104 protein-coding genes, 1 tRNA gene and 1 pseudogene (1 of these 106 only partly in view) are annotated in these 111,797 nt (G+C 72.0%); 72 read left to right on the top strand and 34 right to left on the bottom strand.

Annotated features, from left to right (window positions below; translation table 11 throughout):
* The first annotated feature begins 642 nt into the window (after positions 1 to 642).
* Complete coding sequence (locus tag B9W62_RS18510; RefSeq protein ID WP_087808199.1) at positions 643 to 1,296, top strand: hypothetical protein; 654 nt, start codon at positions 643 to 645, stop codon at positions 1,294 to 1,296.
* A 121-nt stretch (positions 1,297 to 1,417) separates the two neighbouring features.
* On the opposite strand, the gene B9W62_RS18505 is transcribed toward B9W62_RS18510, so the two are convergent.
* Positions 1,418 to 1,491 (bottom strand) — tRNA-Gly (locus tag B9W62_RS18505).
* A 514-nt stretch (positions 1,492 to 2,005) separates the two neighbouring features.
* Between B9W62_RS18505 and dcd the strand changes: the two genes are divergently transcribed.
* Both dcd and B9W62_RS18495 read left to right on the top strand, forming a co-directional pair.
* Positions 2,006 to 2,581, top strand: coding sequence for a dCTP deaminase (gene dcd / locus B9W62_RS18500; protein ID WP_030180420.1), 576 nt, complete (start codon positions 2,006 to 2,008; stop codon positions 2,579 to 2,581).
* Between the two features lie 46 nt (positions 2,582 to 2,627).
* Complete coding sequence (locus tag B9W62_RS18495; RefSeq protein WP_030401433.1) at positions 2,628 to 3,125, top strand: phosphoribosyltransferase; 498 nt, start codon at positions 2,628 to 2,630, stop codon at positions 3,123 to 3,125.
* A gap of 75 nt (positions 3,126 to 3,200) precedes the next feature.
* On the opposite strand, the gene B9W62_RS18490 is transcribed toward B9W62_RS18495, so the two are convergent.
* From B9W62_RS18490 to B9W62_RS18475, 4 genes are all read right to left on the bottom strand, one after another.
* Positions 3,201 to 6,431 (bottom strand): FG-GAP-like repeat-containing protein, encoded by a 3,231-nt coding sequence (locus B9W62_RS18490; RefSeq protein WP_087808197.1) that lies wholly within the window; start codon positions 6,429 to 6,431, stop codon positions 3,201 to 3,203.
* 165 nt (positions 6,432 to 6,596) lie between these two features.
* Positions 6,597 to 7,634 (bottom strand): Yip1 family protein, encoded by a 1,038-nt coding sequence (locus B9W62_RS18485; protein WP_087808195.1) that lies wholly within the window; start codon positions 7,632 to 7,634, stop codon positions 6,597 to 6,599.
* A 72-nt stretch (positions 7,635 to 7,706) separates the two neighbouring features.
* Positions 7,707 to 9,008 carry an FG-GAP repeat domain-containing protein gene (locus tag B9W62_RS18480; RefSeq protein ID WP_087808194.1) on the bottom strand — a complete coding sequence of 434 codons (1,302 nt, stop codon included), beginning with the start codon at positions 9,006 to 9,008 and terminating at the stop codon, positions 7,707 to 7,709.
* A gap of 183 nt (positions 9,009 to 9,191) precedes the next feature.
* Positions 9,192 to 11,474 (bottom strand): heterodisulfide reductase-related iron-sulfur binding cluster, encoded by a 2,283-nt coding sequence (locus tag B9W62_RS18475; protein ID WP_087808192.1) that lies wholly within the window; start codon positions 11,472 to 11,474, stop codon positions 9,192 to 9,194.
* A 395-nt stretch (positions 11,475 to 11,869) separates the two neighbouring features.
* On the opposite strand from B9W62_RS18475, the gene dnaK reads away from it, so the two are divergent.
* The 6 genes from dnaK (at position 11,870) to B9W62_RS18445 (ending at position 18,612) form a co-directional block, all read left to right on the top strand.
* Positions 11,870 to 13,726, top strand: a complete 1,857-nt coding sequence (dnaK, locus tag B9W62_RS18470; RefSeq protein ID WP_087808191.1) for a molecular chaperone DnaK — start codon at positions 11,870 to 11,872, stop codon at positions 13,724 to 13,726.
* Entirely contained in the window at positions 13,723 to 14,400 is a 678-nt protein-coding gene (gene grpE, locus B9W62_RS18465) for a nucleotide exchange factor GrpE (protein WP_087808189.1), read from the top strand. The genes dnaK and grpE overlap by 4 nt, the downstream gene beginning before the upstream one ends.
* Before the next feature lie 42 nt (positions 14,401 to 14,442).
* Complete coding sequence (gene dnaJ, locus B9W62_RS18460) at positions 14,443 to 15,636, top strand: molecular chaperone DnaJ (protein ID WP_087808187.1); 1,194 nt, start codon at positions 14,443 to 14,445, stop codon at positions 15,634 to 15,636.
* Between the two features lie 5 nt (positions 15,637 to 15,641).
* Positions 15,642 to 16,097 (top strand): heat shock protein transcriptional repressor HspR, encoded by a 456-nt coding sequence (locus tag B9W62_RS18455; protein ID WP_059299450.1) that lies wholly within the window; start codon positions 15,642 to 15,644, stop codon positions 16,095 to 16,097.
* A gap of 205 nt (positions 16,098 to 16,302) precedes the next feature.
* Positions 16,303 to 17,421, top strand: coding sequence for a sugar ABC transporter substrate-binding protein (locus tag B9W62_RS18450; protein WP_087808185.1), 1,119 nt, complete (start codon positions 16,303 to 16,305; stop codon positions 17,419 to 17,421).
* 150 nt (positions 17,422 to 17,571) lie between these two features.
* Positions 17,572 to 18,612: a helix-turn-helix transcriptional regulator gene (locus B9W62_RS18445; protein ID WP_142199877.1), complete on the top strand. Its 1,041-nt coding sequence runs from the start codon at positions 17,572 to 17,574 to the stop codon at positions 18,610 to 18,612.
* On the opposite strand, the gene B9W62_RS18440 is transcribed toward B9W62_RS18445, so the two are convergent.
* Genes B9W62_RS18440 through B9W62_RS18430 form a run of 3 tightly spaced genes read right to left on the bottom strand, consistent with a single transcriptional unit; the run spans position 18,575 to position 21,578 of the window.
* Positions 18,575 to 19,555 carry a LuxR C-terminal-related transcriptional regulator gene (locus B9W62_RS18440; RefSeq protein ID WP_087808182.1) on the bottom strand — a complete coding sequence of 327 codons (981 nt, stop codon included), beginning with the start codon at positions 19,553 to 19,555 and terminating at the stop codon, positions 18,575 to 18,577. The two genes, B9W62_RS18445 and B9W62_RS18440, sit on opposite strands and share 38 nt — an antisense overlap.
* The gene (locus B9W62_RS18435) at positions 19,552 to 20,544 is read right to left on the bottom strand and encodes a helix-turn-helix transcriptional regulator (protein WP_087808181.1); all 993 of its coding nucleotides are present in this window, start codon (positions 20,542 to 20,544) and stop codon (positions 19,552 to 19,554) included. Before B9W62_RS18435 ends, B9W62_RS18440 begins: the two co-directional genes overlap by 4 nt.
* A complete protein-coding gene (locus B9W62_RS18430; RefSeq protein WP_256976486.1) occupies positions 20,541 to 21,578 on the bottom strand; it encodes a helix-turn-helix domain-containing protein in 1,038 nt (345 codons plus the stop codon). Before B9W62_RS18430 ends, B9W62_RS18435 begins: the two co-directional genes overlap by 4 nt.
* 297 nt (positions 21,579 to 21,875) lie before the next feature.
* Here B9W62_RS18430 and B9W62_RS18420 point away from each other — a divergent pair, with 297 nt between their 5' ends.
* From B9W62_RS18420 to B9W62_RS18410, 3 genes are all read left to right on the top strand, one after another.
* A complete protein-coding gene (locus tag B9W62_RS18420) occupies positions 21,876 to 22,211 on the top strand; it encodes a Rieske (2Fe-2S) protein (protein ID WP_003975277.1) in 336 nt (111 codons plus the stop codon).
* Positions 22,212 to 22,494: 283 nt separating this feature from the next.
* Positions 22,495 to 25,092 carry an ATP-dependent chaperone ClpB gene (gene clpB, locus B9W62_RS18415; RefSeq protein WP_087808178.1) on the top strand — a complete coding sequence of 866 codons (2,598 nt, stop codon included), beginning with the start codon at positions 22,495 to 22,497 and terminating at the stop codon, positions 25,090 to 25,092.
* A 171-nt stretch (positions 25,093 to 25,263) separates the two neighbouring features.
* Positions 25,264 to 25,800 carry a YbjN domain-containing protein gene (locus B9W62_RS18410; RefSeq protein WP_087808176.1) on the top strand — a complete coding sequence of 179 codons (537 nt, stop codon included), beginning with the start codon at positions 25,264 to 25,266 and terminating at the stop codon, positions 25,798 to 25,800.
* 88 nt (positions 25,801 to 25,888) lie between these two features.
* Here B9W62_RS18410 and B9W62_RS18405 read toward each other — a convergent pair whose 3' ends face one another.
* Together B9W62_RS18405 and B9W62_RS18400 are read right to left on the bottom strand one after the other, a co-directional pair.
* Positions 25,889 to 27,079, bottom strand: coding sequence for a pyridoxal phosphate-dependent aminotransferase (locus B9W62_RS18405; protein ID WP_087811971.1), 1,191 nt, complete (start codon positions 27,077 to 27,079; stop codon positions 25,889 to 25,891).
* A gap of 235 nt (positions 27,080 to 27,314) precedes the next feature.
* Complete coding sequence (locus B9W62_RS18400; protein ID WP_087808173.1) at positions 27,315 to 27,551, bottom strand: GntR family transcriptional regulator; 237 nt, start codon at positions 27,549 to 27,551, stop codon at positions 27,315 to 27,317.
* A gap of 164 nt (positions 27,552 to 27,715) precedes the next feature.
* On the opposite strand from B9W62_RS18400, the gene B9W62_RS18395 reads away from it, so the two are divergent.
* From B9W62_RS18395 to B9W62_RS18380, 3 genes are all read left to right on the top strand, one after another.
* Positions 27,716 to 27,934 carry a hypothetical protein gene (locus tag B9W62_RS18395; RefSeq protein ID WP_087808170.1) on the top strand — a complete coding sequence of 73 codons (219 nt, stop codon included), beginning with the start codon at positions 27,716 to 27,718 and terminating at the stop codon, positions 27,932 to 27,934.
* Between the two features lie 551 nt (positions 27,935 to 28,485).
* Complete coding sequence (locus B9W62_RS18385) at positions 28,486 to 29,163, top strand: hypothetical protein (protein WP_087808166.1); 678 nt, start codon at positions 28,486 to 28,488, stop codon at positions 29,161 to 29,163.
* A 297-nt stretch (positions 29,164 to 29,460) separates the two neighbouring features.
* Positions 29,461 to 30,351 carry an ImmA/IrrE family metallo-endopeptidase gene (locus tag B9W62_RS18380; protein WP_179235547.1) on the top strand — a complete coding sequence of 297 codons (891 nt, stop codon included), beginning with the start codon at positions 29,461 to 29,463 and terminating at the stop codon, positions 30,349 to 30,351.
* A gap of 470 nt (positions 30,352 to 30,821) precedes the next feature.
* Here the strand turns inward: B9W62_RS18380 and B9W62_RS18375 are convergent, their stop codons facing one another.
* A complete protein-coding gene (locus tag B9W62_RS18375) occupies positions 30,822 to 31,385 on the bottom strand; it encodes a GNAT family N-acetyltransferase (RefSeq protein WP_087808160.1) in 564 nt (187 codons plus the stop codon).
* A complete protein-coding gene (locus B9W62_RS18370) occupies positions 31,382 to 32,155 on the bottom strand; it encodes a GntR family transcriptional regulator (protein WP_087808158.1) in 774 nt (257 codons plus the stop codon). Before B9W62_RS18370 ends, B9W62_RS18375 begins: the two co-directional genes overlap by 4 nt.
* A gap of 157 nt (positions 32,156 to 32,312) precedes the next feature.
* On the opposite strand from B9W62_RS18370, the gene B9W62_RS18365 reads away from it, so the two are divergent.
* The 30 genes from B9W62_RS18365 to B9W62_RS18220 all read left to right on the top strand — a co-directional run bounded on the left by B9W62_RS18365 (position 32,313) and on the right by B9W62_RS18220 (position 59,993).
* On the top strand, positions 32,313 to 32,642 hold the full coding sequence (locus tag B9W62_RS18365; protein ID WP_031043740.1) for an SCO3933 family regulatory protein: 330 nt from the start codon (positions 32,313 to 32,315) through the stop codon (positions 32,640 to 32,642).
* A gap of 2 nt (positions 32,643 to 32,644) precedes the next feature.
* Complete coding sequence (locus B9W62_RS18360) at positions 32,645 to 33,985, top strand: FtsK/SpoIIIE domain-containing protein (RefSeq protein ID WP_087808157.1); 1,341 nt, start codon at positions 32,645 to 32,647, stop codon at positions 33,983 to 33,985.
* A 44-nt stretch (positions 33,986 to 34,029) separates the two neighbouring features.
* Complete coding sequence (locus B9W62_RS18355) at positions 34,030 to 34,716, top strand: DUF2637 domain-containing protein (protein WP_087808156.1); 687 nt, start codon at positions 34,030 to 34,032, stop codon at positions 34,714 to 34,716.
* A 14-nt stretch (positions 34,717 to 34,730) separates the two neighbouring features.
* Positions 34,731 to 34,919, top strand: coding sequence for a mobile element transfer protein (locus B9W62_RS18350; RefSeq protein ID WP_087808155.1), 189 nt, complete (start codon positions 34,731 to 34,733; stop codon positions 34,917 to 34,919).
* A 12-nt stretch (positions 34,920 to 34,931) separates the two neighbouring features.
* Positions 34,932 to 35,087, top strand: a complete 156-nt coding sequence (locus tag B9W62_RS18345; protein ID WP_037898072.1) for a hypothetical protein — start codon at positions 34,932 to 34,934, stop codon at positions 35,085 to 35,087.
* Between the two features lie 20 nt (positions 35,088 to 35,107).
* Positions 35,108 to 35,407, top strand: coding sequence for a SpdD protein (locus tag B9W62_RS18340; protein ID WP_087808154.1), 300 nt, complete (start codon positions 35,108 to 35,110; stop codon positions 35,405 to 35,407).
* A 92-nt stretch (positions 35,408 to 35,499) separates the two neighbouring features.
* The gene (locus B9W62_RS18335) at positions 35,500 to 35,688 is read left to right on the top strand and encodes a hypothetical protein (protein ID WP_087811970.1); all 189 of its coding nucleotides are present in this window, start codon (positions 35,500 to 35,502) and stop codon (positions 35,686 to 35,688) included.
* Complete coding sequence (gene repSA / locus B9W62_RS18330) at positions 35,685 to 37,085, top strand: replication initiator protein RepSA (protein WP_087808153.1); 1,401 nt, start codon at positions 35,685 to 35,687, stop codon at positions 37,083 to 37,085. The genes B9W62_RS18335 and repSA overlap by 4 nt, the downstream gene beginning before the upstream one ends.
* Positions 37,082 to 37,270 (top strand): helix-turn-helix transcriptional regulator, encoded by a 189-nt coding sequence (locus B9W62_RS18325; protein ID WP_030872099.1) that lies wholly within the window; start codon positions 37,082 to 37,084, stop codon positions 37,268 to 37,270. The genes repSA and B9W62_RS18325 overlap by 4 nt, the downstream gene beginning before the upstream one ends.
* Entirely contained in the window at positions 37,270 to 38,520 is a 1,251-nt protein-coding gene (locus B9W62_RS18320; protein WP_087808152.1) for a tyrosine-type recombinase/integrase, read from the top strand. The genes B9W62_RS18325 and B9W62_RS18320 overlap by 1 nt, the downstream gene beginning before the upstream one ends.
* 248 nt (positions 38,521 to 38,768) lie before the next feature.
* The gene (locus B9W62_RS40205; protein WP_179235546.1) at positions 38,769 to 39,065 is read left to right on the top strand and encodes a hypothetical protein; all 297 of its coding nucleotides are present in this window, start codon (positions 38,769 to 38,771) and stop codon (positions 39,063 to 39,065) included.
* A gap of 396 nt (positions 39,066 to 39,461) precedes the next feature.
* Positions 39,462 to 39,998, top strand: a complete 537-nt coding sequence (locus tag B9W62_RS18310) for a DUF2617 family protein (RefSeq protein WP_087808151.1) — start codon at positions 39,462 to 39,464, stop codon at positions 39,996 to 39,998.
* 240 nt (positions 39,999 to 40,238) lie between these two features.
* On the top strand, positions 40,239 to 41,891 hold the full coding sequence (locus tag B9W62_RS18305; RefSeq protein ID WP_087808150.1) for a polyamine aminopropyltransferase: 1,653 nt from the start codon (positions 40,239 to 40,241) through the stop codon (positions 41,889 to 41,891).
* Positions 41,892 to 42,207: 316 nt separating this feature from the next.
* The gene (locus B9W62_RS18300; protein ID WP_087808149.1) at positions 42,208 to 43,368 is read left to right on the top strand and encodes a sensor histidine kinase; all 1,161 of its coding nucleotides are present in this window, start codon (positions 42,208 to 42,210) and stop codon (positions 43,366 to 43,368) included.
* Positions 43,365 to 44,108, top strand: a complete 744-nt coding sequence (locus B9W62_RS18295) for a response regulator (protein ID WP_087808148.1) — start codon at positions 43,365 to 43,367, stop codon at positions 44,106 to 44,108. The genes B9W62_RS18300 and B9W62_RS18295 overlap by 4 nt, the downstream gene beginning before the upstream one ends.
* A 52-nt stretch (positions 44,109 to 44,160) precedes the next feature.
* The gene (locus B9W62_RS18290; protein WP_179235545.1) at positions 44,161 to 45,015 is read left to right on the top strand and encodes an SRPBCC domain-containing protein; all 855 of its coding nucleotides are present in this window, start codon (positions 44,161 to 44,163) and stop codon (positions 45,013 to 45,015) included.
* 125 nt (positions 45,016 to 45,140) lie between these two features.
* Positions 45,141 to 45,938: an aldose epimerase family protein gene (locus B9W62_RS18285; RefSeq protein WP_087808146.1), complete on the top strand. Its 798-nt coding sequence runs from the start codon at positions 45,141 to 45,143 to the stop codon at positions 45,936 to 45,938.
* A gap of 9 nt (positions 45,939 to 45,947) precedes the next feature.
* The gene (pyrE, locus tag B9W62_RS18280) at positions 45,948 to 46,496 is read left to right on the top strand and encodes an orotate phosphoribosyltransferase (RefSeq protein ID WP_087808145.1); all 549 of its coding nucleotides are present in this window, start codon (positions 45,948 to 45,950) and stop codon (positions 46,494 to 46,496) included.
* Between the two features lie 200 nt (positions 46,497 to 46,696).
* Positions 46,697 to 47,728, top strand: coding sequence for a class II fructose-bisphosphate aldolase (gene fbaA, locus B9W62_RS18275; RefSeq protein WP_087808144.1), 1,032 nt, complete (start codon positions 46,697 to 46,699; stop codon positions 47,726 to 47,728).
* A gap of 124 nt (positions 47,729 to 47,852) precedes the next feature.
* Positions 47,853 to 49,310 carry an MFS transporter gene (locus tag B9W62_RS18270; protein ID WP_087808143.1) on the top strand — a complete coding sequence of 486 codons (1,458 nt, stop codon included), beginning with the start codon at positions 47,853 to 47,855 and terminating at the stop codon, positions 49,308 to 49,310.
* A 286-nt stretch (positions 49,311 to 49,596) separates the two neighbouring features.
* Positions 49,597 to 50,010, top strand: coding sequence for a DUF3151 domain-containing protein (locus tag B9W62_RS18265; protein ID WP_087808142.1), 414 nt, complete (start codon positions 49,597 to 49,599; stop codon positions 50,008 to 50,010).
* Between the two features lie 151 nt (positions 50,011 to 50,161).
* Complete coding sequence (locus B9W62_RS18260; protein ID WP_087808141.1) at positions 50,162 to 50,977, top strand: tryptophan 2,3-dioxygenase; 816 nt, start codon at positions 50,162 to 50,164, stop codon at positions 50,975 to 50,977.
* Complete coding sequence (kynU, locus tag B9W62_RS18255; RefSeq protein WP_087808140.1) at positions 50,970 to 52,202, top strand: kynureninase; 1,233 nt, start codon at positions 50,970 to 50,972, stop codon at positions 52,200 to 52,202. The genes B9W62_RS18260 and kynU overlap by 8 nt, the downstream gene beginning before the upstream one ends.
* Before the next feature lie 185 nt (positions 52,203 to 52,387).
* Entirely contained in the window at positions 52,388 to 53,317 is a 930-nt protein-coding gene (locus B9W62_RS18250) for an alpha/beta hydrolase (protein ID WP_087808139.1), read from the top strand.
* A 333-nt stretch (positions 53,318 to 53,650) separates the two neighbouring features.
* Entirely contained in the window at positions 53,651 to 54,640 is a 990-nt protein-coding gene (locus tag B9W62_RS18245; protein WP_087808138.1) for an alpha/beta hydrolase, read from the top strand.
* Positions 54,633 to 55,841: an acyltransferase family protein gene (locus tag B9W62_RS18240; RefSeq protein WP_087808137.1), complete on the top strand. Its 1,209-nt coding sequence runs from the start codon at positions 54,633 to 54,635 to the stop codon at positions 55,839 to 55,841. The genes B9W62_RS18245 and B9W62_RS18240 overlap by 8 nt, the downstream gene beginning before the upstream one ends.
* The gene (locus B9W62_RS18235; protein ID WP_087808136.1) at positions 55,834 to 57,213 is read left to right on the top strand and encodes a sensor histidine kinase; all 1,380 of its coding nucleotides are present in this window, start codon (positions 55,834 to 55,836) and stop codon (positions 57,211 to 57,213) included. Before B9W62_RS18240 ends, B9W62_RS18235 begins: the two co-directional genes overlap by 8 nt.
* Positions 57,210 to 57,893, top strand: a complete 684-nt coding sequence (locus B9W62_RS18230) for a response regulator (protein WP_087808135.1) — start codon at positions 57,210 to 57,212, stop codon at positions 57,891 to 57,893. Before B9W62_RS18235 ends, B9W62_RS18230 begins: the two co-directional genes overlap by 4 nt.
* Before the next feature lie 13 nt (positions 57,894 to 57,906).
* Positions 57,907 to 59,331, top strand: coding sequence for a sensor histidine kinase (locus tag B9W62_RS18225; protein WP_087808134.1), 1,425 nt, complete (start codon positions 57,907 to 57,909; stop codon positions 59,329 to 59,331).
* Positions 59,328 to 59,993: a response regulator gene (locus B9W62_RS18220; RefSeq protein ID WP_087808133.1), complete on the top strand. Its 666-nt coding sequence runs from the start codon at positions 59,328 to 59,330 to the stop codon at positions 59,991 to 59,993. Before B9W62_RS18225 ends, B9W62_RS18220 begins: the two co-directional genes overlap by 4 nt.
* Here B9W62_RS18220 and B9W62_RS40755 read toward each other — a convergent pair.
* Together B9W62_RS40755 and B9W62_RS18210 are read right to left on the bottom strand one after the other, a co-directional pair.
* Positions 59,963 to 60,177: pseudogene (locus B9W62_RS40755) on the bottom strand (ATP-binding protein); the annotation flags it as partial. The gene B9W62_RS18220 and the pseudogene B9W62_RS40755 sit on opposite strands and share 31 nt — an antisense overlap.
* Positions 60,178 to 60,201: 24 nt before the next feature.
* Positions 60,202 to 61,152 (bottom strand): LysR family transcriptional regulator, encoded by a 951-nt coding sequence (locus B9W62_RS18210; RefSeq protein WP_087808132.1) that lies wholly within the window; start codon positions 61,150 to 61,152, stop codon positions 60,202 to 60,204.
* Positions 61,153 to 61,241: 89 nt separating this feature from the next.
* On the opposite strand from B9W62_RS18210, the gene B9W62_RS18205 reads away from it, so the two are divergent.
* The 4 genes from B9W62_RS18205 (at position 61,242) to B9W62_RS18190 (ending at position 65,241) form a co-directional block, all read left to right on the top strand.
* A complete protein-coding gene (locus B9W62_RS18205) occupies positions 61,242 to 62,162 on the top strand; it encodes a zinc-binding dehydrogenase (RefSeq protein ID WP_087808131.1) in 921 nt (306 codons plus the stop codon).
* Positions 62,159 to 63,151: an alpha/beta hydrolase family protein gene (locus B9W62_RS18200; protein WP_087808130.1), complete on the top strand. Its 993-nt coding sequence runs from the start codon at positions 62,159 to 62,161 to the stop codon at positions 63,149 to 63,151. The genes B9W62_RS18205 and B9W62_RS18200 overlap by 4 nt, the downstream gene beginning before the upstream one ends.
* Positions 63,148 to 63,894 (top strand): SDR family NAD(P)-dependent oxidoreductase, encoded by a 747-nt coding sequence (locus B9W62_RS18195; protein WP_087808129.1) that lies wholly within the window; start codon positions 63,148 to 63,150, stop codon positions 63,892 to 63,894. Before B9W62_RS18200 ends, B9W62_RS18195 begins: the two co-directional genes overlap by 4 nt.
* Before the next feature lie 105 nt (positions 63,895 to 63,999).
* Positions 64,000 to 65,241, top strand: a complete 1,242-nt coding sequence (locus B9W62_RS18190) for a cytochrome P450 (protein WP_087808128.1) — start codon at positions 64,000 to 64,002, stop codon at positions 65,239 to 65,241.
* Here the strand turns inward: B9W62_RS18190 and B9W62_RS18185 are convergent.
* The 3 genes from B9W62_RS18185 to B9W62_RS18170 form a co-directional block, all read right to left on the bottom strand.
* Positions 65,224 to 65,517 (bottom strand): hypothetical protein, encoded by a 294-nt coding sequence (locus B9W62_RS18185; RefSeq protein ID WP_087808127.1) that lies wholly within the window; start codon positions 65,515 to 65,517, stop codon positions 65,224 to 65,226. The two genes, B9W62_RS18190 and B9W62_RS18185, sit on opposite strands and share 18 nt — an antisense overlap.
* Positions 65,518 to 65,761: 244 nt before the next feature.
* Entirely contained in the window at positions 65,762 to 67,381 is a 1,620-nt protein-coding gene (locus B9W62_RS18175; RefSeq protein ID WP_087808126.1) for an ABC transporter permease, read from the bottom strand.
* Positions 67,378 to 68,304 carry an ABC transporter ATP-binding protein gene (locus B9W62_RS18170; RefSeq protein ID WP_087808125.1) on the bottom strand — a complete coding sequence of 309 codons (927 nt, stop codon included), beginning with the start codon at positions 68,302 to 68,304 and terminating at the stop codon, positions 67,378 to 67,380. The genes B9W62_RS18175 and B9W62_RS18170 overlap by 4 nt, the downstream gene beginning before the upstream one ends.
* Before the next feature lie 88 nt (positions 68,305 to 68,392).
* On the opposite strand from B9W62_RS18170, the gene B9W62_RS18165 reads away from it, so the two are divergent.
* Positions 68,393 to 68,893: a GbsR/MarR family transcriptional regulator gene (locus B9W62_RS18165; protein ID WP_179235544.1), complete on the top strand. Its 501-nt coding sequence runs from the start codon at positions 68,393 to 68,395 to the stop codon at positions 68,891 to 68,893.
* Between the two features lie 185 nt (positions 68,894 to 69,078).
* Here B9W62_RS18165 and B9W62_RS18155 read toward each other — a convergent pair whose 3' ends face one another.
* On the bottom strand, positions 69,079 to 69,975 hold the full coding sequence (locus tag B9W62_RS18155; RefSeq protein WP_087808123.1) for a diacylglycerol kinase family protein: 897 nt from the start codon (positions 69,973 to 69,975) through the stop codon (positions 69,079 to 69,081).
* A gap of 185 nt (positions 69,976 to 70,160) precedes the next feature.
* On the opposite strand from B9W62_RS18155, the gene B9W62_RS18150 reads away from it, so the two are divergent.
* The 5 genes from B9W62_RS18150 to B9W62_RS18130 all read left to right on the top strand — a co-directional run bounded on the left by B9W62_RS18150 (position 70,161) and on the right by B9W62_RS18130 (position 73,790).
* Positions 70,161 to 71,444 (top strand): adenylosuccinate synthase, encoded by a 1,284-nt coding sequence (locus B9W62_RS18150; RefSeq protein WP_087808122.1) that lies wholly within the window; start codon positions 70,161 to 70,163, stop codon positions 71,442 to 71,444.
* 265 nt (positions 71,445 to 71,709) lie between these two features.
* Positions 71,710 to 72,201: a DUF3515 family protein gene (locus B9W62_RS18145; RefSeq protein ID WP_087808121.1), complete on the top strand. Its 492-nt coding sequence runs from the start codon at positions 71,710 to 71,712 to the stop codon at positions 72,199 to 72,201.
* Between the two features lie 75 nt (positions 72,202 to 72,276).
* Positions 72,277 to 72,477 carry a hypothetical protein gene (locus B9W62_RS18140; RefSeq protein WP_087808120.1) on the top strand — a complete coding sequence of 67 codons (201 nt, stop codon included), beginning with the start codon at positions 72,277 to 72,279 and terminating at the stop codon, positions 72,475 to 72,477.
* Between the two features lie 99 nt (positions 72,478 to 72,576).
* Positions 72,577 to 73,461 (top strand): sigma-70 family RNA polymerase sigma factor, encoded by an 885-nt coding sequence (locus tag B9W62_RS18135; RefSeq protein WP_087808119.1) that lies wholly within the window; start codon positions 72,577 to 72,579, stop codon positions 73,459 to 73,461.
* A gap of 38 nt (positions 73,462 to 73,499) precedes the next feature.
* A complete protein-coding gene (locus tag B9W62_RS18130) occupies positions 73,500 to 73,790 on the top strand; it encodes a hypothetical protein (RefSeq protein ID WP_087808118.1) in 291 nt (96 codons plus the stop codon).
* 18 nt (positions 73,791 to 73,808) lie between these two features.
* Here the strand turns inward: B9W62_RS18130 and B9W62_RS18125 are convergent, their stop codons facing one another.
* From B9W62_RS18125 to B9W62_RS18115, 3 genes are all read right to left on the bottom strand, one after another.
* On the bottom strand, positions 73,809 to 74,459 hold the full coding sequence (locus tag B9W62_RS18125; protein ID WP_087808117.1) for a hypothetical protein: 651 nt from the start codon (positions 74,457 to 74,459) through the stop codon (positions 73,809 to 73,811).
* Between the two features lie 117 nt (positions 74,460 to 74,576).
* Positions 74,577 to 75,278: a GntR family transcriptional regulator gene (locus tag B9W62_RS18120; RefSeq protein WP_087808116.1), complete on the bottom strand. Its 702-nt coding sequence runs from the start codon at positions 75,276 to 75,278 to the stop codon at positions 74,577 to 74,579.
* A gap of 144 nt (positions 75,279 to 75,422) precedes the next feature.
* Positions 75,423 to 76,778, bottom strand: a complete 1,356-nt coding sequence (locus B9W62_RS18115) for an aspartate aminotransferase family protein (RefSeq protein ID WP_087808115.1) — start codon at positions 76,776 to 76,778, stop codon at positions 75,423 to 75,425.
* Positions 76,779 to 76,991: 213 nt separating this feature from the next.
* Here B9W62_RS18115 and B9W62_RS18110 point away from each other — a divergent pair, with 213 nt between their 5' ends.
* Positions 76,992 to 79,394 (top strand): serine/threonine-protein kinase, encoded by a 2,403-nt coding sequence (locus B9W62_RS18110; RefSeq protein WP_087808114.1) that lies wholly within the window; start codon positions 76,992 to 76,994, stop codon positions 79,392 to 79,394.
* Between the two features lie 25 nt (positions 79,395 to 79,419).
* Here B9W62_RS18110 and B9W62_RS18105 read toward each other — a convergent pair whose 3' ends face one another.
* Positions 79,420 to 80,181, bottom strand: a complete 762-nt coding sequence (locus tag B9W62_RS18105) for an SLATT domain-containing protein (RefSeq protein WP_087808113.1) — start codon at positions 80,179 to 80,181, stop codon at positions 79,420 to 79,422.
* Positions 80,182 to 80,450: 269 nt separating this feature from the next.
* Here B9W62_RS18105 and B9W62_RS18100 point away from each other — a divergent pair, with 269 nt between their 5' ends.
* The 3 genes from B9W62_RS18100 to B9W62_RS18090 all read left to right on the top strand — a co-directional run bounded on the left by B9W62_RS18100 (position 80,451) and on the right by B9W62_RS18090 (position 82,163).
* Entirely contained in the window at positions 80,451 to 80,798 is a 348-nt protein-coding gene (locus B9W62_RS18100) for a YbaB/EbfC family nucleoid-associated protein (protein WP_087808112.1), read from the top strand.
* 113 nt (positions 80,799 to 80,911) lie between these two features.
* Positions 80,912 to 81,511 carry a recombination mediator RecR gene (gene recR / locus B9W62_RS18095; protein WP_087808111.1) on the top strand — a complete coding sequence of 200 codons (600 nt, stop codon included), beginning with the start codon at positions 80,912 to 80,914 and terminating at the stop codon, positions 81,509 to 81,511.
* Positions 81,504 to 82,163, top strand: a complete 660-nt coding sequence (locus B9W62_RS18090) for a DUF5063 domain-containing protein (RefSeq protein WP_087808110.1) — start codon at positions 81,504 to 81,506, stop codon at positions 82,161 to 82,163. Before recR ends, B9W62_RS18090 begins: the two co-directional genes overlap by 8 nt.
* A 15-nt stretch (positions 82,164 to 82,178) precedes the next feature.
* Here B9W62_RS18090 and B9W62_RS18085 read toward each other — a convergent pair whose 3' ends face one another.
* The gene (locus tag B9W62_RS18085) at positions 82,179 to 83,066 is read right to left on the bottom strand and encodes a LysR family transcriptional regulator (RefSeq protein WP_107424203.1); all 888 of its coding nucleotides are present in this window, start codon (positions 83,064 to 83,066) and stop codon (positions 82,179 to 82,181) included.
* 93 nt (positions 83,067 to 83,159) lie between these two features.
* Between B9W62_RS18085 and B9W62_RS18075 the strand changes: the two genes are divergently transcribed.
* Positions 83,160 to 84,101 (top strand): EamA family transporter, encoded by a 942-nt coding sequence (locus B9W62_RS18075; protein ID WP_087808109.1) that lies wholly within the window; start codon positions 83,160 to 83,162, stop codon positions 84,099 to 84,101.
* A gap of 21 nt (positions 84,102 to 84,122) precedes the next feature.
* The gene (locus B9W62_RS18070) at positions 84,123 to 85,358 is read left to right on the top strand and encodes an MFS transporter (protein WP_087808108.1); all 1,236 of its coding nucleotides are present in this window, start codon (positions 84,123 to 84,125) and stop codon (positions 85,356 to 85,358) included.
* Positions 85,359 to 85,385: 27 nt separating this feature from the next.
* Here the strand turns inward: B9W62_RS18070 and B9W62_RS18065 are convergent, their stop codons facing one another.
* Entirely contained in the window at positions 85,386 to 86,018 is a 633-nt protein-coding gene (locus B9W62_RS18065) for an ankyrin repeat domain-containing protein (protein ID WP_087808107.1), read from the bottom strand.
* A 78-nt stretch (positions 86,019 to 86,096) separates the two neighbouring features.
* Entirely contained in the window at positions 86,097 to 88,319 is a 2,223-nt protein-coding gene (locus B9W62_RS18060; protein ID WP_087808106.1) for an FG-GAP repeat domain-containing protein, read from the bottom strand.
* Positions 88,320 to 88,627: 308 nt separating this feature from the next.
* Between B9W62_RS18060 and B9W62_RS18055 the strand changes: the two genes are divergently transcribed.
* The 4 genes from B9W62_RS18055 (at position 88,628) to B9W62_RS18040 (ending at position 93,525) form a co-directional block, all read left to right on the top strand.
* Positions 88,628 to 89,905: an aspartate kinase gene (locus B9W62_RS18055; RefSeq protein WP_061443392.1), complete on the top strand. Its 1,278-nt coding sequence runs from the start codon at positions 88,628 to 88,630 to the stop codon at positions 89,903 to 89,905.
* Positions 89,905 to 90,993 (top strand): aspartate-semialdehyde dehydrogenase, encoded by a 1,089-nt coding sequence (locus B9W62_RS18050; protein WP_087808105.1) that lies wholly within the window; start codon positions 89,905 to 89,907, stop codon positions 90,991 to 90,993. The genes B9W62_RS18055 and B9W62_RS18050 overlap by 1 nt, the downstream gene beginning before the upstream one ends.
* A 385-nt stretch (positions 90,994 to 91,378) precedes the next feature.
* Positions 91,379 to 92,065, top strand: coding sequence for a SigE family RNA polymerase sigma factor (locus B9W62_RS18045; protein WP_179235543.1), 687 nt, complete (start codon positions 91,379 to 91,381; stop codon positions 92,063 to 92,065).
* Positions 92,066 to 92,349: 284 nt separating this feature from the next.
* Positions 92,350 to 93,525: a hypothetical protein gene (locus tag B9W62_RS18040; protein WP_256976472.1), complete on the top strand. Its 1,176-nt coding sequence runs from the start codon at positions 92,350 to 92,352 to the stop codon at positions 93,523 to 93,525.
* A gap of 47 nt (positions 93,526 to 93,572) precedes the next feature.
* Here the strand turns inward: B9W62_RS18040 and B9W62_RS18035 are convergent, their stop codons facing one another.
* Positions 93,573 to 94,463 (bottom strand): SURF1 family protein, encoded by an 891-nt coding sequence (locus B9W62_RS18035; RefSeq protein WP_179235542.1) that lies wholly within the window; start codon positions 94,461 to 94,463, stop codon positions 93,573 to 93,575.
* 223 nt (positions 94,464 to 94,686) lie between these two features.
* Here B9W62_RS18035 and B9W62_RS18030 point away from each other — a divergent pair, with 223 nt between their 5' ends.
* Positions 94,687 to 96,516, top strand: a complete 1,830-nt coding sequence (locus B9W62_RS18030; RefSeq protein ID WP_373433740.1) for a S9 family peptidase — start codon at positions 94,687 to 94,689, stop codon at positions 96,514 to 96,516.
* Between the two features lie 258 nt (positions 96,517 to 96,774).
* Here the strand turns inward: B9W62_RS18030 and B9W62_RS18025 are convergent, their stop codons facing one another.
* The gene (locus B9W62_RS18025) at positions 96,775 to 98,658 is read right to left on the bottom strand and encodes an NAD-binding protein (RefSeq protein ID WP_087808101.1); all 1,884 of its coding nucleotides are present in this window, start codon (positions 98,656 to 98,658) and stop codon (positions 96,775 to 96,777) included.
* 233 nt (positions 98,659 to 98,891) lie between these two features.
* On the opposite strand from B9W62_RS18025, the gene B9W62_RS18020 reads away from it, so the two are divergent.
* Entirely contained in the window at positions 98,892 to 99,401 is a 510-nt protein-coding gene (locus tag B9W62_RS18020; RefSeq protein WP_087808100.1) for a hypothetical protein, read from the top strand.
* Between the two features lie 108 nt (positions 99,402 to 99,509).
* A complete protein-coding gene (locus tag B9W62_RS18015) occupies positions 99,510 to 101,048 on the top strand; it encodes an SPFH domain-containing protein (RefSeq protein ID WP_256976471.1) in 1,539 nt (512 codons plus the stop codon).
* A gap of 30 nt (positions 101,049 to 101,078) precedes the next feature.
* Here the strand turns inward: B9W62_RS18015 and B9W62_RS18010 are convergent, their stop codons facing one another.
* Both B9W62_RS18010 and B9W62_RS18005 read right to left on the bottom strand, forming a co-directional pair.
* Complete coding sequence (locus B9W62_RS18010; RefSeq protein WP_087811967.1) at positions 101,079 to 102,125, bottom strand: PucR family transcriptional regulator; 1,047 nt, start codon at positions 102,123 to 102,125, stop codon at positions 101,079 to 101,081.
* 272 nt (positions 102,126 to 102,397) lie between these two features.
* Positions 102,398 to 102,685, bottom strand: coding sequence for a zinc-ribbon domain-containing protein (locus B9W62_RS18005; RefSeq protein WP_087808098.1), 288 nt, complete (start codon positions 102,683 to 102,685; stop codon positions 102,398 to 102,400).
* Positions 102,686 to 103,000: 315 nt separating this feature from the next.
* Between B9W62_RS18005 and B9W62_RS18000 the strand changes: the two genes are divergently transcribed.
* Complete coding sequence (locus B9W62_RS18000; RefSeq protein WP_087808097.1) at positions 103,001 to 103,291, top strand: DUF3040 domain-containing protein; 291 nt, start codon at positions 103,001 to 103,003, stop codon at positions 103,289 to 103,291.
* A gap of 135 nt (positions 103,292 to 103,426) precedes the next feature.
* Positions 103,427 to 104,941 (top strand): potassium/proton antiporter, encoded by a 1,515-nt coding sequence (locus B9W62_RS17995; RefSeq protein ID WP_087808096.1) that lies wholly within the window; start codon positions 103,427 to 103,429, stop codon positions 104,939 to 104,941.
* 110 nt (positions 104,942 to 105,051) lie between these two features.
* Here B9W62_RS17995 and B9W62_RS17990 read toward each other — a convergent pair whose 3' ends face one another.
* Complete coding sequence (locus tag B9W62_RS17990) at positions 105,052 to 105,591, bottom strand: helix-turn-helix domain-containing protein (RefSeq protein WP_087808095.1); 540 nt, start codon at positions 105,589 to 105,591, stop codon at positions 105,052 to 105,054.
* A 64-nt stretch (positions 105,592 to 105,655) separates the two neighbouring features.
* On the opposite strand from B9W62_RS17990, the gene B9W62_RS17985 reads away from it, so the two are divergent.
* On the top strand, positions 105,656 to 106,615 hold the full coding sequence (locus B9W62_RS17985; protein WP_087808094.1) for an alpha/beta hydrolase family protein: 960 nt from the start codon (positions 105,656 to 105,658) through the stop codon (positions 106,613 to 106,615).
* Positions 106,616 to 106,948: 333 nt separating this feature from the next.
* Complete coding sequence (locus B9W62_RS17980) at positions 106,949 to 107,713, top strand: CPBP family intramembrane glutamic endopeptidase (protein ID WP_087808093.1); 765 nt, start codon at positions 106,949 to 106,951, stop codon at positions 107,711 to 107,713.
* Here the strand turns inward: B9W62_RS17980 and vanX are convergent.
* The 4 genes from vanX to B9W62_RS17960 all read right to left on the bottom strand — a co-directional run.
* Entirely contained in the window at positions 107,682 to 108,365 is a 684-nt protein-coding gene (gene vanX, locus B9W62_RS17975) for a D-Ala-D-Ala dipeptidase VanX (protein WP_087808092.1), read from the bottom strand. The genes B9W62_RS17980 and vanX overlap by 32 nt on opposite strands.
* Positions 108,362 to 109,420 (bottom strand): D-alanine--(R)-lactate ligase VanA-Sc, encoded by a 1,059-nt coding sequence (gene vanA-Sc / locus B9W62_RS17970; protein WP_087808091.1) that lies wholly within the window; start codon positions 109,418 to 109,420, stop codon positions 108,362 to 108,364. Before vanA-Sc ends, vanX begins: the two co-directional genes overlap by 4 nt.
* On the bottom strand, positions 109,413 to 110,444 hold the full coding sequence (gene vanH / locus B9W62_RS17965; protein ID WP_087808090.1) for a D-lactate dehydrogenase VanH: 1,032 nt from the start codon (positions 110,442 to 110,444) through the stop codon (positions 109,413 to 109,415). Before vanH ends, vanA-Sc begins: the two co-directional genes overlap by 8 nt.
* Positions 110,445 to 110,550: 106 nt before the next feature.
* Positions 110,551 to 111,797 carry the 3' portion of a lipid II:glycine glycyltransferase FemX gene (locus tag B9W62_RS17960; RefSeq protein ID WP_087808089.1) on the bottom strand. The gene runs 82 nt beyond the window's last position, so 1,247 of the gene's 1,329 nt are visible here — the last part of the coding sequence; its start codon lies off the right edge, out of view; it ends in the stop codon at positions 110,551 to 110,553.

The raw sequence follows: 111,797 nt of genomic DNA, 5'->3' as shown, positions 1-111,797 counted from the left end.
CAGGTGCCGCGATCGCCGCCGCCGCACCACGTCTCGGCGATCACGGCCACCCTCCGGACCCGGGCACGGAACCGCACCCGGGGGCGACGTCGATGGCCCCCCGTGTCATGTCGTGAGCGACCTGTCGGACGGTGCCTCCGAGGCCAGGGCGTCGTCCCGTAGAGGGCCTGTACCCAGCGCCGCCGAGGGCGAAGAAGTCCGCGCCGCGGCCGATCTGTTCGGCAGGTGTGCCGAGCACTGCCGCCCAGGCTGCCGCGAGACGTCGTTCTGTCGCTGTCCGCGGCGGCGACGGGGCCTCGCCGACCTCGACGCGGAAGCCGCGGATCTTGACCTGCGTGTCCTGGCGGCCGAGGTCGTACGGCGCTGCTGTACCGACGCGGAGACCTTGCCACTTGCGGATGCGGGCGGGGGCGTGCCGCACCGTCCTGGGCACGGCAGCCCGCGTGCGAGAGATCCCGGTGCCCTTGAGGTGCCGGGGACGGCCGGGCGCTCACCGGAAGGATTTTGACGCCTGAGGGCTGCCGGCCTTAGATCTTCGCTTGTCGAACGTCTGGGCGCCCCACCGCCGGAGGCTCAACACATCCTGTCCACCTTTGCCCTGCCTCTTGCTGGAGGCGACGTTCAGAGAACCGAGCACTGTTCATGCGCCTTCGCCGTACCGCTGCCGTTGCTGCCCTGTCGGTCGCTCTGCCCCTTACCGCCTGCGGCAGCTCCGAGCACAGCGGCCCGGCAGACGGGCCCGCGGCCGGGCCCTCCCTGTCCGACGCCACCCTCGAGAAGCTCACCGTGGTGGGGACCGTCGCCGACCTCCAAGTGACCGAGCCGGCCGAGGACTCGCTTCCGGAGGGGGCGTACCGGGCCGACAAGGACGAGTGCCTCCCCATCGTGCAGCTGGCCTTCACCGATACGCCGCGCCCCGCGACGGCCCGGGCCGTCCGCGAATTCACGGGCCCCGGCGAGCTGAACTCCACAGTCGGAGGGATGTGGGTGACTGCCCATCAGGGAGACGACGCCCGCTTGGCCCTCGACGATGTCCGCAGGGCGCTCACGGAGTGCTCGGGCAGCTTCAAGGTTCCCGGCGCCCCCATGACCTACCGCGACCTCGAACCGGCCCAGGCCCCGGATCTCGGGGACGAATCCGTCGGCTTCCGGTTCACCACCAGCCTCTCCAGCGTCAGCAGTCCCGCGACCTACGCCGTCGTCCGCACCGGCCGCATCCTCACCACGATGGCCGTGATCACGGACACGCTTCCGCAGCCCCTCCTGGAGGCACAGCTGGCCAGGCTCCCCGGCTGAGGGGGGCACACAAAGGGCCGCACAATGCAGCCCGACAGGCCTTCTGGCACGCATCTGGCACGCGGCGAATGAGCACAGAGCACAGCAAAAAGGCCCGGGTCTCTGACCTGGGCCTTCTCCATGGAGCGGGTGACGAGAATCGAACTCGCGCTCTCAGCTTGGGAAGCTGATGTTCTACCATTAAACTACACCCGCGTAAGACGCCGACCTGGTCGGTGCCTGGACGCTCGCTCACTCTACCCCATGCCCGGCCCCCGGTGTTCGCACCGTGGGGCCGGTGGTCGTTCGGGCAGGCGGAGGACGAGGCTGCGGAGGCTCTGAGTTGGGGCGTACGGTGGGGGCCCGGAGAGGGTCTGCGTGAGGGCGGAGTGCCGCCTGGAGAGTCGTCTCGTTCATCCCGTACTGTGGCTTTTGTCGTCAGGGTAGGAAGCCAGACGCGGCTCTTGGGGAAGGGACTTGAAGGACTTGATGGAGCGCACCGTCGTCCGCTGTGCCGATGGGCACGTGTTCACCGCCACCTCGTTCCCGATGCAGCAGGCCGATCGCCTCGGCCCCGGCCGGCTCGTCCGATGTCCGCGGTGTGCGCGGCTGCGGAGTGCCGTGCCTGTGGGTGCGGAGAAGCGGTAGCAGGAAGCACTACAGGTACGGTCCGGGCGCGCGGCGCGGCGGCGGTTGTCGCTGCTCCGCGCGCCTTGCGTATCCTCGGTGCGTGCTTCTCTCAGACAAGGACATCCGGGCCGAGATCGACGCCGGACGGGTCCGCATCGAGCCCTTCGACGACTCCATGGTGCAGCCGTCGAGCATCGACGTGCGTCTCGACCGCTACTTCCGGGTGTTCGAGAATCACCGGTACCCGCACATCGACCCCTCCGTCGAGCAGGTGGATCTGACCCGGCTCGTGGAGCCGGAGGGCGACGAGCCGTTCATCCTGCACCCCGGCGAGTTCGTGCTGGCCAGTACGTACGAGGTCATCACCCTCCCCGACGATCTGGCGTCCCGGCTCGAGGGGAAGAGCTCGCTCGGGCGGCTCGGGCTGGTCACGCACTCCACCGCCGGGTTCATCGACCCGGGTTTCTCGGGGCACGTGACGCTGGAGCTGAGCAATCTCGCGACCCTCCCGATCAAGCTGTGGCCGGGGATGAAGATCGGGCAGCTGTGCATGTTCCGGCTCACCTCGCCGGCCGAGCACCCGTACGGGAGCGAGCGCTACGGGTCCCGTTACCAGGGGCAGCGGGGGCCGACCGCCTCCCGGTCCTTCCTCAATTTCCATCGGACCCAGGTCTGAACCCAGGTATGAGCCCAGTGACGAGCAGGATGAGCGGGACGCGCGCATGAGTGATGTTCGGGAGAACCTGACCTACGAGCAGTTCGGCGTCGCCGTGCGCGAACTCGCGCAGGCCGTCGCCGACGACGGGTACGAGCCGGACATAGTGCTGTCCATCGCCCGCGGGGGCGTCTTCGTCGCCGGTGGGCTGGCGTACGCGCTCGACTGCAAGAACATCCACCTCGTGAACGTGGAGTTCTACACGGGCGTCGGTACCACGCTCGACATGCCCGTCATGCTCGCGCCCGTCCCGAACGTCATCGACTTCTCCGACAAGAAGGTCCTGATCACCGACGACGTCGCCGACACCGGCAAGACGCTCAAGCTGGTGCGGGACTTCTGCCTGGACACGGTCGCCGAGGTCCGCAGCGCGGTGATCTATGAGAAGTCCCACTCCCTCGTCCAGTGCGAGTACGTGTGGAAGCGGACCGACGACTGGATCAACTTCCCGTGGTCCGTCCTGCCGCCCGTCGTGCGCCGGGACGGGCAGGTGCTCGACGCCTGACAGGCGAGAGAAGAGGGGCCCTCGGTGCGACCGGTGTCGCGCCGGGGGCCCCTCTCCGTGCTCGGGTCGGGCAGGTCAGTACAGGCCCTTGAAGGTGTTCCAGCCGCCCGTGCCCACCAGCACCCGGCCGCCGTACGTGCCGTCGCCCGCGGACGCGTACCGCCACAGCTTCCCGGTGGTGTCCCGGGCCAGCAGGTCGGTGCGGCCGTCGCCGGAGAGGTCGCCGGTGCCGACGAGGGCGGAGTAGGTGTTCCAGCCGCCGCCCACCCGCTCCCGCTTGGTCACACTGCCGGCCGCGGTGCCGTAGTACCGCCACAGGACACCGGCGGAGTCCCGCCCGAGCAGGTCGCCGCGCCCGTCCCCGTTCAGGTCACCGGCGCCGGTGATCCACTGGTACAGCTTCCAGTTCGTCTGGATCCGCACCCGGGACTTCAGGTGGTGGTCGGCGGTGCCCGCGTAGAAGTAGATGTCACCGGTGGACTGCTGGCGGGCGATCAGGTCGGTGAAGCCGTCCCCGTTCAGGTCGCCCGGCGAGGTCAGCCGGTCGTACTGGCCCCAGCCCTTGCCGATCGAGGTGTACGGCGACGAGGCGCCGACGACCTTGCCGCAGCCCGGGCGGTAGGCCCGCAGCTCGTCGCCCGACCGCACCAGGACGTCGGCGCACCGGTCCCCGTCCACGTCGCCGACGGGCACGAGCACGGAGCCGGCCGGGAACGCGCCGCCCGACCCGGCGACGCGGGAGGACACGCCACCGGTTCCGTTGCCCCGGTACAGGGACACGGCCCCGGCGCCGTCCACCGTCACCAGGTCGCCGAAGCCGTCGTCGCCCGCCATGTCCCGCCACACGGCGGCACCGCCGGTGACCGGCACGGTGCCGGAGACGGACAGGTCGGCCCCGACGCCGTCGGCGGGCTTCGCGGTCAGGGTCCAGGTGTAGGCGCCGTTGGGTACGTACTTCCCGGCGGCGTCCCTGCCGTCCCAGGACGCCGAGGCCAGGCCGCGGGCCTCGCCGCCGGACAGGGTGCGCACGGTCTTGCCGCTCGCCTTGTTCCTCAGCGTCAGCGACCAGGAGGCAGCCGGCTTCGACAGCCACCAGCGCGACGACCACGTCGTCCCGGCCCGCAGGTCCAGGGCGGGTGTCGTCTCCGCGTCGATGACGGCGATCCGGGAGGCCGGGACGCCCGAGGGGACGATCCGCACCCGGCGGTCCGCGCCCGTGTAGGCGACGTGACCGCCGAAGCGGTCCACCGTCCACCCGGCTCGGGGCACGGTCCGGTCGCCCAGCTCGGCGGCGGTGACGATCACGCGCCGGGGCAGGTCCGCCTCCGTGCCGCCGGTCGGCAGGCCGCCGCGCAGATCGAGGAGGGTCAGGCCGGCCGGGTCCGACTGGCGGACCAGGTAGCCGTCGCCGAGGAGGGACTTGTCGGCGCCGAGCCGCAGGGTGCGCTTCGTCTGCCGGTCGTAGACGCCGCCGCCCCGGTAGTTGGGCCAGGAGTCGTCGCACTGCCAGTACACCCAGCGCCCGACGGCCTGGAGATCGCGGGGGACGCACCCCGCGTCGAAGGTCTCCCCGGCGGTGTTCGTCGACAGGTTCTTCGCCGCGACCGTGGTCGGCAGGTTCAGGCCGGGGTCGTCCCAGCTGCCGGTGGCGCTCCACAGGGTGTTGCCCCAGACGGAGGCCGCGACCACCTGCCGCTTCTCCAGGACGCTTCCGGTGTCGCCGTCCTTGAAGCGGAGGACGGCCTGTGCGCCGCCCGATCCGTTGTTCACGACGCCGTACCGGCCGGAGAGGTCGACGAGTTCCGGGCTGTGGTAGCCGGAGGTCACCCGCGGGCCCCAGGACGGGTCGCCGTTGCGGTAGAGCACGGTGGCGCCCTGCTCGGTCGCGGCCTCGCGTCCGTGGTGTCCGTCGCCGCTCGCGAACATGGTGACGCAGTAGCCGTTCTCGGAGTCGCCGCAGTCGTTGTCACGGCCGCTCACGAGGGCGTCGACGGTCGAGTTCAGTTCCTCGGGGCGGCCGGAGGTCTTCAGCCACGTGCTGCGGTAGCCGCCGACGTAGGTGCCCGGCATGTAGAGCTTCGCGTCGTCGGCCGTGGTGAGGATGCCGCTGCCCAGCGAGATGCCATACGGCTCGGCCTCCCGGTCCGCGATGTCCGCGACGCGCTCGCGGGTGACGGTGCCGTCGGCGGCGGGCGTGAGGAGGTAGTACCCCCAGTCGAGCGGGCCCTCACTGGTGTCTTTTTCGGCGCCGGTCACCAGCAGCGAGCCGTCGGGTGTGCGGTGCACCGAGGGGGAGGCGACGGTCAGCAGGGTCTTCGCGCGGCCCTCGGTGTACCGCAGGGAGAGCGGGTTGCCGCGGTACTCGTTGTTGCCGGGGTTGGGCCGGGACACGGTGGCGAAGCCGTCGGCGAAGGGCAGGATCGTGTCGTCGTACGCGCCCACCTCGCGCAGGTCGAGGGTGGTCGGCTCGGCGTCCAGGTCGTCCCGGCGGTACACCTGGGCGGCGTAGGACTCCGGGGCGCCGAGGTGGAAGAAGGTGTCCCGGTCGAACCAGACGCGCTCGCCGTGCGTGGAGAGCGTCTTCAGCGACCCGGTGGCGAGGTCGACGACCCACCAACCCCCGTACTCGGTGGTGCCCTCCCACTTGCTGCCGTGGACGGCCACGGACCGGGTGTCGCCGTCGCTGATGGTGAGGTTCCACCCCTCCGGCAGGCCCTCCAGCTTCCGGTCCCGCACCTCGCCGTTCTCCAGGCTCAGCAGGTGCAGGCTCGTCACGGCGCGCTCGGTGCCGGTGCGGGTGATGACGGTGTCGCCGTAGGTCGCGACGTACGTCTGGCCCTCGGGGACCGGGATCGTGACCGTCGGACCGTCGCCCGCCCGCTGCTGGAGCGTCACGTGCGGGGCCGGGGACGGCGCGTAGAGCGCGACGGTGTCGGAGCCGTGGCCGAAGTCCGCGGGGTACCGGTCGAAGCGGAAGTCGTCGACGTCGTAGGCGAGGGGCTCGGGCAGCCGGTGGTCGAGGACGGTCGTCGCGCCGGTGGCGTAGTCGATCCAGCGCAGGCGGTCGTCGCCCTCCTGCGCGGTGAGGAAGCCGGTCTCCCCGGCGTTCAGGACGAGGGTGGCGCGGGGGACGAAGCGGGCGCCCGGGCTGATGACGACGGGGTCGGCGGACGCGGCGGGGGTGTCGGCGGCGGCCGTCGCCGCGGCGGTGCCGATTCCGGCGGTCACGGCGAGCGTGACGGTGAGAGCGATACGGCCGAGCGCACGCCGACGGCGCACGGCCCGCTTGTTCAGCGGACGAAACACGAAAGAAGTCCCTCCCCAGGGCGGTCACGCAGGGGGGCGTTTCATGGGTGCGCCGCTCGTCCCGCGTGAGCAGGGCGACAGTAGCAGGAGGCGATCACGGTGCGGCAGGGCAAGGGCCCCGGTGTGACGCACACCGGGGCCCTTTCGCCTTCTGGGGACCTACGGCTAGAAGGTGCCCAGCTTCACGATCGACAGCAGGGCGATCAGCTGGATCGCGGAGGCGCCGAGCGCCTTGGGCCAGGGCAGGTCGTGGGAGCGGCTGACCATCAGGGTCAGCAGGGCGCCGGCCGCGACCCAGGTGGCCCAGCCGAGGATCTGGACGAAGGGCGCGTCACCGCCGGCGAACATCGCGACGACCAGGCGCGGGGCGTCCGTGAGGGACATGATCAGCATGGAGAGGCCGACCGTCGGCTGCCAGGCGCCGTCGCCGCCGAGCTGGCGGGCCAGGGTGTGGGTGACCACGCCCAGGACGAAGGCGCTGAGCACCAGCGCGACGGCCGTGGTCAGGACGATCGGGATGGCGTTCGAGAGGGTGGCGTTGATGGCCTCCTCGCGGGCGCCGTCGAAGCCGAAGACCGCCAGCAGGCCGTAGAGGAACGTCACGATGAGCGCCGGGACCCACATCGCGTAGTCCCGCATCTGGAGGAAGGTCTGGTTGGGCGCGAGGATCACGCCCTTCAGGAGGTCCTTCCAGTGCAGGCGGGGGCCGACCGGGCCGGGGGCCGGGGCGGAACCGGCGCGGTAGGTGTCGCCCTGGTTGTAGGGGTCGTCGACCGTGAACGCCTGGGTGTGGCCCGGGTTGTTGGCCGCGTACGGGTCGTACGGGGCCTGCTGGGGGTGTCCACCGGGGCCGCCCTGTCCGTAGCCGCCGTCGCCGAAGTACTCCGGCTCGCCGTGGCCCCCGTGTCCGCCCCCGGGTCCGGCACCGTGTGCCTGCGGCCACGGGGAGCCGCCGGGCGCGGGGGCGCCACCCCCGTACGGCTGCTGCGGGTACGGGGGCTGAGGCGCCGCGGGTCCGCCGTACGACGGTCCCTGGGGCGCCTGCTGTCCGTACGGGGGGCGTTGCGGTCGCGCGTTTGGAGCGCCGTTGTCCCGGCCGCGTCCGATCCTGAATCCAGCCACGCCTTCGAACGTACCTGGTCCCGGAGAGTGACGTGCGGGGCCCGGCCGTTCGGGGGGTCCTTTGCGGCCGAGCTGTGACATCCCTTACGGGTGCCCCCCGAGGCGTCCCCGAGGTCCGACCGGCGGACTCGCGGCGTCCGACCGCCGGTTCCCCTACGGGGCCAGGAACTGCGAGGTCGAGAAGGTGACCGCGGCCCGGGCCGTCACGACGTCCTTCGCCGCGCCCCGGTGGACCTCGACGGAGTCCTCCGTGTCGCCCCGGTGGGTGCGCAGCACCAGGTCGGCGAGGCCGTCGCCGTCGAAGTCGGCGGCCGTCAGCACCCGCGTCGTGCCCGCCGCCGCGGGGTGCACCGTGACCGGGTCCCGGGTCGTGGGGCCGGTCTCGCGGCCCGGGTGGACGCGTACGCCGGAGCCGCTGGAGACCAGGTCGCTCAGGCCGTCGCCGTCGAAGTCGGCGGCGTCGAGCACCGTACCGGGGGTGTCGAGGGTCCCGCGTGTCGCGGTGGGCAGGTCGTAGCGCATCGCGGTGCCGTCCGGGGTACCCACGGCCGCGTCCAGCGCCTTGCCCTTGCCGAAGGCGCCCAGCGCGATGTCGACGCCTGCGGGGAGGGCCGCCCCGGTGCGGGTCGGGCCGTCGGGGCCGCCCAGGACGAGGGCTGCCTTGCCGGGGCCCGCGGAGGTGCGGACGACCAGGTCGTCGTACCCGTCGCGGTTCACGTCGGCGGCGGGGCCGGTCGGGGCCTCGCCGGGCGACGGGACGGGCGCGCCGGCCCCGCGCGGGGCGCCCTTGCGGGTGAAGGGGCCGCGCAGATAGCTGAGGCGGCCGGCGGAGGCGTGCACGACCAGGTCCTGGGCGCCGTCGCCGTCGAAGTCGCCGCAGACCGGCCGCTCGGGCCAGTCGTTGCCGTAGCGGGCCTTGCCGGGGACGGTCAGCGGGACCGCGCGGTCGGTCGGTCCCGACGGGGAGCCGAAGAGGAGCTGGAGGGGGACCGGGGGGCGGCCCTGGCCGTCGTAGGGCGGGTCGGTGGTGACCACCAGGTCGGTGAAGCCGTCGCCGTCGAGGTCGCAGCTCGCCTCCGCCTCGAAGACGGCCGGCAACTGGCCGTCCACCCGCGCGGCGTGCGTCTTCGGCGTGAGCAACTGCCGGGCTCCGGGCACCAGTCCGCGGGACGAGCCGTAGACGATCCCGATGCCGGCGTCGTCGGCGTGGCTCTCCGCCGTCACCAGGTCGTCGAGGACCAGGTCGCGGTGGCCGTCGCCGTTGAAGTCGTCGGGGACCTCGCTGCCCTCGCCGTGCGGGACGGGGAGCAGGGCGGGGGCCTGGGCGGCGCGTACGGGAGTGGGGGCGGCGGCGTCCTCGGCGGCGGGCGCCGGGTGGTGGCCGCAGGCGGCGAGCAGCAGCAGGCAGCCGGCGGCGGCTGTGCCGGTCAGGGTGGTGCTTCTTCGCAGGCGCACCGTTCACCTCGTCCGTATCGACCCGTATCACCATTACCGACAACGACCGGGTAATGATGCACGTGTTCGACATGCGGCGACACCCCCGGGTGCGGGGGCGGCCCCCCCAGTGTCCATACGGCGACACCCCCGAGTCCGGGTGGACCTGGGGGTGTCGGCGTGGCGCTGGGCGTCGGGCGGCCGCTACTTCACCGGCTCCGGTGTCGGCTCGCTCTCCGGCTCCGGCTCGCCGGTCGGGTCGGCCGGGGTCTTGACGGAGTCCAGCAGGAGCTGGGCGACGTCGACGACCTGGATCGACTCCTTCGCCTTGCCCTCGTTCTTCTTGCCGTTGACCGAGTCCGTCAGCATGACGAGGCAGAACGGGCAGGCGGTCGAGACGATGTCGGGGTTGACCGACAGGGCCTCGTCGACGCGCTCGTTGTTGATGCGCTTGCCGATCCGCTCCTCCATCCACATCCGCGCGCCGCCGGCGCCGCAGCAGAAGCCGCGCTCCTTGTGGCGGTGCATCTCCTCGTTCCGGACGCCCGGGACGGCGGCGATGATCTCGCGCGGCGGGGTGTAGATCTTATTGTGGCGGCCCAGGTAGCAGGGGTCGTGGTAGGTGATGATGCCCTCGACCGGGGTGACCGGGAGCAGCTTGCCCTCGTCGACCAGGTGCTGGAGCAGCTGGGTGTGGTGGATGACCTCGTAGTCGCCGCCGAGCTGCGGGTACTCGTTGCCGAGGGTGTTGAGGCAGTGCGGGCAGGTGGCGACGATCTTCTTCGCCGACTTGGGCTTGCGGGACTCCTCGGTCACCTTGCCGTCGTCGTCCATCTCCTCGCCGAAGGCGGCGTTGAGGGACATGACGTTCTCCATGCCGAGCTCCTGGAACAGGGGCTCGTTGCCGAGGCGGCGGGCGGAGTCGCCGGTGCACTTCTCGTCGCCGCCCATGATCGCGAACTTGACGCCCGCGATGTGCAGCAGCTCGGCGAAGGCCTTGGTGGTCTTCTTGGCGCGGTCCTCCAGGGCGCCGGCGCAGCCGACCCAGTAGAGGTACTCGACCTCGGTGAGGTCCTCGATGTCCTTGCCGACGACCGGGACCTCGAAGTCCAGCTCCTTGAGCCACTCCAGGCGCTGCTTCTTGGCCAGGCCCCAGGGGTTGCCCTTCTTCTCCAGGTTCTTGAGCATCGTGCCCGCCTCGGACGGGAACGCCGACTCGATCATGACCTGGTAGCGGCGCATGTCGACGATGTGGTCGACGTGCTCGATGTCGACCGGGCACTGCTCGACGCAGGCGCCGCAGGTGGTGCAGGACCACAGGACGTCCGGGTCGATGACGCCGTTCTCTTCGAGGGTGCCGATCAGCGGGCGCTCGGCCTCCGCGAGGGCGGCGGCGGGAACCCCGGCCAGCTGCTCCTCGGACGCCTTCTCCTCGCCCTCCATCGTCTTGCCGCCGCCGGCCAGCAGGTAGGGGGCCTTGGCGTGCGCGTGGTCGCGCAGGGACATGATCAGGAGCTTGGGGGAGAGCGGCTTGCCGGTGTTCCAGGCGGGGCACTGCGACTGGCAGCGGCCGCACTCGGTGCAGGTGGAGAAGTCCAGCAGGCCCTTCCACGAGAACTGCTCGACCTGGGAGACGCCGAAGACGTCGTCGTCGCCGGGGTCGGTGAAGTCGATCGGCTTGCCGCCCGAGGTCATCGGGAGCAGCGGGCCGAGGGCGGTGCCGCCCTTCGCGTCGCGCTTGAACCAGATGTTCGGGAAGGCGAGGAAGCGGTGCCAGGCCACGCCCATGTCGGTCTTCAGGGCGACCGTGATCATCCAGATGAAGGAGGTCGCGATCTTCAGTCCGGCGAAGAAGTAGACGAGGTTCTGGAGCGTGCCGAGGTCGGCGTCGCGGAGCGCGGAGACGACCGGGTACGAGATGAAGAACGACGCCTCGTAGCCGTCCACGTGGTGGAGGGCGCCCTCCAGCGCGTGCAGCATGAAGATGCAGACGCCGACGATGAGGATGACGGCCTCGACGAAGTACGCCTGGCCGAAGTTGGAGCCCCCGAAGCGGGACTTGCGGCCCGGCTTGCGCGGGTGGGACAGCTGCCGGATCACGATCAGGACCAGGATGCCGAGCACCGTCATCGTGCCGATGAACTCGACGAAGACGTTGTACGGCGCCCAGTCGCCGATGACCGGCAGGATCCAGTCGGCCTGGAAGAGCTGGCCGACGGCGTTGACGATGGTCAGCAGCAGGGAGAAGAAGCCCACCGCGACGAACCAGTGCGCCACCCCGACGATGCCCCAGCGGTTCATCCGGGTGTGGCCGAGGAACTCCCTGACCACGGTGACGGTGCGGTCCACGGGGTCGTTGGTCCGCGTTCCGGCCGGCACCGGCTGGCCCAGCCGCATGTAGGTGACGATCTGCAGGACGGCGCGGCCGAACAGTGCGACGCCGACCACGATCAGGACCAGCGACACGATGATCGCGGCGAGTTGCATTTGGGGCTCCTCGGGCCTGCGAGGTTACGAGGGGGGCGGTGGTACTTGGTCTAGCGGTGGTACTCGGTCTGGCGGTGGTACTCGGCACCAGTGGTGGTACTCGGTACTGGTGGTATTGCTCGGTACTGCTGGGTGGTGCGCGGTGTAGCTCGTATTACTAAGCGGTAACTTAATCAGTCCGTTTGAGACTACCCCCATCCTCCGCCGCACTGTAGTCGGACGTGCGGTGATCTGCGTCGCTGAGGCAACCCTGGCCCGCGACGCGCCGTACCGCCCTCCTTGCGCGTAAGGAACGGATAAGAGTTGAGCCCGTCCGACTCACCTCTGTTGACCCATCGCCGGGCGTCGTGCACACTTGAGCCTGTTCCACTCAAGTCAGCTGGAGGTTATTCACCATGGCACGTGCGGTCGGCATCGACCTGGGCACGACTAACTCCGTCGTCAGCGTTCTGGAGGGCGGCGAGCCCACCGTCATCACCAACGCCGAGGGCGCCAGGACCACGCCGTCCGTCGTCGCCTTCGCCAAGAACGGCGAGGTGCTCGTCGGCGAGGTGGCCAAGCGCCAGGCGGTCACGAACGTCGACAGGACCATCCGCTCGGTCAAGCGCCACATGGGCACCGACTGGAAGGTCAACCTGGACGGCAAGGACTTCAACCCGCAGCAGATCAGCGCCTTCGTGCTGCAGAAGCTGAAGCGGGACGCCGAGTCCTACCTGGGCGAGAAGGTGACCGACGCGGTCATCACCGTCCCGGCGTACTTCAACGACGCCGAGCGCCAGGCCACCAAGGAGGCCGGTGAGATCGCGGGCCTCAACGTCCTGCGCATCGTCAACGAGCCGACCGCCGCCGCGCTGGCGTACGGCCTCGACAAGGACGAGCAGGTCATCCTGGTCTTCGACCTCGGTGGCGGTACGTTCGACGTCTCGCTGCTGGAGATCGGCGACGGCGTCGTCGAGGTGAAGGCCACCAACGGTGACAACAACCTCGGTGGTGACGACTGGGACCAGCGCGTCGTCGACTACCTGGTCAAGCAGTTCCAGTCCGGCCACGGCGTGGACCTGGCCAAGGACAAGATGGCGCTCCAGCGCCTGCGCGAGGCCGCCGAGAAGGCGAAGATCGAGCTGTCCTCGTCCACCGAGACCACGATCAACCTCCCGTACATCACGGCCTCCGCCGAGGGCCCGCTGCACCTGGACGAGAAGCTCACCCGCGCCCAGTTCCAGCAGCTGACCTCCGACCTGCTGGAGCGCTGCAAGACGCCGTTCCACAACGTCATCAAGGACGCCGGCATCCAGCTGTCCGAGATCGACCACGTCGTTCTCGTCGGCGGCTCGACCCGTATGCCCGCCGTCGCGGAGCTGGTCAAGGAGCTGACCGGCGGCAAGGACGCCAACAAGGGCGTCAACCCGGACGAGGTCGTCGCCATCGGCGCCGCCCTCCAGGCCGGTGTCCTCAAGGGCGAGGTCAAGGACGTCCTGCTGCTCGACGTCACCCCGCTGTCCCTGGGTATCGAGACCAAGGGCGGCATCATGACCAAGCTGATCGAGCGGAACACGACGATCCCGACCAAGCGCTCGGAGATCTTCACCACCGCCGAGGACAACCAGCCCTCCGTGCAGATCCAGGTCTACCAGGGCGAGCGCGAGATCGCGGCGTACAACAAGAAGCTCGGGATGTTCGAGCTGACCGGTCTGCCGCCGGCGCCCCGCGGCGTCCCGCAGATCGAGGTCGCCTTCGACATCGACGCCAACGGCATCATGCACGTGACCGCGAAGGACCTGGGCACGGGCAAGGAGCAGAAGATGACCGTCACCGGCGGCTCCTCGCTGCCGAAGGACGAGGTCGACCGGATGCGCCAGGAGGCCGAGAAGTACGCGGAGGAGGACCACGCCCGCCGCGAGGCCGCCGAGTCCCGCAACCAGGGCGAGCAGCTCGTCTACCAGACGGAGAAGTTCCTCAAGGACAACGAGGACAAGGTCCCCGGCGAGGTGAAGACCGAGGTCGAGGGCGCCGTCGCCGAGCTGAAGGAGAAGCTCAAGGGCGAGGACACCGCCGAGATCCGCACCGCCACCGAGAAGGTCGCCGCCGTCTCGCAGAAGCTGGGCCAGGCCATGTACGCCGACGCCCAGGCCGCGCAGGCCGCCGGCGGCGAGGCCCCGGGTGCCGACGCCGGTGCCGAGGGCAAGGGTGCCGACGACGACGTCGTCGACGCCGAGATCGTGGACGACGAGCGCAAGGACGGTGCCGCGTGACGGAGGAGACCCCGGGTTTCGACGAGAAGCCCGACGTCCCCTCCGGCGCCACCCCTGACGACGCCGAGCCGCAGGCCGCCTCCGAAGAGGGGGCGGCCCCGGCCGGGGACGCGAGCGAGAACGCGGGTCTGGTGGCCCAGCTGGACCAGGTGCGCACCGCGCTGAACGAGCGCACGGCGGACCTCCAGCGCCTCCAGGCCGAGTACCAGAACTACCGCCGCCGGGTGGAGCGGGACCGCGTCGCGGTCAAGGAGGTCGCCGTCGCGAACCTCCTGTCCGAGCTGCTTCCCGTGCTCGACGACGTCGGGCGCGCCCGGGAGCACGGCGAACTGGTCGGCGGCTTCAAGTCCGTCGCGGAGTCGCTGGAGACGGTCATCGCCAAGATGGGCCTCCAGCAGTTCGGCAAGGAGGGCGAGCCCTTCGACCCGACGATCCACGAGGCCCTGATGCACTCCTACGCACCGGACGTCACCGAGACGACCTGCGTGGCGATCCTGCAGCCCGGGTACCGGATCGGCGAACGCACCATCCGCCCCGCGCGGGTGGCGGTCGCCGAGCCGCAGCCGGGTGCCCAGACGGTCAAGCCGGCCGAGGCCGGCGCCGAGGGACAGGACGCCTCCGACGCGGAGGACAACGCCGGGACCAAGGAGAGCGGTGGCCCGGACGAGGGCTGAGCTTGAAGTGACGACACAGGCGCGAGAGGAGGGACGTCGGGGATGAGCACGAAGGACTTCATCGAGAAGGACTACTACAAGGTTCTCGGCGTCCCCAAGGACGCCACCGAGGCCGAGATCAAGAAGGCGTACCGGAAGCTCGCCCGCGAGAACCACCCGGACGCCAACAAGGGAAACGTCAAGGCGGAGGAGCGCTTCAAGGAGATCTCCGAGGCCAACGACATCCTCGGTGACCCCAAGAAGCGCAAGGAGTACGACGAGGCCCGCGCCCTCTTCGGCAACGGCGGATTCCGCCCGGGGCCGGGCGCGGGCGGCGGCACCTTCAACTTCGACCTGGGCGACCTCTTCGGAGGCGGCGCCCAGGGCGGGGGAGGCCAGGGTGCCGGCGGCTTCGGCGGCGGTCTCGGCGACGTCTTCGGGGGCCTGTTCAACCGCACGGGCGGCGGACCCGGCGCCGGCCAGCGCACGCAGCCGCGGCGCGGGCAGGACATCGAGTCCGAGGTCACCCTGAGCTTCACCGAGGCCATCGAGGGCGCGACCGTGCCGCTCAGGATGTCCTCGCAGGCACCCTGCAAGGCCTGTTCGGGCACCGGCGACAAGAACGGCACACCGCGCGTGTGCCCGACCTGCGTCGGCACCGGCCAGGTCGCCCGGGGTTCGGGCGGCGGCTTCTCGCTCACCGACCCGTGCCCCGACTGCAAGGGCCGCGGCCTGATCGCCGAGGACCCCTGCGAGGTCTGCAAGGGTTCCGGACGCGCCAAGTCCTCGCGGACGATGCAGGTCCGGATCCCCGCCGGGGTCCTGGACGGGCAGCGCATCCGGCTGCGCGGCAAGGGCACGCCGGGCGAGCGGGGCGGTCCGGCGGGCGACCTGTACGTGGTCGTGCACGTCAAGGAGCACCCCGTCTTCGGCCGCCGGGGCGACAACCTCACCGTCACCGTCCCGGTCACCTACGCCGAGGCGGGCCTCGGCGGCGAGGTCCGGGTGCCGACCCTGGGCGGTCCGCCCGTCACGCTCAAGCTGCCGGCGGGCACGCCCAACGGCCGCACCATGCGGGCCAGGGGCAAGGGCGCGGTCCGCAAGGACGGCACCCGCGGCGACCTCCTGGTCACCGTGGAGGTGAGTGTTCCGCAGGACCTGACGGGGAAGGCTCGTGACGCGCTGGAGGCGTATCGCGAGGCGACCGCGGACGAGGATCCGCGGGCGGAGTTGTTCCAGGCCGCGAAGGGAGCTTGACGGGAATGGACGGTCGTCGACGCAACCCGTACGAACTGACCGAGGACACCCCGGTCTACGTCATCTCGGTGGCGGCCCAGCTCTCCGGCCTGCACCCGCAGACACTGCGCCAGTACGACCGTCTCGGCCTGGTCTCCCCGGACCGCACGGCCGGCCGCGGCCGGCGCTACTCGGCCCGCGACATCGAACTGCTCCGGCAGGTCCAGCAGTTGTCGCAGGACGAGGGCATCAACCTGGCCGGAATCAAGCGCATCATCGAACTGGAGAACCAGGTCGCCGAGCTCCAGGCCCGCGCGGCCGAGCTGGCCGCCGCGCTCGACGGCGCCGCCACGGCGATGCGTCAGCGCGAGGCCGCGGTACACGCGTCGTACCGCCGTGACCTGGTCCCTTACCAAGAGGTACAGCAGACCAGCGCGCTGGTGGTCTGGCGTCCCAAGCGCCACGGCCAGTCCTCGGACTGACCCGGACCGGCAGGCCGCACAAGGGAAGAACGGCAGCGACAGCCCCGGAGGACCACCCCGTCCTCCGGGGCTGGTTCACAACGGTGCTGTCTCATTGGTCTAGTACTTCTTGACGATTTGGTGAAGACAGCGTTGGCTTCCTTCACCGGGGTCACCTGGGTCGCTTGGATACCAACTACTCCCGTGTGTCGGAAGGTCTAGCGCAGTGAGCAGCCGTGCCCGTCGTACCGCCATATCCGTGGCCGCGTGTCTGATGACCTTCTCGCTCGCCTCCTGCGGTGTGCTGGGCGCCTCGGAGAGCAGCGACGACGCGAGCCCGACCAAGGGCAATGACCTCACCGTCGGCCTGCTGCTGCCGGAGAAGGAGAACACGCGCTACGAGCAGTTCGACTACCCCTTCTTCAAGGCGAAGGTCGGTGACCTCACGCGCGACGAGGGCAACGTCAAGTACGCCAACGCCGAGGCCAGCGCCGCCAAGCAGGCCGAGCAGATGCAGCAGATGGTCGACGACAAGGTCGACGTGATCGTGCTGGACGCGGTGGACGCGCACGCCATCGCCGACGGCGTGCAGAAGGCCAAGGACGCCGGCATCCCCGTGATCGCCTACGACCGGCTGGCCGAGGGCCCGATCGACGCCTACATCTCCTTCGACAACGAACTGGTCGGCGAGGTCCAGGGCCGCTCCCTCATCGAGGCGCTCGGCGGCGACCCGGAGAGCTCCGACAAGATCGTCATGATGAACGGCTCGTCCATCGACCCGAACGCCAAGCAGTTCAAGGCGGGCGCGCTGTCCGAGCTGAACGGCAAGGTGACGATCGCCCAGTCCTTCGACACCAAGGACTGGAAGCCGGAGAACGCCGAGGCCAACATGACCGAGGCGATCGAGAAGATCGGCAAGAACAAGATCGCGGGCGTCTACTCCGCCAACGACGGCATGGCGGGCGGCATCATCAAGGCCCTGGAGGACGCGGGCGTCACCGACCTGCCGCCGATCACCGGCCAGGACGCGGAACTGGCGGCGGTGCAGCGGATCGTCACCGGCGAGCAGTACATGAGCGTGTACAAGTCCTACCCGCAGGAGGCCGAGAACGCCGCGGAGATGGCCGTGGCGCGGGTCCAGGGCCGGGACATCCAGTTCGACGCGCTCGCCCGCGACAAGGTCGACAGCCCCACCCACAAGGGCATCCCCGCGCAGCTCGTCCCCGTCGTCGCCCTCACCAAGGCCAACATCGAGGAGACGGTCATCGCGGACGGCTTCTACAAGGTCAGCGACATCTGCACCGCCAAGTACGCGGACGCGTGCACGGAGGTCGGGCTGAAGTAGCCCGCGTGTCCTCCCGGTTCCACCGCCCGGACATTGCGGCAGAAACCGATCCTTGTCGTTCCCCGTACGGGATGGAGCCGTGTTGCGGAGCCGGTCCGGGCCGCGCATAGTTGCGCTGCGGAGGAGCCGGAACCGGGGGTGGGATGGGCGATGGCCGGGCACGGGGCTCAGGAGCACCCGCACGGGGCCGACCGGCTGTGCGCTGCCGGGGACCGCGTGTACTCCCGGGCCGTACGGCGCGGCCGCGTGCCGCGCCGGGACGCCGAGCCGGTCCCCTGCCTCCTCGAACTGGCCCTGCTGCACCCCGACCCGGACGACATGGACTGGCTGGTGCCGACCTCCCCGCAGGAGGTCATGACCCGGCTGCTGCGCGGGGTCCACGACGAGGTCAGCGCCAGTCAGCGGCGGGTGGGCTCGGCCGTGGAGGCCTTCGAGTGGTACGCGGACCTGGGCCGGCTGCTCCAGACCCCGGCCGGCCCCGAGGGCACGGCGCTCCGGGTCCTCGACGGGCTGTCCCGCATCCAGGCCGCGATGGACGAGGCGACGCAGGCCTGTACGACGGAGGTGCTCACCGTCCAGCCCGGTGGCATCCGGCGCGAGCACGAGCTGTCCGAGGGCCTGCACCGGGCGCTGGCGCTGCGCGGGCGCGGGGTGCGGATGCGGGACCTGTACACGCACGTGGCCCGGCACGGGCAGGGCCTGCTCAACTACCTGGAACTCATGGGTGACGCGGTGGAGGCCCGCACCCTCGACGAGGTCATCGACCGCCTCATCCTCTTCGACCGCACCGTCGCCTTCATCCCCGCCAACACCGACCGCACGATGGCCCTCGAACTGCGCCACCCCGCGCTGATCGCCTACCTGGTCACGGTCTTCGAACGCCTGTGGCGCCTGGCGATCCCGCTCACGGCCCCCCTCCCCGACACCGGCATCGAGGGCATCTCCCACCGCGAGCAGTCCATCGCGGCGCTCCTCGCGGAGGGCCACCAGGACGCGGTGATCGCGGAACGCCTCGGCATCAGCGTCCGCACGGCCCGCGCGCACATCGCCCGCCTCTCGGAGACCCTGGGCGCGGCCAGCCGCACGCAGTTGGGCGTCCGCATAGCCCAGGCCGGCCTGGACGGCTCCCCGCGCGGCGCCGCCCCGGCCCCCGTCATCCTTCCCGATCGAGAATCCCCGACTGCCCGATGAGATACCCGAGCTGAGCGCGGCTCTCGCTGCCGAGGGTGGTGGCGAGTTTGGCGATGTGGACGCGGGCGGTGCGGACGTTCATGCCGAGGCGGTCGGCGATGTCGGAGTCGGTGTGGCCTTCGACGAGGAGGGCGGCTATGGCGCGTTGGCGGGGGGTGATGCCGTCCGGCGACTGCCGTTGGACGGTATGCGGGTACATCGGTGTGGCCAGGCGCCAGAGGCGGTCGAAGACCGTGACGAAGTGGGTGATCAGGGCGGGGTGGCGGACTTCGAGGGCCAGGGTGCGGTCGGTGTTGGCGGGGATGAAGGCGACCGTGTGGTCCACGATGATGAGCCGCTCTGGCACCTCGTCGAGCGTGCGTGCCTCGACGTCACCGGTCAGCTGCTCGTAGCGGTCCCGGGTGTAGGGGATGTGCCGGACGGAGTGCTGATACAGGGCGCGGATGCGGCCACCGCGGTCGAGAAATGCCTGGTCCCTCGCCACGGCGGCTGCGTGGACCTCGGGGCGCCTGGTGAGGTGTGGGCGGTACGGCTGGATGGTGAGTGTTTCGGTCCGCGCTTCAGCCAGGGCTTCGGCGATCGCCCGGTTCGTTCGCTCGTTGCTCTTGAGGGCCCTGAGCATCGGAGTGCTGGTGCCTGCTGGGTGCACTCCCGCACGCACGAGGGGCTCGAACGTGTCGGCTATGCGTTGTCCGCGCCGCCGCTCGTCGGCGATGCGTTCATCGGAGGCTCGCAGCAGCCGTTGCAGGGCGATGGACGGTGTGACCGGCTCCAGGCGTTCCGGGTCCTCGGCGGTGGGACGCAGGAGGCCCATGTCGAGGAGACAGGGCGCTGTGTCCACGGCCCGCAGTGCCACCTGGCCGTCGCGCAGAACGCGTTGGTACATCCGCTGGCCTTCGACACAGAGTTCGTCGGGCCTGTGATGCGCATGCGGTGTGGTCATTGGTCAGCGTTCTCGGACTGGAGCAATCCCGACTGCCCGATGAGGTAGCCGAGCTGAGCCCGGCTTTCGCTGCCGAGGGTGGTGGCGAGTTTGGCGATGTGGACGCGTGCGGTGCGGACGTTCATGCCGAGGCGGTCGGCGATGTCGCTGTCGGTGTGGCCTTCGACGAGGAGGGCGGCTATGGCGCGTTGGCGGGGGGTGATGCCGTTGAGGGTGGGCTGGTGGACGGCTTGGGGGTGCATGGGGGTGGCGAGGTGCCAGAGGCGGTCGAAGGTGGTGACGAAGTAGGCGATGAGGGCGGGGTGGCGGACTTCGAGGGCGAGTGAGCGGTCGGCGCTGGCCGGGATGAAGGCGACGGTGCGGTCGACGACGATGAGCCGTTCGGTCACCTCGTCCAGCGTGCGGGCCTCGACGTCTCCGGTCAGATGCTCGTAACGGGCGCGGGTGTAGGGGGCGTGGCGGGTGGTGTGCTGGTACAACGCCCGTACGCGGGCACCGCGATCGAGGAAGTCCTGGTCCCGCTTCATGGCCCCTTCGAGGATGTCGGGGCGCTTGGTGACGTGCGCGTCGTGTGGCTGGATCGCGAGGAGTTCCTTCCTGCCCTCGGCCATGGCTTCCTCGATGGCCTGGCCGGTGCGCTCCTTGCTGCTGAGGATGCGGAGGGCCGGGGTGTCCTCGGTGCTGAGACCCCGGCGGCCCAGGCGCATGAGGGGCTCGAAGGCGTCGGCCAGCCGCTGCCCGCGCCGTCTCTCGTCGGCGATGCGGTCCTCCGAGGACCGGAGCAGCCGTTGCAGCGCGACGGTCGGTGGAACGGGCTCCAGCCGGTCCAGGTCGTCGATGGCGGGGTGCAGGAGCCCGAGGTCGACGAGGCACGGCGCGACGGACACCTCGCCACTGCTCAGGTGGCCCTCACGCAGCGCACGGGAGTAGAGATCGAGACCTGTCTCGCACAGTTCGTCGCCGCAGTGCTGGTGCGCCTTGCCCGTCATGCGTGGCTTTCCCCTCCCAGGTTCCGGTTCCCCTGTTCGAGAATCCCAGACTGGGCTATGAGGTAGCCGAGTTGGGCGCGGCTGCCGCTCCCCAGGGCGGTGGCCAGTTTGGCTATGTGCGCCCGGCAGGTGCGTACGTTCATGCCCAGGCGGCGGGCGATGGCCTCGTCGACGTGGCCCTCCACCAGGAGCTTGGCTATGGAGTGCTGGATGTCGGTGATGCCGTCGGGGGCCGTCTCGTAGGGGGCGCCGGCGGTGAGCGGGACCGCTCGGCTCCAGATGAACTCGAACACCTTGATCAGGTAACCGACGAGTCCCGGGTGACGGATCTCCAGGGCCACCTGCCGGTCGTCACGGACCGGGATGAACGCCACGGTCTCGTCGCAGATGATCAGGCGTTCCACCAGTTCGTCGATGGTGCGGTACTCGGCCTTGCCGCTGGAGAAGCGGTCCACATAGGCCAGCCGCTCGGGACTGTAACGCGCCGTGTGCTGGTAGAGCGTCCGGATCCGCACCCCGCGCTCGGTCAGGGTCTTGTCGCGCTCCAGTCCCTCGATGACTCTCCGCTCCGGATGACGGGCGCTGGGCTGGATGCTCAGCACTTCGTTCGTGCACTGGTTCGTGGCCAGGTCGAGAGCGGTGTTGATGCGGTCGAGGCCTTCCAGCACGGTGATCGAATGCGTGGAGGAGGTGCCTTGCGCACTGAGGGCCATGAACGGCTCGAACGTTTCGGCCAGCTCGATGGACGTCCGCCTGCGCTGCGAGATCTCCCGCTCGATCGGATTGAGTCGCTGCGCCAGAGCGACCGCGGGGGGCACAGGACGCAGCCGGTTGGCGTCGTCGGGATCGGGATGCAGGAGGGCCAACTCCATCAGGCACGGAGCGGGCTCCGCGTCGGCGCGCGTTATATATCCAGTACGCAGGGCGTTCGCGTAGAGGCGCCCGCCCTCCCTACACAGTTCAGTGATGGAATGGGGATGTGTCTCGTTGGTCCGATTTGTTGTCAAATCTCCACCCCCCAGGGTCCTGAACATGCAGGAACATGATGCACCGATTGTGTGGCCATGACGTGCCTATATGAGCCATCGTCTTATCCGACGGGGGAAGAGGGGACCTTCAAGTGAGGACGAAGCCGACTATGTCTAAGAGAATGCTTCGCTCGGTGCTTGTCGCCGCCTTCTCCGCCGTCGTGGCCTTCGGAGCTCTGAATGGCCTCGGAACAGCGCAGGGCGACGAGCGAGTGGGCAGTGTGGAGTCAGTGGCGGAGGTGCCCGCTGCGTCCGTCGGTGCGAACGCCGAAGCAACTACGAGTGACACCATCTGGTCGTGACATGACTACTCCACCTGATGACCGCTCCTTCCGTCGTGAAATGGCCACCGCCTACCGCTCCGGCTGGCACTTCATCGACCTGGTCACCGCGATCCCGCACGCCGGTGACTCCCTGATGGTGACCGTCTTCGGTGAGCCGGTCGTCGTCACGCTGGACGAGGACGGCGACGTGCGGGCGTACCGGTGTCTGCGGCGGCCTCGGGGGGCGCCGCAGCCCGTGAGGTGTGCCATCCGGTACGGAATGATCTTTGTGAACCTGGACCAGCGGGACCACCGGCTCGAGCAGCCGGAGATCCCCGAAGTGAGGACCATCTCGGCCACCCCCCGCAGTGCCTGACGCGATTCCCCCGTCGTAACAGATCGCTCAGGTGCTTCCCCCCGGCAGCGGCGTCACCGTGACCTGAACACGGTGACGCCGCTGTCGCATGTGCGGACATATCGCGGAACCGGCCGGTTCCAGGGCTGGCCGAAAAGGTACTCGTGTGCCGCGTCCCGTCTCCCGTCCCGCTGCCCCGGCCGCCCCTCCTCGGCGGAGAAGTGCGCCCGACTCCTTGAGTGGCCCTGACTCAACTTTGTGTACGCTGGACGAGTCAGCACTACGCGAGGAGGAGAGCCAGAACGTGGACGCCGAGCTGACCAACCGGAGCCGGGACGCGATCAACGCGGCCAGCAACCGGGCCGTGACCGAGGGAAACGCCGACCTCACCCCCGCCCACCTGCTCCTTGCGCTGCTCCAGGGGCAGGACAACGAGAACATCACCGACCTGCTCGTCGCCGTCGAGGCCGACCTCGCCGCCGTGCGCACCGGCGCCGAGCGCATCGTCGCCGGGCTGCCCAGCGTCACCGGGTCCACGGTCGCGCCTCCGCAACCCAGCCGTGAGATGCTCGCCGTGGTCGCCGACGCCCAGGCACGCGCCAAGGAACTCGGGGACGAGTACCTCTCCACCGAGCACCTGCTCCTCGGCATCGCCGCGAAGGGCGGCGCGGCCGGTGAGGTACTGGAGGGGCAGGGAGCCAGTGCGAAGAAGCTTCAGGAGGCGTTCCGCAAGGCGAGGGGAGGGCGCCGGGTGAACACGCCCGACCCCGAGGGGCAGTACAAGGCCCTGGAGAAGTTCGGCACCGACCTCACGGCCGCCGCCCGGGACGGGAAGCTCGACCCCGTCATCGGACGCGACCAGGAGATCCGGCGCGTCGTCCAGGTGCTGAGCCGGCGGACCAAGAACAACCCCGTGCTCATCGGCGAGCCCGGTGTCGGCAAGACCGCCGTCGTCGAGGGGCTCGCCCAGCGGATCGTCAAGGGGGACGTGCCCGAGTCGCTGAAGGACAAGCGGCTGGTGGCGCTGGACCTCGGCGCCATGGTCGCCGGGGCGAAGTACCGCGGTGAGTTCGAGGAGCGGCTGAAGACCGTCCTCGCCGAGATCAAGGACTCCGACGGGCAGGTCGTCACCTTCATCGACGAGCTGCACACCGTCGTCGGCGCCGGCGCCGGCGGGGACTCCGCCATGGACGCCGGGAACATGCTCAAGCCCATGCTGGCCCGTGGCGAGCTGCGCATGGTGGGGGCCACCACCCTCGACGAGTACCGGGAGCGGATCGAGAAGGACCCGGCCCTGGAGCGGCGCTTCCAGCAGGTGCTGGTCGCCGAGCCGACCGTCGAGGACTCCATCGCGATCCTGCGCGGGCTCAAGGGCCGCTACGAGGCCCACCACAAGGTGCAGATCGCCGACAGCGCGCTGGTGGCCGCCGCGAGCCTCTCCGACCGGTACATCACCTCCCGCTTCCTGCCCGACAAGGCCATCGACCTGGTCGACGAGGCGGCCTCCCGGCTCCGCATGGAGATCGACTCCTCGCCCGTCGAGATCGACGAACTCCAGCGCTCCGTCGACCGGCTCAAGATGGAGGAGCTGGCGATCGGCAAGGAGACCGACGCCGCCTCCCTGGAGCGCCTGGAGCGGCTGCGGCGCGACCTCGCCGACAAGGAGGAGGAGCTGCGCGGCCTCACCGCCCGCTGGGAGAAGGAGAAGCAGTCCCTCAACCGGGTCGGCGAGCTGAAGGAGAAGCTCGACGAGCTGCGCGGGCAGGCCGAACGCGCCCAGCGCGACGGCGACTTCGACACCGCCAGCAAGCTGCTCTACGGCGAGATCCCGGACCTGGAGCGCGACCTGGAGGCCGCCTCCGAGGCCGAGGAGGAGGTCGCCAGGGACACCATGGTCAAGGAGGAGGTCGGCGCCGACGACATCGCGGACGTCGTCGCCTCCTGGACCGGCATCCCCGCCGGCCGCCTCCTGGAGGGCGAGACGCAGAAGCTGCTGCGCATGGAGGACGAGCTGGGCAAGCGGCTCATCGGCCAGTCCGAGGCCGTACGGGCCGTCTCCGACGCCGTACGGCGCAGCCGGGCCGGGATCGCCGACCCGGACCGCCCGACCGGTTCGTTCCTCTTCCTCGGCCCCACCGGCGTGGGCAAGACCGAGCTGGCCAAGGCGCTCGCCGACTTCCTCTTCGACGACGAGCGGGCCATGGTCCGCATCGACATGTCGGAGTACAGCGAGAAGCACAGCGTGGCCCGGCTGGTCGGCGCGCCCCCCGGCTACGTCGGCTACGAGGAGGGCGGCCAGCTCACCGAGGCCGTGCGCCGGCGGCCGTACACCGTCGTGCTGCTCGACGAGGTGGAGAAGGCGCACCCCGAGGTCTTCGACATCCTGCTCCAGGTGCTGGACGACGGCCGCCTCACCGACGGCCAGGGCCGCACGGTCGACTTCCGCAACACCATCCTGGTGCTCACCTCCAACCTGGGCAGCCAGTACCTGGTCGACCCGACGACCGGTGAGGCGGAGAAGAAGCAGCAGGTCCTGGAGGTGGTCCGGTCCTCCTTCAAGCCCGAGTTCCTCAACCGGCTCGACGACCTGGTGGTCTTCTCGGCCCTCAGCAAGGAGGAGCTGAGCCGGATCGCGCGGCTCCAGATCAACGCCCTGGCCCGGCGGCTCGCCGAACGCCGCCTCACCCTGGAGGTCACCGACGAGGCCCTGGCCTGGCTGGCCGAGGAGGGCAACGATCCGGCCTACGGCGCCCGCCCGCTGCGCCGCCTGGTGCAGACCGCGATCGGCGACCGGCTCGCCCGGGAGATCCTCTCCGGCGAGATCAAGGACGGCGACACGGTCCGGGTGGACCGCTTCGGCGAGGACCTGATCGTGGGACCGGCGAGCGGCAAGACGCTGTAGCGGACCGCACGGCACCGCCCCGGCGACCCGCCCCACGGGTTGCCGGGGCCCCGAGCGGGTACCCGACTGGCCGGATCAAGTCAGCCCAGGGCTGACAGGCCCCCGACGGGCTTGCCACCCCCCTCCCCGCATGGGGGAGGATGGCCGGATCCGTACGAAGGGAAATTCACGGTGACCATCGACCCGTCCTCGATTCCGAACTTCGGGGGCAAGCAGCCCGAGCCGCAGCCCCAAGGACCGGCGGGCCCCGTCGTCCCGGATCAGGATCTTGTGAAGCAGCTCCTCGAACAGATGGAGCTGAAGTATGTCGTCGACGACGAGGGCGACCTCGCGGCGCCGTGGGAGCAGTTCCGTACGTACTTCATGTTCCGCGGCGAAGGTGACCAGCAGGTCTTCTCGGTGCGGACGTTCTACGACCGGCCCCACCAGATCGACGAGAAGCCGCAGCTGCTCGAGTCGGTCGACGACTGGAACCGGCGCACCCTGTGGCCCAAGGTGTACTCCCACACCCACGACGACGGCACGGTCCGCCTGATCGGCGAGGCGCAGATGCTGATCGGCATGGGCGTCAGCCTGGAGCACTTCGTCTCCTCGACGGTCAGCTGGGTGCGGGCCGCGATCGAGTTCGACCGGTGGCTCGTGGAGCAGCTCGGCCTGGAGCAGGACGTCAACGAGGCGGAGAAGCCGACCGACGAGGACGGCGAGTAGTCCGCCCCCGCGGCCGACCACCGAAGAGCCCGGACCCCGGCAGTGCGGGGGCCGGGCTCTTGTCGTACCCGGGCAGGTGCGGCCGCGCTCACCCCGCCAGGGTCTTCAGCCGCTGCACCGCCTCCTGGAGCACCGGCGTCCTCTTGCAGAACGCGAACCGCACGAACGGCGCGCCCTCCTCCCGGTGGTCGTAGAAGACCGCGTTGGGGACCGCGACGACGCCCGCGCGCTCGGGCAGGGAGCGGCAGAAGGCGAAGCCGTCGCGCTCGCCGAGCGGGCGGATGTCGGAGGTGACGAAGTACGTCCCGGCGGGCCGGTACACGCCGAAGCCCGCCTCGGCCAGGCCCGCCGCCAGCAGGTCCCGCTTCGCCTCCATGTCCGCCCGGTAGGCGGCGAAGTACGACTCCGGCAGCGCGAGCGCCTCGGCGACCGCGTACTGGAAGGGCCCCGAGGCCACGTACGTCAGGTACTGCTTGGCCGAGCGGACCGCCGTGAGCAGGGCGGGCGCGGCGGTGACCCAGCCGACCTTCCAGCCGGTGAACGAGAACGTCTTGCCGGCCGACCCGATGGTCACCGTGCGCTCCCGCATCCCCGGGAAGGACGCCAGGGGAATGTGCTCGGCCGCGCCGAAGACCAGGTGCTCGTAGACCTCGTCGGTCACCACCAGCAGGTCCCGCTCCACCGCCAGCTCGGCGATCGCCGCCAGTTCCTCGCGGGTCAGGACCGTGCCCGTCGGGTTGTGCGGGGTGTTCAGCAGCAGGAGCCGGGTGCGGTCGGTGACGGCGTCCCGCAGCTCGTCCAGGTCCAGCCGGAACGCGCCTTCGTGCGGGCGCAGCGTGACGGGCACCCGGGTACCGCCCGCCATCGCGACGCAGGCCGCGTACGAGTCGTAGTACGGCTCCAGCGCGACGACCTCGTCGCCGGGCTCCACCAGCGCCAGCAGGGCCGCGGCGATGGCCTCCGTGGCGCCGGCCGTGACCAGGACCTCGGTGTCGGGGTCGTAGGACAGGCCGTAGCGGCGCAGCTGGTGGTCGACGACGGCGGCGCGCAGCTCGGGAACGCCCGGGCCCGGCGGGTACTGGTTGCCGCGCCCGTCGCGCAGCGCCCGTACGGCGGCCTCACGGATCTCCTCGGGGCCGTCGGTGTCGGGGAAGCCCTGACCGAGGTTGATCGCCCCGGTCCGCACCGCCAGGGCGGACATCTCGGCGAAGATCGTCGTCCCGAAATCCGCGAGCCGGCGGTTCAGGAGGGGACGGGCGCTGGAGCTCATCGAGGTCATGCCGGTCATCCTGCGCCGAAGCTCTGGACTTCCTCAACTCACCTTCGGCGGTAGCCACCTGCGGCGATCTTTCAGCCACCCACTCTGACCTGCGGGTGGTCAGTCGACGTCTGTCATCGTCGGTCGACGCCGACCCCCCTCGCACGGCCCAGGGACGGCCCGGGACTCACCCACGGGGGAGGGGCTCGGTCCTCGGGAAACCCGTGGTCAGGGAGGCCCTGCCCAGCGAGCGCGGCTATGGCTTGGGCAGCTCGGCGACGAACGTTCCGATGCCCGGCTGCATCTGCGCGAGCCCCGCTTCCCGTAGCTCGGTGAGGACACGCCGGGCGGTCATCTGCGCGATGCCGAACTCACCCTGAATCGCGAGGACGCCGGGCAGCTGGCTTCCGGGCGGGTACTCGCCATCGGCAATGCGCTGCTCGATGACCTCGTACACCTGCTTCCAGCGGGGGATGTCCGGCTTCCAGTCCATGATCCGAAGCTAGGCAGTATGAGCCTGCTCGGCGAGACGAGATTGCCTGACTGGCCTAGCTACCCTAGCTACCCTAGCTACCTAGGCATATCCTGCGTAAACGCACAGTGCCCCTGCGGCCGCGCGAACGACCCAGGGGCGTGGCCGACTGACAAGGAGTCGACGTGAACGAGAGTACGCAGGATCAGAACACCGCGAACAGCCCGACGGCGGCCACGACGGAGCCCATGACCTACGGCTACTGCTCATGGCACCGCGGCTACAGTGCCGGCATCCGCGTCATCGAGGTGGTGGAGCAGGGGAGCGGGCCGGGGCGAGTGCAGTCGGCCTGTGGTCCGTGCCGTGAGGAGCACGCCCTGATCCCGTATGCCGACCGGCCATGACCGGGATCGGACGGCCGAAGCCGCCACCCGTCAAGGAACTCAACGGCTGGCAGTACCTCGGCTGGCACTGCTGCTGGTGCGGCAAGGCCCTTCGGGTAGGGGCCAGGTCCGCCGGTCGCGCCGAAGGGCACTCCGGAGCACACGACTTGTCCATCGAGGTGTACGAGTGCGCCCCGCCCTGTCCCGAGCGTCCGGCGGAGATCGAGCCTGAGTAAGCGGCCTCGAGGGCGGGCGCGCCAGCGATGCCACGGCCCTCTTCAGTCCCGCCGCTCTGCCTGGTGAGCCATGAGAACGGCCCCCGCCAGGCAGATCGGTCTGGTCTCTGTTGCGGGGGTGATCAGCACGCGAGGCGGGCCTTGTCGGCGACGACACCACCACTGTCAGTGCCCCCTGCTAGCTTGCCAACGTAGGGAGGAGCCAGTCCGTGAACGCAGAGGCTCACATAGCTTCTTGACCCCTCGGCGGCTACTGATCCTTGGCCAAATCACTCCAATGGGGGCCTTGACCAGGCCACTTGACACCCGTGTGGGTTAACTGCTGAAATTTTTCACATGAACCCACAGTCGTGGCTTGACGCGTTCGTCGGACGCAACGAGGTCGACCTGGCGCGCATGCGCGGGTACTTGGAGGACAGTCTTGCTGCTGCGGCAGTCCTCGAGCGCAAGAAGCGGCCCCACCCTCGACGCGTTGAAGGCGCCGTCATCTCGATGGATGTGCGAGATCGCGTCCTCCTGGCCGCAGCCACACCTGTCTTCGAGTCTGGCAACTTCCAACTGCGCCCCGGACCCAATCGGTCTGTCGGCCTGGAGGAGCGCGCGTCCGGCGTCCTGCTACGTATGCGAAAGATCAAGGAGCTTCCCGTCGCCCGCTTGAGTGGGGAGACCGTCGTACAGGTTCCCTACCAGGCGGGGTTCGATGAGCTCGACGAGCCAGGCCTGGACGCACTGCCGACCCTCCGGCATGGCTACGTGCCGGCGCTCGTCTGGTGGATGGACAAGAGCGACCTTCTCGGTGGTTTCCTCGTTGTCGTACTAGACGATGAAAAGAGCCTCAACCGCTCACCCTTGGTCGCCTGCGCGAAGGCTGAGGTACCTGCCTTGGCTACTCTGCCGCGCGGTAACGTGAAGCCGAGCGTCCAGCATGTAAAGGACGACTTCGACAACCTGGTCGCTCCGCGCCGCCCGAGGCGCGAAGCCGGAGGAGCGGAGGGCGCGCAGCCAAGCGTCTGACCCTCGTGTGACGTTTGGAGATGGTCTGCTGTGGCTGACACAGTTTCTGTTTACGGGCATCGCGTTCGACAGGCCAGGACGATCCGTCACAGCCCCATCAAGCCCCTTGCTGGCCTTCTGGGAATGTCCCCTTCAGCCTGGACGACGCTGGAGCGATCCGCGTGCTACGAGATGCCGAGGCTGCGACTGCGGGCCCTAGCCCAGCATCTGCGATTCCGAGAAGAATTTTTCACTAGGGAGCCGAGTCAAGCGATTCACCGAGGCTCCCTATTGTTTCGCTCAAAGAAGTCTATAAAAATGGCAGAGGTTGACGCCTTGACCTCTTTCGCCGAAATGGCTTACGAGCTGCTAGAGAACCTGAGCAAGTACGCCACTCATCCTCCGTTGAGAATCCCAGCCAGGATTAAATCTGATATTTCACCGGAGGAGGCCGCACGTCAAACCCGTGCGGCCTTGGACTTGCCTGATGGTGATCCAATCCCTCATGTTATTCATGCCGTTGAACGGGCTGGCATCCCAGTTCTGATGGCAGATATAGAATTGCCCGATGCCAGGCACGACGCGTACAGCGTATGGGGCGGGGACTTCCACGAGCAGCCACTCATAGTGGCTAGGCCGGTCAACTCATGGGAACGCGTCAGGTGGTCAGTCGCACACGAGTTGGGGCATCTGGTTCTACATCGCGGCACCTCTGGCGACGTGAACGAGGAAGAAGCCAATCGGTTTGCGAATGAATTCCTATACCCGTCGAATGTATTGCTCCTTGAATGGCCCGAAGCCCCTACCCTCACATCTCTGATGCCGCTCAAGCAAAGGTGGCAACTTTCCCTAGCGGCACTGATAAAACATGCTCAAGCTAACGGGCTAATTGAGGACTATCGCGTTACGGGGCTGTTCAAGCAGCTCTCTGCGCGGAGGGACCCAAACACAGGCGTTACTTGGCGCATCCAAGAGCCGGGCTGGTCCGATCAGCAGCCAGAGCGGCCCCGACTAATTTCGGCGATGGCGGAGCGCGGAATGGAACGTACTCCTTCGGCAGACCTGTTCTCGTCGCTGACAGGTTGGGCTGTCGATCTAATGGAGAGTATTGTGGCAGGTCAGCGCAGTGCTCCCGCCGTTGAGCAGATGCGGGCCAAGCAATCAAATGACTCCTTGCCAGGGAATGTGGTTGCTTTGCGGCGTGCTTAGCCCTCAAGCCCCCTCATTGCATCAGCCCACCACTCGCCCCAGCTCCCATCCCGTACGCCGTCGACCCACACACCGTGGAGCGGGCGTGGTTCAGGGGCGTCAAGGTGGAGCGCGCCACTGTACGAACGACCTTGACGCCCCTGGGCCGCGTCTGCTCGGCTCTGCCTGGGTCGACGGTGTACGGGATGGGAGCACCCCACGCACGCCCTCTACGGGCCCGCAGTCGGCGACGGCGCCCCCTCCATCCCGGTGTCGGCCGATCCCCCGCCGGAGGCATCATCCTTGACCGCACGCCGTTCTATGCGGTGATCGCCTCATGGCATCGGCCCTATCCACCTGTGGGCGCGCGTCGGCGCAGCGCGGGCGGAGCGGGCCGAAGGCAGGAGCGGCGCCCGGAGCGGAGCCGGGAAGCGCGCCCGGCGGAGCGGAGCGCAGCCGGGGCTTGATGAGGTAGAGAAACTTGTAACAGCTCAGGCGCGAAGCGGTACCGGGCTCGGTGTCTCGTCGGTGAAGGTCGGCTCTGCTGGCCGGGTAGGGCGCTGGGCAAGCCAACCTGAGACTCGTGGGCCTCCATTGACGGCGTTGCCTTCGAAGACGGTCCTCACGTACTGGAAGCCCTGATCGAGGTAGTAGCGCTGCAACCGGGCGTTGGAAGTCCAGGCGTCGAGGCGTAGCCACTTGGCCGCTGCCCGGTAGGCACGGTCTCCCGCCCAGTCCAGGAGGGCGCCTCCGAGGTTCTGTCCGGCGTAATCCCGGGACACCGTCAGCTTGTTGACGAACATCGACGGTTCGGACAGCTCCTCGTCCGACCACAACCCCTCTTCGGCCTCCGGGGTGAGTGTGATCGTGGCGGCGGTCTGGTCCCCGTCCCTCAGCATGAAGACGGTGCCTGCCTCGATCGTCGTCAGCAGTCGTTCGGCCGGGTACGGGCGACTCCACTGGTCGCTGCCGAGTGCGCTGATCCAAGACGCCGCTTCTTTCCGGAAGTCGAGCAGTCGTTGGAGGTCGGCCGGGGTGGCGGTCGTGATCTTCACTGGGCTTCGTTCTCGTTCCGGGCGGAGAGATCGCCGATCTCGTAGTTCATGCGGTTCAGGTCGCCTCGGAACGTCGTGACGGTGCAGCGCACGGGGCGCTCGGTTGTGTACCCGGTGCGGGTCCAGAGCATGACCGGAACGCCGGGGCCGATCTCCAGGAGCCGGGCTTCCTCGGGCGTGGGCATCCGGGTCGCGATCTCGTCGGCGTAGCCCACCTGCTCGACGCCGAGGCCGGCCAGGTAGCGCGTGGTTCCCTCGGCGATGTCGCCGGGCTCGGCAAGCCGCGGGGCTTTCTGGAGAAGCCAATCTGGGTAGTGCGTCGCCTGCGTCGACCACGGCACGTCATCGACGAAGCGATGACAGAACCGCAGCACCGACCGAGATCCGGCCTCCACCTCCAGCCGCTGGGCGATCTGCTCGGACGTGGTCGCCAGCTCGACGCGGAAGGTCTGGTGGGGTCGGCGTCCCGCGTTGGTCACGTCGGTCGAGTAGGCGTCGCCGTTCTGCGGGAACTGCAGGTTCTCGAAGCGGGACGCGTTCAGCTCGAAGACCTCGTGCTTGCGCACCTCGTAGCCGAGGCCCTGGCTGGACGTAATGAGCCCCTGGCTGACCAGGAGGTTCAGGCCGGAGCGGACGGTGTTGCGCGAAGCCTCGAAGCGGGTCGCCAGCTCGGCTTCCGACGGCAGCCGGGCGCCTGGGCCGTAGGTGCCGTTGTCGATCCCGCGTCGTAGCGCATCGGCCACCTGCTGGTACTTCGGCTGCTTGCTCATTGGTCCATCATGACGCACTCGCTCAACTTGTTGGTACATGTGGGTCCAAAGATCTTGACGGATCACTCTCGGTGGGTAAGTCTCTACGCATCAGCTTGTACCAACAAGTTGAGCAAGAGGTCCAAAGGGCCTGAGTCTGACCTGCAAGGGGACAGTTGTGCCTTCGTTCAAGATCGACCTTTCGTCCGCCGTGGTGTTCGTGGCCACCGCGCCGACGCCGAAGCTCGTGAACCAGAAGACGGGGGAGCGGGCCATCGACCGGGAGACCGGCGCGGGCCTCTCCACGGTGGGTCTGCTGGTCTCCGACGAGGGGGAGGGCAACCTGTGGCAGGTGACCATCCCGGAGACCGGCTTCCCGGAGGGACTGGCGCCGGGTACGCCCGTGAAGGTGGTCGGCCTGAAGGCCCGGGACTGGGAGAACGAGTTCAACGGGCAGAAGCGGCACGGCATCTCCTTCCGCGCGGTCGCGATCACCTCGGCGGTCTGACCATGACGGACCTGACGGTGTGGCTGGAGGCCACCGGGGCCGTGGCAGGCGCTGGCGGACTCGGCTACGCGAAGATCCGCGCGCCGCGCGTGTACTGGTCGCTGGTCGGCATGCCGGTTACCTGGGGTCGGTTCGCCCTCTCCTACCGGTCGACCATGGATGTGTGCGGACTGACGGTGCAGCCCTCGGGACTGCGGGCCTTCATGACGCGCAGCGTCGCTCGCCGAGAGGTGCAGCCGGTACCGCCGAGGATCCGCCAGGTGCGCGGCACCTCGACCGGGCTGCGGGTCACGCTGCGACTGCCGGCAGGGCTGGAGCCCGCCGATCTGATCGCCTCCTCGGAGCGGCTGCGGCACGCCTGGGGCGTCCACTCGGTCACCGTGATGGAGACCAAGCCGGGGTACGTCGAGCTGCGGATGACCGGCTATGACGTGCTGCGGCGGGTGCGGATGCCGCGTAAGGCGCGCCCTCGGGACATGGTGGTGCCGGTGGCGCTGCGGGAGGACGGGACTGCCTTCGAGCGGGACTACCGCGCGGCCCCCATGGCGCTCACCCTGGGCGCGAACCAGTCGGGCAAGTCGATGTATCAGCGGAACCTGATCAAGGGGTTGGCACAGTTGCCGGTGGCCCTGGTGGGCATCGACTGCAAGCGCGGGGTCGAGCAGACCGCCTACGCGTCCCGCCTGTCGGCGCTGGTAACCAGCCCGGACGATGCCGCCTCGTTGCTCGGCGTCCTGGTCGCGGAGATGGAAGACCGCTTCGACCTCCTCAGCCGACACGGCGTCTCCGACCTGTGGGAGCTGCCGGAGACTGAGCGACCGGTGCCGGTCGTCGTCCTGGTGGACGAGATCGCCGAACTGTTTCTGATCTCCTCCAAGAAGGACGAGGAACGCCGGGAGCGGATCGTCACGGCGTTGATCCGGCTGGCGCAGATGGCCCGCGCGGTCGGCATCCATCTGGAGATCTGCGGGCAGCGCTTCGGCTCCGAACTGGGCAAGGGCGCCACCATGCTCCGCGCTCAACTGACCGGCCGTGTCGTGCACCGCGTCAATGACAAACAGACGGCCGAGATGGGGCTGAACGACGTGGCCCCGGATGCGGTGCCGGTGGCCAGCCTGATTCCGATGGAGCGTCCCGGCACGGCCGTTGCGGCGGACTCCTCCGGCGGCTGGTCGAAGATCCGCACCCCGAACACGACGCGGGACGAGGTGGTGGCCGTTTGCCGGGCCTTCGCCCACCTGGTCCCCGACCTGCCGGTGCTCGACCCGTTCCGGCCCGTCGCGCTGGTCCCGGCGCCGGTCGCCGGTCCCTCGCTGGTGAAGCCGCGCCCGGTCACCCCCTGAATCGGTCTGCTCTGGCCCCACTTCACTGGAAGGGAGGTACTCCCATGCCCCGCTCGATCCGCTTGGACGCGGTCCTTGTCCAAGCTGTCATCGCTGGCGCGCTGTCCTTCGCCCATCTGCATGACCTGGCTGAGGCCGCCGGGCAGTCCGGCTGGAAAGCCTGGGCCTACCCGGTCTCCGTTGATCTGCTGCTGGTGGCCGCCTGGCGCCGGCTGCGCACTGCCCGCCGGGATCGCTCGGCCTGGACCTGGTTCGTCATCGCCCTGTTCGCCTCGCTGGGTGCCAACGTCGCGACCGCCGGGCTGCTCGACCTCGGCGCCGTGCCCGCGTGGCTGTGCATCCTCGTCGCAGGCTGGCCCGCCCTGGCCTTCCTCGGCGGCACCCTCCTGGTCCACTCACCCACTGACCAGCCCACGCCCGAGCAGTCTGCCGACGACGAACCGGCGCAACTGCCCGACGTCGATGTTTCCCGCACCGATCCGCCGGGCGTAGACCCGCAGCCAGTGCCGGCCGCGCCCGAGCTGGCTCCCGCTCCTGCTCCCGCGTCACCACAGCAGCCCGCTCCCGGCGCCCCCGCGGTTCCGGCCGCCCTGCTGGACCACGCCCGGAAGCTCGCCGACGCGCACCAGGCGTCGACCGGTACGCCAATGCCCGCCGAAGCGCTGTCGGCCCGGCTCGGCCTCCCCGAACCCATGGTCAACGCGATCTCCGCCCAACTCCAGCTCACCTGAGAGGAGAACCGTTCATGTCCGTCTACCGCCGCTTCCGTAACCGCATCCGCGTCGGCCCCGTACAGGTCGGCACCTACTACGACGGCCGGGGCCGCGAGATGCACGCCGCCGCCTGCACGGCCCCGCGCTGCGGCTTCTCCGCCGATTACCACGACCGCTCCGCCGCCGAACTCGCCGCCCGTGCCCACCGCTGCAAGGCGTGAGAGGGGATCGCCATGGACGTACCGCTCTGGCTCGCGCTGCTCGTCGTCGGCTTCCTCGGCATCAAGCTCATCCGCCCGCCCTGGTGGCTGGTCGCCGTGCTCCTTCTCGGCGGCTACCTCGTCGCAGACAGCATCCTCGGCCCCGCTGTCGACACGATCGTCAAGTAAGTCCTGAGAGGAGACCGCTCGTGCTCACCCCGAAGTACCCGCACCAGGACACTGCGGCGCGCGCTACCGCCCCGGTCCGCGAAGTGCCGGCATCCGGCTCCGCGGTTCCCGCCCCGGCCGCGCCCATCGCCAACCGTCCGACCGTGCAGCTCACCCCGGGCAGTGCCCTCGCCCTCGCTGCCGGTGGTGGCGCCGTGGTCCTGGTCGTCGGCGCCGTCCTGGTCTCGATGCTCCTCGCCGTGGCCATCACTGGCGTCTCGGTCGCCCTGGTCGCCGTCGTCCTGCGGCTGCTGCTCAAGGACCTCGCCAAGCAGCACTGACGGCCCCCGGAGCGGCCTCGGTCGCCAAACTTCCGCCGCTCCGGGCGCCTGGACCCATTCAGATCCACTGGACCCGAAAGGGAAGCTCCATGATGCCCCAGCACGCCTTGATCGTGTTCTGCCACAAATGTGACGGTTTCCCGGTCGTCGCCGTGACCACCGGTACCCGGCACCGTGACGGCTCCCGTGCCACGTCGCGCGTCACCTGCCCGGCCTGCCAGGGCACCGGTCGTACGGCCCTGACCCCCGCCTCGCACCGTCAGGCGGTGACCGGCGCGTGAACGATTCCGCCACCATGGCGGGCCTGGACCCGGCCATTCTCGCCGACGTGCTGAAGCTGGCCGGGTCCACCGGCTTCGACCGCATCCAGGACCAGATCCGCCGTACCGGCGGCTGTTCGGACCCCATCCATCTGCAAGGATCCGTCGTCGTCCGTGACGCCCAGACACGTCACGTCCTGCACTCCTACTCGACCGACACCGAACCCGGCGGGCGGCTCCGCGTCGCCTGCGGCAACCGCCGCGCTTCCCGCTGCCCGTCCTGCGCCTGGACCTACGCGGGCGACACGTACCACCTGATCCGCGCCGGACTCGTCGGTGAACCGATCAAGGGCACCCCGCACGCGATCCGAGAGCACCCGCGAGTGTTCGCCACGCTCACCGCTCCCTCGTTCGGCCCGGTGCACAACCGGCCCGGCAGCCGACCGTGCCGCTGCGGCGCTCACCACCAGGAGGACGCCGCCCAACTCGGTACGCCCCTCGACCCGGATGCGTACGACTACGCGGGCGCCGTGCTGTGGAACAACCACGCCTCCGACCTGTGGCGCTACTTCACGATCTACCTGCGGCGCGAGATCGCCAAGCGTGCGGGGCTCACGCAGAAGGCAGCCCGTGAACAGTCCCGCGTCGCCTTCGGCAAGGTCGCCGAGTACCAGAAGCGCGGCGCCGTCCACTTCCATGCCGTCGTCCGCTTCGACGGTCCCGACGGGCCAGACTCGCCCCCGCCCGCCTGGGCCACTCTCGACCTCCTCACCGACGCGATCCACGCGGCAGCTGCCCGCGTCGCTGTCGACGTCGACCCCGCCGGGGACCAGCCCGCCCGCACCCTGCGCTGGGGCACCCAGCTCGACGTGCAGCCCATCGGCGCTTTCGGTGACGGCGAGGAGATCACTGAACAGGCCGTTGCCTCGTACGTCGCCAAGTACGCCACCAAGGCCGCCGAGACCACAGGCACCGTGGATCGCCGCATCGGCAACAAGGAGGCCCTGGCCCTGCTCGGCGTGCCCGACCATCCCGCCCGGCTCATCGCCGCCTGCCTCGACCTCCACCCGTTCTACCCGGACCGCAAGTTCCGCGACTGGGCCCACATGCTCGGATTCCGCGGCCACTTCTCCAGCAAGTCCCGGCGGTACTCCACCACCCTCGGCGCCCTGCGCCAGACCCGTGCCGACTACCGCGCCGCCCAGCAGCGGGAAGCGCTCGGCCTGCCCGACCCCGACGACGAGCAGGCAACCACCCTCACTCTCGCCCACTGGTCCTACGCCGGTCACGGCCACACCCCCGGCGAACTCTGGCTCGCTGCCAACATCCGCCGCGACATCCAACAGAGCCGCGAAACAGCTCGCGAAGTCCTGGCGGACCTGTCGACCGATCGGAACGACTGGGAGGCGTACGCATGAGGCTGCCCGAGCAGTACCTGACCCCGGAAGACCTCGTGAGCCTGTTCCGCCTGCCCAGCGTCGACACCGTCTACCAGTGGCGCCGTAAGGGCACGGGACCGACCGGCTTCCGCGTCGGCCGGCACCTCCGCTTCGACCCCGATGACGTTCGCGTCTGGGTCGAGTCGCTGAGGGAGGCCGCCTGATGGCCGGGCACATCCAAGACCGCTGGTACAAGGTCAGCACGGGACCGAACGGCAAGGCCGTCAAGGTCAAGACCGACCGCCACGGTAGCGGGCTCCGCTACCGGGCCCGGTACGTCGGTCCGGACGGCTCCGAGAAGTCCAAGAGCTTCCCCGACGGCAAGAAGCGGCTCGCCGAGAAGTGGCTGAGCGCCATCGAGACGGACATGACGCGGGGGCAGTACACCGACCCCAAGTCGGTTCGGATCACCTTCCGGGAGTACGCCGAGAAGTGGTTGGACAGCAAGACGTCCAGCCCGATGACCCGGAAGGAACTTGGGCGCCGACTGCGGTTGCACGCCTACCCGGTGATCGGCTCGCGACCCGTGGGCACCTTCCGCCCCGAGCACATTCGGGGGCTGCTGGCCGCGCTGGAGGCCAAGCCGGGCGTGAGTGCCGCCTACGCCCGGAACATCTTCGCCGACGTCCAATCGGTCCTGTCCGCTGCCGTGGACGACTCGCTCCTGTCCCGCAACCCGTGCAGTGCGCGCACGGTACGGCGGCCCCGGCTCGACGCGCACCCGGTGATTCCCTGGACGCTCGCTCAGGTACTCGCCGTTCGAACGGCGCTCCTGGAGCGGTACCGGCCCATGGTCGACGTCGGCGCCGGGTGCGGCCTCCGCCAGGGCGAGGTGTTCGGGCTGGCCGAGGACGCGATCGACACCGACGGTCGCACGCTGCATGTCGTCCGGCAGATCAAGCACGTTGAAGGGCACCCGGTGTTCGCCCTGCCCAAGGGTGGCAAGAAGCGGGACGTACCCCTGCCCGACTCGGTGGCGAAGGCGCTCCAGGTGCACATGGATGCCTGCAAGCCCGTGGAGATCACCTTGCCGTGGGGAGTGCCGGAGGGGCCGAAGGTGTCAGCCCGCCTGCTCTTCACCGCGGAGCAGGGCGGCATGATCTGGCGCAGCAACTTCAACGGCAAGGAGTGGAAGCCCGCCCTGGCCGCTGCTGGGCTCATCCCGGATGCGGGGGAGGACGGCAAGTACGACTCGGCGCGCGAGCACGGCATGCATGCCCTCCGACACTTCTACGCCTCGGCGCTGCTCGACGCGGGCGAGAACATCAAGGCCGTCAGCGAGTACATGGGGCATGCTGATCCGGGTATGACCCTGCGGGTGTACGCCCACCTGATGCCCGACAGCCGCGAACGGGCCCGGCGGGCCATCGACTCCGTGTTCCGGTACGGCCCGGAAGGCGCTGACGGCCCATAGACGGCCCAGCAAGGCGCCAACGGCCCCTGACTCGCACTCCGGTGCAGGTCAGGGGCCGTTCCCGTTCAGGGACCCTCAGAACTTCCTCAACTCTGCTTTGGGGCGTGGCGGCGGGGGGCATCTCCCGTGCACGCCGGTGAGCTTCACGGCGTGCACCACAGGCAATCGACACGCAGCGAGGCGTCCGACGGGGGATTGCTTCGGGGGACTTCCGGGCGCGGGCCCGGGAACGGAAGGAGGGTGGAGCCGTGGTCACAGGCATCATCCTGTTCGTGATCGCAGCCCTGGTGATCAGGGGACTCGTGGCGGGCCGGCGCACCTCGGGCGCGACCCGGACCCGGGCGGGCCGGGGGCCGCGCCGGTCGAGCACCGGCGGGGGCGGCGACAGCGGCGGCAGCACCAACAGCTGGTGGGCGGGCGACGGGGGCGGTTCGTCCTCCGGCGGCCACCACTCGGGCCACTCCTGCGGTGGCGGCTCGTCCTGCGGAGGCGGGTCGTCCTGCGGGGGAGGGGGCGGCGGCGGATGCGGCGGAGGCGGCGGCTGACACGGGGCAGCCGAGCCTGACCAGGGGGAACCGCATCCCCGCCACGGGGCCCGTTCCTGGGACCGGGCCCCACGCCCCACCAGAGCGCCCGCCGGGCCACACTCCCGGTGGGCGCTCCCACACCCCGGCGCACGCCGAACGGACGGGGTGTGCGCCCTGGTTGAACAGTTGAGCTGTGGAGCCCCCTGAGGGATGGAAACGCCACGAAGTTGGGTAAAAACGCTGTGGCGCCGCCATCGTTCATGATTCGCTCTCTGTCATCAACGCAGCTCCTCGGACGACCTGTTGACCCCCCTCCTGACCGGCCGACTGGGCTGAGCGGTCCGCATCCCCGGCAGCACCACGGATGCGCGGACCCCACACCTTCCTCTCCTTGTCTGCTTGCGGAGCCGATCCATGCTCACGACGCTGAAAACCGCCTACACCGACACCTGCGCCGCCGACCTGGCCTGGGCACTGGGGCGCGAGCCGCTGCCCGCGCTCGCCTGCCTCGACATCGAACTGACGGACGCCAGACTGCAGTTGCGACTGCTCGGCGCCTCCCACCAAGTCCTTCTGGAGGAGGAGCGGGGCAGCTGCTCGGAGACGGTGGCGTGCATCCCCGGCAGCAGCACTCCCCTTCCGCTGGGCGTCGCCAAGCGGGTGGGGGACTGGGAGTACGAGTTCGCCGCCCGGGTGGAGGTGCTGACGCCGGGCTCCTTCGCCGGCCGCGCCCAGGAACTGCTCGCCCTGGTCTCCGACCACCCGCACGGCCTGGCCGGTGTCTTCCCCGGCAGCCCGCACGCCTTCACCGCGCTGCTGGCCCAGCGGCACGAGGGGCAGGTGCACTGGCGGACCTGGCACGCCTATCCGCAGGACGGCCAGCTGGTGGCGACCCGCACCCGGGTGGGCGTGCGAGTGCCGACGGCCCGGCTCAGCCCGTCCGCGGTGTGAGCGGGGCTCGGTCCGTCCGCAGTGTCAGCGGGGCTCAGTCCGTCCGCGGTGTGAGCTCGGCCCGTCCGCGGTGCGAGCCGAGCGGGCCCGCGGTGCGAGCCGAGCGGGCCCGCGGTGCGAGCCGAGCGGGCCCGTGGTGCGAGCGGGTGGGTGCCGGATAAACCTGTGGTGCCCGACCGCCCCGGAGATTCACACGTGTGGGTGACGAAGCGCAGTGCTGGAGTGACGTAACGTCACTGCGTGATCGAACCGCACGCGCCCGCCCCGCCCGGCTCACCGCCGTCCTGGGGCGGCCCCTGCGGTCCCGAAGCGCCCGCACGGCTGCCCGTGCGCCCGGCCGTCGGGCGGTTCCTGGTGCTGGCGGGGGTCTTCGTCTGCGCGGCCTGCGGGCTCGTGTACGAACTCGAACTCGTCGCGCTCGCCTCGTACCTGATCGGCGACTCGGTCACCCAGGCGTCCGTCGTCCTGTCCGTCATGGTCTTCGCCATGGGCCTCGGCTCGCTCGCCGCCAAACGGCTGCGCGGCCTCGCCGCGGCCGGCTTCGGCGCGCTGGAGGCCGCCCTCGCCCTCGTCGGCGGCTCCAGCGCGATGCTCCTGTACGCCGTCTTCGCCTGGACCGGCGGCTGGGGCGGACTGTGGGCCGACGGCCCGCGCATCCTGCTCGTCGCCTTCTCGCTCGCCATCGGCGTGCTGATCGGCGCCGAGGTGCCGCTGCTCATGGAGCTGATCCAGCGGGTGCGCCGGCAGGACCCGGGCGGCGCCGTCGCCGACCTGTTCGCCGCGGACTACGTCGGCGCGCTCGTCGGCGGCCTCGCCTTCCCGTTCGTCCTGCTGCCCTTCCTCGGCCAGCTCACCGGCGCCCTGCTCACCGGCACCGTCAACGCGGTCGTCGGCGCCGCCCTGGTCCTCGGCCTGTTCCGGCGCGACCTGACCCGCCGGGCGCGCTGGCTGCTGCTGACCGCCAACGCGGTCGTCCTCGCCCTGCTCGCCACGGCGACCGTCCTCGCCGACGACTTCGAACGCGCCGCCCGGCACGCCGTCTACGGCCAGGACGTCCGCGTGGCCGTGCGGACCGACGTGCAGGAGGTGGTGCTCACCGGCGACACCGACGGCCGCCCCCTCGACCTGTTCCTCGACGGGCGGCTGCGGGTGCGCGGCAGCGACGAGCGGCGCTACCACGAGGCGCTGGTGCACCCCGCGATGAGCGGCCCGCACACGCGCGTGCTGATCCTCGGCGGCGGCGACGGCCTCGCCGCCCGGGAGGTGCTGCGCCACCCCGGCACGGACCGCGTCGACCTGCTCGAAGCCGACCCGGGACTCGCCCGGCTGGCCCGGCACGACCCCGGTCTGTCCGCCCTCAACGAACACGCCTTCGGCGACGCGCGCGTCCACCTCCTCACCGGCGACGCCTTCCACCGGCTGCGCTCCACACCCTCCGCGACGTACGACGTGGTGATCTCGGACCTGCCCGACCCGGGCCTCACGGCGAGCACGAAGCTGTACTCGCAGGAGTTCTACGGCCTGCTGCGGCGGGTGCTCGCGCCCGACGGGCGGCTGGCCGTCCACGCGGGCCCGGTCGCCGCGCGCCCCCGCGCCTTCTGGACCGTGGACGCCACCCTCCGCGCGGCCGGCCTGCCGGCCACCGCCTACCGCGTCGCCGCCCGCCACCCCGGCTCCGCGCCCGGCACCGGCCGCGCGGCCGCCGACCTCCGCGCCCCCGGCAGCTGGGGTTTCCTCCTGGCCGCGCGCACCACCCCCGCACCGCGCCTGGACCCGGCGGCGCCCCGTCCGCACACCCTCACGCCGGACGCGCTGGCCCGGGACGCCCGCGCCGCGGCCCGTACCCGGATCGCCGGGTTGCCGCCGTCCACGCTCCCGCATCCGCGGTACTGAGCCCGCGAGGGTGCGCGCGGCCGCGATCCCGCGTCCGCGGCACTGGCCGTCCCGTGAGGGTGCCGCGAGCGTCATCCCGCGGGCCCCCGTGCGGCGGCCCGGCCCTCCCCCAAGTGCGGGACGGACCGCCACATCCCCCTGATCCCCCCGGTGGATCGCCCGCACCGACAACCTACGGCCGCACCGCGCGGCCCCGAATCCCGCGATGGGTGGAGAACGGCACCAACCCGGCGTGGTAGCCGCCCGGTTCCTGCAACTTCCGCGGTACGGCGAAAGGATGACGCCGACGCCCGGCGGCCGGACCTACGCTGCCCGAATGCGCCTGCACCCCTTGGCGGCCGACGGCCTGATCGCCGCGGCGCTGACGACCGTGGCGGTCCTGCTCGGCACCGAGGCCGTCGCCCAGGGGTGGCCCGCGCTCGACCCGCTCGCCTGGACGCTCGTCGGCCTGCTGACCCTCCCCCTCGTGCTGCGCACCCGCGCCCCCGTCACCGTCTGCCTCGCCGTGCACGCCTGCTGGGCGGCCTACGTCACCCTCGGCTACTGGCCCGTCGTCGGTTCCTTCGGCCCCATGCTCGCCGTGTACACCGTCGCCTCCCTGCGCCCCACCCGCACCGCCGCCGCCTGCGCCGCCCTCCTCGCCGGGGTCTGGATCTACGCCGGGCTGCGCAGCGACTCCGGGGCGATGGCCTCGGTGGCGGGGCAGGCCGCGGGCTTCCCGCTGGTGCTGTGGCGGTTCGGGTACGTGGCCCGCCGGACCGGCGAGCTGACGCTGCGGCTGCGGGCCGAACAGGCCGACCGGGCCCGGCGCGAGGTTGCCGAGGAACGGGTGCGGATCGCCCGCGAACTGCACGACGTGGTCGCCCACCACATCGCCGTCATCAACGTCCAGGCCGGGCTGGCCCGCTTCGTGTTCCACTCCGACGCCCGCACCGCGCGCGAGGCCCTGGACACCATCGAGGGCGCCAGCGGCGAGGCCCTGGCCGAACTGCGCCGCATGCTCGGCCTGTTGCGCGCCGACGGCGTGCAGGGCGCGGACGGCGCCCCCGCTCCCGGCCTCGGCCAGCTCGACGAGATGGTCACCCGGGTGCGCACCGGCGGGGTGGCCGTTCAGCTGCGCGTCACCGGCGCCCCGCGGCCGCTGCCGCCCGGCGTCCAGCTGTGCGTCTACCGGGTGGTGCAGGAGGCCCTCACCAACGTGCTCAAGCACGCGCCCGGAGCCGACGCCGCCGTCGAACTCTCCTACCGGGCCGGCGAGGTGACGGTGTCCGTGACCGACGACGGACCCGCCGAGGGACCGATTCCGGACACACCCGCCGAACGTGGCGGCCACGGCTTGATCGGGATGCGGGAGCGGGCCAAGCTCTACGGCGGGACGATCGCCGTCGGCCCGCGCGGCGAGGGTGGATTCGGCGTGCGCCTGACCCTTCCGACGCCGGTACAAGCCGCACGCCGGGGAGACACCGTCCGGGAATGACCGACGCAGACCGGGACCGCCCGGCCGACGGGCCGATACGCCTGCTCGTCGTCGATGACCAGTACCTCGTCCGCAGCGGCCTCGCCGCGCTGCTGCGCGCCGCCCCCGGCATGGAGGTCGCCGGCGAGGCCGCCGACGGCGCCGAGGCGGTGGAGCTGGCCGCGCGGATCCGGCCGGACGTGATCCTGATGGACATCCGCATGCCCGGCCTCACCGGCGTCCAGGCCACCGAGCGGATCCTCGCCGAGGCGGTGGACCCCGCGCCCCGCGTCCTCGTCCTGACCACCTTCGACCTCGACGAGTACGTGTACGGCGCCCTGCGGGCCGGCGCGTCCGGCTTCCTGCTCAAGGACGCGGGCCCCGAACGGCTGCTGGCCGCGATCACCGCGGTGCACGGCGGCGACGCGCTGTTCGCCCCCGCGGTCACCCGGCGCCTGGTGGAGGCGTTCACGCGGATGACGGAGACGGGGCGCGGGAGCACGGGGTCCGCAACGGAGCGGGACGCCGGCCCGCCGCCCGCGCTGACGACGCTGACCGGGCGCGAGGCCGAGGTCCTGCGACTGGTCGCCCGCGGACTGAGCAACGCCGAGGCCGCCGACCGGCTGTTCATCAGCGAGGCCACCGTGAAGACCCACCTCAACCGCACGATGACCAAGCTGGGCCTGACCAGCAGGGCCCAGGCGGTGGTCGTGGCGTACGAGACGGGACTGGTGACGCCGGGCAGCGCGGGCGGCGGGTGACTTTGTGCCGACGGGGGGTGCTCCGGGCGCCCGCTGGGTAGGGTGCCGTGACATGGAGCATGAGGTGTTCGTTCCGGTTCCGGCCGAGCGGCTCAGGGAGGTGCTGGCCGACCCCGTCCGGGTCGCCCGCGCGGTTCCGGGGCTCCAGCAGGACGCCGGGGCCGAGCCCGTCGCGGGCCGGCTGAAGGTGCGCATCGGCAGTCACTCCATCACCTACCGCGGCTCCCTGCGCCTGTCCGCGCGCGAGGACGGCACGTACGCCGTCGAGGGCGACGCCACCGAGTCGCGCGGCACCGGCGCGGTGACGCTCGCGCTGACGCTGCGCGCGGGTGATGCCGACGGCGGCGCCACCCTCACGTTCACCGGGACCGCCACCGCCGACGGGCGGGTCACGGAGCTGCCGCCGGAGTCGGTGACCTCGGCCACCACCCGGCTGCTGACCCGGTTCGCCGAGAACCTGGGCACGGCGGCGCGCACACCCCCCGCGGCGGAACCCGAACCACGACCGGAGCCGGAGCCGGGGCCGGAATCCGGGTCGCGCCCCGCGTCCGTGTTCGACACCGAGGTCCCCCCGTCCTCCCTCGCGAACACGGACGCGGGCGACGCGACGGGCGACGCAACGGGCCACGAGACGGACGGTGACACGGGCGGCGACGACACGGGCGGCGACCACCCGGACGACGGGCCGGCCCTCCCGCCCCCCGCCGAGGCCGCGCACGCGCGCCGCACGATGATCGGCCGCAGCGCCGAGGAGGTCGACCACGCCCCGCCGCGCGGCCGGTACGCCCCCGTGCCCGCCCCGCAGGCGAGCGCGGTCGGCGCCCCCCTGCGCTGGGCCGCCCCCGCGGCGGCGCTGGTCGTGGCGTCGGCGATCGTGGTGGGCCGCGCGCTGCGCAGACGCCGCTGACCCCGGCCCGGCTGGGCCCGGCCCGGCCCGTCGCGGAGCCGCCGGGGCCTGCCGGACCTCCGCCGGACCCCCGCCGGGTGGGGCGCCGAGTGGGGCGCCCTTGATCGCCCCAGTAGGGTCGTGGCGTGAGTAACGAACCCATCACGCTGACCGCGGGCGACGCGGAGGCGACCGTGCTGCCGGGCAACGGCGGCCGGATCGGCGGACTCCGCGTCGGCGGCACGGAACTGCTCCGCCAGGGCGAGCGCTACGGCTGCTTCCCGATGGTCCCCTGGTGCGGACGCATCCGCGACGGCCGCTTCGGCGACGGCGCCGTGGTCCACCAGATGCCCCTCAACTCCCCGCCGCACGCCATCCACGGCACCGCCCGCGACGCCGCCTGGCGCACCGCCCGCGTCAGCGCCGACGAGGCCGTCCTCACGTACGACCTCGTCGATCCCTGGCCGTACCCCGGACGCGTCACCCAGGTGGTCGCGCTCGCCGAGGACGGGCTCACGCTGTCGATGTCCGTGGAGACCTACGAGTCGTCCTTCCCGGCGCAGATCGGCTGGCACCCCTGGTTCAACCGGACCCTCGACGACAAGCCCGGCACCGGCGTGGAGATCGCCTTCGACCCCGCCTGGCAGGAGGAGCGCGGCGACGACCACCTCCCCACCGGCAACCGGGTCGAGCCGAAGCCGGGCCCCTGGGACGACTGCTTCGGCATGCCGGACGGCGTCGACGTCACGCTGACCTGGCCGGGGCGGCTGGAGCTGAAGGTGACCAGCCGGGAGCAGTGGGTCGTGGTGTACGACGAGCAGGAGGCCGCCGTCTGCGTGGAGCCGCAGACCGGCCCGCCCAACGGCCTGAACACCCTTCCGCGCCTGGTCACCCCCCTGGAGCCGCTGGAGGCCACGACCACCTGGCGCTGGACCCGGCTCTAAGCTGGGGGCATGACGGACGTACGCGGCGAGCTGCTGCAGCAGATCAAGGACAAGGCCGTGGTGCACGGCAGGGTGACCCTCTCCTCGGGTCTGGAGGCGGACTACTACGTCGACCTGCGCCGCATCACCCTGGACGGCGAGGCCGCGCCGCTGGTCGGGCAGGTGCTGCTCGACCTGACCGCCGACCTGGAGTTCGACGCCGTGGGCGGGCTGACCATGGGCGCCGACCCGGTCGCCGCGAGCATGCTGCACGCCGCCGCCGCGCGGGGCCGGAAGCTGGACGCGTTCGTCGTCCGCAAGGCCGCCAAGGCGCACGGGCTACAGCGCCGCGTCGAGGGGCCGGAGATCAAGGGCCGCCGCGTCGTGGTCGTCGAGGACACCTCCACCACCGGTGGGTCCCCGCTCACCGCCGTCGAGGCCGTGCGCGAGGCCGGCGCCGAGGTGGTCGCCGTCGTGACCATCGTCGACCGGGCGACGGGCGCCGCGGAGAAGATCCAGGACGGCGCCGGGGTGCCGTACCTGTACGCCTACGACAAGGACGAGCTCGGCCTGGACTGACACCAGGGGTACCAGGCGTGCCAGGGGTACCAGAGGTACCAGGCGTGCCAGGGGTACCAGGGGCCGAGACGGGCCCGGGGCCCACTCGGGTATTCCCCTTCCGTCTGGAAGGATGGGGCCGACGATGACGTCGCCCCCCAGTCCTAGGTCAGGGCCATAAGCAGCAGCCGAGCCCACCCGCACATACAAGGAGCGGACAGATGCCCATCGCAACTCCCGAGGTCTACAACGAGATGCTGGACCGGGCGAAGGCAGGAAAGTTCGCCTACCCCGCCATCAACGTGACCTCTTCCCAGACGCTGCACGCCGCCCTGCGCGGCTTCGCGGAGGCGGAGAGCGACGGCATCGTCCAGATCTCCACCGGCGGCGCCGAGTTCCTGGGCGGCCAGCACAACAAGGACATGGTGACCGGCGCCGTCGCCCTCGCCGAGTTCGCGCACATCGTCGCCGAGAAGTACGACGTCACCGTCGCGCTGCACACGGACCACTGCCCGAAGGACAAGCTCGACGGGTACGTCCGCCCGCTGCTGGCGGTCTCCGAGGAGCGGGTGAAGGCCGGCCGCAACCCGCTCTTCCAGTCGCACATGTGGGACGGTTCGGCCGAGACCCTGGCCGACAACCTCTCCATCGCCACCGAGCTGCTGGAGCGCGCCCGCGCCGCCAAGATCATCCTCGAGGTCGAGATCACCCCGACCGGCGGCGAGGAGGACGGCGTCTCCCACGAGATCAACGACTCCCTCTACACCACGGTCGACGACGCGCTCCGCACCGTCGAGGCGCTCGGCCTGGGCGAGAAGGGCCGCTACCTGCTCGCCGCGTCCTTCGGCAACGTGCACGGCGTCTACAAGCCGGGCAACGTCGTCCTCCGCCCCGAGCTGCTGAAGGAGCTGAACGAGGGCGTCGCCGCCAAGTACGGTCAGCCGGCCGGCAGCAAGCCGTTCAACTTCGTCTTCCACGGCGGCTCCGGCTCCACCGCCGAGGAGATCGCGACCGCCCTGGAGAACGGCGTGGTCAAGATGAACATCGACACGGACACCCAGTACGCCTTCACCCGTCCGGTCGTCGACCACATGTTCCGCAACTACGACGGCGTCCTGAAGGTCGACGGCGAGGTCGGCAACAAGAAGACGTACGACCCGCGCACCTGGGGCAAGCTGGCCGAGGCCGGCATGGCCGCGCGCGTCGTCGAGGCCTGCGGTCACCTGCGGTCCGCCGGTACGAAGATCAAGTAACCCGGGGTGACACCCCGGTCGTAGGACCGTTTCGCGGTCGTAGGACCGCTTCGCACGAGCCCGGCGCCCCACGCGCCGGGCTCGCCGCGTTCCCGGGTGGATGCCCGGGTGTATATCTGGGGCCATGCCCGACGTCCGGCTGGCCTCACCGCAAGGCAGATGGATCCTGCTCACCACCGTGCTCGGATCCAGCATGGCCCTGCTCGACTCGACCGTCGTCAACGTCGCGCTGCCCCACATCGGGCGCGACCTCGGCGCGGACCTCGCCGCCCTCCAGTGGACCGTCAACGCCTACATGGTGACGCTGGCCGGTCTGATCCTCCTCGGCGGCGCCCTCGGCGACCGGTTCGGCCGCCGCCGGATCTTCGTCCTCGGCGTGCTGTGGTTCGCCGCCGCCTCCCTGCTGTGCGGCCTCGCGCCGAACGCCGGAGTGCTGATCGCGGCCCGTGCCCTCCAGGGCGTCGGCGGCGCGCTGCTCACGCCCGGTTCCCTCGCCCTCATCCAGGCCTCCTTCCACGCCGACGACCGGGGCCGGGCGGTGGGCCTGTGGTCGGGGTTCGGGGGCGTCGGCGCGGCGGTCGGGCCCTTCCTCGGGGGCTGGCTGGTGGACGGCCCGGGCTGGCGCTGGGTGTTCCTGCTCAACGTCCCGCTGGCGCTGCTGTGCGCGCCGGTCGCGCTGCGGCACGTCCCCGAGTCCTCGGACGAGCGGGCCCACACCCGCTTCGACGTGCTCGGCGCCGCCCTGTGCGCGGCGGCCCTCGCGCTGCTCACCTACGCGCTGATCGAGGCCCGTACGGCGTCCTGGGCGGTGGCGCTCAGCGCGGTGGCCGGGATGGCGGCCGCCGTGGCCTTCGTCGCCGTCGAGCGGCGCGGCGCCGACCCGATGATGCCGCTGGACGTCTTCTCCTCCCGCCAGTTCACGGCGGTCAACCTGGTCACGCTGTGCGTGTACGCGGCCTTCGGCGGCTTCTTCTTCCTCGCCGCGCTCCAGCTCCAGGTCGTCGTCGGCTGGTCCGCGCTGGCCGCCGGTACGGCGCTGCTGCCGACCACCGTCCTGATGCTGCTGCTCTCCGCCCGGTCCGGCGAATTCGCCGAGCGGCTCGGACCGCGCCTCCAGCTCACCGCCGGGCCCCTGCTCTGCGCCGCCGGGATGCTGCTGATGCTGCGGGTCGGCCCGGGCGCCTCGTACCTCGCCGACGTGCTGCCCGCCCTGCTGGTGCTCGGCCTCGGCATGGTCACGCTGGTGGCGCCGCTGACGGCGAGCGTGCTGGCCGCCGTGGACACCGCGCGCGCCGGTCTGGCCAGCGGCATCAACAACGCGGCCGCCCGCGCGGCGGGGCTGGTCGCGGTCGCCGCGCTGCCGCTGCTCACCGGCATGGGCGAGGAGGCGTACCGGTCGGCGTCGGCGTTCGACGACGCGTTCGGACCGGCGATGCTGATCTGCGCGGGCGTGCTGGTGGCCGGCTCCGTGATCGCCTTCACGACGGTACGCCGCCCGGCCCCGGACTGCCCCCGCCCCGAATGCCGCACCCACGGCTCGGTACTGACACCCCCACTGGAGGGAGACCACCCAGCCCCGTGAGGACCCCGGCAATCCACGCACGAAAGGTGACACGGGTGCCGCCCTCGAGGGGCGCGGGGAACCGCGCACGAAAGGTGAGGCGGGGCACCACTTCGGCCGACGCTCCGGTCACGCCCTTGAGGGGCGCGGGGAACCGCGCACGAGAGGTCACGCAGGGCCCCGCCCCGGCCGCGCCCTGAGCGACGCGGAAAACCCCGCGCCCACCCCCAACGCACCCGCAGCCAACACCTCGGCCAACACCTCCCGCCCCACCCGGCCGCCCCCGGCGATGCCGCAGACTTGTCCCATGTCCATTCACGAGAACCTCCTCGGGGGCCCGCCCCCGACCCACCTCCCCGACGACCCCGGCCCCCGCGAGCTGCTCGCCGCCGGCACCACCCCCGCCGACGTCGCCGCGAAGTACCCGACGTCCTCCCTCGCCTGGGCCCGCCTGGCCGACGAGGCGTTCGAGCGGGGCAGCGTCGTGGAGTCGTACGCGTACGCCCGTACGGGCTACCACCGCGGCCTCGACGCCCTGCGCCGCAGCGGCTGGAAGGGGCACGGCCCGGTGCCCTGGGAGCACGAGCCGAACCGCGGCTTCCTGCGCGCCCTGCACGCCCTCGCCCGCGCCGCCCAGGCGATCGGCGAGAAGGAGGAGTACGAGCGTTGTAGCCAGTTCCTCAAGGACTCCTCGCCGACCGCGGCCGAGGTGCTGGGCTGACCGGCCCCCCCCCACACCCGCGGGCCCGTCCGCCGTGCGCGGGCGGGCCTTGCGGTTTCCTGCGACGATTGCGGAGGATGCCGTTGGGGACCGGGGCCCCGTGCCGGTAACGGCAGGGCGGACCGCTACCCGTGCACATCAGGAGACAGCGATGTCCCACGACGCCCCGAATCTCGACTTCGAGGGCAGCACGCCCTACGAGGACTACGTCAAGGCGGACGTGCTCACCCACCTCCAGCACACCCTCTCGGACGACCCCGGAGAGATGGTCTTCCTGGTCACGACCCAGGTCATGGAGCTGTGGTTCACCGTCATCGTCCACGAGTGGGAGACCGCCGCCCGCGCCCTGCGCGAGGACCGGATCCCGGTGGCGACCGACGCGCTCAAGCGTTCGGTACGGGAGCTGGAGGCGCTGAACGCCTCCTGGACCCCGCTGGGGCAGCTCACCCCGGCCCAGTTCAACTCCTACCGGTCCGCCCTCGGCGAGGGCTCCGGCTTCCAGTCGGCGATGTACCGCCGCCTGGAGTTCCTGCTCGGCGACAAGTCCGCGTCCATGCTCGTCCCGCACCGCGGCGCCCCGCGCGTCCACGCGGAACTGGAGAAGGCGCTGCACGAACCGAGCCTGTACGACGAGGTGGTCCGGCTGCTCGCCCGGCGCGGGTACGACATCCCCGACGCCGTGCTCGAACGCGACGTCACCCAGAAGTACGAGGCCGCACCCGAGGTGGAGGCCGCCTGGACGGCCGTCTACTCCGGCGACCAGAACGGCGAGCTGGCCCGCCTCGGCGAGGCCCTCACCGACGTCGCGGAGCTGGTCTGGCGCTGGCGCAACGACCACCTGGTCGCCACCCGGCGCGCGATGGGCTCCAAGACCGGCACGGGCGGCTCCGCCGGGGTGGCCTGGCTGGAGAAGCGGGCCCGGAACAACGTGTTCCCCGAGCTGTGGACGGCGCGGTCGTATGTCTGAACTCCAGCGGACCGCCGAGGAACTGGACGCCGCCGACCCGCTGGCCGCGGTGCGGGGGTCGTTCGTCCTGGACGACGTGACGTACCTCGACGGCAACTCCCTCGGCGCCCTCCCCGCGCACGTCCCCGCCCGCGTCGAGGACGTCGTACGGCGCCAGTGGGGCGAACTGCGCATCCGGTCCTGGACGGAGGGCGGCTGGTGGACCGCGCCCGAGCGGATCGGCGACCGGATCGCCCCGCTGGTCGGCGCGGCCGCCGGGCAGGTCGTGGTCGGCGACTCGACCAGCGTGAACGTCTTCAAGGCGCTGGTCGCCGCGGTGCGCATGGCGCAGGACGACGGCCGTACCGGTGCCGCGGCCGGACCGGTACGGGACGAGATCCTCGTCGACGCCACCACCTTCCCCACCGACGGGTACATCGCCGAGTCGGCGGCCCGGATGACGGGGTGCACCCTGCGGCCGGTGGCCCCGTCCGAGGTGCCGTCGGCGCTGGCGGACCGGGGGGAGCGCACCGCCGCCGTACTGCTCAACCACGTCGACTACCGCACGGGCCGGCTGCACGACCTGCCCGCGCTCACCGCAGCGGTGCACGCGGCGGGGGCGTACGCGGTCTGGGACCTGTGCCACAGTGCGGGCGCGCTGCCGGTCGGGCTCGACGCGCACGGTGTCGACCTGGCGGTCGGCTGCACCTACAAGTACCTCAACGGCGGCCCCGGCTCACCCGCGTACCTGTACGTGCGCCGCGACCTCCAGCCCCGCTTCGACTCTCCGCTGCCGGGCTGGAACTCGCACGCCGAGCCGTTCGGCATGCGGTCCGACTACGCCCCGGCCTCCGGTGCGGTGCGCGGGCGGGTGGGCACGCCGGACATCCTCTCCCTGCTCGCCCTGGAGGCGGCCCTGGACGTGTGGGACGAGGAGGGGGTCTCGGTGGCGGCGGTGCGGGCCAAGTCGCTGGCGCTGACGGACTTCTTCCTGCGCTGCGTGGAGGCGTACGTCCCGGACGGCCGCGTGGAGTCCGTGACCCCGGCGGCGCACGCCGAGCGCGGCAGCCAGGTCGCGCTGCGCTGCGACGACGCGGGTGAGGTGATGAAGCGGCTGATCGAACGCGGGGTGGTCGGCGACTACCGCGCGCCCGACGTGCTGCGCTTCGGCTTCACCCCGCTGTACGTCGGCTTCGCGGACGTGGAGCGGGCGGCGCGCGTGCTGGCCCGGACGCTGGCCGGCTGAGTCGCGGCCGGGGCACCGGCCCCTGCCCTGCGTCGCCGGGCGGGGGCCGGACGCGCCGTTCCGGCCCTCACCCAGCGTCACATCCCCGTGTCCGCGCACGTCACCGGCCTGATAACGTCCCGCCAACGGCCGAATCTTTTCTTCCTCCGGTCCGCCAACACCGTTCCGTCGCTGAGAGGTTGACCATGCCGGACGCCGCCGCAGAACCGGGCACCGCTGCCGCGAGGAACGCGGCGGAGGAGAAATCGGCCCTCTCCCACCCGGCGGTCGAACCCGACAGCACCGCCGGTTACGGCGACCACCCCGACCAGGTGATCGACTTCTACGTGCCGCGCGGCGGGGCGGGCCCGGGCGAGGCCGCTCCCGTCGTGGTGGTCCTGCACGGGGGCTCGTGGCGCGCCCCGTACGACCGGCGCCACATCAGCCCGTTCGCCGGCTTCCTGGCCCGCCGGGGCTTCGCCGTGGCCAGTGTGGAGTACCGGCGCGGTGCGGAAGGGCCCGGTGCGGGGTCCGATGCGGGGCCCGGTGCCGAGGGGGCGGGTGGCGATCCCGTCGCGGGGCGCTGGCCCGACACGTTCGACGACGTGGCCGCCGCACTGGACGCCCTCCCCGATCTGGTCCGGCGGCACCTGCCGCGGGCCGACGCGCGGCGCGTGGTGCTCACCGGTCACTCCGCCGGCGGCCACCTCGCCCTGTGGGCGGCCGCCCGGCACCTGCTGCCCGCGGACGCCCCGTGGCGGACCGACCGCCCGGCGCCCCTGCGCGGCGTGGTCGCGCTCGCGCCGATCGCCGACTTCGAGGCCGCCGACCAGCTCGGCGTGTGCGGTGGCGCGGCGCGCCAACTGCTGGGCGGCGGCGAGTTGTTCGCCGCGCGCCGCCCGTATGCCGACCCCGCCCTGCTGCTGCCCACGGGGATCGCGACGACCCTCGTGCAGGGCCGTGCCGACGTGGACGTCCCGCAGGCGGTCGCCGAGGCGTACGCGGACGCGGCGGCCAAGGCCGGGGAGGTGGTGGGGGTGACCTTGCTGGAGGACGTCGGCCACTACCCGCTGATCGACCCGGCGGCGGACGCGTGTGCGGTGGTGGCGGAGGAGATCGCGCAGCTGGCCTGGTGAGTCGGCCGGCGGACGGGCGGTCTCCAGACGGCCGGTGGGCAGACGGACGGGCGGGCGGCAGACGGACGGCCGGTCGGCAGACGGACGGCCGGTCGGCAGACGGACGGCCGGTCGGCAGACGGACGGCCGGTCGGCAGTCGGGCGGCCGTGCCCGGTGTCCTGGTGTCGTCCCGGTGTCCTGGCGTCCCGACGTCCCGACGTCCCGGTCGTACCCGTAATACCTGAGAGCTACCCGCCAGGTGAGTTCCCTGGCGGGACGCGGGTTACCCGGCCCGATTCATAACTTCCCTTGCATACGCGCCCGATGGGCGGGCGTGCGGGAGGGGAGCGGCCATGGGGCCCGGGACGACGGTACGTTGGCGGCGGCGCGTGGGCCGATGGCGCCGCGCCGGGTATGCCGCCCTCATCGCGGGTGCCGTGGCGCTTCCTCTCTCCGGGGCCGCGCGGCCCGAGATCCCCGCCCCTCCGCCCGCCGCGCTCGGGGTCCCGACGGCCGCCACGCTGGACAAGGCGTACGCCGCCAACCGGGCCAACGCGGCGGAGGCGGCCCGGATGGCCGCCGACCACGGCGACCGGCACCGCGCGGCGGCCGACCGCGCGATGGCCGACCCGTCGCGCCACCTCCTCGCCTTCGACGGCCGGGGCGCCGGGCTGGCCACCGAGGTCCTGGGCGACCTGGCGCACGCCGACCGCGTCGCCGTCCTGGTCCCGGGCTCCGACACCGGCCTCGACACCTACGGCCGGTTCCGTGCCGCCGCCCTCGCCCTGCACCGGCAGCTCGCCGCCGAGGCTCCCGCGGGGACCCGCACGGCCGTCGTGGCGTGGCTCGGCTACGAGACGCCGGGCACCGTCAGCACCACCGTCGCCACGACCGGCCGCGCCGACCGGGCCGCTCCCGAGCTGCGTGCCCTGGTCGGCGACCTGCGCCGGATCACCGGCCCGGACACGGGCGTCGCCCTGCTCTGCCATTCCTACGGCTCGGTGGTCTGCGCCCGCGCGGCCCACGGCCTGGACGTCGCCGACATCGCCCTGGTCGGCAGCCCCGGCACCGGAGCCGACACCGCCGCAGGGCTGCACTCCGACGCCCGGATATGGGCGGGGCGGGGCGACGGCGACTGGGTGGAGCACATGCCGCACGTCAGTGCCGGCCTCTTCGGCACCACTGTCGGCTTCGGCACGGACCCGGTCTCCCCGGGCTTCGGCGCCCGGGTCTTCGACGCGGGCGACGGCGGTCACAGCGACTACTTCGACTCCGGCTCCCCCGCCCTGACCAACCTGGCCCGGATCGCCCTGGGCGAGACCGCGGAGGTGACCCATGACTGACCCGACCCCGGCGCTCGCGCGCGGCACCCTGCGCGAGGCCGCCGCCCGCATCGACGCGGCCACGCCCGAGGACCGCGACCGGGCCGTCGACGCCCTGCGTGCCTTCGCCATCCTCGGGGTGGTCCTCGGGCACTGGCTGGTGACGGCCCTGGTCGCCGACGGCACCGGCCTGCACGCGGCCAGCCCCCTGGGGGACATGCCCTGGCTGGCCCCGGTCTCCTGGGCCTTCCAGACCCTCGCCGTGTTCTTCCTGGTCGGCGGTCACGTCGCCACGCGCGGTTACGCGTCGGCCCGGGCCCGCGGCGAGTCCTACGGCGGCTGGCTGAGCGCCCGGCTGTCGCGGCTGTTCCTGCCGGTCGCCGCCGTCCTCGCCCTGTGGACGGTGACGGCGGCGCTGCTCCTGCTCACGGGCGCGGACTTCGGGACCGTCCACACGCTGGTGAAGCTGGCGCTGTCCCCGATGTGGTTCCTGCTGGTCTTCGCCGCGCTGACCGCGGCGACGCCGCTCCTGACCCGGCTGCATCCGCTGTGGCCGCTGGTCGTCGTCCTGCACGTGGACCTGCTGCGGTTCGGTCTCGGCGCCCCGGCCTGGCTCGGCTGGACCAACCTCGCGGCCGGCTGGCTGGTCCCCTACGCCCTCGGCGCCGCCTGGACCCGCGGCGAGCTGGACCGGCGCCGCGCGGGCTGGGTCCTCCTCGCCGGGGGCACGGCCGCGACCGCGGCGCTCGTCGCCTGGGCGGGCTACCCGGCGTCGATGGTCGGTGTGCCAGGCGCGTCCGTGTCGAACCTCAACCCGCCGACCCTGGCCGCCGTCACCTTCGGCCTGGCCCAGTGCGGGCTCGCGCTGCTGCTGCGCGAGCGGCTGCGCCGCGGGATGCGGCGTCCCGTCGCCTGGGCCGCGGTCGCGCTGGTCAACCTCTCCGCGATGACCGTCTTCCTCTGGCACCAGACGGCACTGATGGCGACCACGGCCACCGGCCTCCTCGCGGGCCGTCTGCCCGGCCTGCACACCGCCCCCGACGGCCTGGACTGGGTCGCGGCCCGGCTCGCCTGGCTCCCGGTATTCGCGCTGGTCCTGGCCGGTTGCTGGGCCACGTTCCGCTCCTTCGAGCAGCGCGGCCGAGGACGGCGCCGTACCCGGGTCGTGCGCGCGCACCGCCCGCAGCGCCGGGCGACCACGACGGGGGTACGCCATGTCTAGGGTGGAGCCCGTGAAGCGATGGGGGAAGCGGCAACGGGCCTGGTTGTGGGCCCGGGCCGAACGCGTCCTGCACGTGCTCCACGAAGACCTGTGGACCTGGCGGGCCGACCCGCTGCCGCCGTCGGTGTGGCTGCGCTGGTTCCCGCACGGGATCGTGTGCCTGGCGGCGCTCGGGGTGCTGCTCGGAGCCGCCGCGCAACTCGGGGACCAGGGCAGGGTCGATCCCGGCTTCGCCTTCCTCGTCGCTCTCGCCCAGGCCGGCGCGATGCTGCTCGCGCTGTGGCGGCCGGTCGCGGCGTGGTGGCTGTCGATGGCGGGCATGCTGGTGGGGGCCTTCGCCGTGCGGGCGCAGATGGTGGTGGGCGACTACGAGTTCACCTGGCCCTGGACGGCCGCCGGACTCATCGGGCACCTGTTCGTGATGCTGCTGCTCGCCCTGCGGGTCCGGACCCGGGTGTCCGTGGAAGCGTTGGTCTTCACCGCACTCCCCACCTACGTCGTGCAAGGCATGGTGGGCGCCCCGAACTACCTCCCGACCGGCCAGCTCGCGGTCATCCTGTTCGCGGTCGTCGTCCTCCTCGGCATCGCCCTGCGCGGCCGCAGAGAGGCCCGCACCCAACTGGCCGAGCAGACCTCGCTCACCGCCGAGGAGCGGGCCCGGCGCACCCTGCTGGAGGAGCGCGGCCGCATCGCCCGCGAGCTGCACGACGTGGTCGCCCACCACATGTCGGTGATCTCCATCCAGGCCCAGGTCGCGCCCCTCCTCGTCAAGGACCCGCCGGACGAGCTGAGGGAGAACCTCGCCGGCATCCGGCAGAACGCGCTGGAGGCGCTCACCGAGCTGCGCAGGGTGCTGGGCGTGCTGCGCTCCGAGCACCCGGACGCGCTGGAGGCGGCCGAGGGCGGCGACACCGCCGCCCCGCACGCCCCGCAGCCCACCCTCGACCGGCTCGACGCGCTGGTGGAGAACATCCGGGCAGCCGGCCTGACCGTCAGCGCGGAGAGCAGCGGGATACGCAGACCCCTGCCGCCCGGCGTGGAGCTGTCGGCGTACCGGATCGTGCAGGAGGCGCTCAGCAACGTGCTGCGGCACGCGCCGGGTGCGAGTGCCGAGGTCCACGTCATCCACCTCCCCATCGGGCTGCGGGTGGTGGTCACCAACACCCGGCCGTTGCGCACACCGGCGCCGTCGCAGGGCGCCGGGCACGGGCTGCTCGGCATGCGGGAGCGGGTGGCGATGCTCGACGGCACGCTGACGGCGCAGCCGCTGCCGGACGGCGGCTACCAGGTGGCTGCGTTCCTGCCGGTCGATACCCCCGACCTGCCCACCGATCTCTACCCCGACCCTTCCACCGAGGACGACTCCCCATGACGACCAGCAGCAGCCCCGTGATCCGTGTGCTGATCGCCGACGACCAGCAGATGGTCCGGCAGGGCTTCACCGTGCTGCTCAACACCCAGCCCGACATCGAGGTGATCGGGCAGGCGGTGGACGGCCTGGACGCGGTCGCCAAGGTCGCCGAGCTGACGCCGGACGTCGTCCTGATGGACATCCGGATGCCCGAGCTGGGCGGTATCGAGGCCACTCGGCGCATCACCGGGGCGACCCCGGAGATCAGGGTGCTGGTGCTGACCACCTTCGACCTCGACGAGTACGTGTACGAGGCGCTGCGGGCGGGGGCCTCCGGTTTCCTGCTGAAGGACGCGTCCGCCGATCAGCTCGCCGAGGCGGTCCGGGTGGTGGCCGCCGGGGACGCCCTGCTCGCGCCGGGGATCACGCGACGGCTGATCGCGGAGTTCTCCCGGCTGGACGACCGTCCGCGGGCCCCGCTCAAGGTCCGCGTCGGCGAGCTGACCGAGCGGGAGACGGAGGTGCTCGCGCTCATCGCGCAGGGCCTGTCGAACGCGGAGATCGCCCAGCGTCTGGTGGTCGCCGAGCAGACGGTGAAGACCCATGTGGGCAGGATCCTGGTGAAGCTGGGCCTCAGGGACCGCACGCAGGCGGCGGTGTTCGCGTACGAGTCGGGGCTGGTGCGCCCCGCCGGGTATTGAGGGGCGGTGTCCTGTGGCCCTCGTAGTACTTGAGAGGGATGCCCGAGAACCCCTCTCGACGGGGACGACCGGCCACTCCCGGTCGGCCTACCGTGTGAGCGTGACCGAGACGACTCACCAGCAGCACGAGGGCGGGACCCGCAGCCAGGAGTACCGGCTGGTCCGGACCTCCCTGCGGGGACTGCGCCAGGATCTGTTCCACGCCCCCTTCACCTACCGTCTTCTGCCGCCCCGGCACACGGACGGCCCGTTCGTCCGCCGGCTGCCAGGCCGGCTGCGGTCGGACGCGCGGTACCTTCCGCACGCGGTGGTGGGGGCGACCGCGTTCCTCGTCTTCGTCGTCGGCGCGGTCTCGGGCGACCTGCCCGGCGGCGACGTGCCGGCCCTGCTGAGCGGCATCCTGTGCGCCCTCCCGGTGCTCGCCACGCTGGTGCGGCCGATCGGCGCGTTCTGGCTGTCCCTCGCCGTGACGCCGCTGGTCGCGTTGATCAACGGCGCCGGGTGGGACTGGCCCTGGATGCCGGGCGCGTTCATCTGCCACCTCGCGGTGCTGATCGTCGTGGCGCTGCGCACCCGGCCCCGCACCGCTGTCTGGATGTGGGTCCTGACGTGCGTGTACGGCTTCCTCGCGGACGCCTTCTTCGGCGGGTCGTACTACTACACGAACAGCGGGCCCATGATGGTGACGTCCGCGTTCGCCCTGCTCGTGGTCTGTCTCTGGCACATACGGCAGACCGCCCGCAAGGAGGTGACCGCCCAGCAGACGGTCACGGCGCACGAGCGCTCCCGCCGCACCCTGCTCGAGGAGCGCACGACCATCGCCCGCGAGCTGCACGACGTGGTCGCCCATCACATGTCGGTGGTCGCCATCCAGGCGGAGGCCGCGCCCTACCGGGTGGAGAATCCGCCGGAGGAGCTGGAGCGGGCCTTCGCCACCATCCGGGAGAACGCGGTGGCGGCCCTCACCGAGCTGCGCCGCGTCCTGGGAGTCGTCCGCGCCGAGGACTACGAGGCGCCGGACGCCCCGCAGCCGACCCTCGCCGACCTGGACGCCCTGCTCGCCAACGTCCGCGACGCGGGTCTGGCCGTGGACAAGGCGGTGACCGGCGCGGTGCGCGAGCTGCCGCCCGGGGTGGAGCTGTCGGCGTACCGGATCGTGCAGGAGGCGTTGAGCAACAGCCTGCGCCACGCGCCCGGCGCGACGGCCCGCGTCGAGGTCTCCTACGTCCTGGGCGGCCTGGGCCTGCGCATCGTCAACACCGCCGTCCCGCGGAACACCCTGGTCAAACCGTCGCCCGGCGCCGGACACGGCATCACCGGCATGCGTGAACGCGTCTCGATGCTGAACGGCGAGATGATGGCGGGCCCGACGGACGACGCGGGATACGAGGTGGCGGTGTTCCTCCCGGTCGCCGCCCGGACCGAGGATGACGCATGACGATCCGCGTACTGATCGCCGACGACCAGATGATGGTGCGCGAGGGCTTCTCGGTCCTGTTGAACGCGATGCCGGACATCGAGGTCGCCGGCGAGGCGGTCAACGGCCGGGAGGCGGTGGCGAAGGTCCGCGAGCTGGCCCCGGACGTCGTCCTGATGGACATCCGCATGCCCGAGCTGAACGGCATCGAGGCGACCCGGGAGATCGTGGCGGCGGACAGCACGTCCAAGGTGCTGGTGCTGACCACCTTCGACCTCGACGAGTACGTGTACCAGGCGCTGCGCGCGGGCGCGTCCGGCTTCCTCCTCAAGGACGCCTCGGCCCGCCAGCTCGCGGACGGCGTCCGGGTGGTGGCGGCGGGCGAGGCCCTCCTGGCGCCTTCCATCACCAAGCGCCTGATCACCGAGTTCTCCAAGCTCTCCGACGCCCCGCGCCCGATGTCCGGGGCGCATGCGGCATACGGCGACCTGACGGAGCGCGAGACGGAGGTCCTGGTCCTGATCGCGCAGGGCCTGTCCAACGCTGAGATCGCCGAGCGCCTCGTGGTCGCCGAGTCGACGATCAAGACCCACGTCAGCCGCATCCTGGTGAAGCTGGGCCTGCGCGACCGTACCCAGGCGGCGGTCTTCGCCTACGAGGCGCGGCTGGTGACGCCGGGCTGAGGGGCGCCGAGTCCGCACCACACGTACTTGCGCCGGTTGCCGAACGGGGAGAGCGGCTGCCACCCCCCAGGTCGGAGCAGGCTCTCACAAGGGCGAGCCCCCGGCCGCTCTCCTCGTCGGTCACGTCCGCCAACCGGGCGGGTGCGTCGGGCGGTCCGGGGTCCGCGTCCCCCGCGCCGAGCCGCCTTCGTCGCCTTCGTCGAGGGCGTCAAGCGGGGCTCCCGGCCCGGGGCGTGAGTTCTGTGGGCGGTTCGGGCAACCAGTCGCGGGCCGGGTCGTACTCCAGCCATCGCCTTCGTCCGGCTTCCTCCGCGCACGCGGTGGCGAGGCGGTTCAGGCCCGGGTGCCCGCTTCCGGTGCGCCAGAGCAGTGACCACGCGTACAGCGGCGTCGGATCCACCAGGGGAACGGAGCGCAACCCCGAAACCTCCGGCAGTGGCGTGTCGGCGGGTACCAGCGAGAAGCGTCCCGGATCCTCCGCCACCTCGGTGAGGAAGTGGGCGAGCCCGAGGTTGACGCTGGTGGCCGTGTTCCGGATGCCGAAGCGGTCGGCGAACCGGTGGAGGAAGTCGAGCCGGTCGAGTGCGCCGGGCGCCCACAGGGTGCTGTCGCGCAGCTGGTCCGGCCGCAACGCGGGTTCGGCTGCCAGCCGGTGGCCCGTGCTCAGGACGGCGTCCACCGGTTCGAGGCGGACGAGGCGGTGGGCGAGGCCGGTGGGCAGCGGGGGGTGGACTCGGCCGAAACCCGCGTCGATGTCGCCGTGCGTCAACGCCGCCGTCACGGATGCCAGATCGCGTCCGTGCCCCAGCGCGAGTTCCCCGGCTCGTCCGGCGACCTGGGCCAGGGTCCGCATCGGTGCGTAGAGGTGGCCCCAGACGTCCACGCGCAGCGGGTGTCGTGTGCCGGACACCGCCGCGACCGCGGCGTCGGCGGCGGCCACGGTCTGCCGGGCCGGTGCGAGGAAGCGCCGTCCGGCGTCAGTGAGGCGTACCCCGTTGCCGCCGCGCCGAAAGAGCTCGGTGCCGAGGAGTGACTCCAACCGCGCGATTCTCTTGGACAGTGCCTGCTGGGAGATCGCGAGCGTCCCGGCCGCCCGGCCGAAGTGCAGTTCCTCGGCGGTGTGCACGAAGGCACGTATCTGGGCCACGTCGAGATCCATCGCTCCCACCCTAGGCGACAACCGAAGGTTGTCGGCGTTGCTCGCGCGTTGTTGGATCGCGGGGCGGCCGTGGGGGTTGCATCTTCTCCATGCGAAGACTGATTCCCACGGGAGAGGCGGCGTGCCCGGTCGCCTTCGCCGAGGTCTCCCAGCCCGTGCCGGAGCCCGGTGAGGTACTGGTCGAGGTCGAGGCGTTCGCCCCGAACCGGGGCGAGACGTTCCTCCTCGAACGCCCCCGGCCGGGCCTGCTGCCCGGCAAGGACATCGCCGGCCTCGTCGTGCGGGCGGCAGCCGACGGGACCGGCCCCGGCGTCGGCACCCGTGTGGTCGGGCACCCGGCGCAGGGCGGCTGGGCCGAGTACGCCGCCGTGCCCGTGCACTCGCTCGCGGTGCTCCCGGACAGCGTCGACAGCGCACGGGCGGCGGCACTGCCGCTGGCCGGGATCACCGCCCTGCGGCTGCTGCGTACAGCCGGTTCCCTGGCTGGCCGACGTGTGCTGCTGACCGGAGCCTCGGGCGGCGTCGGCCACTACGTCACCGAGCTGGCCGTCGGGGCCGGAGCCGAACTGACCGCGGTGACGGCCACGCCGGTGCGCGGCGAGCGGCTCGCGGAGCTGGGCGCGCACGTGGTGCACGAGGTCGCGGCGGCCCGGGGACCGTTCGACGTCGTACTGGAGTCCACGGGTGGGTCCGGTCTGCCACTCGCCCTGTCGAAGGTGCGCCCGGGCGGCATGCTCGTGTGGTTCGGCCAGGCGAGCCGCACTCCGGTGTCCCTCGACTTCTTCCAACTCCTCGGCGGCCCCGAGAACGTGACCATCCAGCACTTCCATTACGCCGGCGCCCCGTACGCCGCCGATCTCGCGGCCCTGGTGAGCCTCGTGGAACAGGACCGGCTGCACCCGGAGATCGACCGCGTCACCGACTGGGCACAGAGCGCCGAGACGCTGGTCGACCTGCGCGAGCGCCGGATACGCGGCAAGGCCGTCCTGAGGACCGGAGGAGCACGATGAACGCCACCGAATTCGCCGCCGCCCAGTGGACCCGTGCCACGGGAGCGGGCGTGGACCCTCACGAGTACCGGCGCGTTACCGACGGCCTCACCTCCGTCGCCGACTGGGGGCCCTCCTTCGTGCGCGTCGCCCACGGCCACCTCCAGCGCGCGGCGGGCGCGGGATCGGATCTCTCGGCGGGTGAGCACTTGCTGATGGCGGCACGGTGGTTCCACCTGGCGACCCTGGCGCCGTACGCGGAAGCACCTCGTGCCGCCGCCGAGGCGGACGACGCCCTGGGCCGCGCTCTGGCCGTGCTGGAGCCCGGTGCGCGGCGGGTGAGCGGCGAGGGGTTCACGGGCTGGCTGCGCGGCCCGGCGGACGCGCGGGGGACCGTGGTCGTCGTCCCCGGCCTGGACTCGGCCAAGGAGGAGTTCCTGGATCTGGTGTCCGCCCTGCTGGCCAGGGGGCTCGCGGTGTTCGCGATGGACGGCCCGGGACAGGGAGCGCTCGCGGCGACCACGACCTTCGTGCCGGACTACGAGCGGGTCGTGGGCCGGGTCGTCGACGCTCTCGGCGTCCCACGCGTCGGACTCGTCGGCCTGAGTCTGGGCGGCTACTTCGCGGCCCGGGCGGCGGCGCTGGAGCCGCGCGTGACGGCCGTCGCCACCGTCAGCGGTCCCTTCCGTCTCGACTGGGACGACCTGCCCCCGCCCGTACGGGACATCATGGCCGGCCGCGCGGGAGGCGCCGACGCCGCCCGGGAGTTCGTGCGGCACGTGGACCTCACCGCCCTGGCGCCCCGCATCGCGGCTCCGCTGCTTGTCGTGGACGGCGACCAGGACGTCATCCCCGGCGTGACGAACGGCGAGTGGCTGGCCCGACTGGCGCCGCACGGCACCTACCTGTCCGTTCCGCACGGTGACCACCTCCTCGGCAACGCGCGGCCCGATTGGCTGCCCCTCCTCAGCGACCACATCACGCACACCCTGACGGGAACACCGGCATGAACCGCTTCACCGGCAAGACCGTCCTCGTCACCGGAGGCACCAGCGGCATGGGTTTCGCGACCGCGCACCGTCTCGTCGCCGAAGGCGCCCGTGTCATCGTCACCGGCCGCACCAGAACGCGGCTGGACGCCGCCGTCAGGCAGCTCGGTCCCCACGCCTCGGGAATCGTGGCCGACGCCGCCGACCTGGGCGCGACGGACGCACTGATCGAAACCGTCCGGGACCGTCACGGCCGCCTCGACAGCCTCTTCGCGAACGCGGGCACCGGCACCTTCCTGCCGTTCGAGGACATCACCGAGCCGGACTTCGACCACGGCGTCGACGTCAACCTCAAGGGTGTGTTCTTCACCGTCCAGAAGGCGCTGCCGCTGCTGGTGGACGGCGGTTCGGTCGTCATCAACGCCTCCTGGACCCTGCACCGGGGCAACGGTGTCCTGACCCTCTACTCGGCGACCAAGGCCGCCGTGCACAACCTCGCCCGGACACTCGCCGCCTCATTCGCCCCGCGCGGGATCCGAGTCAACTCCGTCAGCCCCGGGTACATCGACACCCCGATGTACCCGGTCTCCGCGCTCACCGCGGCGGAGGCGGAGGCGGTCATCGGCCGGATCGTCGCCGGCCGCTTCGGACGCCCGGAGGAGGTGGCCGCCGCGGTGGCGTTCCTCGCCTCGGGCGACGCGTCCTACGTCAACGGCCAGGATCTCGTCATCGACGGCGGCCTGGTCGGTGCCGTCCCCGCCTGACGAGCGTGCGGTGGCCGGCGGCGAGGGGCGGGCCCGCCTGTGACCTTGTCCGTCCCCTCGTCCGTCCCCTTTCGCGGAGGGCCCGTCGTTTCCTATCGTCCGTCCATGACGGCTGAAACCGACGCGTCCGACCTCGCGTCCGACCTCGCGTTCGACCCCTGGAACCCGGCGTTCGTCGACGACCCGTACCCCGCCTTCGCCGAGCTGCGGGCCCGGGGGCGGGTGCTCTACTACGAGCCGAGCGACCAGTGGCTGGTCCCGCACCACGCGGATGTGTCGGCGCTGCTGCGCGACCGCCGGCTCGGCCGGACGTACCAGCACCGTTTCAGCCACGAGGACTTCGGCCGTACGCCGCCCCCGCCGGAGCAGGAGCCCTTCCACACGCTCAACGACCACGGCATGCTCGACCTGGAGCCGCCGGACCACACCCGGATCCGGCGTCTGGTGTCGAAGGCGTTCACGCCGCGCACGGTCGAGCGGCTCAAGCCGTACGTGCACGGGCTGGCGGACGACCTGGTGGCCCGGCTGGTCGCGGCGGGCGGCGGCGATCTGCTCACCGACGTGGCCGAGCCGCTGCCGGTCGCCGTGATCGCCGAGATGCTCGGCATCCCGGAGTCCGACCGGGCCCCGCTGCGCCCCTGGTCGGCGGACATCTGCGGGATGTACGAGCTGAACCCCTCCGAGGAGACGGCGGCGAAGGCGGTGCGCGCGTCCCTCGACTTCTCGGAGTACCTGCGCACCCTCATCGCGGCCCGCCGCAAGGAGCCCGGCGACGACCTGATCTCGGGCCTGATCGCGGCGCACGACGAGGACGACGACCGCCTCACCGAGCAGGAGATGATCTCGACCTGCGTCCTGCTCCTGAACGCCGGTCACGAGGCCACGGTGAACGCCACGGCCAACGGCTGGCTGGCGCTCTTCCGCCACCCTGACCAGTTGGCGGCCCTGCGCGCCGACCGCTCCCTCGTGCCGTCGGCCGTGGAGGAGCTGATGCGCTACGACACCCCGCTCCAGCTCTTCGAGCGCTGGGTCCTGGACGAGATCGAGATCGACGGGACGACCCTTCCGCGCGGCGCGGAGGTGGCGATGCTGTTCGGCTCGGCCAACCACGACCCGGCGGTCTTCACCGACCCGGAACGCCTCGACCTCACCCGCCGCGACAACCCGCACATCTCCTTCAGCGCCGGCATCCACTACTGCATCGGCGCGCCGCTGGCCCGCATCGAACTGGCGGCGTCCATGACCTCCCTGCTGGAGCGGGCCCCGGGCCTGCGCCTGGCGGCGGAACCGGAACGCAGGCCGAACTTCGTGATGCGCGGTCTGACGGGGCTACGCGTGGAGCTCTGAGACCCCCGAGGTCTCCGAGGACTGCGAGGTCTCGGGGCGCCGGCGCCGCCCCAGCAGCCAGGCCCCGAGCCCCCACACCACGGCGGGTACGACGGCTCCGGCGAGGAAGACGAACGGCAACTCGGTGAGGGCGGCGCCGAAGTCCTGCCCGTTGTTCTCGAACTCGTTGCCCAGGTGGCGCTGCGTGCGGTCCGAGGCCCCCCACAGCCATACGGCGCCCACGACGCCCGCCGCCGACACCAGGCACCCGCCACCCGTCACCGCGTCTCGCTTCATGCCCACGAGGACGCCGTCGCCCCCCGCGCCGGTTTCACCGCGGCGGGCAGGGGGCGCCCTACGCGTGGGGCGGGCCGTCCAGGAGGGTCACTCCGTACCGGGCGAGCCCGTCCACGTGGTCCAGGTCGTGCCGCGCTGCGCCGCGGCGTGCCCGACCGACCGGGGGCCGAAGACGTAGCCGCCCGGACCGCCCCCACGGGACCTCGGGTCACGTCCCGCGGACCTCACGTCACCCCGCGGACCCTCACGTCAGGTCCCGCCGCCGCAACCCGGCGAGCCCGGCCGCCACCAGCGCCCCCGCGATCAGGACCAGCACCAGCACCGGCGACCAGCTCATCTCCCCGCCGGGCAGCTTCGGCAGGTGCCCGTACGGGGACACGTCCAGGACGGTCTGCGGCACGTCGAGCGCCGGTCCGACCCACCCGAGCAGCAGCACCGCGCCCGCGACGGCCCACCCGGCCACCGCCGCCCGGGGCAGCAGCCCGTGCAGCAGCACGGCGGCACCGCCGATCACCCACACCGCCGGCAGCTGCACCAGGCACGCGCCCAGGATCGGCCCGAGGTCCTGCCCGTACCCGGCGGCGAAACCGAGCCCGGCGAGCAGCATGATGAGCGCCGCGCCGCCGAACGCGATCACCAGGTGACCCGCGGCCCACCGCAGCCGGCCCACCGCACCCGCCAGCACCGGTTCCGCGCGCCCGGACGTCTCCTCGCCGCTGAGCCGCAGCACCGACGCCACGACGTAGAGCGCGGCGATCAGTCCGAGCATCCCGATCATCGCCGACACGAACGCGTCCGTGAGCCCGGCCTGTCCGCCCATCCGCTCGATGATCCCGCGGGCCTGCTCGTTGTCCCCGACCAGATCGGCCGCGCCCTCCGTCATCCCGCCGTAGACGACCCCGGCGGTGAAGAAGCCGATGCTCCAGCCGAGCACGCTGCCCCGCTGAAGGCGCCAGGCCAGGGCACCGGCCGTGCGCAGGCGCCCGGCGGCCGGTCCGGGCCGGGTCGGCAGGAAGCTCATGCCGAGGTCCCGGCGCCCGGCGAGAGCGTAGGCCACGACCCCCTGCGCCACCGTGGCGCCCGCGATCAGCAGCAGCACCCACCACCGCTCACCGGCGAAGGCCCGCAGGTTCTCCAGCCAGCCGAGCGGCGACACCCAGGTGAGGACGGAGGAACCGTCGTCCGTCGCGGAGTCGCCCGCCGCCCGCAGGACGAAGGCCCCGCCCAGCACCGCCGCCGTCAGGCCCCGGGCCAGCCGGGCGCTCTCCGTGAGCTGGGCGACGATCGCCGCCATGGTCGCGAAGAGCATCCCGACGCCCGCGACCCCGAGTCCGAGGGCCGGCGCGCCCGCCGCCCCCTGTCCGGCCAGTCCGGCGGCGATCAGCAGGGCCAGTACGGCGTTGGCGACCGCCGCCGCCAGCAGCGCCGACGTGAGCGGGGCCCGGCGGCCGACCATTCCGGAGGCGACGACCTCCTGCCGTCCGCTCTCCTCCTCGTCCCGGGTGTGCCGTACGACGATCAGCAGGCTCATCACGGCGGCGAGCGCACCGGCGTACAGGCCGACCCGCCAGGCGGTGAGCGCGCCGAGGCTGTCGTCGAAGACCGGGCCGACCAGGGCGCGCAGCGAGGCGTTGGTCTCCATCTGCCGCATCAGGTCGGCGCGTTCGGCGGCGGTGCCGTACAGGCCCTTGATGGTGCCCGGCATGGACAGCACCATCAGCGCGTTCACCGCGACCCAGACGGGGATCAGTACGCGGTCGCGGCGCAGGGCGAAGCGCAGCAGCGTGCCGGTGCCGGCCAGGTGGCGCGAGCCCCCGGACCGGGCCGCGAAGGCGGGCGCGGCGGCGCCGGTGGTGGCGGTCATCGCGCCGTCACCTCCGCGCCGGACTCCGCGTCCTCGGCGTCTTCGGCCTGGTAGTGCCGCAGGAACAGCTCCTCCAGCGTCGGCGGCGTCGAGGTCAGCGACCGCACGCCCGTCTCGCTCAGCGACCTGAGGACGGCGTCCAGCTTGTCGGTGTCGACCTGGAGCCGGACCCGGTGGCCCTGGACGTCGAGGTCGTGGACGCCCGGCAGGTGGGCGAGGCCGTTCGGGGCGCCCGCGAGTTCGGCGGTGACGCTGGTCCGGGTCAGGTGGCGCAGGTCGGCGAGCGAGCCGCTCTCGACGGTCCGCCCCTTGCGGATGATGCTGACCCGGTCGCACAGCTCCTCGACCTCGCTGAGGATGTGGGAGGAGAGCAGCACCGTCCGGCCGCGCTCGCGCTCCTCCTCCACGCAGCGCTGGAAGACCTCCTCCATCAGCGGGTCGAGTCCGGAGGTGGGTTCGTCGAGGATCAGCAGGTCCACGTCCGAGGCGAAGGCGGCCACCAGGGCCACCTTCTGGCGGTTGCCCTTGGAGTACGTGCGGCCCTTCTTGGTCGGGTCGAGTTCGAACCGCTCGACCAGCTCCGCGCGCCGCCGGGTGTCGAGTCCGCCGCGCAGCCGGCCGTAGAGGTCGATGACCTCGCCGCCGGAGAGGTTGCGCCACAGCGTCACGTCTCCGGGGACGTACGCGATGCGCCGGTGCGCCTCCACCGCGTCCGCCCACGGGTCGCGGCCGAGCACCTGCGCGGCGCCGGCGTCGGCGCGCAGCAGTCCGAGCAGGACGCGGATGGTGGTGGACTTGCCGGCCCCGTTCGGCCCGAGGAAGCCGTGGACCTCGCCGGGCTCGACCTCCAGGTCGAGCCCGTCCAGAGCATGCGTGCGTCCGAACGACTTGTGGAGTCCGGAGACGCTGATTGCCTTCGTCATGCTTCGGAACGTACGCTACTTTCAGAAACTTGTGAAGTTAAGGAAGCGTCAGGATGAGGGGCTCCACCGGGTGAGAGATGATCGACGGATGACGACGGAACCAGCGGAAGCGGGGCGCGACCCCGAGGCGGTGTCGAAGTTCGTGGAGGGCTTCGCGGCGCAGCTCGTCGAGGCCGGGATGCAGCGCATGCCCGCCCGGGTCTTCGCCGCCCTGCTGGCCTCCGACTCGGGTTCGCTGACCTCCGCGGAACTCGGCGAATGCCTCCGGGTCAGCCCGGCCGCCGTCTCCGGCGCGGTGCGCTACCTCTCCCAGCAGCACATGGTCGCGCGCGAGCGGGAACCCGGCTCGCGCCGGGAGCGCTACCGGGTGCACAGCAACCAGTGGTACGAGGCGCTCACCAGCCGCGAGGCCGTCCTCAAACGCTGGGAGAACGCGCTGAGCGAGGGCGTCACCAGCCTCGGCGCCGACACCCCGGCGGGCCGGCGCATGGCCGAGACCCTCGCCTTCTTCGAGTTCGTCGACGGGGAGATCGTGGCCATGATGGAACGCTGGCGCGTGCACCGGGAGGAGCGGTTCGGGCAACAGTGACCGGTCCGCTGCGCCGAGTCGTGGCCGGTCCGCGTCAGGGGGAGGGCGCATCACGACTGCCACGAACGCCGTCCGCCAAGGGATCTGAATCCCGCCCCACCAGGCCGTTCGGTGGGAAGCTCCCGATCCCCGCCCCGTTCGACTGCCTGCTGGACACCGCCAATTTCCAGGCGCCCTGAGCGGCCCTACCCCGCCGGCAGCGTCAACCCCCACGCCCCCTCCCGCGCCACCCACGTCCGCGTCCCCACCGGCCCGCACACCACCGCGTCGGCCCGGTAGCGGAAGTGCGCCCCCGACACGGTCACCGTCCGTCCGCTCGCCGTCAGCGGCGACGCCTGCGCGCCCACCGACAGCGGCCGCACCTCCACCGCGGCCAGCCCTCCGCCCTCCGGCGTCACCGTCAGGGCCTCCACCGGCTGGTCCAGGTCGACCAGCGTCACCCCGTCGACCTCCACCCGCAGCCGGGCCGGACCGGCGGCCCCCGGCGCCACGGCGGTCCGCGCCGGACGTGAGGAGGCCAGCGTCCGTACGAGCGACTGGCAGGTCCGCAGCCAGGGGCGGAGCGACCCCGGGCCGGGCGCCGCGTCCTCCCGCCCCGGGACGGGGATCGGGGCCGGCGGAACGCCCACCGCCCCCAGCACCACCCCGTCGCTGTCGTCGACCAGCAGGTCCAGGCGCCGTTCCGCACCGTCCAGCACGGCCCGTGCCGCCGCCACCGCTCCCGTCGGCAGCCCCAGGGACCGGGCGAGGCCGAGCGCCGACCCCACCGGCACCACGGACAGTGCGCAGCCCGCCAGCTCCCGCTGCCGGTGCAGCAGGGCCACGGCCCGCAGCAGCGCGCCGTCGTCACCGACCACCACCGGGCGCCGCGAGCCGCGCCGCCGCAGCGCCCGCGCGAACTCCTCCGGACCGTCCGGCAGACACACCTTCGTATGCGACGCACCCGCGCTGAGCACGTCTTTCGCGATCCTGACCGACTCCCCGTCCAGCCGTCGGGCGGCCGGATCGACGACCACCAGAAGCGAAACGGACCTCGCGGAAGAGTTCGCGGAAGAGCTCGCGGAAGTCGCCACCTCGGCCATGCCTCGCTTCCTCGGGTAGCATCTTTGTGCAAGAGCCCCTTGCGCTGTTGCGCCAGGGGCTTCGTCTATTCCGGGGCACCCGGTCCGACGGTTGGCGGCCAACGACGGTCGCGGTGTACGTGGCGGAAACCCGTCGCATACGCCCTCGACCATGGACATGCCCCGCCCGGAAGGGGTGTACGCGCGTGCCCGCACTTGTGCTGCTCGGTGCTCAGTGGGGTGACGAAGGCAAGGGAAAGGCGACGGACCTGCTCGGTGGTTCCGTCGACTATGTGGTGCGCTACCAGGGCGGCAACAACGCCGGCCACACGGTGGTCGTGGGCGACCAGAAGTACGCCCTGCACCTGCTCCCTTCCGGGATTCTCTCCCCCGGCTGCACGCCGGTCATCGGAAACGGCGTCGTCGTCGACCCGTCGGTCCTGTTCTCCGAGCTGAGCGGGCTGAACGAGCGCGGCGTCGACACGTCCAAGCTCCTGATCAGCGGCAACGCTCACATCATCACGCCGTACAACGTCACCGTCGACAAGGTGACGGAACGCTTCCTCGGCAAGCGGAAGATCGGCACCACCGGCCGCGGCATCGGCCCGACCTACGCCGACAAGATCAACCGCGTGGGCATCCGGGTCCAGGACCTCTACGACGAGTCGATCCTCACCCAGAAGGTCGAGGCGGCGCTCGACGTCAAGAACCAGATGCTCACCAAGCTCTACAACCGCCGCGCCATCGCCACCGGCCAGGTCGTCGAGGAGCTGCTGGGCTACGCCGACAAGCTCGCCCCGTACGTCGCCGACACCGTCCTGGTCCTCAACCAGGCCCTCGACGACGACAAGGTGGTCCTCTTCGAGGGCGGCCAGGGCACGCTCCTGGACATCGACCACGGCACGTACCCCTTCGTCACCTCGTCGAACCCGACCGCGGGCGGCGCCTGCACCGGTGCCGGCGTGGGCCCGACGAAGATCAGCCGGGTCATCGGCATCCTCAAGGCGTACACGACCCGCGTCGGCGCCGGACCCTTCCCGACCGAGCTGTTCGACGAGGACGGCGAGGCCCTGCGCCGCATCGGCGGCGAGCGCGGCGTCACCACCGGCCGCGACCGGCGCTGCGGCTGGTTCGACGCGGTGATCGCCCGCTACGCCACCCGCGTCAACGGCCTCACCGACTTCTTCCTCACCAAGCTCGACGTCCTCACCGGCTGGGAGCAGATCCCGGTCTGCGTGGCCTACGAGATCGACGGCAAGCGCGTCGAGGAGCTGCCGTACTCGCAGTCCGACTTCCACCACGCGAAGCCGGTCTACGAGACGCTGCCCGGCTGGAGCGAGGACATCACCAAGGCGAAGTCCTTCTCCGACCTGCCGAAGAACGCCCAGGCGTACGTCAAGGCGCTGGAGGAGATGTCCGGCGCCCCGATCTCCGCGATCGGTGTCGGCCCGGGCCGGGACGAGACGATCGAGGTCAACTCGTTCCTTTAGGAGCCACCCGCGCACCGCGCACCGCGCACCGCGCACCGCGCACGAACACCGACGGCCGGGACCCCGCACGGGGCCCCGGCCGTCGCCGTCGGGGCGGCGGATACGCTGGTCGGAGCCGCACACCCATCCGGCCGACGGACGGCGACGGACAGCGACATCGACGGACAGCGACATCGACGGACAACGACAGCGGCGGACAGCGACAGCGGCGGACAGCGACAGCGGCGGACAGCGACAGCGACGGACAGCACGGAGCGAGCGGAACATGCGGAAGCCCACCACCCGGACGTGGATCTGGCTGACCGCGGTTGTCGTCGTCGTGACCGGCGGGGCCTTCTACGTCGACGGCCACCGGGTCTCCGCCGCGCCGCACGCCGACGACCCCAAGTGCGACAAGGTGGTCTCCCGCCTCCCGGACGACATACCCGGCGCCTCCCGCGACTGGGCCCTGGGCAACGCGGTCGCCTCCTGGGGCGGCCAGAAGGCCGTGTTCCGCTGCGGCGCCGAGGAGCTCCAGCCGAACGTCAACCTCTGCGTCACCGCGGACGGCGTCGACTGGGTCCTGGACGAGGCCCGGCTCAAGCGCGACGGCGTGAGCGTCCTGCGCACGTACGGCCGCTCACCGGCCGTGGAGTTCACGTACTCCGGGCCCCGCGAGGAGGTGGGCGGCATCCTCGCCGCCCTGGACCCGGCCGTGCGGTGGATCCCGCAGCAGCGCAAGTGCATCGGCCTGGACGACGCCGCCACCGTCCTGTAGTCCTCGTCCGCCGCAGCCCTTCGTTCGGCCCCCTCCGCCGGGCGCCGGCGGGCCCGGTGGTGTCGGATCGGGGCCATGACCGACCGCCACAGCGCCGCTTCCTGCCAGGGCCCGTACGGCGGCGAGAACGGCCTCGACGACTGCGGCGACCCGGCCCGCTTCGAGGTCGCCCGGCATCTGCGGACGCCGCTGCGGGTGTGCCCCGTGCACCTCGGGCCGTCGCTGCTGCTGGCCGACGGGGTGCTGTGGCCGCCGGCGATCACCCTGGTGCGCTGAGGGGCCGCCGCGGGGGCGCGGACGCCGGGACGGTTCACGGGATGGTTCACTGGGGCGGCACGCCGCCGAGGGCGTGCGGAGGCGGAAGGAAACCGTACGGTGCCCGCACGATCCGACGACATGGCCCGGCGGTTCGAGCTGGACCGGCCCCGGCTGCGGGCGGTCGCGTACCGGATCCTCGGCTCGCTCGGCGAGGCCGACGACGCCCTCCAGGAGGCGTGGCTGCGGGCCGACCGAGCGGACACCTCCGAGGTGGCCAACCCCTCGGGCTGGCTCACCACGGTCGTGGCCCGGGTCTGCCTCAACCTGCTCCGCGCCCGGGACACCCGCCGCGAGGAGCCGCTGGACGACGGGGCCCGCGGGCAGCTCGCGGTCACCGGCACCGCGGCCGACCCCGCCGAGGAGGCGCAGCTCGCCGACGAGGTCGGCATCGCGCTACTGATCGTCCTGGACACCCTCGGCCCCGCCGAGCGGCTCGCGTTCGTCCTGCACGACATGTTCGACGTGCCCTTCGACGACATCGCCGCGATGCTCGACAAGACCCCCGCCGCCACCCGCCAGCTGGCCAGCCGCGCCCGCCGCCGGGTCCGGGGCGTCCCCGCGCCGGAAGCCGATCTGCCCCGCAGGCGCCGCGCCGTCGACGCCTACCTGGCGGCCACCCGCGGCGGCGACTTCGACGCGCTGGTGGCCCTGCTGCACCCGGACGTCGTCCTGAGTGCGGACGCGGCGGTCGTCCCCACGCCCGCACCCGTCACCGTCACCGGCATGGAGCAGGTGGCCAGGGGCGCGATGGCCTCGATGGCCCGGGCCAGGGCCGCCGCCGTCGTCCTCGTCGACGGCCGGGTGGGCATGGCGATGGCCGAGAACGGCAGGCTGCGCGTCGTGCTCCGCTTCGACTTCGCCGCCGACGGCCGCATCACCGGCATCGACGTGATCGCGGAACCGGCTCGCCTGAACGAACTGGACATCACGGGCATAAGCTGAATGCGTACACGTCGCGTCGGCAGAAGAAGGTGAGTGCGATGCGCGTGCTGCTCAAGGCGACGCTGGACACGGACCGGGCGAACGAGGCGATCCGCAGCGGGAAGCTGCCCGAGGTGATCAGCCGGACCCTCGACCACCTCAAGCCGGAGGCCGCCTACTTCGGCCCCCTCGGCGGCCGCCGGACGGCCCTGCTGGTCTTCGACATGCAGGACAGCTCGGAACTGCCGCCCACCGGCGAGCCGTTCTTCACCGAGCTGGGCGCCGAGGTCGAGGTCTCCCCGATCATGAACGCGGACGATCTGCGCAAGGGCCTGTCCCAGCTCGGCTGACCGGCGCGGAAGCGCGGATCAGCTGAAGACGATCATCGATCCCTGGGCCAGACTCCGCGTCGCCGCCGCGTGCAGCCCCAGCCACACATGCCGCTCCCGGGCGAACGGACTGGAGTCGTACGGCGCGGGCACCGCGGGCTCTTCCAGCTCCGTGGGGGCGCGCGGCGGCGCCGGGGGTGCCGGGGGGTTGGCCGGGTCGATGCCGAGCGCCGGTGCGACCGCCTCCAGCTCCCGCAGCAGGGTGTGCGAGGAGCCCAACGGGCCGCCGCCCGCGAGGAGTTCGTCGTTGGCGAGCGGATGCGGGAAGTCGACCGGGACGTAGGCGCCCGCGTGGTCGTAGTGCCAGACCAGATGGGACTGCTGAGCCGTCGACTCGAACATCTCCAGCAACTGCTCGTAGTCGCCGCCGAGTTCGTCCACCGGGGTCACCGGGAGTCCGCACACCTGGAGGAGGTGTGCGCGGCGCAGGAAGTGCAGCGCGTCGTAGTCGAATCCCGCCACCGGCGCGACCTCGCCGGACAGCCCCGGCATGTACTGGTACACCGGCACCGGCGGCAGCCCCGCCTCGGCCAGCACCTTGTCGTATTGCGCGAGTTCCTCGGCGAACGGATTGTCCGGCGTGTGGCACAAGACGTCGACGAGCGGTACCAGCCACAGGTCACAGGCCAAAAGAGGGCTCCTCACACAGCACGGTGGTCAGGGCAGCGTAGTCGGTGGTGGGCGGTGTGCGCCCGCGTGCAGGACCCATACCCATCTGGGGCCGGGCCACGACACGTCCGGCGTTGGTCATCCGCCGGCGAGCCCCTCGACGAGGGCGAGTGAGTGGGCGTTGTACGCGTCGACGAGGGAACGCGCGCCCGGGATGTCGCGCCGGGCCAGGGCGTCGACCAGTTCGGTGTGCCCGGACCACAGCACACCGCGCAGTTCGTCGAGCCGGCGCAGGTGCTGCACCGTGCACACCCAGCTCTGCACGCGCAGCCGGTGCAGGAAGTCGCAGAGGTAGGGGTTGCCGAAGAGGGTGGCCAGCTCCCGCCAGTAGCGCAGGTCGTAGCCGATCAGGACGGTCAGGTCGCCGGCCGCGGCGGCACGCTGGGCCTCCTCGCCGCGCCGCCGGACCCCGGCGAGGGCGGCGGCGATGCGCGGATCGGCCGGGTCGGGACCGCCCGGCAGCTCGGCGGCGAGGGCGAGGAACATCCCGTCGGTCACCAGACTCCGGGCCTCGATCATGCCGCGGAAGTCGTCGACCGAGTACTCGTGGACGCGGAAGCCGCGGTGGTGGTCGGCGTCGAGGAGCCCCTGCGCGGACAGGTCGACCAGGGCCTCGCGCACCGGCGTCGCGGAGACGCCGTACTGCTCGGCGATCTCCTTGACCGTGAACTCCTGCCCCGGCTGGAGCCGCCCGGCCAGCACCTCGTCGCGGAGCGCGTCGGCGATCTGCTGCCGCAGGGTGCTGCGCGTGACGGCACCGGTGCCGCTGGGGCCGGGCATGGGCGGGCGTCTCCTCGTCGCGTTCGGGGCGTCGCCGGAGGGCGCCGCCCGGGGGCGTGCTCGTACACGTGTCTGCCTCTTGGCACATGTGTACCGCGTACGAGCACGCAACCCTACGCGCTCGGGGCCTGCGCCCCGCTCCGCCTACTCCGTGTACCCGTCCGCCACCGACAGTGCCGTGTCCAGGGCCGCCAGGCCCTCCTTCAGCTCCGCCTCGGAGACGTTGCACGGCGGGACCACGTGGGTCCGGTTCATGTTCACGAACGGCCACAGGCCGTGGGCCTTGGCGGAGGCGGCGAACGCGGCCATCGGGGCGGCCGCCTGCCCGCTCGCGTTGTAGGGCACCAGCGGCTCCCGGGTCTCCCGGTTCCTCACCAGCTCCAGCGCCCAGAACATGCCGGTGCCGCGCACCTCGCCCACGCTCGGGTGGCGCTCGGCCAGCTCCCGCAGCGCCGGTTCGACGACCTCGGCGCCGAGCCGCGCCGCGTGCTCGACGACGCCCTCCTCCGCCATCACGTTGATCGTGGCGACGGCGGCGGCACAGGCCAGCGGGTGCCCGGAGTACGTCAGTCCGCCGGGGTAGGGCCGCTCGGCGAAGGTCGCGGCGATCTCGGCGGAGATCGCGACGCCGCCGAGGGGCACGTAGCCCGAGTTCACGCCCTTGGCGAAGGTCATCAGGTCGGGCACGACGTCGTACAGGTCGGCCGCGAACCAGGTGCCGGTGCGGCCGAACCCGGCCATGACCTCGTCGAGCACGAACACGATGCCGTACTTGTCGCAGATCTCGCGCACCCCGGCCAGGTAGCCGGCCGGCGGCATCATGATCCCCGCCGTGCCCGGGATCGTCTCCAGGACGATCGCGGCGACGGTCCCCGGGCCCTCGAAGGCGATCGTCGTCTCCAGGTGCTCCAGCGCCCGCGCGCACTCCTGCTCCTCGGTCTCCGCGTAGAAGCGCGAGCGGTACAGGAACGGCGCCCAGAAGTGCACGACCCCGGCCGTGCCGCTGTCGGAGGCCCAGCGGCGCGGGTCACCGGTGACGTTGACCGCCTGCTGGGTGCCGCCGTGGTACGAGCGGTAGGCGGAGAGCACCTTGGGGCGGCCGGTGTGCAGCCGGGCCATGCGCAGGGCGTGCTCGACGGCGTCGGCGCCGCCGTTGGTGAAGAAGATCTTGTCCAGGTCGCCGGGCGTCCGCTCGGCGATCAGCCGGGCCGCCTCCGAGCGCGCCTCGACGGCGAACGCGGGCGCGAACGTCGTCATCCGCGCCGCCTGCTCCTGGATCGCGGCGACGACCTTGGGGTGCTGGTAGCCGATGTTGGTGTAGACGAGGCCGCTGGAGAAGTCGAGGTAGCGCTTGCCTTCGTAGTCCCAGAAGTACGACCCCTCGGCGCCGGCGACGGCGAGCGGGTCGATCAGCTCTTGCGCTGACCAGGAGTGGAAGACGTGCGCGCGGTCCGCGGCCTTCACGGCGGTGCCGGCCTGGGGGGAGGGCTGAGGGGTCATGCGGCCGAGGGTAGATGTCCGCGATGCGGAAACGGAATCGGCGTCCTGTCTGCGGTCGGGGGCTTTCCACGACAGGTTGTCGACGCGTCGCCGGCGCGTTGCCCGCGCGCGGGCCCTCTCCGTTACGGAACCGTGGACAACGCCCGCCCTTCGCGGGACCGCCCCGCACTATCCTCGCTCTGTTGCTCACGTTCCGGGGGAAGGCGGCGCAGCATGCGGAAACTGGGGGACGGGGATCCGATGGGAGTCCCCCCGGGCGTTCAGCACGGGGGGAGCATCGGGGTCTACCGGCTGCTGGGCCGGCTGGGCACGGGCGGCATGGGGCACGTCTACCTGGCCCGCTCGGACCGCGGGCGCACCGTCGCCGTGAAGCTGGTGCGCGAGGAGCTGGCGGCGCTGGAGGAGTTCCGCGAGCGGTTCCGGCAGGAGGTCGAGTCCGCGCGCCGGGTCGGCGGGTACTGGACGGCGCCCGTCCTGGACGCGGACACCGAGGCCGCCGTGCCGTGGGTGGCCACCGGGTACGTCGCGGGGCCCAGCCTCCAGCAGGTCGTCGGGCACGACCACGGCGCGCTGCCGGAACGCTCGGTGCGCACGCTGGGCGCCGGTCTGGCGCACGCGCTCCAGGACATCCACGCCGCCGGGATCGTCCACCGCGACCTCAAGCCGTCCAACGTCCTGGTCACCATCGACGGCCCCCGCGTCATCGACTTCGGCATCGCGCGCGCCCTCCAGACGGTGACCGACGGCGGCCTCACCCGCACCGGCGCGCTCGTCGGCTCGCCCGGCTTCATGGCACCCGAGCAGGTGCGCGGCGACCGCGTCACGCCGGCCTGCGACGTCTTCTGCCTCGGCTCGGTCCTCGCCTACGCCGCCACCGGCAAGCTGCCCTTCGGCGCCGCGAACAGCGGCGTGCACGCCCTGATGTTCCGCATCGCGCAGGAGGAGCCCGACCTGACGGGCGTGCCCGAGGGCATCGCCGACCTCGTACGCGACTGCCTGAAGAAGGACCCCGCCGCGCGGCCGGGCCTCGCCGAGGTCCTGGAGCGCACGGGCGCCCAGGACACGGTCTCCGACGGCCGCTCCCGCGACCCCTGGCTGCCCAGCGCCCTGGTCGCCCAACTCGGCCGGCACGCGGTCCAACTCCTGGACACGGAAACCCCGCCGGCCCCCACCCACCCCGAAGCCCCACCACCCCCACCGAACACCCCGGGACCCGCGATGGGGGACGCCGGGAGTGCGGTGCCCGGGGGCGTGGGGGCCGGCGGCGCGTGGTCGGGTGGCGCGGGGCCCGGTGCCGGGGTGTCCGGGGGCGTGCGGCCTGGTGGCGCGTGGTCGGGTGGTGCGGGGTCCGGGGACGCGGGCACTGGTGGCGCGGATTCCGGTGGTGCGGATTCCGGTGGTGTGGTGTCCGACGGAGCGGGGCCAGGCGGGGCGTGGCCTGGCGGTGGGGCGGCCGGGGGAGCGGGCCCTGATGGTGCGGGCCCTGGTGGTGTGGTGCCTGGTGGTGCCGGGGCCGGTGGTGCGGGGTCCGGTGGTGCGGGCTCTGGTGGTGTGGGCTCTGGTGCTGTGGTGCCCGGCGCCGCGTGGCCCGGCGCTGCGTGGCCTGGAGGCGCGGACCCTGGTGCTGCCGGGTCCGGTGACTGGGGTCCCGCGAGTGCGGGTGATGCACCGGGTGGTGGCCCGGCACTCGACGGCTCGGTGTCCGCTGGCCCGGCGCTCGGCGGCCCGGTGTCCAGCGCCCCGGCGTCCGGCAGCCCGGCGGCCAGTGGGCCGGTGGACGAGGGGCCGCCGCCCCCGCGTGAGCCGGGGAGGGGGGACGGTGACTCGCTGAACCACCTCCCCACCCTGGTCGCGGGCCAGAACCCGGCCACGCCGCCGCCCGCCGCCCCCGGGTACGCCCCGGGCCCGGCGTGGCACGCCGCGCAGCCCGGGCACCAGCCCCCGTACGGCGGCGGCCTCGGCCCCACTCCGCCCCAGGGGCCCCCGCCCCCGTACGGCATGCCGTACGGGCCCCCGCAGGAACCGAACCGGACCGGCCGCTCCACCGTGCTGCTGATCGTCGTCGCCCTGGTCGTCGCGCTGGGTGCGGGAGGCGCGGTCTACGCCCTGATGAGCGGCGACGGCGACGACCGGGCGGGCGGCGACCCCACACCCGCGCGGTCGACCGGCGCGCCCCAGGACCCGGCGTCGGGCTCGGGTTCGGCGAGGCCCTCGGAACCTACGGCGGGTCCGTCGGCCGGTTCGACCGCTCCGGCCGCCGACGACGGCCCCGTCCCGGCCGGGTACGTCGGTGACTGGGCGACCGCCATCGACAACGCCTCCGGCACGCACCCCCGCAGGCTGACCATCACGCAGGGCGAGGTCGGCGACACGGTGCTGACCCTGGTGGCGGACGGGCCGACGGACACCGGCACGTACCACTGCGTGTTCGACGCCGCCCTCACCGGCGAGCCGGGCGCCGGCGGGCCGCTGCGGCTCGGCCCGTCCCAGGTCAGGACCGGCCCCGCCGGCAGCTGCTCCCCGGGCGGGTCCAGCACGGTCACCCTGCTGCCGGACGGCAGCCTGGAACGCACCAACGACGACACCGGCGAGTCCCTGGTCTACACCCGTCAGTGAGGGGACGTGACCCCGTCGCCCGGGGTCACCGGGGCTCCGGCGGGCGCTGGCGGGGCATGTTCGGCCGGGTGCCGTTCTGCGGGGGGACCGCGAACCGGCCGGTGGCGCCCGCGCCCCCGCCGTCCGGGCGGGGCCCGTCGGCCGCCGCCGCGGCGTGCCGCTCCAGCGGCCCCGGCCCCGGACGGAAGCACACCATCCAGTCCGCCGTCTCCGCCCGCACCAGCTCCGTCACGTCCTCCGAGAACCGCCGCAGCACCAGCAGGCACCGCTCCGCCGCCTCGCTCGCCGTCCCGTCCGCCGGCCCCAGCACCTCCCGCACGCTCTCCGAGGCCCAGTCGAACTGGAGCGCCTGGAGCCGCCGCTGCACCGCCTGCGCCGTGGCCACGTCCCGCATCCACCCGGACGTGACCCCGAAATACCGGTCACCCGCCACGCACGCCACCGCCCACAGCAGCGCCAGATACCCCCAGGGCGCGGCCCCGCCCACCACCCCGGCCAGGTCGAGCAGCGGCAGCGCCGCCCCGGCGGCCGCCCCCGCCGCGGCCCCGCCCCGCAGCAGTACGGCACCGCGCCGCTTCCACACCCGGTCCGCGAGGTACCAGGCCGCCGTGTCCAGCGCACCCCGCTCCACCCACCGGTACAGCTCGTCGAGACGCTCGGCGGGCAGCGCCCAGTCCCCGAGGGGAAACGCCCGCCCGGTCAGGTCGCCCGGCCGCGGCCCGGCCGTACCCCCGCCGTCCCGCCCGTCCCGCGGCGGCCTCTCGGGCTGCATCTCCGGCTGACCCACCCGGCACTCCCTACTGCTCGCCACTGCTCGCCGCACCGCTCGCCGTCCGCGAGGACCCGTGCGCCGGAACCCCGCGCCGGAAACCTTCCTACCGCCCAATGGGTGGCGAAGCGCCGGTTCCGCCGCTTTTCCGCCCGGAAGAGGGCGTTGATCAGGTATAGGGCTCCCGGGGCGTCACTCGAAAGAGTGCTGGAGCGAGGGCCGCCCGGACCACGTAGGCTCGTGCCGAACGGCAAAACGCTCGTGACCGGACGTGATGGGAGCTGAACGTGATCCCCGGTGGTGGCCAGCCCAACATGCAGCAGCTGCTCCAGCAGGCCCAGAAGATGCAGCAGGACCTGGCGAAGGCCCAGGAGGAACTGGCGCAGACCGAGGTCGACGGCCAGGCGGGCGGCGGCCTGGTGAAGGCCACCGTCACCGGCTCGGGCGAGCTGCGCGGCCTGAAGATCGACCCGAAGGCGGTGGACCCCGAGGACACCGAGACCCTCGCCGACCTGATCGTCGCGGCCGTCCAGGCGGCCAACGAGAACGCGCAGAACCTCCAGCAGCAGAAGCTCGGCCCGCTGGCCCAGGGGCTGGGCGGGGGCGGCACCGGCATCCCCGGCCTGCCGTTCTGATCCAGGAGGGCTCCAGGAGGACCGATCCGGCCCTTTCCCGGTTCGCCTTCCTCAGACCGGCCGAAGCCCTCTACCGTACGTAGTGCACGAACCTCAGGAAGGACGGCAGTCCGTTGTACGAAGGCGTGGTCCAGGACCTCATCGACGAACTCGGGCGGCTGCCCGGCGTCGGTCCCAAGAGCGCGCAGCGGATCGCCTTCCACATCCTCCAGGCGGAGCCGACCGACGTACGGCGGCTCGCCCAGGCCCTCATGGAAGTGAAGGCCAAGGTCCGCTTCTGCGCGACCTGCGGGAACGTCGCGCAGGAGGAGCAGTGCAACATCTGCCGTGACCCCCGGCGCGACCCTTCCGTCATCTGCGTGGTGGAGGAGCCGAAGGACGTCGTCGCCATCGAGCGCACCCGCGAGTTCCGCGGGCGCTACCACGTGCTCGGCGGCGCGATCAGCCCGATCGACGGGGTCGGCCCCGACGACCTCCGCATCCGTGAGCTGCTGGCCCGCCTGGCGGACGGCACGGTCACGGAGCTGATCCTGGCCACGGACCCGAATCTGGAGGGCGAGGCCACGGCCACGTACCTCGCCCGCATGATCAAGCCCATGGGCCTCAAGGTCACCCGCCTGGCCAGCGGCCTCCCGGTGGGCGGCGACCTGGAATACGCGGACGAGGTGACCCTCGGCCGCGCCTTCGAGGGGAGACGACTCCTAGATGTCTGACGCCACGCTGCACGCGACCGACCAGAACCCGGACGACTTCGCGGTCCAGATCGCCGACCAGATCGAGAGCTTCCTGGTGGCCGTCACCGAGGTGGCGAAGGGCGACGAGCCCGACTCGGCCGTCCCCTTCCTCCTCCTGGAGGTCTCCCAGCTGATGCTGGCCGGAGGCCGCCTGGGCGCCCACGAGGACATCGTCCCGGACGAGCGCTACGAGCCCGACCCGGGCCCGGAGCTGGACGTGGACGAGATCCGGGAGAACCTGGCCCGCATCCTCGACCCGGTCGACGTCTACTCCGAGGTCTTCGACCCCTACGAGCCGCGCAAGGCCCCGGTCCCGGCCCGCATCTCCGACGACCTCACCGACGTCATCACCGACCTCCGCCACGGCATGGTCCACTACAAGGCCGGCCGCACCACGGAGGCCCTGTGGTGGTGGCAGTTCTCCTACTTCTCCAACTGGGGCTCCACCGCCTCCGCGACCCTGCGCGCACTCCAGTCCGTGGTCGCCCACGTCCGCCTGAACCAGCCCCTGGAGGAGCTGGACGGCCTCGACACCGACCAGGACCTCGGCGACGACGCCCTGGAGTCGGAGGCCGGCCGCGTGATGGTCCAGGAGATCGCGGGCCCGCTGGGGCTGCGCCCGGTCACCTGACGGCACCCCGCCGTCTCAGGTCTGCTCGCGGACGTCCGGTACGTCGAGCAGGCGCAGGAACGCGGTCGCCGCGGGCGTGCGGCTGCCGGCCGGCCAGACGACGTACTCCACGCGGGCCGGTGCGTCGGTGACCTGGAGCGTGGTCACACCGCTGAGCTGCGCCACGTACGCGGACGGCAGCATCGCGACGCCGAGGCCCTGGCCGACCAGCCGTGCCAGGAAGTGGGTGTTGGTCACTTCGAAGGCGACATCCCGGGTGAGGCCGGCGGCGGCGAAGGCCAGGTCGGACTGGGCTCGGCCGGCGGTCCTCGCCGGCAGGTCCACGAACTCCTCCTCGGCGAGCCGCCGCAGATCGACCGTTTCCGCGCCGGCCAGCGGGTGATCGGGGGCGACTACCGCGACGAGCCGGTCACGCCCGAGCACATGGGCCTCCACCCCCTGGGGCCGCGCCGTGGTCGGGAGCCCGAGGAAGGCGACCTCGATGTCACCCTCCCCGACCCGCCCGACGAGTTCCTCGCTGGCGCCCACCCGCAGGCTGACGCGCACCTTCGGATACCGCCGGCGGAAGTCGCGCAGGGCGCGCGGGATGTCGACGGCGGCGACGGACGAGATCACACCGACACGGAGCTGCCCGCGGACCTCACCGACGGCGGCGGCGACCTCGGCGACCGCGCGTTCGGCGGCGGCCAGGCACTGGCGCGCCGCCGGAAGGAACGCCTCTCCGGCCGGTGTCAGCCGCACCCGGCGAGTGGTGCGCTCGAACAGCCTGGTGCCCAGCTCCTGCTCCAGCCGCGCGACCTGGTGGCTGAGGGCGGACTGCACGACGTGGCACCGCTCGGCGGCCCGGGTGAAGCTCATGGTCTCGGCGACCGCGAGCACGTAGCGCATCTGCTGGAGCTCCATGAAATTCATCGTGCCTCGCGATGAATCAGATGACAAACATGTGTTGGACTCATTGATCGGGCCGACGGCAGACTTCCGCACATGCCTTGGTCCATGAGCAGTGGCCGACACCTTCGCACCTCGGCCGTGACGGCGCTCGCGCCCGCGATCTGGGGAAGCACCTACCTCGTGACGACGCAGTGGCTGCCGCCGGACCGTCCACTGCTCGCCACCACCGTGCGGGCACTTCCCTCGGGCCTCGTACTGCTGCTCATGTCCCGCGTACTGCCGAAAGGGGCGTGGGCGTGGCGTTCCCTGGTGCTGGGGACGCTCAACATCGGCGCGTTCAACCTGCTGCTGTTCGTCGCCGCCTACCGGCTGCCCGGCGGTGTCGCAGCCATGATCATGGCAGCGCAGCCGATGATCGTGCTGGTCCTGGCGGCACTGGTCCTCGGTGACAGGGCAGGTGTCGTCCAGGTGCTCGCCTGCGCTCTCGGCGCGGCGGGTGTCGTCCTGCTCGTGTTCCGGGGTTCGACGGCACTGGACCCCGTCGGCGTCCTGGCCGCGCTCGGCGGGGCGGCCTGCATGGCCACCGGCATCACGTTCACCAAACGCTGGGGGCGTCCGGAGGGCGTGGGCCTGCTCCCCTTCACCGGCTGGCAACTCACGGCGGGCGGCCTGGTGTCCCTGCCGTTCACCCTGTCCGTCGAAGGCCTGCCGCACTCCCTCACGGGCGGCAACGTCCTCGGGTTCGGCTACCTCATCGTGTTCGGCGCCGTGATCAGCTACGCGCTCTGGTTCCGCGGCATCGGGGAACTGCCCGCCGTGGCGGTCTCCTTCCTCGCCCTGGGCAGTCCGGTCGTCGCGACGATCCTCGGCATCGCCTTCGCGGGCGAGACCTTCTCGGTCCTTCAGACGGTCGGAATCCTGGTCGTCCTCGTGGCCGTGGTGCTCGCCCAGCCCAGGCCGCCCCGGCGACCCGGCGCCGCGGCCCAGAAGCCCGCCGCAGCCGCGAAGCCCGCCGCGACCGACGCCCCCGCACCCACCCACACCTGAGTCCACCGCTGGAGAGTTCCCATGTCCGCACGTTTACAGGAGAGTTCGCCCTCGTCCCGGAGGGGATGGCTGGGCGTCGCCGCCATCACGGCGAGTCTCTTCGTCTTCCTGACCACGGAACTGATGCCCGTGGGTCTGCTCACTCCGCTGAGCGAGGACCTGGACATCTCCGTCGGCGTCGCCGGCCTCATGGTCACCGCACAGGGGGTCGCGGCCGGTCTCGGCGTACCGTTCATCGTCGCCTGGACCAGACGGGTCGACCGGCGCCCGCTGCTGACCGCACTGCTCGCGGTGCTCGCCCTGGGCAACCTCGTCACCGCCGTCTCACCGAACTACCCGCTGATCCTCGGCACCCGGCTCTGCATGGGCTTCGCCAGCGGGGTCTTCTGGGCCATCGGCGTGAGCATGGCCATGCGCATCGTGCCCGAACGGCACGCGAACCGGGCCGCCGCGGTGGTGATGTCCGGCATCTCCATGGCCACGGTCGTCGGCATCCCCCTCGGCACCGTCATCGAGGCGCGGACGGACTGGCGGACCACCTTCGGCATCTGGGCCGGGCTCAGCGTGCTCGTCCTGGCCGCGGTCGCGGCCCTCATCCCGTCGGTGCCGTCGCGGAACGCGGTGTCCGTCCGCGAGGTCTTCCGACTGCCGGTCGAGAACGGGCAGTTGCGCACGGTGCTGTTCATGGTCGTCTTCTTCGTGCTCGGCCACTTCGGCGCCTACACGTTCGTGCGCCCCTACCTGGAGGACACCGCGGACGCGTCGTCCGGCTTCGTCACCACCGTCCTGATCATCTTCGGTGCCGGCGGCGCCGCCGGTAACTTCATCGCCGGACACACGGTGAACAAGAGCCTGCGCGGCACCTTCGTAGTCGGTCTCGCAGGGCTCCTGGTGGCCCTGTCGCTGCTGCGCTTCGCCGGGAACGGCGAACCCGGCGCCGTGGTCGCACTGGTCCTGTGGGGACTCTCCTTCGGCGCCGTGCAGCTGGCCCAGATCAACATGACGCTCGCCTCCGCGCCGCAGACCTTCGAAGCCGCCATGTCGCTCAACACCATGGCGTACAACACCTGCATCGCGCTCGGCGCGCTCTTCGGCGGCCTGTTCGTCGACCATGCCGGTGTCACGAGCGTCCTCTGGTTCGGCGTGACCCTGGCCGCGGCCTCGCTGCTGCTGCGGCTGGCTACGGGCCGGGAGGCGAAGCGTCGGACCGACACGCCCGAGGACGACCTCGCCCCCACGGCCCCCACCGCCCGATGAGCGGAAGGGAGGCCGGACGGCCTCACCTCACCCGGCCGCCCGGGCACGCGCGTGACGCAGCGCCGTGACGACCCGCCCGTAGCGCTCCCGCTCCTCCTCACCCCGGCCGGAGTGCCGCAGCGCGCAGCGCAGGGCCGTGTCCGTGGCCTCGGCCCCCCGCTCCAGCAGCACGGCCACCGACTCGACGGACCCGCGGCAGGCCGCCCATTCGAGCGCCGTCCGCCCCCTCATGGACCGGTCCTCCAGATCGGCCCCCCGGTCGATCAACAGGGCGACGGTCTCGGGATGGTTGTCGCCCGCGGCCAGCATCAGCGGCGTGTACGGGATCCGGTCCTGCGCCCCCATGGACACCCCGGCGTCCAGCAGCGCCGCGACGGCATCCGTGCTCCCGACCATCGCCGCGCAGGTCAGCGGGGTCAGGTCGTGGTACGGCCCGGCGTGCGCCGCCGTGTCCGCCCCGGCCGCCAGCAGTACCCGCACGACGTCGGCGTGGTTCTCCTGGGCGGCCAGGTCCAGCGCCGTGCGCGCGTCGTCGTCGAGGGCGTCCACGGGCACCCCGGCGTCCAGCAGCCGGACCACTCCGGCCGCGTCCCCGTCCCGAGCCGCCCGCGGCAACGCGTTGGAACGCGGCGCGGGCGCCTTCTTCGTGGGTCTCGTCATGTCGGCATCGTCCTCGACTCGGAGCCCCTCACGGAGCCGGCGGACCGGGTACGGCGGGGGCGGTTCCGGGCCGGACGGTCATGCCAGAGAGGTGGGGGCCGGGTCCATGACCGGGAGGCTCCCGTTCCCACGGGTGCCGAAGGGCGCACGCCAGTCCCCTGTGCCGGGGTAGTAGTAGGAGCCGTAGTCCGTGTACGCGAACAGGTCGGGGTGCCCGTCTCCGTCGGCGTCGCCGATGCCGACGGTGTCCCGGTGGATGTCCCAGCCGGTACCGATCCGGGTGCGGGACGCGAAGGTGCCGTCGCCCTTGCCGAGGTAGAGCCAGAGGACGCCGTCCTTGTCGCGGGCGACCAGGTCGCCGGCGGCGGCGCCGCCGATGTCGCCGGTTGCGGTGAGCTGGTCGTACGTGTTCCAGCCCCCGCCGACCCGGGTGCGGCTGGTGAAGGGTGCCCGCCAGTCGCCGGTGCCCGCGTAGAGCCAGAGGACGCCGCTCTTGTCGGTGGCCAGGAGGTCGGGCCTGCCGTCGTTGGTGAGGTCGCTGCCCGCGGCGATCTGGTCGTAGCCGCCCCAGCCGCCGCCGACGCGGCTGCGGGTAGCGAAGGTGCCGTCGCCCTCGCCGAGGTAGAGCCAGAGGACGCCGTCCTTGTCGCGGGCGACCAGGTCGCCGGTCGGGGCGCCGCCGATGTCGCCGGTCGCCTCGATCCGGTCGTACGTGTTCCAGCCGCCGCCGACGAGCTCGTTCTCCCCTTCGAGGCTCGCGCCGCGCGAGTCCGAGCGCCACAGACGGCCGGAAGCGTCCCGGGCCAGGAGGTCGGGGGTTCCGTTGTCGTTGAAGTCGTGCGGAGCTGCGGGTGACCTGACGACCTTGAAGGTGCCGGAGGCGGTCAGGGTCGGGCCGATGCCGTTGAGCGGGCTCGCGGACATCTCCCACACGTAGTCACCGTTGTACGCGGTGAGTTGTGAGTCGTTCAGACCTCCGCCCCATCCCGAAGTGAACTCCGGTGACGTGGGCAGGCTGAACTGGAGCTCCTCCGTCTTCCCGGTGCGAACGTGGCGCAGGGTGGCCGTGATGTCCGCGTTGCTCCGGGAGAGGGTCCACGTCAGTCGCCGTCCGCCGCCGCGGCTGAGATCGATCACCTCGGGGATGTCGTGGCCGACCAGGGCCAGGCTCGTCGGTTCACCCGTGCTCGCGACCAGCGACGCGCTCGGCGCAGCCCCACCGCCCGTGCCCGGATCGACGCGGTAGAGGCCCTCGCCGTGGGCCACGGTGCCGCCGCGGGCGTAGAGGACACCGTCCGGCGAGAGTGCGGACGAGGTGACGTGGTCCAGGAGCTTGGTCCTGGCGCCCGTCGTCAGGTTGTAGGCCGTCAGGGCGAACAGCGGTTTGGGGGCCTTGGCGGTGAGGCCACCGGGCAGTCCGTAGATCAGCTGGTCGCCCTGGAGGCCGAACCTCAGGGTGCCGGTCCACTGGTCGCCCAAGGGGATCCGGCGCGTTTCGCCGGTCGCGCGCGTGCGGACCACCGCGCTCATCTCCGTGGAGCTGTGCTCGATCCACGCGACATGGGTCGCGGAGACGGCGATGCCCTCCAAGCCGATGTCCTTGCGCACGCCGGTTTCCGCGAGGGTGCCGGTGGCGAGGTCGACCAGGGCCCAGCGGTACTCGTAGAGGCCGGATTCCGTGGGGGCCCGGTAGGTGAGCACGGCGTGTGCGGACGTGCCCGGGCTGACGGAAACGGCGTGGTAGCCACGGGGAAGACTGGTCACCGTCGCGGTCACGTCGCCCTCGGTGTGCATGCGCACGTCGATGCCCCCCTCGGCCCTGGCCGCCGTGCTGAACAGCGCCCGCCCGGCGGCGCCCGCGTAGGCGCCGGTGCCTCCGCCGTCCTCGAACCGGACCTTGAAGACCTGTCCGCCGGTGGGTGCGTCCTGGAGCCAGGCCTCGGCGCCGGTGCTCATCGCCAGCAGATCGCCCGCACCGGTGGCGGCCGCGGACATGCCGTCCGGCAGCGCGGTCACGGCACCGTCCGATGCCCGGACCCACGAGTGCGCCGAGGCCGGGGCGGGCCCCCTGGTCAGATAGCCCGATGCGGTCACCCCGTCGATCGCGTGGCCGGCCGGGAACGCGGCGACGGACTCGGCCTCCGCCAGCCCGGCCGTCGACGCGGCCTGGGCCGGAGGGGCGGCCTGGGCCGGAGGGGCGGCCTGGGCCGGACCGGGCGTCCCGGTCAGACCGGCCGTGACGGCGAGAACGACGGTGACGGCGGCCGCGAGCCGGCGGCCGGCCGGGCGTGCGTGAGACAAGGCGGTGTTCCTCCCCAAGGCGTGACGCACCGCGCGCCACAGCCCTCAGACTCACCACCGGCCCCAAGGGTTGCACGTTCAACCAACCCGGCTTTCCACGTGGCGGGAAGCCACTTGTGAACGTGTGACACACCGCACTTTCCCGAGTGACCCGCGCCCCGATGGGCATGAGCCACCCCGAACAGTGGGCGGCCCGGAAGTCTCACCATGCGATACCGCAGGGGGGAAATCCGGACGCTCGGTAAAATGAGCCGACCGCAGTACATATACGTACGTGCGGAAAGAGACGGATTGAGCGAGGAGCGCACGTGGGCCTTGTCGTGCAGAAGTACGGAGGCTCCTCCGTAGCCGATGCCGAGGGCATCAAGCGCGTCGCCAAGCGGATCGTGGAAGCGAAGAAGAACGGCAACCAGGTGGTCGCCGTCGTTTCCGCGATGGGCGACACGACGGACGAGCTGATCGATCTCGCCGAGCAGGTTTCCCCGATCCCTGCCGGGCGCGAACTCGACATGCTGCTGACCGCCGGAGAGCGTATCTCCATGGCGCTGCTGGCCATGGCGATCAAAAACCTGGGCCACGAGGCCCAGTCGTTCACCGGCAGCCAGGCCGGAGTCATCACCGACTCGGTCCACAACAAGGCCCGGATCATCGACGTCACGCCGGGGCGCATCCGCACCTCGGTCGACGAGGGCAACGTCGCCATCGTGGCCGGCTTCCAGGGCGTCAGCCAGGACAGCAAGGACATCACCACGCTGGGCCGCGGCGGGTCCGACACCACGGCCGTCGCCCTCGCCGCCGCGCTCGACGCGGACGTCTGCGAGATCTACACGGACGTCGACGGCGTGTTCACCGCCGACCCGCGCGTGGTGCCGAAGGCGAAGAAGATCGACTGGATCTCCTTCGAGGACATGCTGGAGCTCGCTGCCTCCGGCTCCAAGGTGCTGCTCCACCGTTGCGTGGAGTACGCCCGCCGGTACAACATCCCGATCCACGTGCGGTCCAGCTTCAGCGGACTCCAGGGCACGTGGGTCAGCAGCGAGCCGATCAAGCAAGGGGAAAAGCACGTGGAGCAGGCCCTCATCTCCGGAGTCGCGCACGACACCTCCGAGGCCAAGGTCACGGTCGTCGGGGTGCCCGACAAGCCGGGCGAGGCGGCCGCGATCTTCCGCGCCATCGCCGACGCCCAGGTCAACATCGACATGGTCGTGCAGAACGTGTCCGCCGCCTCCACCGGCCTGACGGACATCTCCTTCACGCTGCCGAAGACCGAGGGCCGCAAGGCCATCGACGCCCTGGAGAAGAACCGGCCGGGCATCGGCTTCGACTCCCTGCGCTACGACGACCAGATCGGCAAGATCTCCCTGGTCGGCGCGGGCATGAAGAGCAACCCCGGCGTCACCGCCGACTTCTTCACCGCGCTCTCCGACGCCGGGGTGAACATCGAGCTGATCTCGACCTCCGAGATCCGCATCTCGGTCGTCACCCGCAAGGACGACGTGAACGAGGCCGTGCGCGCCGTGCACACCGCCTTCGGACTCGACTCCGACCGTGACGAGGCCGTGGTCTACGGGGGCACCGGGCGCTGATGTCCGCCAGGCAAGACACCGGCCGGGACGGCGGCCGTACCGGTCGGCCCACGCTCGCCGTCGTGGGCGCGACCGGCGCCGTCGGCTCGGTCATGCTCCAGATCCTGTCCCAGCACGCGGACGTCTGGGGCGACATCCGCCTGATCGCCTCGCCGCGCTCGGCCGGCCGCAAGCTGGCCGTGCGGGGTGAGGAGGTCGAGGTCGTCGCGCTGGGCGAAGAGGCCTTCGACGGGGTCGACGTCGCCATGTTCGACGTACCCGACGAGATCGCCGCCCAGTGGGCGCCCGTCGCCGCCGCCAAGGGCGTGGTGGTGGTCGACAACTCCGGCGCGTTCCGGATGGACCCCGACGTGCCCCTCGTCGTGCCCGAGGTCAATTCGCACGCGGTGCGGATGCGGCCCCGCGGCATCGTCGCCAACCCGAACTGCACGACACTGTCCATGATCGTGGCGCTGGGCGCGCTGCACGCCGAGTTCGGGCTGCGCGAGCTGGTCGTCTCCTCGTACCAGGCGGTCAGCGGCGCCGGACGGGACGGCGTGGACACGCTGCGCCGGCAGCTGTCCCTGGTGGCCGGGACGGAGCTGGGGACCCACCCCGGCGACGTACGGCGGGCCGTCGGCGACGACACCGGGCCGTTCCCGGAGCCGGTCGCGCTGAACGTCGTACCGTGGGCCGGTTCACTGCGGGAGGACGGCTGGTCCTCGGAGGAGATGAAGGTGCGGGACGAGTCCCGCAAGATCCTCGGCCTGCCGCGGCTGCCGGTCGCCGTGACCTGCGTACGGGTCCCCGTGGTCACCACGCACTCGCTGACCGTCCACGCCCGCTTCGAGAGCGACGTCACCGTCCAGGGGGCCCGGGAGATCCTGGCCACCGCGCCGGGCGTCGTCCTCTTCGACAACCCGGCCGCGGGGGAGTTCCCGACACCCGCCGACGCCGTCGGCACCGACCCGACCTGGGTCGGCCGGGTGCGCCGGGCCCTGGACGATCCGACCGCCCTGGAACTCTTCGTGTGCGGGGACAATCTGCGCAAGGGTGCCGCCCTGAACACGGCACAGATCGCGGAACTCGTCGCGGCCGAGTTCGGCTGAACCGGGATCAGCGAGGCAAAAGCCCCCGGCCGCTGTGGGTTTCGTTTGTAGAATCCATGGGCGAGATGTGATCCGGAAGTTGGTCCGGACTACTTGTACCGGACACCCGTGCCGTCGGAAGATTTCCTTCCCCGCCCTCCGCAACCGCGCGAGCGGCGGGGGCGTCTTTGCGGTCACCCATCCGGGGCGCGGGGCGCGGGTCGGCGTGGGGACGCCGACGACGGGCGTGGGGACGCCCGTTCACACGGGACACAGGGGAAGAGCGGACGATGAGGGCCTATGACGCACCGTCAGCCGGGTGGCCGCCCAGACGGCTGTCCGACGGACACGGGAACGTGACGCCCGGCACGTACAACCCTCACGGGGTCGGACGTGTCCAACTGGCGTGGCAGAGGTTCTCGAATTCACCGCAGGGGCACGGGGCGCGGCACTGCGCCCGCCCGTCCCTCCCGTCCGGTCCGTCCGTCCCCGTGTGGCCGGCCCGGCCGGTGGCATGCCGGTGATCGCGCCCATGCCCGCAGCGCGGCCGGCCCGCATATCGAACCAGCGCGACGGCGCGGAAGAGGACGTGGCGGCGGCGGGTACCACCGTCGACCACCTCACCGAGACCTACCGGGCGCACTACCGCTCGCTGCTCGGCCTCGCCGCGCTCCTCCTCGACGACACGGCCTCCTGCGAGGACGTGGTCCAGGAGGCCTTCATCCGGGTGCACTCGGCGCGCAAACGCGTCCGCGAGCCGGAGAAGACCCTGGCGTACCTGCGCCAGACGGTCGTCAACCTCTCGCGCTCGGCGCTGCGCCGCCGCATCCTCGGCCTCAAGCTCCTCTCCAAGCCCATGCCCGACATGGCGAGCGCGGAGGAGGGCGCCTACGACCAGCTGGAGCGGGACTCCCTGATCAAGGCGATGAAGGGACTCCAGCGCCGGCAGCGCGAGGTGCTGGTCCTGCGCTACTTCGCCGACATGACGGAGGCCCAGGTCGCCGAGACGCTCGGCATATCGCTGGGCTCGGTCAAGGCGTACGGGTCGCGCGGGATCGCGGCGCTCAGGGTGGCCATGGAGGCCCCGGCATGAGCGACGCCAACGACGCGCGACCGGACGCCCGTGAGGAGCACGGCCCGCGCCCGGACGCCCGCCAGGGCCAGGATCGGGAAGGGCTCGATCCGGGTCCCGATGCCCGCGAGGGGCAGGATCGTGAAGGGCTCGATCCGCCACCGGATGCCCGCGAGGGCCACGGCCCGCCGCCGGACGCCCGTGAGGGGCACGTCGCGCGACCGGACGCCCGTCAAGGGCATGACGCGCCCGCCGGACCGGCCGGGCGAGAACAGCAGAAGCACACGCACGCTGGGAACGGAACTGTGAACCACGGCCCCGCCGCACAGGGCCCCGCCGCACAGGGCCCCGAAGATCCGGGGGCCGACGGACTCGCCACCGGCGACCGACCCGTCACCGGCGACCGACCCGTCACCGACGAGGGGTCCGCCACCGACGAGGGGTCCGCCACCGACGAGGCCGTCCTGCGCGCGATGATGCAGCGGGCGGTCGGCGAGATGGAGCCGAGCGACGGCACCCTGGAGCACCTGCGGCGCGCGGTGCCCGCCCGGCGTGCCCGCAAGCGCCAGGCGGTCGTCGGCGTCGCGGCCGCCGCCCTCTTCCTCGGCACGGCGGTCCCGGCCCTCGTGCACGTCTCCAACTCCGCAGGCCCGGGAGCCGACCCGTCCGTCGCGGGCAACGCCTCGCAGGCCCAGGGCGGCGCCTCCCAGGGCAAGGACCCGGCCGGCGGCCAGAGCGGCATCGCCGGTTCCGGGGACACCGCCAAGGGCAAGGACAAGGCCGACCCCAAGGAGACGCCCGGCGGCAAGGAGTCCGGCGCCGCGACGGGCTCGGCTCCCTCGGGCGTGCCCAGCGCCAGCAGCCCCGCCGACGTCCCCGCCTGCGGACCCGGGTCGCTCGGCCCGGCCGTCGCCAGCAGCGCGGCCCCCGACTCCACGGGCGTGGTCTACGGATCCTTCCGGGTCACCAACGTCTCCTCCGGCGGCTGTACCGTCACCGGGCCCGGCAGCGTGGTCACCGCCTCGCTGGGCGCGGCGGACGCCGGCCGGGTCGGCACCGCACGGCACGCCGCCGGGGACGCCGCGGCCGGACTGCCCGACCCGTCGCTGGAGGCCGCCTCGCTGACCCTGGCGCCGGGCGCCGCGTACGAGGTGCAGTTCGCCTGGGTGCCCTCCGAGACCTGTCCCACCACCGGCGGCACCGACGGGGGCAGCACCGGCGGGCCCTCGCCCGACCCCTCGCCCACCGGGGACACGACCGCCGCGGGCGGTGCCTCCGCCGGTGGCGGCGGCGGTGGCAGCGGTGGCGAGGCCGGGCCCACGGCCCAGCTGATCACCGAGGACGGTCCGGCCGAGGGAAGCGTGTCGGTCACCTACTCCCCGCAGGGCGGTTCCGGCTCGGCGACGGCCACGGTGTCCAACGCGTGCGTGGGGACCGTGTACTGGACGGGGCTGCTGGCGGACTCCGGCGCGGGGGCGTAGCCCCGGGGCGGGCAGCCCGGCACAGCCCCGGGGCGGGGAGCCCGCGGTCAGGAGACGAGCCCGGCCCTCGCGCCCTTGCTCGCCGCGTCCCCTGCGTCTTCCGCGTCCGCTGCGTTCTCGGCCTTCTCCGCGTCCCCTGCGTCCCCTGTGTCGTCCGCGTCCCCTGTGTCCTCCGCGTCCCGCGTGACCAGGCCCAGCTCGGCGTCGCGGGCGAGTTCGGCCTCGCGACGCAGCAGGCGGAACCACATGAAGATCACGAAGCCGACGAAGGCGAACCACTCGCCGGTGTAGCCGAGGTTCTGGAAGGCCTTCAGGTCGAGCCCCGTGTTCTGCGGCGCGCTGACCGGCACGGCCCGCATCCCGGAGTCGCCGTCGTTCAGCGTGACCCACGCGTCGTACACGTCGTACGGCACCAGGTTCAGCAGCGTCGCCGCGCTGATCGCGCCGGTCTGCCCGGCGGGCCAGCCGGAACGGCCGCTGACGCCGTTGCCGCCGGGGGACTCGGCGGCCTGGAGCGCGCCGGTGACGGTGACCTCGCCGGTGGGCGGGGCCGGGGCCTTCGCCGGGTCGGGTTCGCCGGGCAGCCAGCCCCGCACGACCGGCAGGGCCTCGCCGCCGTCGGTGCGCAGGAGGGTGAGGACGTAGAAGCCCTCCCGGTCGTCCAGCTTCCGCTCCGGGACCAGGAGCTGATCGTCGTACCGGCCGGTCACGGTGGTCTGCTCGCCGACCGTCGCCTTGTCCACGGGCAGCAGCTCGGCCAGCGGGCGCGCCGCTTCCCGGCGGGTGGACTCGTGCTCGGTGGTGGCGGTCTCGTGGTCCTGCACCCGGTCCTCGAACCGGCCGAGCTGCCAGGAACCCATGAAGATGCAGAAGGGGATGGCCAGGACGACGAAGACGTTGATCCCCCACCATCGGGGCGTCAGCAGAAACCGGTACACGCCCTCCACGGTACGGTGCGCGCCCCGGGGACCCCGCCGCGGGGCTGTGGAAAACGAGGGGCGGGACGGGGGAGCGGCGCACGGACGGTGGAGGTTGTCCACAGGCTGGGGATCTCTTCTGCGCGTTGTCGCCCGGTCGGGGCAGTATGGGGCCATGACTGAGAGCAACGGGTCCGTTCCGCCGGACATGGATGCCGCCGTGGATGCGGCCGTGGACGTGGACATGGACATGGACGGGCGGGCCGCGGACGGGCGGCAGCCGCGGGACGAGCGGGCGCCGGACTGGGAGAAGCGGTTCCGGGCGCCGAGGGTGTCGCTGCCCGACTGGGCCGAGGACGCCCCGGACCGCTCCCTGTTCGTGTCGAACGCGACGGGGACGTACGAGCTGTACGCCTGGGACCGGTCGAGCGGCGAGCAGCGCCAGGTCACCGACCGGCCCAACGGCACGACCGACGGGGTGCTCGCGCCCGACGGCGAGTGGATCTGGTGGTTCGACGACAAGGACGGCGACGAGTTCGGCGTCTGGCGCCGTCAGCCCTTCGCGGGCGGCGCGGACGAGGAGGCCGTGCCGGGCCTCGACCCCTCCTACCCGGCGGGCCTCGCCCTCGGCCGGGACGGCCGCACGGCGGTGATCGGCCGCTCCACGGACGAGGACGGTACGACCATCCACCTCGCGCGCCGGGACGGCGGCGCCCCGGTGGAGATCTACCGGCACCGCGAGTCCGCGGGCGTCGGCGACCTCTCCCACGACGGCTCCCTGATCGCCATCGAGCACACCGAGCACGGCGACGCCATGCACTCGGCGCTGCGCGTCCTGCGCCCCGACGGCGGCACGGTCGCCGAGCTGGACGACACCGAGGGCGGTGAGCGGGAGCTGGGCCTGGAGGTCCTGGGCTTCGCGCCGGTCGACGGCGACACCCGGCTGCTCATCGGCCACCAGCGCCGGGGCCGCTGGGAGCCCCTGGTGTGGGACGTGGCGACCGGGGAGCAGACCGACCTCGCGCTGGAGCTGCCGGGCGACGTGAGCGCGGAGTGGTACCCGGACGGGTCCGCCCTGCTGATCGTGCACGGCTTCGAGGCCCGCAGCGAGCTGTTCCGCTACGACTTCGCCGAGCGCGGCCTGACCGAGATCGACACCCCGGCCGGCACCGTCTCCGGGGCCACGGCCCGCCCGGACGGCAGCGTGGAGTACCTGTGGTCCTCGGCCGCCGAGCCGTCGGCCGTCCGCTCCACCACCGGCCGCGTCGTCCTCGACCCGCCCGGCCTGAAGTCGCCCCGCTCGGTCCCGGTGGAGGACGTGTGGGTGGAGGGGCCGGGAGGCCGCATCCACGCCCTGGTCCAGAAGCCGGCCGGGGCGGCCGGTCCGCTCCCGACGGTCTTCGACATCCACGGCGGCCCGACCTGGCACGACAGCGACTCCTTCGCCGCGGGCCCGGCCGCCTGGGTCGACCACGGGTACGCGGTGGTCCGGGTCAACTACCGGGGCTCCACCGGGTACGGCCGCGCCTGGACCGACGCCCTCAAGCACCGGGTGGGCCTCATCGAGCTGGAGGACATCGCGGCGGTGCGGGAATGGGCGGTCACCTCGGGCCTCGCCGACCCCGAGCGCCTGATCCTCACCGGCGGCTCCTGGGGCGGGTACCTCACCCTCCTCGGCATCGGCACCCAGCCCGAGGCCTGGACGCTGGGCATCGCGGCCGTGCCGGTCGGCGACTACGTCACCGCGTACCACGACGAGATGGAGGGACTGAAGGCCCTCGACCGCACCCTGCTGGGCGGCACCCCCGAGGAGGTCCCCGAGCGCTTCGAGGCGTCCTCCCCGCTGACCTACGTTGACCAGGTCAAGGCCCCGGTGTACATCTCGGCGGGCGTCAACGACCCGCGCTGCCCGATCCGCCAGGTCGAGAACTACGTCGAGCGCCTGGAGGCCAGGGGCGCCGTCCACGAGGTCTACCGCTACGACGCGGGCCACGGTTCCCTGGTCGTCGACGAACGCATCAAGCAGGTGCGCCTGGAACTGGACTTCGCGAGCAGAAACCTCCCGAAGCCGTAGCACCTCCCCGACCCGGCCCCCTCCTCGCCCAACCGAGCCGGCTTCCGGGGCGGCTTGTCGGCCGACCGAGTGGGGCTTCGGGGCCGGCTTGTTGGCCGACCGAGTGGGGGCTTCGGGGGCGGCTTGTTGGCCGACCGAGTCGCGCTCCCGGGCCGGGCTCTTGGCCGGCTTCTCGGCCGACCGAGTCGGGTGGTGGGTGGGCATAGGCCGGGGGTCCAGGGGGCGGCGCCCCCTGGCGGGGTCGTAGGGGCGGCGCCCCTACACGTCCGCCGACCGCCGGGCCCGCCGCCCCAGCAACTCCGCCAGCCCCCTCCGCGTCGCCGCCAGCACCACCCGATCCGAGCCCCGCAGGACATACGTGTCGGGCAGCTCCCACACCAACCGCGACTCCCGCGCCCCCTCCCGCGCCCCCTCCGGCGCACCACCCTCGACCCGCTCACCCTCGGAGACCTCGAGCGCCAGCACCCGCCACGCCCCCGCCCGGAACGCCTCCCCGACCGTCTTCCCCTCCAACTGCGGATGCCCCGCCACCCGCACCGCCGCGAACAGCAGCACCCGCCGCTCCACGGGGATCGCCCCGAGGATCTGGCGGCCCATCATCGCCCCGGCGAAGGACGGCGCCGCCAGGTGCGTCACGCTCCGGCTCCGGGTGAGCGCGCGGGGGTGCGCTGCGCGCAGGGTCCGGTACACGGCGGTCGCGAAGTCGTCGTCGTACAGGCGCAGCACCACCCGCAGCCGCGACCGTACGGACCGGGCGTACAGCACCGCCTCCAGGTTGGTGGTGTCCACGCTGGTCAGCGCCAGCAACGAGTGCGCACGGTGGATCTTGGCGGCCTCCAGCACGCCCTCCTGCGTGACGTCCCCGAGCACCACCGGCACCCGCAGCCGTCGCGCCGTCGCCATGCCGCGCGCCTCGGGATCGGCCTCGACGCACACCACGGGGATGTCCATCTCCCGCAGCCGGGTCAGCACGCGCGTGCCGATCTTGCCGAGTCCCAGCAGGACGACATGCCCGCCGAGCCCGCGCGGCGGCTTGCGCAGTGCCGACGCGCTGCGGAAGGTCCCGAGCGCCTCCAGTACGGCCGCCAGCAGGACGGGCAGCAGCAGTAGTCCGACGAAGCCGGACAGCAGCTGGAGGATCTGCCGCCCGATGTCGGCGTTGTGCGCGGGCTCGTTGATGGAGAACAGGTCGAGCAGCGTCACGTACGTCGCGTGCAGCGGATGGTCTCCGGTGACCACCATCAGCGCCACGGCGAGCGCGACCACGCATGCCGCCAGACCGGCCAGCGACCACCGCAGCCGCCGAGAGAACAGCTCCCCGAAGGCGGGCACGCCGGCCCGCCCGGCGGGCAGCGGGGGCCCGGAGTACGACACCTGCTCCAGGACCACGGTCCCGCGTCCGGTGGCCGCCTCCACCGCCGCCGCGTCGGGCAGCAGCTGCGGACCGTTCTCGCCGCTGTCCTCCGAACCGTCCGCACCGGCCGGGTCGTTGCTCGTCGCCGACAGCAGCGCGAGCGTGCACAGCCCCGGGTCGGCCACCTCGCCGGGCCGGGGCGGATTGCGTTCCACGGCGCGCAGCAGCAGGCCGTCCGTCTCGACGACCTTGCTGGTGCCGACGAGAGCGGTGGCCGCCAGCGCGGGCGCGGCCGTGTCGGCGTCGGACAGCACCGTCGTGGAGCCGGACCCGGAGCCGGGACCGCCGCCGGAGGCCAACGCGGCGCTCTGGTCGAGGAGTTCCTCGATGTGCTGGCCCAGACGCCGGTTGTACAGGCGCAGGACCAGCCGCAGACGGGGGTTGAGCCGTCGCGCGGTCAGGGCGGCGCGGATGTTGGTCTCGTCGTCGTCGTACACCAGCGCCAGCGCGGTGGCCCGCTCGACTCCGGCGTCCGCGAGCACGTCCTCGGTCGGTTCGGTGGCCTCCAGTTCGCGGCCGGCGCCGCCCGGATCGCCGTTGCCCGTCCGGTTGACCGCCGCGGTGACCATGTCGCGCAGGGCCGCGGAGGCGGCGCGGGCCCGTCCGACCACCGGCTGACGCACCCGGCGGCCGGAGGGCGGGACGACGAGTGTGACCTGTTCGCGGTAGACACCGCGCAGTTCGGCGGCCAGCCGGTGGGCCAGCCCGTCGTCGCCGCACACCACCATGGGCGCGTACCCGTCGCCCTGCGGAACCTGGTTCGGAACGCTCCCCGTATGAGTCCCCATCAAGAGAAGGACGGTACAGGTACCACCCGCGGTTCCTGGAGCCCCGGTGCGGGCCGAGGGCGGCATTAAAGACGCGTAAAGATTGCCGGAACACGGCAATGACCTGCGGACGCGCCATGTGTGAACCTTCATGTCACCGAAGCTCAGCGACGGGCGGGAGGGGGACGGCACGCATGGCCTGGTTTCTCGGGCTGGGTATCACGGGGGTCGTGCTGCTCGCCCTGTCGCTGGTCTTCGACGGAGTGCTGGAAGGCGCGTTCGGGGGAGCGCTGGACGGCCTCCTGGAGGGGTGGCTGTCGCTGCCGGTCGTCGCCGGGTTCACGGCGATGACCGGCTTCGCCGGCGCCATCGCCCTCGGCACCGGATGGACCGGTCCCGCGGGCGCCGCCGGGGTCGGCGCGGTCGCCGGAGTGGGGGCCGGCTGGCTGACGTACCGCTTCAGCCGCGCCCTCATGCGCGACCAGACGGCCGTCACGCCCCGTACCGACGACCTCCTCGGCACGTCCGGCAAGGTCGTGACCGCCATCCCGGCGGACGGCTACGGCGAGGTCCTGCTCCGGCTGGCCGGCCAGCCGCTGAAGTGTGCGGCGCGCAGCGCGGTGCCGGTGGCGCGGGGCGCCGAGGTGTGGGTCGAGGCGGTGCCGACGGGGACGTCGGTCGTGGTCCGCCCGGTGGACCGCTGACCGCCTTCCCCCGGGCCCCTGCTGAGGACCCTGCCCTAGTTCTTGTTCTTGCTTTTCTTCCTGCTTTTCCCGTTCGTCCGTACCTCTCTGTGATTCGGGGGCGTTGCCATGAGTCCTGTTGTCATCGCGGTGCTGGGGGTCGTCGTACTCCTGGTGCTGCTCGCGCTGGTGGTGGTCAGCCGGTACAAGGTGGCCGGTCCGAGCCAGGCGTTCATCGTCACGGGGCGGCGCGGCAAGAAGTCCACCGATCCGGAGACGGGCCGCGTCTTCACCGACAACAGCGGCCAGAAGGTCGTGGTCGGCGGCGGCGTATTCGTCGTCCCCTTCGTGCAGCAGCGGTTCACCCTCGACCTCTCCTCGCGGCACATCCCGGTCGCGGTGCGCGGCGCGGTGACGCTGCGCGGGGTGAAGGCCAACCTCGAAGGCGTCGCCATCGTCAAGGTCGGCGGCACCGAGGACGCGATCCGCGCCGCCGCGCAGCGGTTCCTGATGCAGCAGGACGGCATCGTCGGCTTCACCCAGGAGGTGCTGTCCGGCGCGTTGCGCGCGATCGTCGGCCGGATGTCCGTGGAGGACGTCATCCGGGACCGCGCCGCGTTCGCCGGCCAGGTCGCCGAGGAGGCGGAGGCGAGCCTGTCCGGGCAGGGTCTGGTGCTCGACGCCTTCCAGATCCAGGACATCACCACCGAGGGCTCCTACCTGGAGGACCTCGGCCGCCCCGAGGCGGCGCGGGCCAAGCAGGAGGCCGACATCGCCGAGGCGGTGGCCCGGCGCGCGGCCGAGCAGGCGCGGCTGAAGGCGGAGGAGGAGATCGCGGTCGCGCAGCGGACCCTCTACCTGAAGCAGGCCGAGATCAAGGCCGAGACCGACCAGGCCGCCGCCCGCGCCAACGCCGCGGGGCCGCTCGCCGAGGCCGCCCGCCAGCAGGACATCCTCGCCGAGCAGGAGAAGGTCGCCGAGCGGCAGGCCGCGCTGAAGGACCGCCAGCTCGACACCGAGGTCCGCAAGCCCGCCGACGCCAAGCGGTACGAGGCCGAGCAGGAGGCCGAGGGGCGCCGGGTGGCGCGGGTGAAGCAGGCGGAGGCCGAGCGCGCCGCCGAGATCGCGGGCGCCCAGGCCGAGGCCGAGCGGGCCCGGCTCACCGGTGAGGGCGAGAAGCAGCGGCGCAGCGCGCTGGCCGAGGCGGAGGCCGTCGAGGGCCTCAAGCAGGGTGAGGCCGAGCGGTCCCGGCGTGCGGCCATCGCCGAGGCCGTACGGCTGGAGGGTGAGGCGGAGGCCGCCGCGATCGGTGCCAAGGGCGCGGCCGAGGCCGAGGCGATGGAGAAGAAGGCCGACGCCTTCGAGCGGTACGGCGACGCGGCCGTGATCCAGATGCTGGTCGAGGCGCTGCCGCAGGTGGTCGCCAAGGCGTCCGAGCCGCTGTCGGCCGTGGACAAGATGACCGTCATCTCCACGGACGGCGCGAGCCGCCTGTCCCGCACGGTCGCCGACAACGTGGCCCAGGGTATGGAACTGCTCGGCTCCACCACGGGCGTCGACCTGGCCGCCCTGCTGAAGAACCTCACGGCGAAGGGCGCCGAGGAGCCGCAGCCCGGCCCCGGGACCGGCCCCGACCAGCGCAACGGCAAGGTCGAGATCACCGGCTGACCCGAGGCGGGGGCGAAGGGTCTGGCCCGCTCAGATCTCCTGGGCGGGCCAGCCCAGCAGCCGGGCGCCGATGACCGCGGTCTGCAACGTGTAGCGGTGCACCGGGTCGGAGGCGTCCGCCCCGGTCAGCTGGTGGATGCGGTCCAGCCGGTAGGTCAGCGCCCGCACGCTCAGCGTCAGCCGCCGGGCGGCCTCGGCCGCGGTGCAGCCGGCGTCGAAGTACACCTCCAGGGTCCGCAGCAGCGGCTCGGCGCCGCCGCGGGCCTCGCGCAGCGGCCCCAGCACGCTCAGCACCAGGTCGGCCATCGCCTGCCGGTCGCGGGCGAGGACCGGGTAGACCAGCATGTCGGCGGCGCGCACCACCGGCTCCTCGATGCCCAGCCGGTCGGCGAGTTCGAGGGTGCTGAGCGCCTCCTCGTAGCTGTGCACCACCCCGCCCGCGCCGCTCTGCGGGCGCCCGATGGCGACCCTGTTGCCGTCCGTGGCGGCGTACGCCTGCTTGGCGAAGAAGGACAGGACGTCGTCCTGGTCGCCGGGCGCGATACAGATCAACTGCCCGTTCTTGGTGGTGATCAGCACCCGCCGGTCGCCGAAGCGGGAGATGAGTGCCGTCTCCACGATCCGGGTGACCGGGGCGGTGTCGTCGTACGCCTCCGGCCCCTCGGCCACCGCGACGGCATGGGCGTGGGAGAGGACGAGTCCGAAGCGCTCGGCCCGTTCCGCGAGGCGGCCGAGATCGCTGCGCCCGTAGAGCAGGTCGTCGATGAACTCCCGCCGTGCGGCCTCCTCCTGGCGTACGGCGAGCCGCTGCGCGCGTTCGTAGCCCTCCGCGAAGGCGTCCACGGCCTGGGCGACGGCGGCGAGGACGGTGCCGGTGGCGTCCGCGCCGGAGCCCGTCGACGCGCCGCCCGGCCAGGACGTGCGCGTGGCGTCCAGGTGCAGCCGTACGAGACTGCGCAGACTGTGTCCGGCCTCCGCGGCCTGCTCACCGAAGAGCCGCCGCTCCTCCAGCTCGTCGCGGGTCAGCCGGCGCCCGGTGTCGGCGACCCCGGCCAGGATCTCGGCGTACCCGGTCAGGTACGTCTCCCGCTGGTCCGTCGGCCCTTGGTCCGTCCGCCGCTGGTCCGTCCGTCCCTGGTCCGTCGGCCGCTGGTCCGTCTGCAGGTCCGTCACCCCGCGCCTCCCCTGCCGTTCACGCCCGGTGCGCGGTGTCCGGCAACGTGAGGGTAGTCAACACTGCCGGAAACCGGCAACGCGCGGGGAGGGCGCAGAAGCTACCCTCCGCCGCCGGTCCGGTCGTGTCCGTTCCAGGGCCGGGCCTGTCCGCTCGCGCGGTGCCGCCCTGGCCACTACGGCCGCTGATACGGCTGCTGCTGCCCCGACGGCCCGTACGCCTGACCGCCGGTCTCCTGCGCCTGGAGCTGCTCCGCCTGTTCCCTGGTCACCTGCTGCTCGGCGCCGCAGAACGTGCACTGGGTCGTGTACTTCGTGGAGAAGGGGAACAGCGGCACGAAGAACAGCGTGAACTTTGTGACGCGCTTCCTGAGCGTGTGCGCGGCGGGATTGCCGCACTGGCCGCACACCAGCGTCAGTATCGCGAGCTGGTAGAGGTATCCCTTGGTGCCGAAGATGATCACGAGCTGGGTCCTTCCCGGTCGGCCCCCTGCGAACGCGCAGGACACCTCGATCCTCTCGCAGATCCCGGGCCCCTACAGGTCACAGATTCCGGGCCCCTACAGGCCGCACGCCTACAGGTCGCACGCTGCCCCTTTTGGGTGCCGCCCCGGATGGCCACGACGGGCCCGTGCGGGCGACTCTGGAGCCCACTCCCCTTACCCGGCCGCTCCGTCCCGGTGTGATCGATCGTGATGCCCCACCCCGCAAGGAGAGCACATGGCCCGCCCCGCTGACCGCGTCGCCCGCCCAGGGCTCCGCGTCGGGAGGAGGACCCCATGCCCGTACCCGAAGACCGCAGGCTCACCGAGATCGAGTCCCGGCTGCACCGCGAGGACCCACAGTTCGCCAGGGCCTTCGCCGACGGTCGCCCCCGCCGCCCGCGCGAGTACCGGTACCACCGGGCCTGGCTGCTGCTCGCTGCCGCCCTGGGCGCGCTGGCCACCGGCATGTTCCTGGCCCACGGCCTGCTCATCGCCGCCGGGCTGGTCTTCGCCGGGGTCGCCGGTGAACTCTTCGACCCGCACCGGCGCGAGCGCGGCACCCGGAGCCCGCCGCCCGGGACCTGACCCCGGCGGACGGGGCCCGACCGTGGGCGGGACTGTCCGGGGGACCGCGACCGCGTACGGGACTGTGCATGGGACTGTGCTTGGGAAGAGGACCTCGACCGTGTCCGCGACCGCCCGTGGCCCGGAGCCTGCCCGATGACCCTGTCCGAGCTGTACGTGATGCTGCTGATCGGCGGCACGGTGCTGCTGGCCAGCATCGCCGCCGCCCGCGCCGCGCACCGCGTCGGGCTGCCGAGCCTGCTGCTGTTCCTGTGCGTCGGCCTCGTCGCCGGCGAGGACGGTCTCGGCCTGCGGTTCGACGACGCCCAGCTGGCCCAGGCACTGGGCGCCGCCGCCCTCGCGCTCATCCTCGTCGAGGGCGGTCTGACCACCCGCTGGCGCGACGTACGGCGCCTGCTCGCCCCCGCCGGCGTGCTCGCCACGGTGGGCGTGGCGATCTCCGTGGTGGTGACCGCGGCGGGCGCGCACTGGCTGCTGGGGATCGACTGGCGGCTGGCCCTGCTGATCGGCGCGATCGTCTCCTCCACCGACGCCGCCGCCGTCTTCGCGGTACTGCGCGCCCTGCCGCTGCCGCGCAAGGTGAGCGTGCTGGTGGAGGCCGAGTCCGGCTTCAACGACGCGCCCACCATCATCCTGGTCCTGCTCTTCTCCACCACCGCCGAGCTGCCGGGACCGCTCCCCGTCGTGGGCAACCTCCTCTTCCAGCTCGTGGTCGGCGGCGTCCTCGGCGTGGCCGTCGGGTGGCTGGGCGTCGCGGCACTGCGGCACATCGCCCTGCCCGCGACCGGGCTGTACCCGCTGGCCACGGTCGGTTTCGGTGTCATCGCCTTCGCCGCGGCCGGAGCGCTGGGCGCCAGCGGCATCATCGCCGCCTACCTCTCCGGCCTCGTCCTCGGCAACGCCAAGCTGCCGCACCGCGCGGCCACCCGCTCCTTCGCCGAGGGCGTCGGCTGGCTGGCCCAGATCGGGCTGTTCGTCATGCTCGGCCTGCTCGTCGACCCGTCCGAACTGCCCGGCGCCGTCCTCCCGGCCCTCGTCGTCGGCCTGGTCCTGCTCCTGCTCGCCCGGCCCGTCTCGGTGCTGCTGTGCCTGCTGCCGTTCCGGGTGCCCTGGCGCGAGCAGGTCTTCATCTCCTGGGCCGGTCTGCGCGGCGCGGTCCCCATCGTGCTCACGACCTTCCCGGTCGTGGCCGGGGTGACCGGTGCGCGCGACGCCCTGAACATCGTGTTCGTCCTCGTCGTCCTGTTCACCCTGCTCCAGGGGCCGACGCTGCCCGCCGTCGCCCGGTGGACGAGGGTGACCCGTCCGGACGCGCTGCGCGAGATCCAGGTCGAGACCGCGCCGCTCGACCTGCTGGACGCCGACCTGCTCACCGTGTCCGTCCCGCCGGGTTCGCGCCTGCACGGCGTCACCGTCTTCGAGCTGCGGCTGCCGCACCCGACGGTCGTCACCCTGGTCGTCCGCGGCGACACCAGCCTCGTACCCGACCGCGACACCGTGCTGCGCGCCGGTGACGAACTGCTGCTCATCACCACGCCCCGGGTCCGGGAGGCGGCGGAACGCCGACTGCGGGCCATCGGCCGCCGCGGCAGACTGGCCCGCTGGCTGGGCGAGCACGGCGCCCCGGAGTCGGAGCACGCCGACGCGTGAGGGTTTGCGGGCATGAGGATGTGAGGGTTCGCGGGCGTGAGGGTCCGCGGGCGTGAGGACATGAGCGCGTGAGTGCGGGCGGCGCGGTTCTCTCCACCCTCAGGTCCCGGTCACCGCGTACCGCCCTCCTTGTCCGGCATGACGACGAGACTGATGAGATGGCGGACGCGGCCGTCGTCCGGTCTGTGCTCGGTGCGCCGGGCGACCACGGCCTCCAGCTCCTCGACGAGCCCGGTGAACTCCTCGTCGGTCAGCCAGACCGCGCCCTGCCGGTAGAGGACGCCTTCACGGACGGGCTCGGTGTCGTCGCGGCTGAGGTAGCGGTCGAAGTCGGCCATGAGGGCACCGGTGAAGACGGTGAAGGCCTGCCGGTGGTCGTCCTTGGTCATGGCGGCCCGCGCGTCCTCGTCGACGAGGGCCTCGTCCTGGCGGACCCGGTAGCTGCGCTCGACGGTGCCGCGGACGCGTTTCTCGTGGCTGACCTCCAGGACACCGGCCTCGGTGAGCGTGGCCATGTGCCGGTACATGGAGGCGGGTGAGACGTCGGGGAGCCGTTCGCGCAGCTGGGCGGTGGTCAGCTCACCGGCGCCGACCAGGGTCTGCAGGATGCGCATGCGGACGGGGTGGAGGAGGAGATTCGAGGTAGCCATGAGACTCATGTTCTCACATCTGATAACGTTCTCGTAGTTGAGAGCGATCGAGAGAGGCGGAGCCTTGCCCGAAACCGACCTGACGGTCACCGCGGACGACGGGACCCTGCTGGCCGGCACCCTGAGCCTTCCCGCCGGCCCCGGACCGCACCCCGCCGTCCTCCTGCTGCACGGTTCGGGCCCCCTGGACCGCGACGGCAACACCCGCAAACTGCCGCTGAACCTGGGGCGCCCGCTGGCCGACGCCCTCGCCGCGGCGGGCATCGCCACGCTGCGCTACGACCGGCGCGGCGCAGGAGCCACGCCCGGCGTCTGGGAGGAGACCGGCTTCACCGACAACCGCCGCGACGCGAGCGCTGCCCTGCGCGCCCTCGCCGCCCACCCGGACATACGCCCCGACGCCGTCGGCGTCGTCGGCCACAGCGAAGGCGCCCTGCACGCGATGACCCTGGCCGCCCGGCACGAGGTCGCGGCAGCGGTACTGCTGGCCGGGTTCGCCCGCGAGGGCGAGTCGGCCTTCCGCTGGCAGGCGGCGTCGGTCTTCGGCGGCCTGCCCGCCCCGGTCCGCCTGCTCCGCCGCCCGCTGGGCGCCCTGGGCGAGCGCGTCCTGGCCCGCGTCAAGCGCACCCGCACCGACGTGGCGCGGATCGCCGGTCTCCTCCCGGTCAACGCGCGCTGGATGCGCGAGATGCTCGTCCACGACACCCGTGACGACCTGGCCGCCGTCCCCGCCGTGGTCCCCGTCCTCGCCGTCACCGGCGACAAGGACATCCAGGTCCCGCCCGCCGACCTCGACGAGATCCGACGCCTGGTGCCGGGTGGCGACACCGAGATCCACCGCGTCCCCGACCTGACCCACGTACTGCGCCGCGACCCCGGCCGACCCACGCTCCGCTCCTACCGCCGGCTGCTCCGCGCACCGGTCGACCCCGAGGTGCTCGCGCTGGTGGCGACCTGGCTCCAGGCCCGCCTGCACGAGCCCGCGGGCACTCCTGCGGACGAGCGGCCCGCGATCCATCCCTGACCGGGTCGCCGTTCACTCCTGACCGGCCCGCGATCCACCCTGGCCGGCCCGCGATCCACCCTGAGCGGGCCGCGACCCGCCCCTGACCCTGATGCGCCTTACGCGCCTTACGCGCCTACGTTCCCTTACGCGCGACGCCACACGCACGGCTCACACCCCATGGCCACGGACAACCGAAGGTTTGGCATGCCCACTTCACGAAGCACGTCTCACGGCACTCCTTTCACCGCCCCTGCCCCTGCCTTTGCCTCTGCACCTGACCCTGCCTCCGCCCCCGCTCCGACCGCCGCCCCGGCTCCCGTCCGCGACTACCGCGCCGACCTGACCCTGTTCATGGTCATCGCCTTCGCCGTGAGCTGGCTCTCCTGGGGCATGGCGATCGCGTTGGGCGGCACGGAGACGAACGAAGCCGCCAACGCCCCGTACATGCTCGGCGCCTTCGGCCCGCTGGTAGGCGCCCTCGTGCTCCGCGTCCGTCGCCGCCGACGCGGCGAACCGGTCCCCGAGCATGTGGTCTCCTTCCGCCCGGCGTTCCTGCTCAAGGCCCTGCTCCTGTTGGTGCTGGGCTCGGCGACCGTCCTGGCTGGCGCCCTGCTCGCCAGCCGTGCGGGCGGCCCCGAGCTGAGCCTGGACGTGGTGAAGGATGCCGTCGACGACTTCGGCGGACCCGCGGCGTTCCTCGTCGGCATGCTGGTCAGCGGTCCGCTGTCCGAGGAACCGGGCTGGCGGGGCACCGCGTACCCGAGGCTGCGCCAGAAGCTGGGCACCTTCCGGGTCTGCCTGGTCCTGGGTGTCACCTGGGCCGTGTGGCACCTCCCGCTGTTCTTCATCGACGGCACCGTCCAGCACGACCTGGGCCTCGCCACCCCGAGCGGTGTCCTGTTCGTCGCCAGCAACATCCCGATGGCCATGCTGGTCACCGCCGCCTACGAACGCGCCGGCATCGTCGCCTCCATCGCAGTGCACTTCGCGGTCAACGGGACGATGATCCTGCTCGCCGTGGAGGAACCGAAGGTCCAGGCCATGATCCTCGGAATCCAGACCCTCACGGTGACGGCGCTCCTCCTCACCCACCGCACGGGACGGCGGCGCTCGTAGACTCCGCGGCTGCGCTGGCCGCCAACTCGGCCCGCCCGTCGGGACACGCGACGGGGAAGTCGAAGTAGGTGTCCGGGTGGGGTTCGTCCCTCAGCGTGTAGTGCCACCACTCGCAGTCGTAGGAGTCGAAACCGCTGGCATCCATGATCGAGCGCAGATGCCGGCGGTTCGCCGCCTCGACCCCCGTGATGCCTGAGGCGCCATGGTGCGAGATCGCGTCCATGAGGTCGTGGCCGCCGCCCAGGGCGGCGAGGTCACCGGTGGACAGGTGGTACAGCGTCAGGTCGACCGTGCCGCCCCGACTGTGGCCCGACCTGGCGGCCACGTATCCCCGGTCGAACATCTCGGTCCTGCCGATGTTCGGGTAGTGCCGCGCCTTCGTCCGGCCGTCCTCCGGCTGTCGGGACCAGCGGAGAAAGCAGTCCACAGCCCGCTGCGGGCGGTAGCCGTCCCAGAGGAGCAGTCCGAAACCGAGGGCCTCGGCACTCTCTTCCGCCCTCCCCAGCGCCGCACACAGGGCCTTCGTGCCGACGATCCGGTTCGCCAGGTATCCGTCCACCGGCTTGCCGGTGAAGTTGTCCCAGGTGGCGTACTTGGCGTCCCACCGTATTCCGGGCACCAGCTCGTCCACGAAGGCGAAGTCCCCGGTCATCGGAGCTTCCCCGTCAACGCCAGCGACACCGTCCGGTCGATCACCTCGGAGAGCGGCAGACCGGCGGCCGCCATCATCCTCGGATAACGGCTGTACGACGTCATGCCGGGCATGGTGTTGACCTCGTTGAGGACGACTTCACCGTCGTCCTTGAGGAACATGTCCACCCGCGCCAGCCCTGTGCACCCCAGCGCGCGGTACACGTCCTTCGCGGTCTCCTGGACGAGTGCCCGCGCCTCGGCCGGGATGTCGGCGGGCACGATCGCCGTCGAGTTCTCCGAGCCGCTTTCGGGCTTCTCCTCCTGGTGTATCCGGAAGAACCCGTGGGAGAGTGCGATGCGGTCCACCTCACCCACGACCAGTTCCGTGTCGTCGCCCAGGACGGCGCAGCCGATCTCGCTGCCGACGACGGCCTCTTCGACCAGCACCTTCGCGTCGTACCGCCGGGCGATCTCCACCGCCGCCGGCAAGTCCTCGCGCCGGGACACCTTGGTCACGCCGAAGGACGACCCGGAACGGGCCGGCTTCACGAAGACGGGGTACGCCAGTCCGTCCGGATCGAGGTGTTCGTCGCCCGTCACGGTCCGGAATTCCGGCGTGGCGATCCCGGCGCTCCCGGCGACGACGTACGCGAGGGACTTGTCCATGCACAGGGCGGAACTCTGGACGTCGCAGCCCACGTACGGGATGCCGGAGAGCTCCAGTAGGCCCTGCGTCGCACCGTCCTCGCCGAGGGTGCCGTGCAGGACGGGCAGGACGACGTCCAGGCGTATCGTCCGGTACCGCCCCTGCTCCAGCACGAGCAGCCCGTGGACGCTCCGGTCCGGCGACAGCACGGCCGGACGGCAGTCGCCGTCTTCCCAGTCCGGCCCGGGACCGTCGCAGAGCTTCCACGCACCGTCCCTCGTGATTCCCACGAAGAAGGGCTGGTACTTCTCGGCGTCGAGGCTGCGGGCGACCTCCTGGGCCGACTTGACGGAGACGGCGTGCTCTTCTGAAGCGCCTCCGAATACGATGCCGATATTCAACTTGGCGGACTCGTCCGACTTAGCCATGCTGTTTCCCGCTTTCGAAATTCAGGCAGTTGACGATGGAGTTCTCGACCGTGTCCCGCAGGGCATGGTCGGTGTAATAGGCGGTGTGCGGGCTGATGAGCACGTTCGGCATGCGCTGCAGCCGCGGCAGCAGCGTGTTTTCGATGGGTCTGTCTCGGCAGTCGGCGTAGAAGATCCCTTCCTCGCCTTCGACGACGTCCAGTGCCGCACCGCTCAACCGTCCGTTCTCCAGCGCCGAGACCAGGGCCTCGGTTTCGATGAGCGGGCCGCGCCCGGTATTGATGACGAACGCGCCTCTCTTCATCTGCCGAATACGACGTGCACCCAGGAGGTGATGCGTATCCGGGTTCAACGGAACGTGCAGGGTCACGATGTCGCTCGACCGCAGCAATACGTCGAGGGGTACGTAATCCGCCGCGGTACTGGCCCGGCCGCCGTGCGCCAGGATTCGGGAGCCGAAACCCCGCAGCCGGTCCACGACTGCCGCGCCGATGCGCCCCGTTCCGATCACCCCGACGGTCAGATCGCGCAGCTCCTTGCCGCGCACCTCGTGCAACCGGTAGTCGTGCAGGTCCGCGCGGCGGACGGTGGTCTTCGCGTTGCGCACCGCCATCAACATGAGCATCAGGGTGTAGTCGGCCACGCTGTCGGGGGAGTAGGCGACGTTCTCCACGGAGATGCCGATACGTGTCGCGTATTCCAGGTCGATGTGATTGCGGCCGATGCTCCGGGTGGATATGTAGGTCACGCCGGCTCGACGGAGCGAAAGAAGAACGGCCGGCGTGACGGGCGTCTTGTGCCCCACGCTGATGCACTGATTGCCGGAGGCCAGCCCGGCATTGCCTTCGGACACCGCGTCCTCGGTGAGCGTCGTCCTCACGCCGAGACGGGCTGCCATCTGACGGAACAGGACGGCCTCGTCCTGACCACAGCCGTACACCGTGATTCCCGTTGTCGGAACGGACGGGGAGATCGACGGGGCGGATGAGGTAGGGGATGGCGGGGATGCCGCGGAAAAGGTCATGTCCCCAGTCAAGGCGACCTGGCGTTGTCGGCGCGTATGCGCTTTTCGATATCCTGACGATAAACTACCGATCGGTAATGCCCGGGCGGGCGCTGCGAGACGGCCCTCATCGCCCACGTCGTTTCATGTAGAGGTCGAAGGTGCGGTAGACCAGCGGCCGCAGCGGCAGGTCCCACTCGCCCACGTACCGCACCGCCTGACCGCCGGTGCCGACCTTGAACTGGATCAGCCCGACGTGCGGGTCGTCGGCGTCGAGGGTCGGCGTGATGCCGCGCAGGTCGTAGACATCACAGCCGGCGGCGAGCGCGTCACGGATCATCGCCCACTGGCAGGCGTTGGAGCCCCGCACCTCACGCTTCTCGGTGGACGAGGCGCCGTAGGCGTACACCGCGTGGGTGCCGACGCGGACCATGACGGTGGCAGCGACCAGGTCGCCCCGGTGACGGGCGAGGTAGAGCCTGATCCGCTCCGGATCCTCGGCGCCGAGCACCGCGAACATGGTCTCGAAGTAGCGCAACGGCCGGGGCGTGAAGCGGTCGCGCTCGGAGGTGTGGACGTAGAGATCGTGAAAGGCCTGAAGGTCCCTGCCGCTCATGTCCTGACCGCCCGCGTCTCGCTCGGCCATATCCGAGCCGGTCATGCACGACCTGGTCATGCCCGATCCGGTCATGTCCGACCCGGTCGTGCCGCTCCCGCCCATACCCCACCCGCTCTGGGGATGTCCGCCCGCCATTCGGCCGACCGTGACCTCGACGCCCTCCCTGGCCGCCTTCCGGATGTTGCGCCGCCAGAGCTGGTTCATGTCCTTGAGCACGTCGGCCTCGGATCTTCCGGCCAGAGGGACCTCGTACTTGAACTGCGGATGCCCAACCCCGAATCCGTCCTCCGGACTCTGCGGCAGCCAGCCCGCGTCCCTGAGCCGACCGGCCACGCTGGCGCCGACCGGGTCGGTCCAGTGGGCGTTCACATCGGTCAGGCGCCGCGTGCCCGCATCGGCTATGCCCTCCTTGACCTGGTCGGCGCTCCAGACGTCCGTGCGCACCGGCGGACCGAGCCGTACCGCGAACGCGCCCCGCGCCTTGAGGTACGCGGCGAGCGGGTCGAGCCACGCGGCGATGTCACCGGCCCAGTCGATGACGGGGCCCTCGGGGAGATAGGCCAGCGTGTAGCGCCGGAGCCGCGGCACCGGTCGGTGCAGGACGAGCCCGGCGCCGACCAGCCGCGGGCCGTCGTACCAACCGAGGGACTCGCTGCGCCACTCGGTCTTGACGCGCCCCCAGGCCGGGGTCTGCAGGAAACTGACCGAGCGCTGCGCCCGCACGAACGCCAGGTGCTCGGCAGCGCTGATCGGCC

Origin of the sequence: Streptomyces sp. CS113 (assembly GCF_002188365.1) — a bacterium.
Classification (GTDB): domain Bacteria; phylum Actinomycetota; class Actinomycetes; order Streptomycetales; family Streptomycetaceae; genus Streptomyces; species Streptomyces tendae.
The sequence above is the reverse complement of the archived record's forward strand: the minus strand, read 5'-3'. Positions and strand labels throughout refer to the sequence as shown.

What these genes read in the sequence shown, in the direction of transcription:
- B9W62_RS18510 (WP_087808199.1), top strand. Translation starts at nt 643, where the DNA reads ATGCGCCTTCGCCGTACCGCTGCCGTTGCTGCCCTGTCGGTCGCTCTG.
- B9W62_RS18495 (WP_030401433.1), top strand. Translation starts at nt 2,628, where the DNA reads ATGAGTGATGTTCGGGAGAACCTGACCTACGAGCAGTTCGGCGTCGCC.
- B9W62_RS18485 (WP_087808195.1), bottom strand. Translation starts at nt 7,634, where the DNA reads ATGTCACAGCTCGGCCGCAAAGGACCCCCCGAACGGCCGGGCCCCGCA.
- B9W62_RS18475 (WP_087808192.1), bottom strand. Translation starts at nt 11,474, where the DNA reads ATGCAACTCGCCGCGATCATCGTGTCGCTGGTCCTGATCGTGGTCGGC.
- dnaK (WP_087808191.1), top strand. Translation starts at nt 11,870, where the DNA reads ATGGCACGTGCGGTCGGCATCGACCTGGGCACGACTAACTCCGTCGTC.
- dnaJ (WP_087808187.1), top strand. Translation starts at nt 14,443, where the DNA reads ATGAGCACGAAGGACTTCATCGAGAAGGACTACTACAAGGTTCTCGGC.
- B9W62_RS18455 (WP_059299450.1), top strand. Translation starts at nt 15,642, where the DNA reads ATGGACGGTCGTCGACGCAACCCGTACGAACTGACCGAGGACACCCCG.
- B9W62_RS18445 (WP_142199877.1), top strand. Translation starts at nt 17,572, where the DNA reads ATGGCCGGGCACGGGGCTCAGGAGCACCCGCACGGGGCCGACCGGCTG.
- B9W62_RS18440 (WP_087808182.1), bottom strand. Translation starts at nt 19,555, where the DNA reads ATGACCACACCGCATGCGCATCACAGGCCCGACGAACTCTGTGTCGAA.
- B9W62_RS18435 (WP_087808181.1), bottom strand. Translation starts at nt 20,544, where the DNA reads ATGACGGGCAAGGCGCACCAGCACTGCGGCGACGAACTGTGCGAGACA.
- B9W62_RS18430 (WP_256976486.1), bottom strand. Translation starts at nt 21,578, where the DNA reads ATGTTCAGGACCCTGGGGGGTGGAGATTTGACAACAAATCGGACCAAC.
- B9W62_RS18420 (WP_003975277.1), top strand. Translation starts at nt 21,876, where the DNA reads ATGACTACTCCACCTGATGACCGCTCCTTCCGTCGTGAAATGGCCACC.
- B9W62_RS18405 (WP_087811971.1), bottom strand. Translation starts at nt 27,079, where the DNA reads ATGACCTCGATGAGCTCCAGCGCCCGTCCCCTCCTGAACCGCCGGCTC.
- B9W62_RS18400 (WP_087808173.1), bottom strand. Translation starts at nt 27,551, where the DNA reads ATGGACTGGAAGCCGGACATCCCCCGCTGGAAGCAGGTGTACGAGGTC.
- B9W62_RS18385 (WP_087808166.1), top strand. Translation starts at nt 28,486, where the DNA reads ATGAACCCACAGTCGTGGCTTGACGCGTTCGTCGGACGCAACGAGGTC.
- B9W62_RS18380 (WP_179235547.1), top strand. Translation starts at nt 29,461, where the DNA reads ATGGCAGAGGTTGACGCCTTGACCTCTTTCGCCGAAATGGCTTACGAG.
- B9W62_RS18370 (WP_087808158.1), bottom strand. Translation starts at nt 32,155, where the DNA reads ATGAGCAAGCAGCCGAAGTACCAGCAGGTGGCCGATGCGCTACGACGC.
- B9W62_RS18360 (WP_087808157.1), top strand. Translation starts at nt 32,645, where the DNA reads ATGACGGACCTGACGGTGTGGCTGGAGGCCACCGGGGCCGTGGCAGGC.
- B9W62_RS18355 (WP_087808156.1), top strand. Translation starts at nt 34,030, where the DNA reads ATGCCCCGCTCGATCCGCTTGGACGCGGTCCTTGTCCAAGCTGTCATC.
- B9W62_RS18350 (WP_087808155.1), top strand. Translation starts at nt 34,731, where the DNA reads ATGTCCGTCTACCGCCGCTTCCGTAACCGCATCCGCGTCGGCCCCGTA.
- B9W62_RS18345 (WP_037898072.1), top strand. Translation starts at nt 34,932, where the DNA reads ATGGACGTACCGCTCTGGCTCGCGCTGCTCGTCGTCGGCTTCCTCGGC.
- B9W62_RS18335 (WP_087811970.1), top strand. Translation starts at nt 35,500, where the DNA reads ATGCCCCAGCACGCCTTGATCGTGTTCTGCCACAAATGTGACGGTTTC.
- B9W62_RS18325 (WP_030872099.1), top strand. Translation starts at nt 37,082, where the DNA reads ATGAGGCTGCCCGAGCAGTACCTGACCCCGGAAGACCTCGTGAGCCTG.
- B9W62_RS18320 (WP_087808152.1), top strand. Translation starts at nt 37,270, where the DNA reads ATGGCCGGGCACATCCAAGACCGCTGGTACAAGGTCAGCACGGGACCG.
- B9W62_RS18310 (WP_087808151.1), top strand. Translation starts at nt 39,462, where the DNA reads ATGCTCACGACGCTGAAAACCGCCTACACCGACACCTGCGCCGCCGAC.
- B9W62_RS18300 (WP_087808149.1), top strand. Translation starts at nt 42,208, where the DNA reads ATGCGCCTGCACCCCTTGGCGGCCGACGGCCTGATCGCCGCGGCGCTG.
- B9W62_RS18295 (WP_087808148.1), top strand. Translation starts at nt 43,365, where the DNA reads ATGACCGACGCAGACCGGGACCGCCCGGCCGACGGGCCGATACGCCTG.
- B9W62_RS18290 (WP_179235545.1), top strand. Translation starts at nt 44,161, where the DNA reads ATGGAGCATGAGGTGTTCGTTCCGGTTCCGGCCGAGCGGCTCAGGGAG.
- pyrE (WP_087808145.1), top strand. Translation starts at nt 45,948, where the DNA reads ATGACGGACGTACGCGGCGAGCTGCTGCAGCAGATCAAGGACAAGGCC.
- fbaA (WP_087808144.1), top strand. Translation starts at nt 46,697, where the DNA reads ATGCCCATCGCAACTCCCGAGGTCTACAACGAGATGCTGGACCGGGCG.
- B9W62_RS18270 (WP_087808143.1), top strand. Translation starts at nt 47,853, where the DNA reads ATGCCCGACGTCCGGCTGGCCTCACCGCAAGGCAGATGGATCCTGCTC.
- B9W62_RS18265 (WP_087808142.1), top strand. Translation starts at nt 49,597, where the DNA reads ATGTCCATTCACGAGAACCTCCTCGGGGGCCCGCCCCCGACCCACCTC.
- B9W62_RS18260 (WP_087808141.1), top strand. Translation starts at nt 50,162, where the DNA reads ATGTCCCACGACGCCCCGAATCTCGACTTCGAGGGCAGCACGCCCTAC.
- kynU (WP_087808140.1), top strand. Translation starts at nt 50,970, where the DNA reads ATGTCTGAACTCCAGCGGACCGCCGAGGAACTGGACGCCGCCGACCCG.
- B9W62_RS18250 (WP_087808139.1), top strand. Translation starts at nt 52,388, where the DNA reads ATGCCGGACGCCGCCGCAGAACCGGGCACCGCTGCCGCGAGGAACGCG.
- B9W62_RS18245 (WP_087808138.1), top strand. Translation starts at nt 53,651, where the DNA reads ATGGGGCCCGGGACGACGGTACGTTGGCGGCGGCGCGTGGGCCGATGG.
- B9W62_RS18240 (WP_087808137.1), top strand. Translation starts at nt 54,633, where the DNA reads ATGACTGACCCGACCCCGGCGCTCGCGCGCGGCACCCTGCGCGAGGCC.
- B9W62_RS18235 (WP_087808136.1), top strand. Translation starts at nt 55,834, where the DNA reads ATGTCTAGGGTGGAGCCCGTGAAGCGATGGGGGAAGCGGCAACGGGCC.
- B9W62_RS18230 (WP_087808135.1), top strand. Translation starts at nt 57,210, where the DNA reads ATGACGACCAGCAGCAGCCCCGTGATCCGTGTGCTGATCGCCGACGAC.
- B9W62_RS18220 (WP_087808133.1), top strand. Translation starts at nt 59,328, where the DNA reads ATGACGATCCGCGTACTGATCGCCGACGACCAGATGATGGTGCGCGAG.
- B9W62_RS18210 (WP_087808132.1), bottom strand. Translation starts at nt 61,152, where the DNA reads ATGGATCTCGACGTGGCCCAGATACGTGCCTTCGTGCACACCGCCGAG.
- B9W62_RS18205 (WP_087808131.1), top strand. Translation starts at nt 61,242, where the DNA reads ATGCGAAGACTGATTCCCACGGGAGAGGCGGCGTGCCCGGTCGCCTTC.
- B9W62_RS18200 (WP_087808130.1), top strand. Translation starts at nt 62,159, where the DNA reads ATGAACGCCACCGAATTCGCCGCCGCCCAGTGGACCCGTGCCACGGGA.
- B9W62_RS18195 (WP_087808129.1), top strand. Translation starts at nt 63,148, where the DNA reads ATGAACCGCTTCACCGGCAAGACCGTCCTCGTCACCGGAGGCACCAGC.
- B9W62_RS18190 (WP_087808128.1), top strand. Translation starts at nt 64,000, where the DNA reads ATGACGGCTGAAACCGACGCGTCCGACCTCGCGTCCGACCTCGCGTTC.
- B9W62_RS18185 (WP_087808127.1), bottom strand. Translation starts at nt 65,517, where the DNA reads ATGAAGCGAGACGCGGTGACGGGTGGCGGGTGCCTGGTGTCGGCGGCG.
- B9W62_RS18175 (WP_087808126.1), bottom strand. Translation starts at nt 67,381, where the DNA reads ATGACCGCCACCACCGGCGCCGCCGCGCCCGCCTTCGCGGCCCGGTCC.
- B9W62_RS18170 (WP_087808125.1), bottom strand. Translation starts at nt 68,304, where the DNA reads ATGACGAAGGCAATCAGCGTCTCCGGACTCCACAAGTCGTTCGGACGC.
- B9W62_RS18165 (WP_179235544.1), top strand. Translation starts at nt 68,393, where the DNA reads ATGACGACGGAACCAGCGGAAGCGGGGCGCGACCCCGAGGCGGTGTCG.
- B9W62_RS18155 (WP_087808123.1), bottom strand. Translation starts at nt 69,975, where the DNA reads ATGGCCGAGGTGGCGACTTCCGCGAGCTCTTCCGCGAACTCTTCCGCG.
- B9W62_RS18145 (WP_087808121.1), top strand. Translation starts at nt 71,710, where the DNA reads ATGCGGAAGCCCACCACCCGGACGTGGATCTGGCTGACCGCGGTTGTC.
- B9W62_RS18140 (WP_087808120.1), top strand. Translation starts at nt 72,277, where the DNA reads ATGACCGACCGCCACAGCGCCGCTTCCTGCCAGGGCCCGTACGGCGGC.
- B9W62_RS18130 (WP_087808118.1), top strand. Translation starts at nt 73,500, where the DNA reads ATGCGCGTGCTGCTCAAGGCGACGCTGGACACGGACCGGGCGAACGAG.
- B9W62_RS18120 (WP_087808116.1), bottom strand. Translation starts at nt 75,278, where the DNA reads ATGCCCGGCCCCAGCGGCACCGGTGCCGTCACGCGCAGCACCCTGCGG.
- B9W62_RS18115 (WP_087808115.1), bottom strand. Translation starts at nt 76,778, where the DNA reads ATGACCCCTCAGCCCTCCCCCCAGGCCGGCACCGCCGTGAAGGCCGCG.
- B9W62_RS18110 (WP_087808114.1), top strand. Translation starts at nt 76,992, where the DNA reads ATGCGGAAACTGGGGGACGGGGATCCGATGGGAGTCCCCCCGGGCGTT.
- B9W62_RS18090 (WP_087808110.1), top strand. Translation starts at nt 81,504, where the DNA reads ATGTCTGACGCCACGCTGCACGCGACCGACCAGAACCCGGACGACTTC.
- B9W62_RS18085 (WP_107424203.1), bottom strand. Translation starts at nt 83,066, where the DNA reads ATGGAGCTCCAGCAGATGCGCTACGTGCTCGCGGTCGCCGAGACCATG.
- B9W62_RS18075 (WP_087808109.1), top strand. Translation starts at nt 83,160, where the DNA reads ATGAGCAGTGGCCGACACCTTCGCACCTCGGCCGTGACGGCGCTCGCG.
- B9W62_RS18070 (WP_087808108.1), top strand. Translation starts at nt 84,123, where the DNA reads ATGTCCGCACGTTTACAGGAGAGTTCGCCCTCGTCCCGGAGGGGATGG.
- B9W62_RS18065 (WP_087808107.1), bottom strand. Translation starts at nt 86,018, where the DNA reads ATGACGAGACCCACGAAGAAGGCGCCCGCGCCGCGTTCCAACGCGTTG.
- B9W62_RS18050 (WP_087808105.1), top strand. Translation starts at nt 89,905, where the DNA reads ATGTCCGCCAGGCAAGACACCGGCCGGGACGGCGGCCGTACCGGTCGG.
- B9W62_RS18030 (WP_373433740.1), top strand. Translation starts at nt 94,687, where the DNA reads ATGGACATGGACGGGCGGGCCGCGGACGGGCGGCAGCCGCGGGACGAG.
- B9W62_RS18025 (WP_087808101.1), bottom strand. Translation starts at nt 98,658, where the DNA reads ATGGTGGTGTGCGGCGACGACGGGCTGGCCCACCGGCTGGCCGCCGAA.
- B9W62_RS18020 (WP_087808100.1), top strand. Translation starts at nt 98,892, where the DNA reads ATGGCCTGGTTTCTCGGGCTGGGTATCACGGGGGTCGTGCTGCTCGCC.
- B9W62_RS18015 (WP_256976471.1), top strand. Translation starts at nt 99,510, where the DNA reads ATGAGTCCTGTTGTCATCGCGGTGCTGGGGGTCGTCGTACTCCTGGTG.
- B9W62_RS18000 (WP_087808097.1), top strand. Translation starts at nt 103,001, where the DNA reads ATGCCCGTACCCGAAGACCGCAGGCTCACCGAGATCGAGTCCCGGCTG.
- B9W62_RS17995 (WP_087808096.1), top strand. Translation starts at nt 103,427, where the DNA reads ATGACCCTGTCCGAGCTGTACGTGATGCTGCTGATCGGCGGCACGGTG.
- B9W62_RS17990 (WP_087808095.1), bottom strand. Translation starts at nt 105,591, where the DNA reads ATGGCTACCTCGAATCTCCTCCTCCACCCCGTCCGCATGCGCATCCTG.
- B9W62_RS17980 (WP_087808093.1), top strand. Translation starts at nt 106,949, where the DNA reads ATGGTCATCGCCTTCGCCGTGAGCTGGCTCTCCTGGGGCATGGCGATC.
- vanX (WP_087808092.1), bottom strand. Translation starts at nt 108,365, where the DNA reads ATGACCGGGGACTTCGCCTTCGTGGACGAGCTGGTGCCCGGAATACGG.
- vanA-Sc (WP_087808091.1), bottom strand. Translation starts at nt 109,420, where the DNA reads ATGGCTAAGTCGGACGAGTCCGCCAAGTTGAATATCGGCATCGTATTC.
- vanH (WP_087808090.1), bottom strand. Translation starts at nt 110,444, where the DNA reads ATGACCTTTTCCGCGGCATCCCCGCCATCCCCTACCTCATCCGCCCCG.